This window comes from Thermocoleostomius sinensis A174 (genome assembly GCF_026802175.1).
GTDB lineage: Bacteria > Cyanobacteriota > Cyanobacteriia > Elainellales > Elainellaceae > Thermocoleostomius > Thermocoleostomius sinensis.
In genome coordinates, this window is the sequence record NZ_CP113797.1 from 517,945 (window position 1) to 633,287 (window position 115,343).

General features: G+C 49.1%; 88 protein-coding genes, 1 tRNA gene and 2 pseudogenes (1 of these 91 running past the window's edge). 47 read left to right on the forward strand and 44 right to left on the reverse strand.

Annotated features, from left to right (window positions below):
* Nucleotides 1–108: 108 nt before the first annotated feature.
* Nucleotides 109–1,620: a polysaccharide deacetylase family protein gene (locus OXH18_RS02220; RefSeq protein ID WP_268610790.1), complete on the forward strand. Its 1,512-nt coding sequence runs from the start codon at nt 109–111 to the stop codon at nt 1,618–1,620.
* Nucleotides 1,621–1,622: 2 nt separating this feature from the next.
* On the opposite strand, the gene OXH18_RS02225 is transcribed toward OXH18_RS02220, so the two are convergent.
* Nucleotides 1,623–3,992, reverse strand: a complete 2,370-nt coding sequence (locus tag OXH18_RS02225) for a hypothetical protein (protein WP_268610791.1) — start codon at nt 3,990–3,992, stop codon at nt 1,623–1,625.
* 232 nt (nt 3,993–4,224) lie between these two features.
* Here OXH18_RS02225 and OXH18_RS02230 point away from each other — a divergent pair, with 232 nt between their 5' ends.
* Nucleotides 4,225–4,728 (forward strand): DNA topology modulation protein, encoded by a 504-nt coding sequence (locus OXH18_RS02230; protein ID WP_268610792.1) that lies wholly within the window; start codon nt 4,225–4,227, stop codon nt 4,726–4,728.
* A gap of 74 nt (nt 4,729–4,802) precedes the next feature.
* On the opposite strand, the gene egtD is transcribed toward OXH18_RS02230, so the two are convergent.
* The 4 genes and pseudogenes from egtD to OXH18_RS02250 all read right to left on the reverse strand — a co-directional run bounded on the left by egtD (nt 4,803) and on the right by OXH18_RS02250 (nt 9,284).
* A complete protein-coding gene (gene egtD, locus OXH18_RS02235; protein WP_268610793.1) occupies nt 4,803–5,789 on the reverse strand; it encodes an L-histidine N(alpha)-methyltransferase in 987 nt (328 codons plus the stop codon).
* Nucleotides 5,790–5,878: 89 nt separating this feature from the next.
* The gene (gene egtB, locus OXH18_RS02240) at nt 5,879–7,165 is read right to left on the reverse strand and encodes an ergothioneine biosynthesis protein EgtB (RefSeq protein WP_268610794.1); all 1,287 of its coding nucleotides are present in this window, start codon (nt 7,163–7,165) and stop codon (nt 5,879–5,881) included.
* Between the two features lie 300 nt (nt 7,166–7,465).
* Nucleotides 7,466–8,256 (reverse strand): annotated as a pseudogene (locus OXH18_RS02245) (IS5 family transposase).
* 389 nt (nt 8,257–8,645) lie between these two features.
* Complete coding sequence (locus OXH18_RS02250) at nt 8,646–9,284, reverse strand: TetR/AcrR family transcriptional regulator (RefSeq protein WP_268610795.1); 639 nt, start codon at nt 9,282–9,284, stop codon at nt 8,646–8,648.
* 1,006 nt (nt 9,285–10,290) lie between these two features.
* On the opposite strand from OXH18_RS02250, the gene glgP reads away from it, so the two are divergent.
* The 3 genes from glgP to OXH18_RS02265 all read left to right on the forward strand — a co-directional run bounded on the left by glgP (nt 10,291) and on the right by OXH18_RS02265 (nt 18,700).
* Nucleotides 10,291–15,144 carry a glycogen/starch/alpha-glucan family phosphorylase gene (gene glgP / locus OXH18_RS02255; RefSeq protein WP_268610796.1) on the forward strand — a complete coding sequence of 1,618 codons (4,854 nt, stop codon included), beginning with the start codon at nt 10,291–10,293 and terminating at the stop codon, nt 15,142–15,144.
* An 81-nt stretch (nt 15,145–15,225) separates the two neighbouring features.
* On the forward strand, nt 15,226–15,606 hold the full coding sequence (locus tag OXH18_RS02260; protein ID WP_268610797.1) for a hypothetical protein: 381 nt from the start codon (nt 15,226–15,228) through the stop codon (nt 15,604–15,606).
* A gap of 163 nt (nt 15,607–15,769) precedes the next feature.
* Complete coding sequence (locus OXH18_RS02265; RefSeq protein WP_268610798.1) at nt 15,770–18,700, forward strand: DUF4912 domain-containing protein; 2,931 nt, start codon at nt 15,770–15,772, stop codon at nt 18,698–18,700.
* Between the two features lie 163 nt (nt 18,701–18,863).
* On the opposite strand, the gene OXH18_RS02270 is transcribed toward OXH18_RS02265, so the two are convergent.
* The 3 genes from OXH18_RS02270 to OXH18_RS02280 form a co-directional block, all read right to left on the reverse strand.
* A complete protein-coding gene (locus tag OXH18_RS02270) occupies nt 18,864–19,715 on the reverse strand; it encodes a DNA-formamidopyrimidine glycosylase (protein WP_268610799.1) in 852 nt (283 codons plus the stop codon).
* 68 nt (nt 19,716–19,783) lie between these two features.
* On the reverse strand, nt 19,784–20,677 hold the full coding sequence (locus OXH18_RS02275; protein WP_268610800.1) for a hypothetical protein: 894 nt from the start codon (nt 20,675–20,677) through the stop codon (nt 19,784–19,786).
* A gap of 43 nt (nt 20,678–20,720) precedes the next feature.
* Nucleotides 20,721–21,290, reverse strand: a complete 570-nt coding sequence (locus tag OXH18_RS02280; protein ID WP_268610801.1) for a hypothetical protein — start codon at nt 21,288–21,290, stop codon at nt 20,721–20,723.
* A gap of 557 nt (nt 21,291–21,847) precedes the next feature.
* On the opposite strand from OXH18_RS02280, the gene OXH18_RS02285 reads away from it, so the two are divergent.
* Nucleotides 21,848–22,408 (forward strand): hypothetical protein, encoded by a 561-nt coding sequence (locus OXH18_RS02285; RefSeq protein ID WP_268610802.1) that lies wholly within the window; start codon nt 21,848–21,850, stop codon nt 22,406–22,408.
* 123 nt (nt 22,409–22,531) lie between these two features.
* Here the strand turns inward: OXH18_RS02285 and OXH18_RS02290 are convergent, their stop codons facing one another.
* Nucleotides 22,532–23,308 carry an SDR family oxidoreductase gene (locus OXH18_RS02290; RefSeq protein WP_268610803.1) on the reverse strand — a complete coding sequence of 259 codons (777 nt, stop codon included), beginning with the start codon at nt 23,306–23,308 and terminating at the stop codon, nt 22,532–22,534.
* Nucleotides 23,309–23,446: 138 nt separating this feature from the next.
* Between OXH18_RS02290 and OXH18_RS02295 the strand changes: the two genes are divergently transcribed.
* Nucleotides 23,447–23,530: transfer RNA gene (locus tag OXH18_RS02295), tRNA-Leu, on the forward strand.
* Between the two features lie 366 nt (nt 23,531–23,896).
* A complete protein-coding gene (locus tag OXH18_RS02300; protein ID WP_268610804.1) occupies nt 23,897–24,577 on the forward strand; it encodes a GAP family protein in 681 nt (226 codons plus the stop codon).
* Nucleotides 24,578–24,631: 54 nt separating this feature from the next.
* Here the strand turns inward: OXH18_RS02300 and OXH18_RS02305 are convergent, their stop codons facing one another.
* Nucleotides 24,632–24,964, reverse strand: a complete 333-nt coding sequence (locus OXH18_RS02305; protein ID WP_268610805.1) for a hypothetical protein — start codon at nt 24,962–24,964, stop codon at nt 24,632–24,634.
* Between the two features lie 233 nt (nt 24,965–25,197).
* Here OXH18_RS02305 and OXH18_RS02310 point away from each other — a divergent pair, with 233 nt between their 5' ends.
* The 6 genes from OXH18_RS02310 (at nt 25,198) to OXH18_RS02335 (ending at nt 31,745) form a co-directional block, all read left to right on the forward strand.
* Nucleotides 25,198–25,638 (forward strand): response regulator, encoded by a 441-nt coding sequence (locus OXH18_RS02310; RefSeq protein WP_268610806.1) that lies wholly within the window; start codon nt 25,198–25,200, stop codon nt 25,636–25,638.
* Nucleotides 25,639–26,106: 468 nt separating this feature from the next.
* On the forward strand, nt 26,107–28,416 hold the full coding sequence (locus OXH18_RS02315; RefSeq protein WP_268610807.1) for a sensor histidine kinase: 2,310 nt from the start codon (nt 26,107–26,109) through the stop codon (nt 28,414–28,416).
* A complete protein-coding gene (locus OXH18_RS02320) occupies nt 28,370–28,819 on the forward strand; it encodes a response regulator (protein ID WP_268610808.1) in 450 nt (149 codons plus the stop codon). The genes OXH18_RS02315 and OXH18_RS02320 overlap by 47 nt, the downstream gene beginning before the upstream one ends.
* Nucleotides 28,820–28,836: 17 nt before the next feature.
* Nucleotides 28,837–30,417 (forward strand): ATP-binding response regulator, encoded by a 1,581-nt coding sequence (locus tag OXH18_RS02325; protein WP_268610809.1) that lies wholly within the window; start codon nt 28,837–28,839, stop codon nt 30,415–30,417.
* A gap of 157 nt (nt 30,418–30,574) precedes the next feature.
* A complete protein-coding gene (locus OXH18_RS02330) occupies nt 30,575–30,754 on the forward strand; it encodes a hypothetical protein (protein WP_268610810.1) in 180 nt (59 codons plus the stop codon).
* A gap of 160 nt (nt 30,755–30,914) precedes the next feature.
* Nucleotides 30,915–31,745 carry an SWIM zinc finger family protein gene (locus OXH18_RS02335; protein WP_268610811.1) on the forward strand — a complete coding sequence of 277 codons (831 nt, stop codon included), beginning with the start codon at nt 30,915–30,917 and terminating at the stop codon, nt 31,743–31,745.
* Between the two features lie 206 nt (nt 31,746–31,951).
* Here the strand turns inward: OXH18_RS02335 and OXH18_RS02340 are convergent, their stop codons facing one another.
* The gene (locus OXH18_RS02340) at nt 31,952–34,603 is read right to left on the reverse strand and encodes a chloride channel protein (protein WP_268610812.1); all 2,652 of its coding nucleotides are present in this window, start codon (nt 34,601–34,603) and stop codon (nt 31,952–31,954) included.
* Between the two features lie 296 nt (nt 34,604–34,899).
* Here OXH18_RS02340 and OXH18_RS02345 point away from each other — a divergent pair, with 296 nt between their 5' ends.
* Both OXH18_RS02345 and OXH18_RS02350 read left to right on the forward strand, forming a co-directional pair.
* The gene (locus OXH18_RS02345) at nt 34,900–37,263 is read left to right on the forward strand and encodes a hypothetical protein (protein ID WP_268610813.1); all 2,364 of its coding nucleotides are present in this window, start codon (nt 34,900–34,902) and stop codon (nt 37,261–37,263) included.
* 36 nt (nt 37,264–37,299) lie between these two features.
* Nucleotides 37,300–39,183, forward strand: a complete 1,884-nt coding sequence (locus OXH18_RS02350; protein WP_268610814.1) for a DUF3685 domain-containing protein — start codon at nt 37,300–37,302, stop codon at nt 39,181–39,183.
* Nucleotides 39,184–39,196: 13 nt separating this feature from the next.
* On the opposite strand, the gene OXH18_RS02355 is transcribed toward OXH18_RS02350, so the two are convergent.
* A complete protein-coding gene (locus tag OXH18_RS02355; RefSeq protein WP_268610815.1) occupies nt 39,197–39,490 on the reverse strand; it encodes a hypothetical protein in 294 nt (97 codons plus the stop codon).
* A 226-nt stretch (nt 39,491–39,716) separates the two neighbouring features.
* Between OXH18_RS02355 and OXH18_RS02360 the strand changes: the two genes are divergently transcribed.
* The 4 genes from OXH18_RS02360 (at nt 39,717) to OXH18_RS02375 (ending at nt 45,624) form a co-directional block, all read left to right on the forward strand.
* Entirely contained in the window at nt 39,717–40,517 is an 801-nt protein-coding gene (locus OXH18_RS02360; RefSeq protein WP_268610816.1) for an MlaE family lipid ABC transporter permease subunit, read from the forward strand.
* A gap of 229 nt (nt 40,518–40,746) precedes the next feature.
* Nucleotides 40,747–41,145, forward strand: a complete 399-nt coding sequence (locus OXH18_RS02365; RefSeq protein WP_268610817.1) for a DUF3119 family protein — start codon at nt 40,747–40,749, stop codon at nt 41,143–41,145.
* Between the two features lie 90 nt (nt 41,146–41,235).
* The gene (locus OXH18_RS02370; RefSeq protein ID WP_268610818.1) at nt 41,236–42,369 is read left to right on the forward strand and encodes a DUF3086 domain-containing protein; all 1,134 of its coding nucleotides are present in this window, start codon (nt 41,236–41,238) and stop codon (nt 42,367–42,369) included.
* A 186-nt stretch (nt 42,370–42,555) separates the two neighbouring features.
* A complete protein-coding gene (locus OXH18_RS02375; protein WP_268610819.1) occupies nt 42,556–45,624 on the forward strand; it encodes a UPF0182 family protein in 3,069 nt (1,022 codons plus the stop codon).
* A 54-nt stretch (nt 45,625–45,678) separates the two neighbouring features.
* Here OXH18_RS02375 and OXH18_RS02380 read toward each other — a convergent pair whose 3' ends face one another.
* On the reverse strand, nt 45,679–46,458 hold the full coding sequence (locus OXH18_RS02380) for a lysophospholipid acyltransferase family protein (RefSeq protein ID WP_268610820.1): 780 nt from the start codon (nt 46,456–46,458) through the stop codon (nt 45,679–45,681).
* A gap of 286 nt (nt 46,459–46,744) precedes the next feature.
* On the opposite strand from OXH18_RS02380, the gene OXH18_RS02385 reads away from it, so the two are divergent.
* On the forward strand, nt 46,745–47,953 hold the full coding sequence (locus OXH18_RS02385; protein WP_268610821.1) for an IscS subfamily cysteine desulfurase: 1,209 nt from the start codon (nt 46,745–46,747) through the stop codon (nt 47,951–47,953).
* A 161-nt stretch (nt 47,954–48,114) separates the two neighbouring features.
* Here OXH18_RS02385 and OXH18_RS02390 read toward each other — a convergent pair whose 3' ends face one another.
* A complete protein-coding gene (locus OXH18_RS02390; protein ID WP_268610822.1) occupies nt 48,115–49,293 on the reverse strand; it encodes a citrate synthase in 1,179 nt (392 codons plus the stop codon).
* 787 nt (nt 49,294–50,080) lie between these two features.
* Here OXH18_RS02390 and OXH18_RS02395 point away from each other — a divergent pair.
* Nucleotides 50,081–50,653, forward strand: a complete 573-nt coding sequence (locus tag OXH18_RS02395; protein WP_268610823.1) for a glutathione S-transferase family protein — start codon at nt 50,081–50,083, stop codon at nt 50,651–50,653.
* A gap of 27 nt (nt 50,654–50,680) precedes the next feature.
* On the opposite strand, the gene OXH18_RS02400 is transcribed toward OXH18_RS02395, so the two are convergent.
* Both OXH18_RS02400 and OXH18_RS02405 read right to left on the reverse strand, forming a co-directional pair.
* Nucleotides 50,681–50,968 (reverse strand): hypothetical protein, encoded by a 288-nt coding sequence (locus OXH18_RS02400; protein WP_268610824.1) that lies wholly within the window; start codon nt 50,966–50,968, stop codon nt 50,681–50,683.
* Nucleotides 50,969–51,618: 650 nt separating this feature from the next.
* On the reverse strand, nt 51,619–51,906 hold the full coding sequence (locus OXH18_RS02405; RefSeq protein ID WP_268610825.1) for a hypothetical protein: 288 nt from the start codon (nt 51,904–51,906) through the stop codon (nt 51,619–51,621).
* A 734-nt stretch (nt 51,907–52,640) separates the two neighbouring features.
* Here OXH18_RS02405 and OXH18_RS02410 point away from each other — a divergent pair.
* The 3 genes from OXH18_RS02410 to OXH18_RS02420 all read left to right on the forward strand — a co-directional run bounded on the left by OXH18_RS02410 (nt 52,641) and on the right by OXH18_RS02420 (nt 54,214).
* A complete protein-coding gene (locus OXH18_RS02410; RefSeq protein WP_268610826.1) occupies nt 52,641–52,937 on the forward strand; it encodes a hypothetical protein in 297 nt (98 codons plus the stop codon).
* A gap of 711 nt (nt 52,938–53,648) precedes the next feature.
* Nucleotides 53,649–53,984 carry a hypothetical protein gene (locus OXH18_RS02415; RefSeq protein ID WP_268610827.1) on the forward strand — a complete coding sequence of 112 codons (336 nt, stop codon included), beginning with the start codon at nt 53,649–53,651 and terminating at the stop codon, nt 53,982–53,984.
* A 23-nt stretch (nt 53,985–54,007) separates the two neighbouring features.
* On the forward strand, nt 54,008–54,214 hold the full coding sequence (locus OXH18_RS02420) for a hypothetical protein (protein ID WP_268610828.1): 207 nt from the start codon (nt 54,008–54,010) through the stop codon (nt 54,212–54,214).
* A 74-nt stretch (nt 54,215–54,288) separates the two neighbouring features.
* Here OXH18_RS02420 and OXH18_RS02425 read toward each other — a convergent pair whose 3' ends face one another.
* Nucleotides 54,289–55,329, reverse strand: a complete 1,041-nt coding sequence (locus OXH18_RS02425; RefSeq protein WP_268610829.1) for a DUF1611 domain-containing protein — start codon at nt 55,327–55,329, stop codon at nt 54,289–54,291.
* Nucleotides 55,330–55,711: 382 nt separating this feature from the next.
* Between OXH18_RS02425 and OXH18_RS02430 the strand changes: the two genes are divergently transcribed.
* Together OXH18_RS02430 and rdgB are read left to right on the forward strand one after the other, a co-directional pair.
* Entirely contained in the window at nt 55,712–57,175 is a 1,464-nt protein-coding gene (locus tag OXH18_RS02430) for a phosphoglucomutase/phosphomannomutase family protein (protein WP_268610830.1), read from the forward strand.
* Between the two features lie 133 nt (nt 57,176–57,308).
* Complete coding sequence (rdgB, locus tag OXH18_RS02435) at nt 57,309–57,902, forward strand: RdgB/HAM1 family non-canonical purine NTP pyrophosphatase (RefSeq protein ID WP_268610831.1); 594 nt, start codon at nt 57,309–57,311, stop codon at nt 57,900–57,902.
* 33 nt (nt 57,903–57,935) lie between these two features.
* Here the strand turns inward: rdgB and ilvD are convergent, their stop codons facing one another.
* The 3 genes from ilvD to OXH18_RS02450 form a co-directional block, all read right to left on the reverse strand.
* The gene (gene ilvD, locus OXH18_RS02440; protein WP_268610832.1) at nt 57,936–59,780 is read right to left on the reverse strand and encodes a dihydroxy-acid dehydratase; all 1,845 of its coding nucleotides are present in this window, start codon (nt 59,778–59,780) and stop codon (nt 57,936–57,938) included.
* 502 nt (nt 59,781–60,282) lie between these two features.
* Nucleotides 60,283–60,621, reverse strand: coding sequence for a P-II family nitrogen regulator (locus tag OXH18_RS02445; protein WP_268610833.1), 339 nt, complete (start codon nt 60,619–60,621; stop codon nt 60,283–60,285).
* 198 nt (nt 60,622–60,819) lie between these two features.
* Entirely contained in the window at nt 60,820–61,224 is a 405-nt protein-coding gene (locus OXH18_RS02450) for an NIL domain-containing protein (RefSeq protein ID WP_268610834.1), read from the reverse strand.
* Nucleotides 61,225–61,334: 110 nt separating this feature from the next.
* Between OXH18_RS02450 and OXH18_RS02455 the strand changes: the two genes are divergently transcribed.
* Complete coding sequence (locus OXH18_RS02455; protein ID WP_268610835.1) at nt 61,335–61,946, forward strand: thioredoxin family protein; 612 nt, start codon at nt 61,335–61,337, stop codon at nt 61,944–61,946.
* A gap of 383 nt (nt 61,947–62,329) precedes the next feature.
* Here the strand turns inward: OXH18_RS02455 and OXH18_RS02460 are convergent, their stop codons facing one another.
* The 3 genes from OXH18_RS02460 to ppk1 all read right to left on the reverse strand — a co-directional run bounded on the left by OXH18_RS02460 (nt 62,330) and on the right by ppk1 (nt 65,908).
* A complete protein-coding gene (locus OXH18_RS02460) occupies nt 62,330–62,641 on the reverse strand; it encodes a Mo-dependent nitrogenase C-terminal domain-containing protein (RefSeq protein WP_268610836.1) in 312 nt (103 codons plus the stop codon).
* A gap of 80 nt (nt 62,642–62,721) precedes the next feature.
* Nucleotides 62,722–63,522, reverse strand: coding sequence for a thioredoxin family protein (locus tag OXH18_RS02465; RefSeq protein ID WP_268610837.1), 801 nt, complete (start codon nt 63,520–63,522; stop codon nt 62,722–62,724).
* A 220-nt stretch (nt 63,523–63,742) separates the two neighbouring features.
* The gene (ppk1, locus tag OXH18_RS02470; RefSeq protein ID WP_268613116.1) at nt 63,743–65,908 is read right to left on the reverse strand and encodes a polyphosphate kinase 1; all 2,166 of its coding nucleotides are present in this window, start codon (nt 65,906–65,908) and stop codon (nt 63,743–63,745) included.
* A 302-nt stretch (nt 65,909–66,210) separates the two neighbouring features.
* Between ppk1 and OXH18_RS02475 the strand changes: the two genes are divergently transcribed.
* Both OXH18_RS02475 and OXH18_RS02480 read left to right on the forward strand, forming a co-directional pair.
* Nucleotides 66,211–67,740 (forward strand): hypothetical protein, encoded by a 1,530-nt coding sequence (locus OXH18_RS02475; RefSeq protein ID WP_268610838.1) that lies wholly within the window; start codon nt 66,211–66,213, stop codon nt 67,738–67,740.
* A 109-nt stretch (nt 67,741–67,849) separates the two neighbouring features.
* The gene (locus OXH18_RS02480; RefSeq protein ID WP_268610839.1) at nt 67,850–68,317 is read left to right on the forward strand and encodes a YbjN domain-containing protein; all 468 of its coding nucleotides are present in this window, start codon (nt 67,850–67,852) and stop codon (nt 68,315–68,317) included.
* 106 nt (nt 68,318–68,423) lie between these two features.
* Here the strand turns inward: OXH18_RS02480 and OXH18_RS02485 are convergent, their stop codons facing one another.
* The 3 genes from OXH18_RS02485 to recD2 all read right to left on the reverse strand — a co-directional run bounded on the left by OXH18_RS02485 (nt 68,424) and on the right by recD2 (nt 73,508).
* Nucleotides 68,424–69,278, reverse strand: coding sequence for a DUF72 domain-containing protein (locus OXH18_RS02485; RefSeq protein WP_268610840.1), 855 nt, complete (start codon nt 69,276–69,278; stop codon nt 68,424–68,426).
* A complete protein-coding gene (locus OXH18_RS02490; RefSeq protein WP_268610841.1) occupies nt 69,263–70,834 on the reverse strand; it encodes a GAF domain-containing protein in 1,572 nt (523 codons plus the stop codon). Before OXH18_RS02490 ends, OXH18_RS02485 begins: the two co-directional genes overlap by 16 nt.
* Nucleotides 70,835–71,324: 490 nt before the next feature.
* Complete coding sequence (gene recD2 / locus OXH18_RS02495; RefSeq protein ID WP_315874652.1) at nt 71,325–73,508, reverse strand: SF1B family DNA helicase RecD2; 2,184 nt, start codon at nt 73,506–73,508, stop codon at nt 71,325–71,327.
* Nucleotides 73,509–74,133: 625 nt separating this feature from the next.
* Between recD2 and OXH18_RS02500 the strand changes: the two genes are divergently transcribed.
* Nucleotides 74,134–75,378: a DUF3747 domain-containing protein gene (locus OXH18_RS02500; protein WP_268610843.1), complete on the forward strand. Its 1,245-nt coding sequence runs from the start codon at nt 74,134–74,136 to the stop codon at nt 75,376–75,378.
* Between the two features lie 22 nt (nt 75,379–75,400).
* Here OXH18_RS02500 and OXH18_RS02505 read toward each other — a convergent pair whose 3' ends face one another.
* The 3 genes from OXH18_RS02505 to OXH18_RS02515 all read right to left on the reverse strand — a co-directional run bounded on the left by OXH18_RS02505 (nt 75,401) and on the right by OXH18_RS02515 (nt 79,434).
* Nucleotides 75,401–75,688 (reverse strand): hypothetical protein, encoded by a 288-nt coding sequence (locus OXH18_RS02505; protein WP_268610844.1) that lies wholly within the window; start codon nt 75,686–75,688, stop codon nt 75,401–75,403.
* A gap of 612 nt (nt 75,689–76,300) precedes the next feature.
* Nucleotides 76,301–77,797 (reverse strand): carotenoid oxygenase family protein, encoded by a 1,497-nt coding sequence (locus OXH18_RS02510; RefSeq protein WP_268610845.1) that lies wholly within the window; start codon nt 77,795–77,797, stop codon nt 76,301–76,303.
* Nucleotides 77,798–78,009: 212 nt separating this feature from the next.
* Nucleotides 78,010–79,434, reverse strand: a complete 1,425-nt coding sequence (locus OXH18_RS02515) for a folate/biopterin family MFS transporter (RefSeq protein WP_268610846.1) — start codon at nt 79,432–79,434, stop codon at nt 78,010–78,012.
* A 102-nt stretch (nt 79,435–79,536) separates the two neighbouring features.
* Here OXH18_RS02515 and OXH18_RS02520 point away from each other — a divergent pair, with 102 nt between their 5' ends.
* The 3 genes from OXH18_RS02520 to OXH18_RS02530 all read left to right on the forward strand — a co-directional run bounded on the left by OXH18_RS02520 (nt 79,537) and on the right by OXH18_RS02530 (nt 81,876).
* On the forward strand, nt 79,537–79,887 hold the full coding sequence (locus OXH18_RS02520) for a hypothetical protein (RefSeq protein ID WP_268610847.1): 351 nt from the start codon (nt 79,537–79,539) through the stop codon (nt 79,885–79,887).
* 21 nt (nt 79,888–79,908) lie between these two features.
* Complete coding sequence (locus OXH18_RS02525) at nt 79,909–80,763, forward strand: M20/M25/M40 family metallo-hydrolase (RefSeq protein WP_268610848.1); 855 nt, start codon at nt 79,909–79,911, stop codon at nt 80,761–80,763.
* 237 nt (nt 80,764–81,000) lie between these two features.
* Nucleotides 81,001–81,876: an SPFH domain-containing protein gene (locus OXH18_RS02530; protein ID WP_268610849.1), complete on the forward strand. Its 876-nt coding sequence runs from the start codon at nt 81,001–81,003 to the stop codon at nt 81,874–81,876.
* Between the two features lie 237 nt (nt 81,877–82,113).
* Here OXH18_RS02530 and OXH18_RS02535 read toward each other — a convergent pair whose 3' ends face one another.
* Nucleotides 82,114–83,253, reverse strand: coding sequence for a site-2 protease family protein (locus OXH18_RS02535; protein WP_268610850.1), 1,140 nt, complete (start codon nt 83,251–83,253; stop codon nt 82,114–82,116).
* Between the two features lie 121 nt (nt 83,254–83,374).
* Entirely contained in the window at nt 83,375–83,596 is a 222-nt protein-coding gene (locus tag OXH18_RS02540; protein WP_268610851.1) for a hypothetical protein, read from the reverse strand.
* Between the two features lie 129 nt (nt 83,597–83,725).
* On the opposite strand from OXH18_RS02540, the gene OXH18_RS02545 reads away from it, so the two are divergent.
* The gene (locus OXH18_RS02545) at nt 83,726–83,881 is read left to right on the forward strand and encodes a hypothetical protein (protein WP_268610852.1); all 156 of its coding nucleotides are present in this window, start codon (nt 83,726–83,728) and stop codon (nt 83,879–83,881) included.
* Here the strand turns inward: OXH18_RS02545 and OXH18_RS02550 are convergent.
* The 4 genes from OXH18_RS02550 to OXH18_RS02565 all read right to left on the reverse strand — a co-directional run bounded on the left by OXH18_RS02550 (nt 83,871) and on the right by OXH18_RS02565 (nt 88,315).
* A complete protein-coding gene (locus OXH18_RS02550) occupies nt 83,871–84,686 on the reverse strand; it encodes an FAD binding domain-containing protein (RefSeq protein WP_268610853.1) in 816 nt (271 codons plus the stop codon). The genes OXH18_RS02545 and OXH18_RS02550 overlap by 11 nt on opposite strands.
* 58 nt (nt 84,687–84,744) lie before the next feature.
* A complete protein-coding gene (locus OXH18_RS02555; protein WP_268610854.1) occupies nt 84,745–86,187 on the reverse strand; it encodes an NCS2 family permease in 1,443 nt (480 codons plus the stop codon).
* A 124-nt stretch (nt 86,188–86,311) separates the two neighbouring features.
* Nucleotides 86,312–87,679: a guanine deaminase gene (gene guaD, locus OXH18_RS02560; RefSeq protein ID WP_268610855.1), complete on the reverse strand. Its 1,368-nt coding sequence runs from the start codon at nt 87,677–87,679 to the stop codon at nt 86,312–86,314.
* 333 nt (nt 87,680–88,012) lie between these two features.
* Nucleotides 88,013–88,315, reverse strand: a complete 303-nt coding sequence (locus OXH18_RS02565) for a hypothetical protein (RefSeq protein WP_268610856.1) — start codon at nt 88,313–88,315, stop codon at nt 88,013–88,015.
* A 447-nt stretch (nt 88,316–88,762) separates the two neighbouring features.
* On the opposite strand from OXH18_RS02565, the gene OXH18_RS02570 reads away from it, so the two are divergent.
* Nucleotides 88,763–89,374, forward strand: coding sequence for a GIY-YIG nuclease family protein (locus OXH18_RS02570; protein ID WP_268610857.1), 612 nt, complete (start codon nt 88,763–88,765; stop codon nt 89,372–89,374).
* Nucleotides 89,375–89,505: 131 nt separating this feature from the next.
* Here OXH18_RS02570 and OXH18_RS02575 read toward each other — a convergent pair whose 3' ends face one another.
* Nucleotides 89,506–89,841, reverse strand: coding sequence for a hypothetical protein (locus OXH18_RS02575; RefSeq protein ID WP_268610858.1), 336 nt, complete (start codon nt 89,839–89,841; stop codon nt 89,506–89,508).
* A gap of 248 nt (nt 89,842–90,089) precedes the next feature.
* Between OXH18_RS02575 and OXH18_RS02580 the strand changes: the two genes are divergently transcribed.
* The 6 genes and pseudogenes from OXH18_RS02580 (at nt 90,090) to OXH18_RS02610 (ending at nt 99,055) form a co-directional block, all read left to right on the forward strand.
* Nucleotides 90,090–91,238: a calcium-binding protein gene (locus OXH18_RS02580; RefSeq protein ID WP_268610859.1), complete on the forward strand. Its 1,149-nt coding sequence runs from the start codon at nt 90,090–90,092 to the stop codon at nt 91,236–91,238.
* A gap of 171 nt (nt 91,239–91,409) precedes the next feature.
* A pseudogene (locus OXH18_RS25255) lies at nt 91,410–93,029 on the forward strand (ABC transporter permease subunit).
* Nucleotides 93,030–93,157: 128 nt separating this feature from the next.
* Nucleotides 93,158–93,745, forward strand: coding sequence for a chromophore lyase CpcT/CpeT (locus tag OXH18_RS02595; RefSeq protein WP_268610862.1), 588 nt, complete (start codon nt 93,158–93,160; stop codon nt 93,743–93,745).
* 147 nt (nt 93,746–93,892) lie between these two features.
* The gene (locus tag OXH18_RS02600) at nt 93,893–94,816 is read left to right on the forward strand and encodes a glycine betaine ABC transporter substrate-binding protein (protein WP_268610863.1); all 924 of its coding nucleotides are present in this window, start codon (nt 93,893–93,895) and stop codon (nt 94,814–94,816) included.
* Nucleotides 94,817–94,940: 124 nt separating this feature from the next.
* Complete coding sequence (locus OXH18_RS02605; protein WP_268610864.1) at nt 94,941–95,906, forward strand: ABC transporter ATP-binding protein; 966 nt, start codon at nt 94,941–94,943, stop codon at nt 95,904–95,906.
* Between the two features lie 446 nt (nt 95,907–96,352).
* The gene (locus OXH18_RS02610) at nt 96,353–99,055 is read left to right on the forward strand and encodes an FG-GAP-like repeat-containing protein (protein WP_268610865.1); all 2,703 of its coding nucleotides are present in this window, start codon (nt 96,353–96,355) and stop codon (nt 99,053–99,055) included.
* Nucleotides 99,056–99,132: 77 nt separating this feature from the next.
* On the opposite strand, the gene OXH18_RS02615 is transcribed toward OXH18_RS02610, so the two are convergent.
* Nucleotides 99,133–100,842 carry a potassium channel family protein gene (locus tag OXH18_RS02615; protein WP_315874653.1) on the reverse strand — a complete coding sequence of 570 codons (1,710 nt, stop codon included), beginning with the start codon at nt 100,840–100,842 and terminating at the stop codon, nt 99,133–99,135.
* Between the two features lie 280 nt (nt 100,843–101,122).
* Here OXH18_RS02615 and OXH18_RS02620 point away from each other — a divergent pair, with 280 nt between their 5' ends.
* On the forward strand, nt 101,123–101,452 hold the full coding sequence (locus OXH18_RS02620; protein WP_268610867.1) for a hypothetical protein: 330 nt from the start codon (nt 101,123–101,125) through the stop codon (nt 101,450–101,452).
* A gap of 20 nt (nt 101,453–101,472) precedes the next feature.
* Here OXH18_RS02620 and mgtE read toward each other — a convergent pair whose 3' ends face one another.
* A complete protein-coding gene (mgtE, locus tag OXH18_RS02625; protein WP_268610868.1) occupies nt 101,473–102,858 on the reverse strand; it encodes a magnesium transporter in 1,386 nt (461 codons plus the stop codon).
* Between the two features lie 442 nt (nt 102,859–103,300).
* On the opposite strand from mgtE, the gene OXH18_RS02630 reads away from it, so the two are divergent.
* Nucleotides 103,301–104,614 (forward strand): aminopeptidase P family protein, encoded by a 1,314-nt coding sequence (locus OXH18_RS02630; protein ID WP_315874654.1) that lies wholly within the window; start codon nt 103,301–103,303, stop codon nt 104,612–104,614.
* A 21-nt stretch (nt 104,615–104,635) separates the two neighbouring features.
* Here the strand turns inward: OXH18_RS02630 and OXH18_RS02635 are convergent, their stop codons facing one another.
* The 4 genes from OXH18_RS02635 to OXH18_RS02650 form a co-directional block, all read right to left on the reverse strand.
* Complete coding sequence (locus tag OXH18_RS02635; RefSeq protein WP_268610870.1) at nt 104,636–106,591, reverse strand: ATP-binding protein; 1,956 nt, start codon at nt 106,589–106,591, stop codon at nt 104,636–104,638.
* A gap of 174 nt (nt 106,592–106,765) precedes the next feature.
* A complete protein-coding gene (locus OXH18_RS02640; RefSeq protein ID WP_268610871.1) occupies nt 106,766–107,371 on the reverse strand; it encodes an energy-coupling factor transporter transmembrane component T family protein in 606 nt (201 codons plus the stop codon).
* 42 nt (nt 107,372–107,413) lie between these two features.
* Complete coding sequence (locus OXH18_RS02645) at nt 107,414–108,100, reverse strand: energy-coupling factor ABC transporter ATP-binding protein (protein WP_268610872.1); 687 nt, start codon at nt 108,098–108,100, stop codon at nt 107,414–107,416.
* Between the two features lie 80 nt (nt 108,101–108,180).
* A complete protein-coding gene (locus tag OXH18_RS02650) occupies nt 108,181–108,960 on the reverse strand; it encodes a photosystem II S4 domain protein (protein ID WP_268610873.1) in 780 nt (259 codons plus the stop codon).
* A 381-nt stretch (nt 108,961–109,341) separates the two neighbouring features.
* On the opposite strand from OXH18_RS02650, the gene OXH18_RS02655 reads away from it, so the two are divergent.
* From OXH18_RS02655 to OXH18_RS02665, 3 genes are all read left to right on the forward strand, one after another.
* Nucleotides 109,342–110,241, forward strand: a complete 900-nt coding sequence (locus tag OXH18_RS02655) for a COP23 domain-containing protein (RefSeq protein WP_268610874.1) — start codon at nt 109,342–109,344, stop codon at nt 110,239–110,241.
* 219 nt (nt 110,242–110,460) lie between these two features.
* A complete protein-coding gene (locus tag OXH18_RS02660) occupies nt 110,461–110,910 on the forward strand; it encodes a hypothetical protein (protein ID WP_268610875.1) in 450 nt (149 codons plus the stop codon).
* A 177-nt stretch (nt 110,911–111,087) separates the two neighbouring features.
* Nucleotides 111,088–112,320, forward strand: a complete 1,233-nt coding sequence (locus tag OXH18_RS02665) for an extracellular solute-binding protein (protein ID WP_268610876.1) — start codon at nt 111,088–111,090, stop codon at nt 112,318–112,320.
* Here the strand turns inward: OXH18_RS02665 and OXH18_RS02670 are convergent.
* Nucleotides 112,265–112,942 carry a hypothetical protein gene (locus tag OXH18_RS02670; protein ID WP_268610877.1) on the reverse strand — a complete coding sequence of 226 codons (678 nt, stop codon included), beginning with the start codon at nt 112,940–112,942 and terminating at the stop codon, nt 112,265–112,267. The two genes, OXH18_RS02665 and OXH18_RS02670, sit on opposite strands and share 56 nt — an antisense overlap.
* Nucleotides 112,923–115,343: the 3' portion of a DNA gyrase subunit A gene (gene gyrA / locus OXH18_RS02675; protein WP_268610878.1), read on the reverse strand. 144 nt of this gene lie beyond the right edge of the window; the window shows 2,421 of its 2,565 coding nt (coding positions 145–2,565); its start codon lies off the right edge, out of view — the gene reads right to left on this strand; the stop codon is at nt 112,923–112,925. The genes OXH18_RS02670 and gyrA overlap by 20 nt, the downstream gene beginning before the upstream one ends.

The following is a 115,343-nucleotide window of genomic DNA, read 5'->3' on the forward strand; positions in this document are numbered from 1 at the left end:
CTAGTCAGTAACAGAGATGCGATCTATGATTTGCCTGGAGGTGCGCCGATCTTGTTTGTCTCTGTCAAAAGTTGGCACACCCCAAGAAGTCAGCATTGAGGAAAGCCCATGACTGCCACTGCCCTGTCTACTAATTTTTCGGACTTAGAAGCAATTCAATCGGGCTTGCCCAACATCTGTGGTTGGGAACGGGAGATAGCCACGATCGTCAATCACCCTGACCCTATTTTCCTACCCCACACCAATCTACAACTCACACAGATTACGGCTGGGTTTGCCTGTGCCCTGCACATGCATCAGCCCACCATTCCCTGTGGAGAGGGGGTCATCAGTCATCTTCAGTGGATGTTCGATCGCCCTCACGAGGGTGATAACCACAACGCCGGAACCTTTGCCTGGTGCTATTCCCGCATGGGCGATTTTATTCCAGAACTAGTCGGCAATGGAGCTAATCCTCGCATCATGCTGGACTATTCGGGAAATTTGCTCTGGGGGCTGTGCCAAATGCAGCGAGACGATATCCTCAACAATCTGCGGCGCTTGGCTTGCGATCATACCTATCAACCCTATGTGGAATGGTTGGGGACGATGTGGAGTCATGCCGTTGTCCCATCCACCCCCATTCCTGACATCAAGCTGCATATACAAGCCTGGCAGCAGTTTTTTGCAGCCCTATTTGGCGTGGAGGCCTTGCGACGAGTCAAAGGTTTTTCGCCCCCAGAAATGCACCTCCCCAACCACCCCGATACATTGTATGAATACATCAAAGCACTGAAAGAATGCGGCTATCGCTGGCTATTAGTGCAAGAACATTCGGTAGAACGGTTAGATGGCACTGGATTACATCACTCGGATAAATATGTACCCAATCGGTTGATTGCTCGTAACTCCCATGGTGAAACTCTCAGCATTACGGCACTGATCAAAACTCAAGGCTCGGATACAAAGCTAGTGGCGCAGATGCAGCCCTATCATGAAGCCAAAGGTCGATCGCCCCAGTCAATCGGAAATCTCATGGTTCCCAGTTGCGTCACTCAAATTGCCGATGGCGAGAATGGCGGCGTCATGATGAACGAATTTCCGCGCGATTTTATGCCCGTTTGGTACGAGATCAAAAACAATGGTCGCAGCCAGAATGGGGTCGTAGGACTCAACGGCACAGAATATATTGAACTCTTAGAAGCAGCAGGTGTTAGTCTAGAACACTATCCCACATGTCAACCGATCGGGCAGCACAAAATTTGGCAGCGAGTTGACCCCGACCACCCCACTCCCGAAGCGGTAGCCCAGACGATTGCGGAGTTGAATCAAACCGATCCACACTTTCACATGGATGGCGCGTCTTGGACTAATGATATTAGCTGGGTCAAGGGTTACGAAAATGTGCTGGAACCCATGAGTCAACTAAGTGCCCAATTTCATGAAAAGTATGATGCGTTGGTGCAGCAAGACCCAGCAGTAACACGACGATCGGACTATCAGGAGGCACTGCTGTATAACCTGTTGCTACAAACCAGTTGCTTTCGCTATTGGGGACAGGGCATGTGGACAGATTACGCACGGGAACTGTATCGACGCGGCGAGGCAGTGTTGCAACGCCCACTCAATCCTTGTGCCTAGAATCATTGGGACTGAAACTGTTGAGTTGCGGCTGACCAGCGCTCAATCCAATATCCTTGGACATCTCCCATGATCAAAGCCGGGCCATCTCCCAAATCAACGATCGCCTTCAGAGATGGACCCGTTGCCAAAACTCGATCGCGAAATAGAACGCGCCCTTGGTTCGACAAAATCAGCGTTTGCGGCTGCATTGCTGGACTGGTAGAAGACGATTTCATCCGGAGGGACAAAATGGCTTCTGGCTGATCATCACCTGTCAATTCCATTAGTTGCACTGACCAACCGCCAATCTGTTGCAGCAGCATTGTTGGATTGGTGGGTTCTGCTAAAAAGAGGGACTGGGCATGATGTAGTTCTTGCCACAGCATCGGTGCTAGGGTGTCTGACCAGTTTGGCTGCTGACTGAGATCAGCCACGGTGAGGCGATCGATGGGATCTATCCAAGGCATGGTGTCCAAAGTGAGCACTAGGAAGAGAGGGCTATCAGGATTGACCGGAGGTGGATCACCCGCCGCCAAGAGCACAACGTCACTACCAACGGTGCGCAATCCTTTGACCGTAACTTGGCGAAGGTGGGGTTGCATGTTGCCTGTCCAAGCCAATAGTTGCAGCGTCGGCCGGGTGTCTAGTTGCAACTGCGACCAAAGTTGAGTCACGAGGTTGGACTCTGTTCCTTCCTTGGAGACTAACTTCAACGATCGCCAGTCTGCTCCATCTTGAATGCCAATCGCTGAAATTTCATACCATCCCTGATCGGCGGCGACGGTTAACGCTTGTGTGGAATCAGGACGCATCCAATCAGATGGATTGATGCTAGGTTGCCAACGAGCAGACCCAATGAGGCGATGAACAGGATCAGACATGGCAGAACCTGACTCGATAGCAGCGGAAGTGGATGCGAGCGTCTTTGCTGTGGTACTCCGCACAGAGGGGGATAACTGTGTCGATTCCACCGTTGTCACCAGCGGATCGAGAAGAGCCAAGACGGCTGCTATGGGTCGATCGCCTTTAGTGTTAGCCTGAGCTTGTCGCCAAGCTAGGGCCGCATCGCGATCGTGCCGCAGAGCAGATAGTAAAATGCCCCAATTGAGAACGTCAGAGCCAGCCTCTTCCCGCATGGCGGCTTCTACTCGTTGCCACAATCGATCGGATGGATTTGCCAAAAGGGTAGAGATGGCGTAACCGTTGCGATGAGCATTATGCAAAACACTGAAAGCTTCTGCCCACTGCCCATCAATTAGTAGCGCCAAAATTTGCGATCGGGGGCTGTCCCATGCTTGCTGAGCTTGTTTTCGCGTGATGTTGGCGTGAAGCGACACCAAATCCAACTGCGATTGGGCCAAATCTGACCAATCGGGATCAGTTTGTTTCGCAGTTTGCAATCGGTTCAACCCGTCCGACCACAACCCATTGCGGGCTAGCAATAACCCATTGACATAGCTAGCCGACTTCAAACCAGCCGCTTTAAGGTCAATAGCTTTCACTTGAATCGGCTTACCTGGAGAACTAAGGGCTGCGAATTGATAAACCTGAAACCCTGGTTCTAATCCGATCGTTTGATTCACAAGCAACTCTGTGGGTTCTCCACCCGTCACCTGTTGCCATTGAGGAAATTGTTGAGCCGGACTTGTCCATGCCAACAGTGATTGCAGATGTCTTTGATCTGGATCATACCGAACCAGTTGCCCATACAAAACACGACTACTGCCGCGGTGCCAGTCACCGCTGAGGTGAAACCAGATGCCCGGCAAAGGAGCCTGTCCTGTAAGGGGAGTAATTGTGTGTAAGGGCAAGCGACGAGTTGAGCCAGCACTGGCAAGATTTGCATTCACCAACGGTGCGATGGCAACCAATTCTTCTGGCCCAGACACAAATAGGCGATCGATGAACTCAAACATCATCTCCTGTCCTGGCAACCGCAATGTTTCGGTTGGACGATACACTCGCAGTTCTACCATCGGGCACGCCTGAATCGATCGATCGACCGCGCGACAGGTTGCCTCGGCATACAGAGGTAACAGAAAATCGTTGAAGCCAGCCGCTTGTTTAGCAAAACCTGGGAAAGTGCTGATATGGACGGGTTGTCCTACTGTCAATCCATGCGCACTCGCCTCTGCCTGTACCTCCGAAAGCGTATGCAGATTATTTCGGGTTAGCGGTGACTGTTGCCAATCCGGCCCAAACAAATGCAGCCAACTGACTGTGCCGGGATTGACAATGAGCCGCAATCCAATCCAAATGCCTCCCAGCGTTGTCACGATCGAGCTACCCATCACGCCCCATGTCCACAGCCAAGACCAACGAGGCGATCGTCGAGGTGAATTGGTAATCAGCAGCTTAACACGCACCGGAGGTTTAGTCGCCTTCCCCATTGCTTACCACCTGCAAGATATGGCGCAGACAGCTTATTGTCCAGAAGTTTGAAAATTATCCTGGTTGCAACTATCGCTCCCAAATCATAAATGAATTTTTCTGGCGGCGGTCGCCTTTTTGCAACTCAGTTTGCAACTCCTGAAGATGTTGAGACCTGATGGAAACGATTAGACTATCTGTGTATCCCTTACTTATATCCCTCAATTCTTTTCAAACATCCTTCAAGTGTCCATGAAAAAAATTTTGGTCATTGGTTCGGGTGGGGCTGGCAAATCAACGCTATCTCGACAACTTGGAGAACGATTGAACTTACCAGTGATTCACCTAGACACTCACTATTGGAATGCGGGTTGGGAACCCACTCCACAAGACAAATGGCAGCAAACCGTAGAACATCTGATGAATCAGGATACTTGGATTATGGACGGAAATTATAGCGGCACAATGAACGCACGTCTTGAAGCCGCAGATACAGTGATTTTTCTAGATATGCCCCGGCTGCTTTGCCTATGGCGTGTGTTCAGACGACGTTGGCAGTATGCCGGCAAAACTCGTCCTGATATGGCGTCAGATTGCCCAGAACAGCTAAATTGGGAGTTTTTAAGTTGGGTGTGGACATATCCTTCACGGCGGCGATCGAGCATTCTCACCCGATTAGCCACCCTTCCCCCCGACAAAACCGTCATAATCTTGCGATCGCCCGCTGAAGTTAGGCAATTTTTGCGATCGGTGTAGAGAGGAATTGGAAGTTAGGGATCAGAGATTGAGGACATAAACACTCAATCTCTTCAATTCCCGACTCCCCCTCCCTACTTCCCACCATCAACACTCAAATAATGCACACTAAATAACTGCTCTGGATCTGTCCACACTTGATTGGGTTGTAGCCCAGCAGCCCGTGCCAAGTCTCGAAACTCCTCTAGGCTGTACTTGTAGGAATATTCCGTTCGTAGAGTTTCACCCTTCCAAAATGGAATTTCAACGTCGTCTAAATGCACTACCTGATCGATAAGGCTAACGATGTACATTTCGATGCGTCCCACCGGGTTATAGAAAGCGCGATAGGTAAATGCATCCACATTAAAATCTGTACCTAATTCACGGTTCATCCGTGTTAGTAGATTTAGAGCAAAGGCGGCCGAGATTCCTTGACGATCGTCATAGGCCGGTTCTAGGATGGTTCGATCTTTCTTTAAATCTACTCCGATCAATAATCCACCTCTAGGTCCAAGCAACTGACCCGTCTGCTTCAGAAATTCAATCGCCGCTTCGGGTTCTAAATTACCGATCGACGAACCTGGGAAAAATCCTACTTTGCGTTTTTTGTCAATCGATGGAATATTCGGAAAATCAATCGGTTGCGTGTAGTCCGTACAAACGGCAATCGTTTCCAATAATGGGTAAGCTTCCGCTAAATTCAAACAAGATTCCTGCAAGTGTTGCTTGGAAATATCCAGTGCAATATATGTTTGTAAGCGTGGTATCGCGTCTAACAGAATTCGTATCTTTTGGCTACTGCCACTGCCAAACTCAATCAACACACTGTCACTAATCAAGTCTGCTATGTCGTGAGCGTAAGTTTGTAAGATTGCCATTTCAGTCCGAGTCAAGTAATACTCATCTAAGGTACAGATTGCATCAAACAATTCTGCTCCCGATTTGTCATAGAGAAACTTCGGTGAAATGGTTTTCTGTTGTTTCATTAAACCAGTCAATGCTTCCGCTCGAAAATCATCGATTGGTGGGTGTAGATCGTACAGCTTGACGTGAGCTTTAACGTCAGTTGCTAAGGTCATAAAATCAGTCTCCGAATCAAAACAGCAACGTCATCAAAACAGTATCTTCTATTTCCTCTTCTTGTTCCTTCCTTTTCCCTACTCCAACATCACTGCGCCAAGCGAATTCCGCTGAACTGCCAACGAGCAGACGGCGGAAAGAAATTGCGATAGGTAGAACGAATATGATCGGCTGGCGTTGCGCAAGAACCGCCCCGTAGCACCATTTGATTGCACATAAATTTGCCGTTGTATTCTCCAATTGCACCTGATGCTGCCTTAAAGCCGGGATAGGGCAAGTAGGCGCTTTGCGTCCACTCCCAGACATCGCCATACAATTGATCTGGACGAGTTGATCGAGTGGCGGCGATCGGGTGAAGCTGACTGGTAGTTACACTGCTAGGGTTTAGTAAATTACCGCGAATAGGAACTTGTGCAGATGCTACTTCCCATTCAGCTTCTGTTGGCAACCGTTTTCCTGCCCATCGAGCAAACGCATCGGCTTCAAAAAAGCTGACATGACAGACTGGTTCCACTTCGTTGACAGGCTGCATTCCCATCAGCGTCATTGTCCACCACCGACCCTCAATTTGTTCCCAATAGAGGGGCGCTTGCCACTGCTCTTTTTGTACCAGCCCCCATCCTTCTGAAAGCCAGTATTCTGCTTTTTCATACCCGCCTGCTTTCATAAATTCCAGATATTCACCATTTGTGACCAAGTGAGCCGCAAGGTAATAATCCTGTAAATACACCTGGTGAGTTGGTCCTTCGTTGTCAAAAGCAAACCCGGTTCCAGCAAAGCCGATCGAGTACAATCCACCCGGATAATCTAACCACTTTTCTGATGTGCAATCGTTCCCTGAATGAGAAGACATCGACGCGATTTCACGGTAAGCAGGTCGTAGTGGATTGCAGGCAAGTACATGTTTTAGATCAGTTAGCAACAATTCCTGATGTTGTTGCTCATGATGTAATCCCAACGTGATTAAGCTTTCTACAGATTCATTCCCAGATTGATCTGCAATCAGTTGTTCCATCGCCGCATCTACATAGTGCCGATATTGGTAAACCTCTTGCACGGTAGGTCGGGACAACAACCCACGATGCGGTCGAGGATGACGCTGCCCGATCGCTTCATAGTATGAATTAAACAGGAACCCATACTGAGGATGAAAAACGTTGTAATCCTTGAGATGGGGAAGGAGCAAGAACGTTTCAAAGAACCAGGTAGTATGGGCCAGATGCCACTTGGCTGGGCTAACATCGGGCATCGTTTGAATCACATAATCTTCGATCGCCAACGGCTGACAAATCTGCTCACTGAGTTGACGTACCTGCTGATAGTGCTTTGTCAGTGATTGAGGATTAGTTTGTATCTGGGATAGAGAAGGCTTCATAATCAAAGTGTGAATGGGAGATAGGAGTTGCCCGAGCGGGTGGTGTGGAGAAATTAACAAAAAGTCAACAAATTTGTTACAAGTGAAGACTGACTAGATAGAACACAAAAGATAATACAGTGGAACCATGCTGTATCACTACAGCAGGAAATAGATAGCTGTTAAAACCGTCTTAAGGAATAGATAAAAATTTTGAATACGGCTCCTAACAACACAGATGATATACACCGTGCCGTACTATCAAGCTCAATGAATGAGGATTTGCTGAGAGGGTGTTTGAAAAGATTTGAGGTGTCAAATTTATGCCAACCGCCTCACCATAATCCGAATCATGGCAAGGTAGATCAAGGTTTCTGATGTCTCTGGTAATAATTCATAGTCTCTGACCAACCGTCTGCATCCCATTAGCCAACCAAAAGTTCGTTCTACCACCCACCTCTTTTTGAGCAAGCTAAAGCCTTTGGTTTGCTCAGGTCGCAGTACAACTTGCACAATCCAACGACAAACATCCATCACCCACATCAGAAAAGGGGCGCCATCGAACCCGCCGTCTACCCAAATGGTGATTAAGCGTGAAACCTTTTTCTTCATCCGTTTGACTCGTTTGAGGACACGTTTGCCCCCTTCGCGTTCCCCCAGGTTTGCCGCACTCACAAACACCCGCAAAACCAGTCCTAACGTATCCACCGTTAAAAATCGTTTGCGTCCTGTAATCAGCTTGCCTCCATCAAAGCCAACTTGTTGATGAACTCCTGCTGCACTCTTGATGCTTTGGCTATCGATGATCGCTTCTGATGGACTAGGATAGCGTTGCGCATCGATGCGAACCCACTGGTGCAACTGGTCATGAATGGAATCCAGGTGCCGTCCAATCGCCAGTTGCGGAAGTACGTGTACACCGTCTGCCAGGCTGGGAAATCACCAGGTAAAGAACGCCAACGACAGCCTTCAACCAGAACATAGAGCATGGCATTGAGCACCTCCCACAGGTCAACGCTGCGAGGACGACCACCTGGCTTTGCTGCTGGAATTAATTCACTCAAAACCTCATATTGGGCGCGGGTTAGGTTACTGGGATATGCTTTACTCATCTGACTCACTCAGGGCTGTAGATATTTGCTATTCGCAGCCTACACTGAGTGAGCTTTTTTACGACCTTCCTGGCTTCTCAAACACCCTCTGAGAGTTCAGCGAAGAATTCCAGAAAATAGGATTGAAAGTGGATGGAGAATGGTAAGTCTTCCCACATCCGTCCGTTCGTTAAGGATGTTTATGCAGAACTATGGGGTCATTCAGCTTGCTCTTTGCCTGTGAAAAGCTCACGGATTATGGAATGGAAATCTTGCTCATCTAGCCCTGGATAGACACGATCTACTGTTCGTCCATCTTCCGGTTCACCTTGTGTCTGGACGTGAACGAATAGAATGTTTACCCATCAGAAACTGGGCAGACTCATGCAACGTCAGTTAGCGAATCGATTTTACTCTCGCTGCATAGAAACAGATTTTCGATCGAGACAATCATCGCAGTTTTTTTGGTGAGCAATCCCCTCTAATAAGGAATCAATGAGTTCTTCAAGATAATTTGGGTGTTCTAGCACATCACTGGTAGAAAAAGCCATTTTCTCCATTAGCACGTGATTTGTTAACGTCCCAAGCAAGATCCGAGCCGGAACTTCAGGATTGCCTGCTCGAATTCGACCCAATTTCATTTCCTCATCGAAGAAGTCTGTCAACGCTTTTAAATCTCGTGCCAGAGGGGGTTCATCAAGCCCAACTAAAGCCGGGGACAACAATCCTTTGGAGCGCGCCATGATAATCCTGGGCACAAATTCCCGTAAGCATTCAATCACTTGCTGTGAGAGCGCAATCAAATTTTGCTTCAAATCTCCCTGTCCAATGAGAGCGTTGAGGGTTTTAACCCACTGAGGTGAACTTGCCTCGCTCATGGCTGCGAAAAACAACTTTTCCTTGGTGGAAAATCGTTTAAAAATCGAGCCTTCCGATACACCAGCACGACGAGCTATTTCGACCGTGGAAGCCCCAAACCCCTCTGCAAGAAACACTTCTCGAGCCGCTTCTAGAATTTGCTTATCTGTGATAATTCGCGATCGCCCCATGATAGTATATAGCCTGTAACACACTGCAATACAATTACTTTGCAATCTTGTCAATACAACCTATGTGGGCAGTTTACCCACCTCAAATTTAGACTCAGACACAATGAAACATTAGAACTAGAGGCTATCTGTAACATGGTCGTCTAGTTGAACTTGTGGATGGTAAACATTCTGCAATTATGCAGCACGCTATATATAGCGCAAGCCATTCATAATTTCCCCACCTCGCCCCAATACCCTGACACCAACGCCAATCGAACGCTCACGAGGAAATCTCTTGGTTCAAAACAGGCAACCGATCAACTATCCTTGTGGAAGGAAAGGAGTGCCTTCTGTATCCATATATTACTTTGTAACCCCTAAAACCCACCATTTCTAGATCGATTTACGACTTCTTTGAACAATATTCATCAAGAAGGTGGGATCAAATCCGTAGGATTTTAAAAACTTGGTAGCAAGTAATCGGCTAGCTCGATGTCGTTCAACCTAATTTACTGAGGCTCTAACCGAAGTTTTGCGCAAGTTAATAGTGAATCCGTGTAACATCTAATACATAAAGCTGATGGCAGAAAAATAATAAAACTTTGCAAATACTACACAATCAAATTTGTGAATTTGTGCGGTTGGTTAAACACAGGGCATTTGGAGCTTGAACTAAGCTTCTGAGGACTGTGTTTTTTAAGGCATAGTCCCTCTCCAAAGCTTGGAAGCGGGAGTTAGGACGAGGGCGCAAAGGTAACTTGCACACTCAATTGGGGAGCAGGATTAGAAACGTTGCCCATCACGTTACGTTTTTTTATCTTTGTCTTCAGACTGCACTATATCGTGTTTACACCGTCATGACTGGTTAAGAAGCAGTTGCTAATTTTCAAGAAATCGGCGAAATGTATAGGACAGGACTTCCTTTAACCGGATCTTTTTGGGAGGATTCGTGACAAAAGTTTGCATAGCGATTGCATTGGGCGACTCCATCAGGTCCTGACGTTGATTTAGCCAATCCTGTCTTATGTTTGATCAGAAAGTGCCTGTTTTGCGGAAACTTGTGTTGCTAGTTGCACTCGTTTCCCTACCTGCATCTACCTTGTTATTGCCATCTACAACCATGGCACTCGCTCAGTCCGATCGCGTGTCTCTGGTGCTGTCCGTTGATCGGGTGAATGATGCGAATAGTGGAGTCGTGCAAATTGATGGCTCTAGCAGCATGACAGCGATTAATCAATGGCTAAAGCAGCGCTATGAAGCTGATTTTCCCGGTATTGAGGTTGAGGTTGCCGCGCATGGAACGGACGCAGCCATCAAGGCACTATTAGATGGAGAGATTGATTTAGCGGCAATCGGGCGACCGCTGACCCCAGAGGAAAAAGCTGAGGGACTGGTCGAAATTCCTATCAGCCGAGAACAGATTGCGATTCTTGTCAGCCAATCCAATCCCTTTAAGGGCAGTTTAACCCTCGATCAACTCAGCAAAATCTTTCAGGGTGAAATTGTCAATTGGGCAGAGGTCGGTGGCCCCGATGCACCCATTCGGATTATCGATCGTCCCCAAACAAGTGATACACGCCGGGCTTTTGAAGACTATTTTGAAGACTATGGTGGGTTGAAAGCAGGGGGGTTGAAAGCAGAGCGGACTCCTTCCAGACGCACGCACATGCCTCTAGAAACGGATGACACCGCTGAGATGATTCAGGCGTTAGGAACTGATGGAATTGGCTATGCCCTTGTTGACCAGGTTCGGGGCGTTGCGGGTGTCCGACTGGTTCCCATTGCTATTTTGCAAGATGTGTTGCCAGACAGTTCGCTGTACCCCTACACCTTTTCCCGCGGCTATGCCTACAAAACCGAGCTAGCTCCAGCCCTTCAATCGTTTCTGGGTTTTGCAACGACTAATCCAGGACAAGCAGCGATCGAGACGGCAAAAAACACTGAAGCCACAGCCCTGATAACAGCCTTGGCGGCGGCCACCCTCGCCCAAACATTGCCCCAAGCCACTCCAACTACCACGTCTGCCTCCGAAGCGGCGATTGAATCAACGATCGAGTCAACGATTGAATCAACAGACGCAACATCACCTGAGGTGGAGGATCAGGTTGCAGATAGGATAGCCGCCCAACCGGAAGCCGCAGAACCACTCGCCGATCGCGTTGCTCCATTAGCTGTTTCGTCAAAAGACGAGGCAACTGAAGTAACCCAGACAACAAATACTCGCTTACAAGCAACTCGGTTAGAACCAACTGCGCAGGATACGGAAGAAACATTAGAAACATCGGCTCCATCGCTTCAGCCCCTAGCCGAAGAATCTAAGGTAGTAATTGGTCAAGCCATGGCAGAAACTCCAGCAGTAAGTTCGGCTGAAAAGCCAGCCATGCAGGTGATTAAACCGATTCCAACCGGACGAGTACTACCACCGGGATTGAGCCAACCGAATAACCCGCAGGGTTTTGATACGCCTGCTTCGCCGATCGTCGTAGAGAAGCCCGTACAGCTTGAGACTGATACCCCTGCCACAGGTAGCCCTAAACCAAAGCGGATTGTAGAGCGCTTAGATGATCAAGCCGATCTCGATGAAATTCGACCCGCAGAACCGCCAGTCCTACCACCCGTTCAGACTACCACGCCAGACGCGCCGATCGCTCAACCCACTGAGCCAGTAGTAGCACCTACCGCAGAGTCACCGCGCCGACGGACTGGGTGGTGGTTGCTGTTACCGCTAACGCTGGTTGTGTTATTGATTCGATGGCTGCAAGGTAAAAATAAACCCGCTGCTCCCGCCGCTCCGAATCCCACCCATCCCCCATCTCCGCCTCGACCTACCGCTTCAGAGGTTCCAGCCGAGGTTCCAGAGATTGTCACTGCCGAATCTTCTGCTACAACGATCGCCGAAGCTCCGGTAGAAGTGCCGATAGCCCCCCCTGCGGAAGTGGTGTCTTCGTCAGCAGAAGTGCCCCTAGCGGAACCACCAGTCGCAGCCCCCCAATCAGATGCCGCGATGATCGACGCAACTATGGATGCAGCCGACGCGACGGTAGAAACTCCTGGCGTCGAAACACCTGAAACGCTACCGTCGGAACCACTGGTGGTCGAAATGCCGCTAGAAGCTCCAGCCGTGCCTCTGCCAGACCCAATCGTGTCAGATGTTGCAGCGGCAGACTCCATAGACGCAGAATTTATTGAAGCCGAAATCATAGAACCGCAACCCCCAGTTTCGGCAACATCGGATGAAGCGATTGAATCGGTGACGGATACGAAACCGGACACTGGGACTGGCTTTTCTGCGCCTGACCCTTCTGCCGAAACCTTCGAGCAACTCGCAGATCCTTCAATTCGACAGGTGGAACCGATCGTCCTGGAAGCTCCCATCGTTGGCAGGGCTGACACAAACCCTACTGTCAATGCACAGCCAATTCTCAGTTCATCGATTGCCGATACCACCGCAGACAGCGTGATGACGCCTGTACCGCGTGATGACTCGGAACCGACAGTGGAAACGTTTAAGCGCACATTTCAAGATTACTTGCGTAGCTATTGTGGACAATCTTTAGAAACGGCAACGGTGCAAGATTGTTACATGGCTTTGTCCTATGTTGTGCGCGATCGGATGATGAAGCTCAATCGCCCAGAGGTTTACTTGCAGCAGCCAGATGTCCGGATTGTGGGTGAGATTGCCGCTGAATTTATGCCCGGTCCACATTTGGCCAACAATTTGTTGAACTTGGGCTATTTAGAACCAGTGCAGCAGGCAATGCGCGAGTTGAACATTGACCTGAATGCGCTATGTGAACAGGAAGAAGAGCCAGGACTCGGTAAAGGCGGACTTGGGCGCTTGATGGTGTGCTATCTCGATTCGCTCTCTACTGCCAATGTTCCGGCGATCGGCTATGGCATTCGCTATGAGTTCGGTATTTTTGATCAAGTCATTCAAGACGGTTGGCAAGTCGAAGTTCCCGATAGTTGGTTACGCAACGGCAACCCGTGGGAGCTAGAAGTTCCCGAGGGCATGGTTGAGGTCAAGTTTGGGGGAGAAACCCAAGCATATCTTGATGAGCACGGGCAATATCGGGTGCGATGGATTCCGAACGAGGTGATCACAGGCATTCCCTATGATACACCCATTCCGGGCTATCGCTCCTACACCATCAATCCTCTGCGACTATGGAAAGCGGATTCTGGTGATCTTTGCAAAGTGCTCTACCCGGTAGATGTGGAAGTTCAAGGCAAAGCTTTACGTTTAAAGCAGCAATTCTTCCTAGTTTCTTGTGCGCTACAGGATGTGTTGCGACTGCATCGACTCGGAGGCGGCTCTTTTGACACCTTGCATCAGCGGTTTGCGCTACAACTCAATGATACTGATCCAACACTGGCGGTGGCGGAATTAATGCGCTTGCTGGTAGATGAAGGTGGATTGGCATGGGATATTGCTTGGGATGTGACTCAGAAGACGTTAGCCTATACAAATCACAGCCTCATGCCAGAAACCTTGGACGATCGATGGACTGTGAAGGTCTTTGCGCATTTTCTTCCTCGACATTTGGAAATTATCTTTGAAATCAATCGTCGTTTCTTAGATGAAGTACGCGCCAAGTATCCGGATGATCTCGATCGCATTCAGCGAGTATCACTTATTGATGAAACTGGAGAGCGCTATATTCGCACCACTTATCTTGCCTGTGTTGGCAGCCATGCAATTAACGGAGTATCTAAGCTACATACTCAGCTTCTGGAGCAAACGATTCTACACGACTTCTACGATCTCTACCCAGAAAAATTCAGCAACAAGACAAATGGTGTGACGCCGCGCCGATTTCTGCAATTAATTAATCCACGATTGGCTTATCTAATCACTAGCGAAATTGGCGACAATTGGATTACCGATCTAGATGAATTGCAAAAGCTAGAAGGATTTGTAGATGATCCTCAGTTTCGCAATGAGTGGCAGCAGGTTAAACACGCTTGTAAATCTGATTTAGCAGATTATATTCAGCAGCAAACCGGAATTCAAGTCGATCCAATGTCACTGTTTGATGTACACACGATGCGGCTGCATGAATACATGCGAAAGCACTTGCAAGTGCTGCACATTCTGACGCTGTACAATCGGATTAGAGCAAATCCAGAGCTTGACCTGACACCTCGCACCTTCATCTTTGCGGGCAAAGCTGCTCCCGATTATTTCACGGCAAAGTTGATTATTAAACTAATTCATGCGGTTGCCGATTTGGTGAATCATGATCCAGATGTTCGCGATCGACTGAAGGTTGTCTTCTTGCCAGACTATAATCTCAAAACAGCCCAACGCATTTACCCGGCGGCTGATCTGGCAGAATACATTTCCACCGCAGGCACAGAAGCTTGCAGTACTGGTAATATGATATTTGCCATGAATGGAGCCGTTATTATTGGAACGCTGGATGGCTCCAACATTGAACTTCGGGATGTAGTTGGTGCAGAGAACTTCTTCTGGTTTGGTTTAACCCTCCAAGAAGCAGCCAATCTGCGACATCAGGGATATACCCCGATCGACTACTATCACACGAACCCTGACCTCAACGCTGCGATTGACCTGATTGCCTCGGGTGCCCTTGCTAATGGGGACACTGACCTCTTCCAACCGCTCGTCAATCTGCTGTTATACAGCGATGAATACCTGTTGCTAGCAGATTATCAGTCCTACATCGACTGCCAAACGCGAGTGAGTCGGATCTATCAAACTCCGGAGCACTGGTTGCGACGGTCGATTCTCAATACCGCGCGAATTGGACCTTTTTCGTCCGATCGAGCCGTTCGAGAATATTGCCAGACGATTTGGAATATTCAACCCATCTCGAAAAAGTTGCGGGAATATACAAAACCCCAAGCTGGCTGACTGAGCACATTTCGCTCCAAACTAAAAACCAATCGACATTCAATCAATCAACAGCGAGGTGACACAATGGAAGGCTGCATCGTGACAGATTTAAAGGTTCATAGCAAGCGCAACTGCTTTTTCCTAGATCCTGAGATGATGCGACGCATTCAGCAGGAAACGGCGGTGACAGCACGGCTTGACCCTGGAACCAATATCATCAAGATTCGCAGTGGTGCGTTTAACTATCGTCATGGTTCTGGAATAACAGGTGAACCGATCGTGCTGCTGTGGATTTATGGCGGCAAGGTGATGAACAAAAAGACGAATGTGGAAGTGGGGGCAACTTGGTCTACCTTGAACGGATATGACGATGCCCTGACGCTCGAGGTCTCAGAGCCTGCAACGCTGTGCGCTTTCTTCTTCGACACGTACCTTGAAGACAACGATGGTGAAGTATTGCTATCGGTGGTGCGAATTTAGTCGATCAAATTCATTCAATCAGCATCCACTCATTCAGATACTCCATAATTGCACGATTGCAGAAGTAAGCAGGCAAAGGACTAGGCCTTTTCACTGGTTACTTCGCCGATCGTTCATTATGAGTTCACTTTTATGAGTCAGCCCCAATCATAAGCGGTTCATAATGATGATGTACCCTAAAAAAGCATTCGTTAAATTTTCGGCTGTCTTGCTGGCGCTCACAGCCACTCCTCAGCTTTTGATCACTGTGTTGGATACAGAAGCGGTTCATGCTCAGTCTTCTAGCCCTGCGCCTGCCTCGTTTCCCTTACCGGAATCACTACCTGCTGATGCCACGCTTCGAGTCGATGGATCAAGCAGTATGACTGTAATTAACGAAGCTCTGAAACGACGATTTGAAGAACGATTTGCAGACGCTAACGTTGAACTTGCGGCCAGTGGAACCCAACCAGCCCTTGAGGCACTGTTGAATGGCGATATCAACCTGGCGGCGATCGGTCGTGCTCTTACGAATGATGAGAAAGCACAAGGACTGATTGAAGTGCCAGTTAGTCGCGAAAAGATCGCCGTTATTGTGGGACCAGATAATCCGTTCAATGGCGATATCACCTTTGAACAATTTGCCCGCATTTTTCGCGGCGAAATTACCGATTGGTCTGAGCTTGGTGGCGAACCGGGCCCGATTCGTTTTGTCGATCGTCCTGAATCGAGCGACACGCGCCAATCCTTCAGTCAGTATGACGTGTTTGAACAAGCCCCGTTTGTCACTGGTCCGAATGCCGTTCAGGTGGCAGACGATGACACGGCAGCGGTAATCAACGAACTGGGTAGTGATGGAATTGGCTATGCCATTGCGGATCAGGTGCTCGATCGCAATGATGTGAAAATTGTGTCAATGCACCAAACGTTGCCGGATGATCCCCGCTATCCCTTCTCACAGCCACGGGGCTATGTGTATCGCGAAACCCCTGATCCGGTCGCCCAAGCCTTTCTGGGATTTGCCACCTCTGCTCCTGGACAGGAAGCAGTCGCCGAAGCCAGAGAAGCCGAAGCAGCGGCTGTAGATGCTGGCGTGGCGTCTCCAAGTCCCGTGGAATCACCAGCGGCAGTTGCCCCCGCTGCCCCAGTGGAACCTGCCGAAACCGAAACGGCTCAAGCTCCAGTTGCGACAGAAACCCGCGATCGGGGTGGATCAGGCTGGCTGTGGCTACTGCCCTTATTGCTGTTGGGTGGCTTATTGTGGTGGCTACTGGGTCGTCGTCCCGCCGAAACGGCTCCTGTCGCGGCAACTGGGGCAGTGGTGCCACCTCCCCCCCTCGACGACGAGAGCCGAATTATTTTAACGCCTCGCGATTGCCGCAATGCCTATGCCTATTGGGAAGTGCCCGAGCGCCACAAAGCGCGTTTACGGGAACAAGGGGGACGCAACTTGTCGCTGCGCCTGTATGATGTCACAGATATTGATCTCGATCGCCAGCCACCCCACAGTATGAAACAGTTCGACTGTAGGGAATCGGAACCAGATTTACATGTGCCGATTCCGGTAGACAACCGGGATTATCTGGCAGAACTGGGCTACATGACCGATGACGGCAAGTGGTTAAGTCTAGTTCGATCGCGGCATGTGCGCGTACCTGCTTGCGTTGCTCCTGCCCCTGCCCCCAAAGTCGGAGGAGCCGCCTTGGCTGGAGGAGCGGCTGCCCTCGGAGGAGCCGCCTTGGCTGCGGCAAACCGATCAACCCCGACTCCTGCTTCTGTGGTTACGCCAGTTTCGACAGAAGGTAGCCGCATCGTGCTGACGCCGCGTAGCTCTCGTGATGCCTATGCCTATTGGGAAATGCCAGATGCACTCAAGGCTGACTTGGCTCGTCCTGGTGGTCCCGATCTGAAGCTGCGCATTTATGATGTCACCGATATTGACTTTGACAAACAGCCCGCCCACGGTTTTCAAGAGTATGATTGCCATGATCGAGACACCGACCGCCATGTGCCCATTCCGGCGGCCGATCGCGATTACCTAGCTGAAATTGGTTATCCTAGTGCAAACGGCTGGGTGAAAATTGCCCGTTCCAACGCAGTACGAGTTCCATCGGAAATTGCCGGCAACAATGGTAATCCGATCGGGGCCGCTTTAGCTGGAGGAGCCGCAGCCGTTACCGGTCTGGCTGCCGCGACTGTGTTGCGAGACAAAACTCCCGATAAACCAGCCGAACCACCTGCGATTCAAGCCCCTACTAGCCGGATTGTGCTGAGTCCTCGCAGCGGTAAAGAGATTGTAGCCGCCTGGGATACACCCGAATCCCATAAGTCCCTGCTGAAGCAACAGGGTGGGCGCGATCTGAAGTTGCGGATCTATGATGTCACCGACATTAACCTCGACGAGCACCACGCTCACAGCGTTCAACAATACGACTGTGATGATCAGACCACCGAAATTACCCTGCCCGTTTCACTGACCGATCGCGATTACATTGCCGAAATTGGCTATGTTACTAGTGATGGGCGGTGGTTGAAGTTGGCGCGATCGGAGTCCATTCGAGTTCCAGCCGCAGTACCCAGTACTGAATCTGCCACCAGCATTCCCACTGCCATTGGAGCAACGGCTGCAACCCTTGGCACGGTAGCCGCCATTGGCACTCCGGTAGAGCCTGTGGCGGAGCGTCCAGCAACAAATCTACCAAGCCAGTTGCCACGTTGCTCGATTCAAAACCTAGTTGTGCACAGCCAGCGCAACTGTTATTTGCTCAACGACGATCGAATGCGGCAGATCCAGGAGCGCGTTTCTGCAACTAAAACCTTGGAACCGGGTTCTTATATCGTTCGTATTAAGGACGGGACATTTGGCTATGACGCGAGGGGGATCGGCCAAGCCGATGAGCCATTGGTAGTGCTATGGATTCAAGGCGGTAAGGTCATCAACAAGCAAACAGATGTACCAGTGACTGCTACTTGGTCTACGTTGAATGGTTATGCAGACCTCCTCAACCTAGATGTTTTGGAAACAACTACACTGCACGCTCTATTTTTTGACACTTACTTGGACGACAACGAAGGTGAACTCACTCTGTCGATCGTGAAGTTGCCGTCGCTGTAAGAGTTTTTACCTGAATTTGTTCATTTTTAACTTCTTGTTCATCGTTGAACAGATACTAGACATAAGCCAGGAGAGAGGTGATTTTGCCTTTCTCCTCTTTTTTATTTTTTTTATTTCAGATCTTGTTTCAGAGTCATTGACTCCTGACCCCAACCCATCCGAGCTACTGTTGGCAAACCGGACAAAAATGTGCCGATCGCCCAGCCATCTTGATCCGCATAATTTTTGTTTTACAGATCCGGCATGCCAACCCTTCTCGATCGTAAACCCAGGCAAGCCCGGCATAGTTTCCATTCACTCCCGCCACATCTCGATAATCGCTGAAGGTGGTTCCCCTAGCCTCAATTGCCGTTTGCAACACTTGAACGATCGCTGCATGTAATCGTCTCATCTGCGCTAAATTCAGCGCTGCGCACGGGGTCTCTGGTTTAATTCCGCTGAGAAACAGTGCTTCGTCTGCATAAATATTGCCAATGCCTGCCACAATGGTTTGATCCAGCAGTGCGTTCTTAATTGGACGGTGGCGATCGCGCAATTTTCCAGCCAAATAGTCAACAGAAAACTCTGGCGAAAACGGCTCTGGACCTAAGTGTGTCAGTCCTGACATGATGGCTTCTGGAGCATGATTAGGCGGCACAAACCACATTTGCCCAAACGTACGCTGATCCACGAATCGTAGTTCTTGCAGTTGAGGAAAGATCAACCGCACACGACAGTGTTTTTGCAACGGGGTTGTGTTCGGCAGCCATAGCAGTTGTCCCGTCATCCGCAGATGCACCCCTAACCATCCCGCTTTCTGGTGTCCCTCTTGTTCAACTAGCTCTGCCAACAGATACTTGCCCCGCCGATGCCATTGGATCACGGTTTTACCAATAAGATTCTCTAGGAACGCCGAGGGGGGAGAGGGAAACGCAATAGTGCGATTGAGCAAGATCTCACCACTCACAATCGGCTGATGCAGAGTGACTTGATTTAAGCCGCGTCGCACCGTTTCAACTTCTGGTAATTCGGGCACAGTCAACACCAGGCGACAAAACGCCCTTCAAATTTTTATCTTTCTAGCATAGAGTCCGTTACTCCACGTCAGCCAAAAGGCTGTTCTACAGAGACCGTGGCTGCCGGAGACGGACTGGTCGTTGTCGTTGTCGCTTGCCCCACCGTTGTCGTCACTTCAATCCCAAATTGCTCAAAGACAACAATAGGTTCCGGGATTAGGGCATCAATCCGCCGCACAATCACCTGCCCATTCGCTAAGCTTTGCCCTTCCCGGACATACCGACTAGTCGGCTCATTTGGGGCATTGACGATCGCATAGGGAACGTTGCCAATTTGCACCACTCCTAGAACTTCGACGGCTCGGGCAAGGGTTGGTTGGGGCGGCAAGGGAGCTACAGCCGTCGGCGTGCGCGGAACTAAATTGGGAATCGGAGCTAGCCCACCTGAGCTATGACTCGTTCCATTGGTTGCTGTGGATTGTCCACCATTAGTCGATCGAGTCGCGGGTGCACTGGACACAGTCCCAGATCCAGGCGAAGTTCCCGATGGAGCCGTTGCAGTGGGCTGGGTTGCGGTAGAGGGCGTGTTCGTGGGAGAAATTTCAATTTGAACCGATGGGGTAGTAGGAACCAGTGAGAAGGGATCTGTCCGCTCTGTTTGAATGGCTTGCACCCGCTGATCTGGGTTAGTAGAAGGAATCAAATCTAAATTACTGGGCAACCGAGTCACTCGAGTTTCATCAGGTAAGGGGGCATTTAAAGGGGCATCAGGCGGTAATGCCTCAGCCGCAGGAGACTCAACCGTGGTATCACCTGGTGCCTCATCGCTGGCGGTGACATTAATCTCAGCAGATTCGTCTTCAGGAGAGGGGTCACCTTGCCCAACTAGAGAATCGCATCCACTCACTGGCAACGCCGCTATTGCCATCATTGCTGTGATTGCAACCCAACGCATTCCTCCACCCCCATGCCGTAACTGCATACAACTCCAGAATAGTGCAATTTTTTTTCTCTATGCCAAGCTGTCATTGCGATCGAGGCAGTGAGAAGGGAAACGTCGCCACTGGGTTCTGTTCGTCCACTGTGCCTGTTAGGGTTTCGGTATTCCCTTGAACCAGCAATGTTAAGTTAAACGGAATGGGGCCGCTACCTGCACAGCGCTGAAATAAATTCACTGCGATTGTGTACTGACCTTGCGGGGCTTGCGATGGTGGCCAAAAGATATTTTCAATGGGACTTGAGGTTGGCTCGATACAGTTTGCATTGGCATCAACATCGAGTTGCCCACCTGAACCAATCGATCGATTAAAGTACGTGACCGTATCACCGCTTGGATCAGTCACCGCGAGGTCTAAATCATCGGTCGTTGTCCACCGTAATGTAACCTGAATATCGCCGGTTCCTAACTCCGGCGAGTTTTCTGAAGACACCACCTGAGTTGGGGATGGGCAAATCTCTCCCAAATCGACCAATACTCCGTCAAAGTCAATTAAAAAACAGCCTTGATACTCCTGAGAATGGACAGGTGTGCTGCTTCGACCTAGAAGCAACAGAATTGTAGGAAGCAAGAGACTAGTTCGCAGAAGCTTTGACATGACGGCAAGGCCTAACTTAAGAGTTCTGGTAAACGAGGTGGCGGTAAAAGTAGTATCGAGGGGTATTGAGTAAGGATTGAGCCATCAACAGGCTACCTGAGATAGAATTCCCACATTTTGGGGAGAACGATCGAATCATTATGCTCAGGCTTGAAATTAATCCATGACCCAAACCTTCAAAGATAAAGTTTCTTGATCCATCTATCTAAAACTATAGTATGCTTGTAAGTTTTCTATCAATGTTGAGAAAAATTGGACAGCAACTCTTTACCGTCTAGAAATCTCCCCGTGAATTCAATACGAATGCAGCAAAGACAGTGCTCTTACCTAGCAACTGAGCTAGAGATTTTTTAAGAAAATAAGATTTTCCTCGCTCAAAGGCTAAAATAGTAGAAACAATTCACTTTCAACAAGGAAATTTAAGGCGCTGTTGCTTATCGTGCGGTGATTTGCTTGGTGAATTACTAGGATCGATCACTAGCATTTTCAGGATGGGTGAGCTATCGTTTTGAGGATTATTAAGCACTAAAATCGTGGCTTTCGAGGAGTCGATTAGGATGAATGATTCCACTTGCTCAAAATCTTTCAGTTGGAAAACCTGCGCTTCGCGTTGTTGGTTGTTGATTAGTAGTGCTGTGCTTAGCATGGGGCTGGGATTGGCAACGGCATCTACAGCATCGGCACAAGCCGCCTATGGCAGTTACATCGGTGTGGGTGGCTCGATTGGTGTATCGGGAAGTGATTCAGGAGATGATGTCAGCGGAGGTGGTGTAATTGCTGTGCGATATCGCTTTTTAAGAGCGCCAATTTCCTTAAGAGGTCAGGTGCTCATTAGTGATTCAACCGCATTTGTGCCAACAATTTCCTACGACATTCCATTAAGCTGGCAAACAGATGCTTATCTTGGAGTTGGTGCGGCTATTCAAGATAGTAATACCAGTTCTTCTCCGGTTGGTAACCAAACGGCCTTTGTGCTGCAACCAGGAATTGATCATGTCTTTCCCGACAGCAATGTGGTTTTGTTTGGTAACGCCATTATTGCTTTTGATGCCTACAAGAATAGCAACGATACTGCCGCTGCCATTCAAGCAGGGGTGGGGGTAAATTTCGGTCGTTAGTATTTTGGATTAACGAGTATTAACGCTTTAATTTAACCTAATGTTCCGATCGCTAGAGGGGCTGTCATTTTCAAGTGTTTAGAGTGCTGAAGCAGGCTAATTCATGGTTGGCTCATGACAAAGTTAGACCGATCGGCGGTGAACCATAGTGGCAGCAGCTTGGTCTGTAGCCAGAACGACGATTTCACTAACGTTGACGTGCGGCGGGCGGGTTGTACAAAATACAACGACTTCTGCAATGTCATCTGCGGTGAGCGGTGTCGTGCTTTCGTAGACCCGTTTGGCCCGTTCTGTATCACCGTGGAAGCGCACTTGGCTGAATTCAGTTTCGACAATGCCCGGATCAATTTCGCTAACCCGAACGGGGGTTCCTAACAAATCCATCTTTAACCCTGCCGATAGAGTACGAACTGCTGCTTTGGTAGCACAATAAACGGCTCCACCGGGATAGGCTTGATGACCGGCGATCGAACCGATGTTAATAATGTGTCCACGTCCGCGATCGACCATGCCCGGCACGAGCAACCGAGTCATGTACAGCAGTCCTTTGATGTTGGTGTCAATCATCTCTTCCCAGTCTTGAACGCTGCCTTGATGTACCTTGTCTAGCCCTCGGCTGAGTCCAGCATTGTTGATAAGGATATCAACCGCTTGCCATGGTTCAGGCAATGCTTTTAGAACACCTTCCACTTGCGATCGATCGCAAACATCCAGTTGAAGTGGGTAAATTTGGGTCTTAAATTCTTGCTCAAGGGTTTGAGCCAGTTGCTGGAGGCGATCGAACCGTCGAGCCGTTAGGACCAGCTTAGCCCCTGTTTGGGCAAAGGCTCTGGCACAGGCGGCTCCAATACCACTGCTGGCGCCCGTCACTAAAACAATTTGATCTTGAATTGAAACCATGTTGGAAATCTTTAAACGATGCTCAACTTAAGCTAGACGCTCGCTCAAGAAGAAATTTAACTTGTTTTGACATAAACCATCCTGAATAAGGATATAATTGTTGTCCGGTTCTCTGCAAATCGGGAGTCTATCAAATACGGGGGCGTGGCGGAATGGTAGACGCTGCGGACTTAAAATCCGTTGACTGTATAAGTCGTGAGAGTTCAAGTCTCTCCGCCCCCATTGCGAAATAGTCGCTGGACTTACTTGATTTATAGAGATCAAGCAACTTAGACGATTCAACGGATTCCAGCAGCCCTCCTTCAAGTTGACCAGCTTGAAGAGCAACGTTGATGTATGAGAGGGCATAATGATCCTTAAATCGGTTGGAATTAATGAGTGATGACCAACGCCCCGAGTGAATCACGGCTCGATCGAATGGAAGCCACTCTCGAAACATTGGCAGTGGAGTTACGAGAAACTCGTCAACTGACTGAATCTAATTGAAAACTTTAGCTTCATATTGAACACTTTAGTTTGGTTATCCTTCAGAATTAAAAGGCACAAGATTCAAGCCACTTACTTCTGCTTAGATTAAAGATTATTTTTATGAATTCTATATTTATTTCGCTTCTACCGTATATTATTGGTAGTGCGGCCGTGCCATTGCAAATCATCATTGAACTGTTGCTACTGAAAAGTCCCGATCGAGGGCTGCTCAAGGCAATTAACTATGTGGCAGGCATGACGGTCACACGGCTATTACAGGGGTTGGTTTTTGGCTTAGTTTTTGCGGAGTCAGTGGCGTTGGCAGACAGCAGCGAGGGGAAAAATCCAATTATTTCAACGTTGCTTCTAGTGCTAGGCATTCTTTTGTTGGTTGCCGCTTACAAAAAGTGGCAAAAGCAGACAGATCCTGATGATCCGCCTCCCAAATGGTTGACTATGCTTGACAGTGCAACCCCCTCCACAGCATTTAAAATTGGATTCACATTACCCTTAATTGGAGTGAAATTGTGGGTGTTTACCCTCAGCGCTCTGGCTACGATCGCGGCAGCACAATTAGGACAGCCATCTAGCACAATTGCATTTCTCTATTTTATTTTGCTTGCTGAAGCCCTATTATTATTACCAATTTTATTCCGTATCCTGCTGCCCACTCAGTCAGAAATCATTCTTTCAAACCTCTCAGATTGGTTAACTGACAACCAACGCCCGATTACAATTACTGTTTCCTTAATCTTTGGTTTATTGTTCCTACAGTCTGGTCTAAGGGGTCTACTTGCCTGAGAATAAAAGCTCTCCTCTTAGTAGCAGGGCTAGGTTAATAGGCAGATTGGCAATTTATAACCCACCAAGGCGAAGACCTAAAGCAACTAAACCAACTAGCCCAAGCAACCCGAGCGATCGACGAAAATAGTTGACTCCTTCAAACAGTTCCTGCCAAGCCCATGTAAACAACACACCAAACGCCACTAGCTGAAGTCCTAGCTGAAGGTTGCCATCAGGAGACACCCATTGCAGCAACGTTGCCGCAACCCCAACCAAAATAGGGAGATTAGGTGGTTGAACAATCACGATGTTACCTGCGCTATCGCGAAATATACGATCGAACATCGTGGGTTGCTGCGCTTCCGTTTTTTCTAAATCGTGATCGTGATCGAGTGAAGATGACATCTGTCTTACCCCAATGCTACTGGGCCTACATGGTAATGCTGACTCTTGAGGCAATACCTGTACCGGACGTTAGATTCCAAGTAGACAAAGTCCAACAAAGTTGGTAAGACCGTTACCTCAGATAAATTGGTTAGAACAATCGGCCGCCTTGTATGGGGCAGCGAAGTATACTGTAGGGGCAGATATCTTACGCAGGCTGATTGAAACCAGGAATCTGCGCGGTGGAGCACGTGATGGAAGAGAATTCAACCTGCTGTTTTATTCTAATTCTTGAAGAAAATCAACGTCACGCCAACTTAATTGAATCAGTGTTTACTGAAACAGGGCGTCCGTATCAATTGGCGATCGTCCGGGATGGCAGGCAAGCCATGGATTTTCTACATCAACGCGGCGAGTTCACTGATACTCCCCGTCCTCACCTAATTCTTTTAGATTTAAACTTACCTGGGAAAGATGGTCGAGAAGTATTAGCAGAAATTAAAGCAGATGCTAAGCTCAGGCGTATTCCAATCGTGGTGCTGACGGCTTGCACAGATAAAACCGATATTTTGAAAAGCTACGCGCTTCAAGGAAATTCCTATGTCATTAAAGCAGATGATTCTTGTCAGCTTGCTGCTATTGTCAAGCGCATTGAAGAATTTTGGCTAGGAATTGTTACTCTTCCGTTGGAATAAAAAGAAATTTATCAAGTTACTAGGCGGATGACGATCGATCCATTTGTTTAGTTCATTGTCATTAGCGAGTTTGACGCTCTGATCCATAATCTGAATCAACTGATCCGGTTCACCAATTCACTTTTATTTATTTTTATTTATAAGCAGCAATCTTTAAGCAATAATTCCATAAACAGGTTTTCCTAGTTTCTGCGTTATGCTACTGACTGTGCAGGGACAGTTAAAATATTGTTTGGTTTTTGTAGGTGTTCTTATAAGTTTGATATTGAAACAGAACTTAAGCCGCTTCATTTTATTTGAGTCAAATTAAAGTTGGGTAAAACCAGTGAAGCCAACTATTGAGTTGACTTTAGAATGTTGCTTTTCACTTCGCCAACACGGTTCATGCCAAGCACAAGCAATTGACTGTCAAACAAATAACGTAAGAGTGTTGTCTCTACACTTTTATGCTAAACATTGGAGGAATTCATGGTAGATGCTGCTTTAAAGAATGTCGATCTAACTCAGTTGAAACAACCTGCGATTCACGTCCTAACCCAAATTCAAGCACATGGAGTTTTGCTAGTTCTACAAGAGCCAGATTTGCAGATTTTGCAAGTGAGCAACAACACCTTGAGTTTGTTTGGGATTGCCCCAGATGAGATGTTGGCTTTGAGGTTAGAAGACATTCTTGATCCGTTTCAAGTCGATCGCCTTAAAGCAGGTTTAGTACATGAGAACCTGGATCTCGTCAACCCAAGTAAAGTATGGATTCGCAAAAAAGAACGAGGTGATGATTATTTAGTGTTTGATGCAGTGTTTCATCGCAGCGCTGACGGTTTTTTAGTGTTGGAACTAGAGCCTGCATTTGCTCAAGAAAACATACCGTTTTTGAGTTTCTATCATTTGGCACGCGCGTCGATCAATCAACTAGAATCTACATCAAACTTGCACGATTTCTGTCAAATTATTGTACAAGAAGTGCGTAAGGTGACAGGGTTCGATCGCGTCATGCTCTACAGGTTTGATGAGGACGGACATGGGACCGTATTGGCTGAGGAAAAGCTAGATGACATGGAGTCGTATTTTGGGCTACATTTTCCCGAATCTGACATTCCCCGCCCTGCTCGCAAACTGTTTGTCTCTAATTGGATTCGTATTATTCCTGATACACATAGTGAGTCTGTAGCGTTAACCCCTACCCTGAATCCTGCAACTCAACAGCCCACGGATCTCACTCTGTCTATTCTCCGCAGTCCGTATCCTTGCCACATTGAATATCTCCACAACATGGGAGTAGGCGCTTCGTTAACAATCTCATTAGTAAAAGATCAAAAGCTATGGGGCATAATTGCCTGCCATCATTTGACGCCGAAACATGTACCCTATGAATTGCGTAAAGCTTGCGAATTTTTAGGACGGGTGATCTTTTCTGAACTCTCTACTCGCGAGGAAACGGCTGATTATCACTACCGAGTCAAACTGGCGCATGTTCAATCGCAGTTGGTTGAATTCATGTCACAGGAAGACAGTTTTGTGAATGGATTGATTGCCCATCAACCTAATCTTTTAGATTTGACTGATGCACAGGGAGCCGCTATTTGTTTTAACGGCAATTGGACAACAGTAGGACGTACACCACAACCGGAAGAACTGGATTTTTTAGTGCAATGGTTGGCGAAAAATGTCGATCGAGATGTGTTTTATACCGATTCGCTGCCCCAAATCTACCTCGACGCCGAAAAATACAAAGATTTGGCCAGTGGTTTATTAGCGATTCCCATTTCGAAGCGCACCTGTGTCTTGTGGTTCCGTCCCGAAGTGGTGCAAACGGTGAACTGGGGCGGCGATCCCACTCGTGCGTTTGAACTGAAAGAAACCCAAGGCGACGTCCGGTTGTGTCCGCGTAAATCGTTTGAGTTATGGAAAGAAACGGTGCGGCTGAGGTCGTTGCCGTGGAAGCAGGTTGAGGTGAATGCGGCTTTGGAATTGCGTAAAGCGATCGTCAACATTGTGCTGCGACAGGCGGATGAATTGGCGCAACTAGCACAAGATTTGGAACGCTCTAACGCTGAGTTAAAGAAATTTGCCTATGTGGCCTCTCACGACTTGCAAGAGCCACTCAATCAGGTGGCTAACTATGTGCAACTGCTGGAGATGCGCTATCAAGATCAACTAGACGAAGATGCCGACGAATTCATCGATTTTGCGGTAGAAGGTGTGAGCTTAATGCAAACTCTGATCGATGATGTGCTGGCCTACTCGAAGGTGGACTTGCAGGGCATTGAGTGGCAGCTAACCAATGTGGAAACAGCCCTCACTCAGGCATTGGGCAACCTGCGCGGACGCATCGCTGAAACTCAGGCGGAAATTACCCATGATCCGTTACCGACGATCGTGGCAGACGGTACACAACTGATGCAGCTTTTTCAAAACCTGATCGGCAATGCAATCAAATTTAGAAAATTAGACCAGTCACCCAAAATTCACATCAGCGTGCAGCGGCAAGAAGAAGCGTGGCTGTTTTCGGTACAGGACAATGGCATTGGACTCGATCCGCAGTTTGCCGATCGGATTTTTGTCATTTTCCAACGCTTGCACACTCGTGACGAATATCCAGGCACAGGCATGGGATTGGCTATTTGCAAGAAAATTGTGGAATGTCACCGGGGGCAAATGTGGGTAGAATCCCAACTTGGTCAGGGTGCAACGTTCTATTTCACGATTCCGGTAGGAGGACGCGATCGCGATCATGCCAACGGACGCAAGCTGCAAAATTATCTTTTTGGTCGAGGATAATCGAGGCGATATTCGTTTAATTCAAGAGGCCTTGAAAACCACAGCCACGCTGTGCGAAATGGTGATTGCCCGTGATGGCATGGAAGCAATGGCCTATTTGCGGCAGGATGGGGAGCACCAAAACGCGGTTCGTCCAGACCTCATTCTGCTGGATTTAAACTTGCCAAAAAAAGATGGACGGGAGGTGTTAGCAGAAATCAAGGCAGATCCGCAACTTCGGCATATCCCCGTTGTTGTGTTGACCACATCGCGCAATGAGGAAGATATCCTCAAAAGCTACGATCTCCATGTCAACTGCTACATCTCTAAATCCCGCAATCTCAGTCAATTGTTCAAAATCGTGAGGGGGATTGAGAAATTTTGGTTGGAAACTGCCACCCTGCCGCCTTCCGAAGGTCGATAGACCATACGATCGTCACGGTGTTACTGGTTGAAGATAATCTGGCGGAAGCTCGTTTACTGCAAGAGTTTCTCAAAGGCACAGCCGTCGGACAATTTCAGTTAGTGCACAAAAAGCGCTTGCAGGAAGCCATTGCTTACTTGACAACCGATTGGGCAGATGTAATTCTGCTGGACTTAACGCTGCCAGACAGCCAAGGTCTCGACTCTCTTGACACACTGATTGCTCAGGTTCCCAGCTTACCCATTGTAGTACTGACTAACACCAACAACGATGAATTAGCCGTAGAAGCGGTCCGTCACGGGGCCCAAGATTATTTATTCAAACGGTTGGTGAATCAAGATAACCTAGTGCGATCGGTGCGCTATGCCATTGAACGCAAACAAGCGTCGGAAGCCCTGCGCGAAGCCAATGAAGCCCTCGAAGCTCGAGTGCAAGCCCGCACTGCTGAACTAGCGGCAGCCAATCAGCAACTCATGCAACAGGCGGCTTTGCTCGATATCACTACCGATGCTATTGTCGTTACAACGTTAAACTATCGCATCTTGTTTTGGAACAAAGGCGCAGAAACCCTATACGGTTGGAACCGATCGGACGCCTTGGGGCAGTCTATGCTCGATCTTATACATTCGGCTGAAACGTTGCCCATCGATCCATTGACACAGCACCAGTTGCTTGAAATTGGGTATTGGCAAAGCGAATTACAGCAAGTCACAAAGGATCAACAGTCAGTGTTAGTGCAAAGCCGCTGGACTCTGGTGCGCGACGAAGCCGGACAACCGCGATCGATTTTGATTGTCAATACCGATATCACCGAGAAAAAGCAACTGGAAGCCCAATTCCTGCAAGCTCAGCGATTAGAGAGCTTAGGCACCTTGGCGAGTGGCATTGCGCACGATCTCAACAATATCCTGACACCGATTTTGGCCATTGCCAAACTGTTGCCTCTTAAGCTTCCTGACCTCAGCGAACGCAACCAGCAAATGATCAAGGCCCTGGAAAGCAGCGCTCAGCATGGCACAAACTTAGTGAAACAAATCCTGCTATTTGCCCAAGGTGGTGAAAGTGAGTGGATGCCGCTGCAACTGGAAGCTGTACTCACCGATCTAGAAATCATCATTCAACAAACTTTTCCCAGATCGATCGACGTTCACATCCATCGTGCAACCGATCTATGGACAGTGACCGCCGATGCGACTCAGTTGCATCAGGTGTTGATGAATCTTTGCGTCAATGCCCGCGATGCCATGCCTAACGGAGGAACGTTAACCATCTCACTAGACAATTTCTACAGCAACGAAGAATTTGCTCGTAAACATTTAGATGCAAACATTGGACCCTACGTTGTACTCACGGTGAGCGACACAGGCGTTGGCATGAGTACTACAACCCTGTCTCGCATCTTTGATCCGTTTTTCACGACCAAAGAGGTGGGGAAGGGAACGGGGTTGGGGTTGTCTGCGGTGTTGGGCATTACCAAAAGCCATGGGGGCTTTGTTGCAGTGCGTAGCGATGTTGGGCAAGGCAGCGAGTTTCAGGTGTATCTGCCTGCGATCGAGGAATCTGGTGTGGGGAATCGGGAATCGGGAATGGGGGATTGAAACTCTCGCAGCAAGTCGTCGTCGCCAAGTGGGAATTTCGGCAGAAAACTGGGCAATCTTGACTAGGAAACAACAGTGGACATGCGCCGTTCAGCAACACCATTGAGTTTCTGCTCATTGATCTTTCTGCCCAGTCATCCTGTTGTCTAGAATCACCATGATCGCCAAATTCAGATCGCGGCAATTTCCCATTTGGAAATTTTTGAATCAACGTCTGTTTGATCCCACCGCTCCCGTTGTTTTAGATCCTCAACGCTTCTGGCGCATGCATCAAATTCAATATCTAGAGCGGTGCTTAAACATGCGTCATCGCCCCGAAGAACACTTCCGCAGTTAGAACCGAGTACCATCGCCAGGTGATGTACCTGACAGAGATCTCGCTACACTAGTCATAATGAGTTATAATGGCTCGCTTGAATGACTAACGGGCAGAGGCTATACCTTCGCCTGATGCCTGCGGGACTGCGGCTAAGGATGCATGTATTGAATCAATAATAATGACCAGTTATGATATTCAATCCAATCGTGAATGGTGGGCCCAGCGCTGGGTAGACGTGTTGGAGTCTTTTGGCTGGCGGCGGCGGCTGGAACGTGCTCGCAACTATGCACGGCAAGGCAATGTGCTGCAAATTGAATTTAAAGGCGCGAAAGTATCGGCATTGGTGCAAGGAACAGCCCCGGAACCGTACAAGGTTTCCCTTTCTCTCGATCCATTTAACGAGGAACAGTGGCAATATGTGATTGAATCCATGTCAGAACGAGCCATTTTTTCGGCCAAATTGCTAGCAGGGGAAATGCCGCAAAACATTGAAGAAGTGTTTACTGCTAATGGGTTGAGCCTGTTCCCACTGACGAAATTTGACATTCATAGCCGTTGCTCTTGTCCTGATCCGGCAAATCCTTGTAAGCATATTGGAGCGGTCTATTATCTGTTGGGTGATCGCTTCAGTGAAGATCCGTTTGTGTTGTTTCAGTTACGGGGTCGCACGAAAGAGCAAATCATCACGGCGTTGCGACAAATGCGCAGCGTACCCCAAGAGGATACGATCGCTGACGACGCACCCGAAACCGCTACACCTACGTCGATCGATTTGCACAAGTTTTGGCACTACGATAGCCAATTAGAGCCATCGCTGGTTGTAATTACCCCACCCCCTGGCAATGAGACTGTTTTAGATGTACTGGGGCCTCCTTTTAAGACTGAAACCAGCGGTGGTCAAGGCGCAATCGTCGCTCAGTTGGTGCAAGAACACCTCAAATCGATTTACGCTCAAGTGAGCCAGCAAGCTGTACTGGCAGCTATGGCTACTGGCAGTCAGGAGGGGTAGGAGGAATCGGGAGTAGGGAGTAGGGAATAATACATTAGGTGACTGTTTTGCCCTTACCTCCCAAATCCAGCGAAGGGGGTAGTTTAGATCCATTCTGGCTTCTTTCTCCCACCAGTATGCGCATCATGCACCCACTTCAGGCTTCAGTGACTTGAGGCTGTCTTCACTAACTCAGCCGTTGTCCTGGAAGGAATATTTGGTGCAGGTTATAGTTTTGGAGCACTTGTTTCGCTAGTAATGGCTCCTCGTACCAGGATCACGGTGCGGTGGCTTTGACTGGCGATCGCTTCTGGAATGTTGCCGCTAATCACTTGTCGCAATAAGCTTTCACGACTAGCTCCCAGCATGATGACATCACACTGTTCGGCTTGAGCTAGCTGCAACACTGCGTCGGGAATGGGTTTACCCCACAGTGGCTTGAGTCCGATCGGATAATCTAGGCTGGTACTCAATCGTTGCACTAGCTGTTGCAATGGTTGCAGATCGGCAAACGAAGGTTTTGTCTCGAATACCTGACACACTTGCACTTCTGGTGAGGCGCTCAGCGTCAGCAGGGAGGGTAATAATTGCAAGCCTTCTAAGGCATTGGGTCCACCTGCTACAGGAACTAGCCAGCGATCGAAGCTGGGATTGGGCTCTAGCTTCACCAACACCACTTCACAGTCCGCTTGCCGAATTACGGTATCTACGATCGTGCCAAAGACTCGACCAGGGGTACTGGTTTTGCCTTCCCAGCCCATCAACACTAGGTCAACATGGCGGTCTTTTACCGTTTCTAGCATGGCATAGGCGGCATCATGCGCCACACGAATCTGTGTGTGAATAGGAAGGTCATATTCCCGCCCAATGTGTTCGGCTCGTTTCAGTAAGCGGCGGCTGTTGGTGGTGCGTACAAAGGTTTCAGCCGGGGGATTACCACGGGGAATGGTGATAACGGTTAAGCACTCGAGTTCATAATTGCGATCGCGGGCGATGGCGGCGGCCAGTTGCAAGAGTTGGGGGGCCGTTTGAGGATTGCTGAGGGGAACCAGCAAGCGCCCTCGGCCAGTGGCGGGCGATCGGGTTTGATACACGACATACGACGGTTCGGCTTGGGGTCCCCATTTGGTTTCGGCTGTCACCTGATCGGCTTCTGCTCGAATAATGTCCGCACGGGTAATAATGCCTACCAGCTTCTGGCCTTCGGTGACGGGTAAACGGCTGAGTTTGAAGCGGTTCAGCAAGTACAACACATGAGTCAATGGATCAGTTGGGGCAACGGTGACAGGTTGCGGCGTCATGATATCACCCAAAGTGATTTCGTCTTTGTTAGTAGGGCGGCGGGAAGGATCGGCGAGGTCAGTTTGCGTGACAATGCCCACGAGTTTGCCGGCATCAACCACTGGAAAGCCACGATGGTGCGATCGGGAAAAAGCTTGCGTTGCTTCACTCAGGGTCATGCCGCTAGAGAGGGTTTCTACTCGGCGCTGCATCAAATCGGCGGCGGTCAATTCCGACCACGGGCCACCTGCCTCTTGATATTTCTCTAGATGAATGCCGTTGAGTGCCAGCAGTCGAGTGTAGAGCGACCCACTCACCAACCGATCGCTAATGAGATAAGCCGTCACCGAGCCAATCATCAGCGGCAAGACTAAATTGAAATCCATCGTAATTTCAAACACAATGACGATCGCCGTGATTGGCCCGCGCGCCACCGCACTGAAAAATGCACCCATTCCTGCTAAAGCATAGGTTGTGGGTGAACTTACCCCTGGGTCAACGCCCAAAGGAATCCCTACACTCGTTTCCAATGTCTGAGCCGCATACCCGGTCAGGTATCCTAAGGCTGAACCCAAAATCAGCGACGGTGCAAACAGTCCGCCGGGTGCACCAGATCCATAAGCAACCAACGTCAGGACAAATTTCACCACAAAAACGAGCAAAATTACGAGCCAGCTTGATTCGCCCCCAATCACCATCTCCCGCAACCCAGCATTATCTCGAAACGTAGCGGGCAGAAAAGCAATCACCAAACCAGAAATGAGTCCAGCTAATCCCACCTTCCAAGGCAACCGCAACTGCAACACCCGCCGATTGAATGCCAAGCTGACAAAAATGCCCCGATTAAACAGCGCTCCCAGTAGCCCCGCCAGTAACCCTAGCACTAAGAAAAAGGGAATATCTTGCAGCGACGCATTGGCCCGGGACGAGAGGATTTGCAGATTGAGACTTAGCCCTTGCCCGCCCAATAACCGCGACACTACGGCTCCGACAAATGAGGCGAGAATGGCCGTGCCTAGCGTTAACTCCGAGAAGTCGTGCAAAAATTCTTCGACAACAAACAAAATACCGGCGATCGGCGCGTTGAATCCAGCCGCCAAACCAGCTGCGGCTCCGGCTGCGATCAGTTGACGACGATGTTCTGGCGAGGTGGGAATCCATTGGCTTAATTGAGCGGCCAGAGCGGCCCCAATTTGCACGGTCGGGCCTTGCCGTCCTAGGTTCAATCCAGCCGCTACTGTCAGAATAACGCTGATCAGTTTGACAACTGCCACCCGTAAATTGAGGGCAAGGGGGACACCGGCCAGGGCTGCTTTAACCTGAGGAATGCCGCTGCCAGCCGCTTCAGGAGCCAGTCGCTCAGTTAACCATCCGGCTACAAATCCACCCGTTAGCCCGATCGCAGGCAACACAAGCCAAGCAGGATAGAGATACGAGAAATACACGCGCCATCCACCTAACCAGCCCACCCCCTGCTTGAGTAAAACCGCTGCCAAACCGGAAACGACTCCGATGACGCAGGCTTCAAAAATGGCTGTTTTTTTTGACCCAACCCGAAACAAGTACCGAAATTGTCTGGGAACCGCGCTATGCCACATGACGTAATGGTTTCATGATGAGTGATGCCACCTCAACTCCTTCCTTTTATTAAGATAGGGTGGTTTCCGAGTCAAGGGAGAATGCTTAGAATACCCTTTGAACACTGATCGGATTGATCCGAACGATCGCCCCATCGAAATCTTGAGAGAATGGTTCACAAGTTTTAACTAAATCTAAAATTTAGTCAGGCAAAATCCGTAGCGATCTGAAATGGAGCGGTAATTTAAATGAACCAATAAATAGCCAAACCCGGCTCTGAAGCTGATAGTTTTAGCAAGACAGACGTGGTGTGATAGTGAAACAACGATTAATAAAGCGATCGGATTTAGCTCAGGAGCATCAGGAGCATCAAGCGGTCTCGCCTTTTGTTTCCTGGATACAGTGGCTGAACCCGTGGCATCAAGGACAGATGTCCACCGCTCCGGTAGACACCTCATCTAATCAGGGAGAGCACAGCATTCAGTCAGTGGCGCAAATTCGGACTTCTAGGGCAGCCGACTCGACAACAGACTCATCGTCTCTCCCGCTGTCAGAGCACGTTTTAGAAACTTCTGCCCCGCCCGATCCGCCCGATCCGGGTAAGCCTCCTCAGTCATGGCGTTGGACACTCATCTGTCTTGCCGCCTTGGGAGTGATCAGCGGGATGGGGGCAGCCGCCCTACTGTGGTTGATTAGTTTGCCGCCTGCCCCAGAATGCAAAGAATCGGTCCGTCCCAGCCTGGATATGGAGTTGCTTTATTGTGCGCAACAGTCGATTCAAGCGGGAGGGTTGCCAGAACTGATTGCAGGACTAGCGCTGCTCAAACAGTGGTCGCCAGATGACCCTCTGTATGCCGAAACCGAGAAACTGGCCGAGGAGTGGTCAAAACAAGTGCTGACGATCGCTCGAAACAAAGTCGCTAATAGTGATTTAGAAGGGGCACTAGCAGCCGTTAGCCACATTCCTCGAACTACCCCGGTGTATGAAGAGGCTCAAACCTTCGCCAAGTATTGGAAACAGCAGTGGCAAGACGGAGAAACCATCGACGCTAAAGCTCAGGAAGCGCTGAAAAACCAGGATTGGACACGAGTATCTGAACTCATTGCCGCGATGGCTGATTTGTCTAATGCCTATTGGAATACGACTCGGGCTAATGCTCTGGCTCAACAGCTTGGGGCTGAAAAACAAGCCCGACAGGTGTTGGCCCGGGCCCGCAACGTAGCCGCAGGCGGTCGTCCCGAACAGTTAGGGGAGGCAATCGAGGTTGCGCAAACCATTTCTCACGAGACGCATACTTGGCAAACCGTGCGACAAGACCTGCGAATGTGGAGCCAAACCCTGTTATCAATCGGATTACAACGCTGGGAGGCTGGCGATCGCTTAGGGGCAGTCACGGCTTTGAAAGCGGGGCCTGATTCAACAACCATTCCAGAACTTCAGGATTTAGCTGGCTTCAGTCAAGCTTATCAGTTATTGCATCAAAGCTTGCCTAGTCAGCAACCTTCTGCCAGTTGGTTTCCATCACTGGCTCAAGTATGGAAGATGCTAGAAGCAAAATCGGCTCTAGAACAAGTGAAGCCGGATAGCCCCTTCTATGCCCAAGCTCAAGCGGCCCAGCAAACCCTAGAAGCCCAATTAGACGATAGCATTCAGCTTTACTACGCCACCTTGTCGGCTCGATTAGGGCAGCACTCTACGCTGGCATTGGCAATCGAACAAGCGCAACAGATCGCACCCGATCGCCCTCGTCGGATTCAAGCACAAACGCTGATTGCCTATTGGCGAGACGAGATTGAACGGATTGAAGACCAGCCTTACTTAGATACAGCGATCGCCTTGGCACAGCCAGGCGAAATTTCTGATCTCCAGGCTGCCATTGCTGAAGCAAGCCGCATTCTTCAGGGGCGATCGCTGCGCAATGAAGCCCAAGGACGAATTGCAACTTGGCAAACTCAGATTGAAACCCTGGAAGATCAGCCAATTCTTGATCGGGCCCGATCGTTGGCGAGTGACGGTCAACTGGGGGCAGCGATTGAAACCGCTGCAACGATTCGAGCGGGTCGTGCCTTGTACGCATCAGCCCAGGCTGCCATTTATGATTGGGAGACCCAGTTGATTCGAGAAAGTCAGTTGGCCATCGATCGGCCAATTCTCGATCGAGCTAAATCCTTGGCTGCCAGTGGCGACTTGTCTGGGGCTATTCGGGTAGCCTCTCAAATTGGCACAGGGCGAGTGCTATCGGGTGAGGCTCAAGCCCTGATAGCTGACTGGGAATATCAACTTCGTCCACCCCAACAAGACCTTCGTGTGGATGAATCAACCGACAAAGAAGACCTGGAAGACCTGGAAGACGGCAAAGCCATCGAGGTTGATGAAGGACTAATCCGCACCCTGCCTCCTAATCTTCGCAGCACACCATCCCAACCCACTCCCTTTGGTTCCCCTACCCTCGAGCGTTCACCTGTCCCCTCCTTGGTGGCTCCGCCCCAACCCTCTCCATCAGCCCCAGTCTCTCCAATTCTTCCTGGTTTGGTAGCCCCGGACGTAGTGCCGTCACCGTCCCAACCCACTCCTGTCGAATCTCCGCTGTTTGTGCCAGAGAACCTACCCTCGTTTCCAGCCGATTCTTCTGTCGATGGCGACTCCGATGAACAGTATGATGAGAACTCACAAGAGTAGAATCAAGCCATCTATCCTGCTGTATTAAAGCCCACCATGACGCCCGCTGCCGATCGCCGCTCCTTTCAACTTGTGCTTGTTGACGAAGACCCACTGTTTCGATCGGGGCTGCGCATTTGTTTAGAGGACACGGCTGAGTTACAGGTAGTCGCCGAAGCTGAAACGGGAGCCGAAGCTCTCCAACTTTTGGACACCTTCGCTAACCGCGCGATCGAGCCAACCGATTATTTGGAGCCGCCAAGCCGCATTGATCTGGTAATTATCGATCTAGAACTAGGACGCCGTACTCGAGACGCTATACAGGGGTTAGACTTATGCCGCCGCATTCGCGTTCAATATCCCGATGTAGCTGTGCTGTTGCTGAGCGCTGTTCCCGAACCCATTATGCTGGCTGCTGCCCAACGAGTTGGAGCCAATGGCTATTGTGCGCGTAATTTGGAAGCTAATGAACTGATTGCCATCATTCGTCGCGTCGCAACTGGTCAATCCTATTGGATGCGTCTCGATCGATCCTCTACGCCCTCTGCTTCCCCTGCCACCGCCCCTCTGACCACGCCGTCTGCTTCCCCCTCCCGATCGCGTCGCCCTTGGCTGCGCTTTCGCCGCAATTTGCGCATTTCTGGTCTTCAACAAATTGAGACGGCTCTGGCTGAGACAGCCGCTCAACTGCGCAGCTTAGATCTGTCTGATTTGGATCGAGCGCTCCTGGCAGGCCGTCGGCGAGAACTGTTAACCGCCCGCTGGTTGGTGAAGCGGTTCTTGGCAACACCCGCCTTAGATGCGGCTCTAGGAGAACAGCCGCAGGAAACCAATCGCTCAGCGACAGCCACTCGTGAACTACCCGTTCAATCGGAAACAGAATCGACAACGTTCCAGGCTACAGGGTCGATGGCGCCTTCCAGTGCTGCCTCGTCGTCTGCCCTAGCGCCTCCATCCATGACTTCATCGAGCTTGATGCCCCAAGCAGACCGTGACGTTCGATCGATTTTGTTTGATGCCATTTCTGCCAAGTTACAACTGAGTTTGACCAATGGCACCGAAACCCCCCTAGAAATCGATATTTTGCGGGAAGATAAAAAGCGGGAATTGTTTTACCTGGTGTTGCGCAAACTGGAGGATTTGCTGGATGAATTACGCTTTTCGCAAGTAGACGCCGAGCAATTAGCCTCGAAACGATCGCTGCTGTTGCTAGATCTGTGGCAAGCTGTGGTAATCGACTTTTTTGGGAAATACTCTACCCTGACGGTTGATGGATTTGAAGTTGAAATCGTAGACGAAATTTTGCAGGATATGTCGATTGTTCAGACGGAGATTCTAGACAAAATTCCGTCCGTGGTGAATCTGTTTCAACATCTGCTGTTTCAATCGCCACTTATGGTAGATGGTACCCCCTATCCACCCGGAAACCCAGCATCACTGGCGCGGGCGGAATGGTTACTTGAAAACCTGATGATTCAAGTAGCCAATGCGGTGATCCAGCCATTGCTGAATCGGTTTGCCAATGTGGAGGCCATTAAACAGAGCTTGTACAATCGACGATTGCTTTCAAGTCGTGAAATTGAGCGGTTTCGCAACAATTTATCTTGGAAATACCGCTTAGAAAAGTACGTTCGCGAACCCACAAATATTTTTGAAAGCCGCTATTCACTATTTGTACTGGCGGGACGAGGGATCAAGAAAACCAGCATCTATGCGCCACGACATCAAGAATTGCAACAACTATCGGGAGTCCCCATGCTAGTCACAATGGTTCTAGAAACGCGAGATGCGGTGGCCCCACGGGTGCGATCGGTGATATCGTTTATGGGCAACGGGGTCATTTATGTGCTGACCGAAGTCATTGGCCGGGGAATTGGGTTAGTAGGGCGAGGAGTCATTAAAGGCATTGGCAGTGTTTGGCAAGATGGACGGTTTAGATAAATCAGCACTAATCTTAGGGGCGACGCAAATTTTGGTAACGATAGAAAGTATAGGCATCGAACAGCATTCCAACCAAGCTTCCAGTAGTACTAATGACAACTACCCCAGCCAAGGCGCTGCCGCTGCCGAAGATCGACAAAAAGTGAAGAACCTGTTCAATGCCAACCGTGCCAACCACTTCCAACTGTGGAAAATGCCCTACGGTAAAGAGGGTAGCTAGAATGATGCCGATAAACAAAACTGGCGTCAGAAAGCTGAAAATGCCAGTAATGAGAAGGGAACGCAATAAACTAGGCAGAATGCTCATAAGAGACAGACGCTCCAACAAGGACGCTCCAACAAAATGAACTAGAAATGAACTAAAGCTGTAGGGAGTATTTTAGGTTCTTAGACTGCCATTTCCTAAGATAAAGGTCGATCGTAGACAACCAGCAGGGATGTCAGAAATCTTAAATTTTAATTAAAAACCTTTTTGAAGACCTATGAATTACCCTGAGAAAATCTGACCTTTTTGTAGCAATAGGACGTTAGGATTGAGCCGAACTTCTAGGCCATCTAGTTTTCGTCGATGGAGTCAACGACTACTTGCCGCTATCTTGCTAGGTGGTCAAGTTGTTGTTCACCTGCTGCGAGGCAAAATTCACCGGCGCAACACAATGGAACAACTGGCGATCGTGGGTCCTGAATCTCTGCTAATTGTGTTGGTGACAGCCTTGTTTATGGGCATGGTGTTCACCATTCAGGTGTCGCGAGAATTTATTAAATTTGGTGCGAGTTCTGCTATTGGCGGTGTCTTGGCCATTTCCCTAGCCCGTGAAATGGCTCCATTAATTACCGCTGTGGTCATTGCAGGTCGAGTGGGGTCGGGCTTTGCGGCTGAAATTGGCACAATGCAAGTAACGGAACAAATTGATGCCCTGTACATGCTAAAAAGCGACCCGATCGATTACTTAGTTATTCCTCGCGTCTTGGCTTGCGGATTAATGCTGCCCATCTTGTCGCTTTTGTCATTCATGACCGGAGTCGCAGGTGGCTTGCTAATCGCCAACGGCTTATTTGACATTTCTCAGCGAATTTTTCTAGATTCTGCCCGCAATTTGCTATCACTTTGGGACTTAATCAGCGGGTTGGTTAAAGCCGGGGTCTTTGGTGTGCTGATTGCCATTATTGGCTCTAGTTGGGGGTTAACAACCACAGGTGGAGCGAAAGGAGTTGGGCAATCTACAACTACAGCCGTTGTCACCACCCTACTAGCCATTTTTATCGCCAACTTTTTTCTGTCCTGGCTGATGTTCCAGGGGCCGATCGGTGCAGAATTTCAGCAGCTTCAGTAATGATTGAAGTTAGGAGATGATTGGAGTTAGGAATTAAGGGTTGAAGATTGAAACTTGAGGGAAATGGGTGACGGGAGAGATGAATTTGAACCTGGCGCATCTACTCATCCACTCTTATCCTTTATTTCGCATTCCGCATTCCGCATCCCGCACCCCGCACCCCGCATCTTTAAAATAGAGGTATTCTGGATCTCAGATTTTGTGAAGTTTTACAACGAGGAGCATCCGAGTGACACCAACTTCTACAAGCTCTCCCAACCCGAACTTAACCGGAACAGTTCAATTGACTCCTTTTTATGCCATTCCGATCGCCCTAGTTGTATTAGCCATTCCGCTGATTTTCGTTCAGCCTTGGATAGCCGGACTGGTAGCCCTATTTGGCTTGTTTCTCCTGTTTCAAACCGCAACCCTGCGCTTGCAATTTACTGATACCGATCTCGATCTCTATCGAGGAGAAACCTTGCTGCGACGGTTTCCGTACCAAGACTGGCTTAATTGGCAAATTTTTTGGTCAAATCTACCAATTTTGTTTTACTTTCGAGAAGTAAAAAGCATTCACTTTCTGCCGATTTTGTTCGATCCGAAAACCCTACAAGCCTGTTTAGAACAACGATGTCCTAAACCTTAGCCCTGCCTTAGACACAGATCTTCCTCTACCCGGTTCCTTGCCTGTCGTTGGCGAACCATGCCATCCTAAAAACGCTATATTTCCTGTCCTATGAATTCAGATGAGTCGTTTAGCCCAGAATCTACTCCTGAGCGGTTGCGCCAAAGCGGTAACTTTGAGTCTGCGGGGGCTGTGTCAAATTTGAGTAGTCAGGCAGAAGCCAGTACGACGGGGTTTAGCACTGCCTCGGAGACAGTCAACGATTTGGAACAGCGGGTGGCAGATCTGCGGCAACAAGAGCGGGCCCTACGACAGGAGATTTCGTCGTTGCAAGCCGCCTACACCACCATGCTGCAAAAACAGATTGCCGAGGCTCAACAAGCGATCGGGCAAGTGGTTCAAGAGGGGCTAGCAGAGCTAGAACAACGAAAGCAAACGCTTCAGTTAAGTGTGGAACAACTAGAGCGTCGCCAAGAACGGATTCGCAACGAAATGCGTACCACTTTTGCTGGGTCTTCACAGGATTTAGCAATTCGGGTACAGGGCTTCAAGGACTACTTGGTAGGAAGCCTACAAGATCTAGCCGCCGCTGCCGAACAATTGCAACTCGTTCCCGCCACCACAGAACCATCCCGCACACCAGCAACCAGTGCAGCGTCCCCCATAGAAAACCCAGACGTAGAAGAGACAACCCCTATTCCCCGGTTTGCCGAACAAAGTTTTCAAGATCAGACGAAACGGATTCGGCGATTGCTAGATCAGTATCGCTCGACTCCCGATTACTATGGCCCACCTTGGCAACTGCGCCGCACCTTCGAGCCGATTCATGCTGAACGGGTATCTAACTGGTTTTTTACCCAAGGTGGACGTGGTGCATTGCGCACAATGGGATCGCGCTTACAGAATATTTTGATCGCCTCGGCCGTGATTTCAATCTTGCGAGATTTATATGGCGATCGGCTGCGAACATTAGTGCTAGGCAATTCCCCCGAACGATTGGGCGAATGGCGACGTGGTTTGCAGGACTGCTTAGGCATTTCACGCGCAGACTTTGGTTCCGAAGAAGGAATTGTCCTATTTGAAGATCCCGAACCCTTATCACAACGAGCCGATCGGTTATTAAAGCAAAAGCAACTGCCCTTGATTATTGTGGACGAAACCGAAGAAGTGATCGACATTGCCCTGCTGCAATTTCCTCTGTGGTTGGCCTTTGCGCCTGATCCACTCAATCCGATGGTTTACTAGGAGGGAATAGGCGGTCAGAAATAGGGAGTAGGGAATAAGAAATAGCGGATGCGTTAGTCGCTACTCCACTCCCTCGTTTTTCTTCTCGCCACTCCCGACTTCCCATTACCCACTCCCCACTCCCCACTCCCCCAATCCCATCTGCCAGATTACGATTAGGGTAGAGCAAGTCAGGAACTCGCGCATATGCTTGCCAACCGTCTCTTCAAAAATTTGCCTCGCTTTTGGTGGATCGGGCTGCTGATTGGGGGGATTCTGTTATTTGACGTCGGCACAACCCTAATAGCCGAAAGTTTGTGGTTTCAGGAGGTGCATTACCTCGGCGTTTTCCTTACGCGGTTTTATAGTCGATCGCTTTTGGCGGTTATTCCTTTTACCCTGAGCTTGGTGGTGCTGTGGAGCAACTTAAACACGGCACGGCGCAATGCTTGGTCGAAACCGTTGATGGAAGGCGATCGACTGGCGCTGCCGGGGCACATGAATTTGGCTGGCTTATTGCCCATCACCCTTTTGATTAGCTTAGTGATTGGGTTGATTCTATTGCATCATGGTCAGTTGGCCATCAGCCATTGGCAACCGAATATGAGTGTGTATGGAGGCGCAACGCCCGTTCCGCTCCGGTTTCGTCCAGAAGTGATTTGGCGCATGGTGCAAACTTGGCGAACTCAGATCTGGCAGCCGATTCTGATTGTCGGATTAATGGTGGCGCTACTAATTTTTCCTCGAATATCCCTGCGATCGATCGCGATTCTTATTAGCCTTAGTTTTGGTCTGATCTTGTCAGAGCATTGGGCCAAAGTTTTGCTGGGGTTACAGCAGGTTCCGTTTAATCAAACCGATCCGCTATTCGGACGAGATATTGGCTTTTATATCTTCACTCTGCCAATTTGGGAATTATTTGAGTTTTGGTTTTTAGGTTTTTCTATCCTGACTTTCTTTGCAGTTGGACTTTTCTATCTACTATCAGGCGACAGTTTAAGTCAGGGCTATTTTCGGGGATTCACGACTCCGCAGCAGCGCCATCTCTATGGATTAGGTGGCTTTTTGATGCTGGCGGTGGCCTTTAGCTATTGGCTCGATCGCTATTCGTTGCTCTATTCCCAAGAAGGCGTGGCCTATGGAGCCACCTTTACCAACGTTACGGTAGAACTGCCGGCCTACACACTGCTCAGTGGACTGTCGCTGTTGCTAGCAGGATTTTTGTTTTGGCGAACCTTTGCTTGGTCACGCAGAACAACTCACTCGGTCAAGCCGCCAACTCCATCACCGACTCGCTGGACAGCGGCATCACGATCGCGCTGGAAGTATGAAGAGGCTGCCATCGAAACTTCTGCTGTTCGAGTTAAGTCGTTGCCACCGGTGCTGTGGCTCTGCCTTGGATTGTATGTGCTGCTGGCAATTGTGGCTGGATTTGTGTTGCCATACGCCGTTCAACGCTTAGTCGTACAGCCCAACGAATTGCAGTTAGAACAGCCATATATTCGCCATACGATCGCCCTGACCCGCGAAGCCTTTGGACTAGAGCGCATCAGGGTGGAAACGTTTGATCCACAAAATTCGTTGACGTTGGAAGACTTAGAAGCCAACGCACAAACCGTTGAAAACATTCGGATTTGGGACAGCCGTCCCTTGCTGGAAACTAATCGCCAGCTTCAACGCATTCGTCTCTACTACGAATTTCCCGATGCTGATATCGATCGCTACACCCTACCTACCAATGCGGGTCAAACAACCCAACAGCAGGTGTTAATTGCTGCCCGAGAACTGGACTATAGCGCTGTACCGACAGCGGCTCAAACCTGGGTGAATCAACATTTAATCTACACCCACGGCTATGGATTTACGATGACGCCAGTTAATACAGTGGGTGAAGGTGGGCTGCCAGAGTATCTAGTGGGTGGTATTGAACCAGTGATTGTCGATCCACGGGTAGAGGGCACCATTCCGATCGGTCGTCCCAGAATTTACTATGGGGAATTAACCAACAATTATGTGATGACTGAAACCCGGATTGAGGAACTAGATTACCCAAGCGGCAGCGACAACGTGTATAACGTTTATGACGGGCGCGGCGGAGTGAGCATTGGCAACTTTTTGCAACGCCTGCTATTTGCTAAACATATGCGCGATTGGCGGATGCTGTTGACGGAAGATTTTACGCCCCAAACCAAGTTGTTGTTCCGCCGCAATATCAACAATCGAGTACGAGCGATCGCTCCGTTTCTGCGTTATGACAGTGATCCGTATTTAGTTGTGGTCAACACGGGTGATAAATCCTGGGAACGCGGTTATTCACCAGATACCGAGCCGGACTTAGACGAAAGTTATCTATATTGGATCATCGATGCTTACACCCTAAGCGATCGGTTTCCTTATTCTGATCCCAGCCAGAATGATTTCAATTACATTCGCAATTCTGTCAAAGTCGTGATCGATGCTTATCATGGCTCGGTTAACTTCTATGTAGCAGATGCAGAAGATCCAATCATCCGCAGTTGGCAACAAGTGTTTCCTAGCATGTTCCAGTCGTTGGATCAGATGCCAGAGGCACTGCGGAGACACATTCGGTATGCACAAGATATTTATCGAGTGCAGTCGAATGAGTTAATGACGTACCATATGACCGATCCGATCGTGTTCTATAACCGGGAAGATCAATGGCGTGCTCCTACGGAAATTTACGGCAATCAAGAACAATTGGTAGAACCGTACTACTTGATCATGAATCTGCCAACAACGGATGATCAAGAAGAATTCATTCTGCTGCGGCCGTTTACTCCCGTGCAACGCATTAACATGATTGCGTGGCTCTCGGCGCGATCGGATGGGGATCAGTACGGCACGATGCTGTTGTATGTGTTTCCTAAACAGACCCTATTTTATGGCCCTGAGCAAATTGAAGCTCGAATTAATCAAGATCCGGTGATTTCTCAGCAAATTTCTCTGTGGAATCGACGTGGGTCTAATGCTATTCAGGGTAACTTGCTGGTCATTCCAATTGAACAATCATTAATTTATGTAGAGCCACTTTATCTAGAAGCAGAACAAAACCGCTTGCCAATTTTAGCCAGAGTCATTGTGGCGTATGAATCGCGCATTGTTATGGCAGAAACCCTCGAAGAAGCGCTAGAGGCTGTCTTCCAACCCCCCGAAACCGAGTCCCCCATTATTCGCGAGGTGGAAGAGGGGACGATTCCTGAGTTAGAAGGTCAACTGGAAGGTCAACCCACCCCTAATGCTCCACTCGCCCCATAAATTACCCTAAGTTGTAGGAATCAACCGGGCAGCAGACCCAACCTTACGAGTCGATCACGAGTCAGAGGGAGACAATTCTGAGTTTTGGTGCAACCTAAATTCACCTTCTCGTTCCAGTTGACAGTCTTCCTGTATTAGGACCTGTAAGGCATGAGACAAATCGTTGGTAAGCTGCTGTGCTTTTTGTTTGATCGAACCTTCCTGATAGTGAGCGACTTCGATCGGCTGACCAATGCTGATGTGAACCTGCGACCCAAACGACGGCATTGGCTGATCATAATCGAGATGCATCGGCACAATCTTGACGCCTAACCCTGGTTGGCTGGCTTCTGCTTGCAACGCTAATCGAGCCAAACCGGGTTTGAGGGGATGCAACTGCTTGTCTCGAAAAATTCCGCCTTCTGGAAAAATCACCATCATCTGCCGATTTTGCAGCACTTCAACACCGTGGCGCAAACTAGCGATCGCGGGTTGGCGAGGATTGACCGGAAACCCGCCCAGTTGTCGAATCAGCCATCCCTGGAACCCCTTCACCTCATCTGCCGTCACCATAAAGTGAATATCTCGTCCAGTGACAAATCGCCCAGCGGCATAGGGAACCAACAGCGCATCCCACCGAGAGCGATGAGTTGGGGCCAAAATCACCGGACCATCTCCTGGTAAATTCTCTTGTCCGCTGACCTGAATGCGGAAATAGGTAGGTAGTACCACCCAGCAACCCAGGGCATAGACAGCAGGCGTCAGCCATGGAGAAAACCGCGAGTTGATGGAATGCGTATTAGGAGAGGAGACGATCGTTTTCAAGGGATTACTCAATGGATTCAGCAGAACCATAAGATCAGCAAGTTGAGAGTCGATGGAACAAGGCTAAACATCGTTTGCGCTTCTATACACCACCATAGAGGCTGCTGTTCTTCCTCCATTCACAGCAGGGACAGTTCTGTTGCTGTCTATACTGGAAATTGAGAGGTAGAAATCAGGACTAGGGAGCTTGGATGCAACCTGTCCGATCGAAGCTGAGGAAGATGATTTAGTTCGCCAGTTCGATCGTTCTCATTGCTTCATGCTAGCCTGATTTTGCCGGGAGTTGTCAGGCAAATCTCGCCATTATTTGTGCCTTATGCAGCGCCCCATTTATCTGGATAATCACTCCACAACTCGAGTAGACGATCGGGTGCTGGCTGTCATGCTGCCATTTTTTACCGACCACTTCGGCAATTCTGCAAGTGTCACACATGCCTATGGTTGGGCCGCCGAAGCAGCGGTTACTCAAGCGCGAGAAACGATCGCCACAGCCATTCATGCCTCTCCGGAAGAAATCATCTTCACGAGTGGGGCCACTGAAGCTAACAATTTAGCGATTAAAGGCGTAGCCGAGGCTCACTTTGCTCAGGGTCGCCACATCATTACAGTGCAGACTGAGCATAACGCGGTGCTCGATCCCTGCCGTTATTTAGAGTCGCTAGGGTTTGAAGTCACCTATTTGCCAGTGCAACTCGATGGACTGATCAATTTACAGCAGTTAGAAGCAGCGATACGACCAGATACCGTTTTAGTGTCGGTGATGGCAGCCAATAACGAGATTGGAGTTTTGCAGCCGATCGCAGCTATCGGTGCCCTCTGTCACCAACACAACGTGTTATTCCATACGGATGCGGCTCAAGCCATCGGCAAAATTCCGTTGAATGTCCAGACGATGCAGATCGATCTCATGTCTTTAACGGCCCACAAAGTTTATGGACCGAAAGGAATTGGGGCGCTGTATGTGCGGCGACGTCACCCTAGAGTGCAACTGGCTCCACAACTGCATGGAGGTGGGCATGAACGGGGGCTGCGATCGGGAACGCTATACTCCCCGCAAATTGTCGGGTTTGCCGAAGCGGTGCGGCTGGGGCTATTCGAAATGGAATTGGAATCACAGCGGATTCAAGCACTGCGCGAGCGGTTATGGCACAGCCTTCGTCAGCTTGATGGGGTTCACCTCAACGGCCACCCTACCCAGCGACTACCTGGGAATCTTAACATCAGCGTGGAAGGTGTCGATGGACAAGCGCTGCTACTGGGATTACAATCCTTCGTTGCGGTGTCTTCTGGATCTGCCTGCACCTCGGCAAAAATGGAGCCATCTCATGTGTTGCAAGCCTTGGGTCGCGCTCCAGACCTTGCCTATGCCTCCATTCGCTTTGGCATTGGGCGCTTTAATACGGAAGCTGAGATCGATCGGGTCGCTGAGGGGGTAGTTGAAACGATTCGATCGCTGCGTTCTATCAGTTGTGGCACCCGACCGATCGTTCCATCTTCAAGGACCTCTTCAAGGCAATGTGATTAGGAACTAGATTTAAAGGTGAAATCAGGGTTATTCGAGCTTTTCGCAGGATAGACTTCAGAGATAGGTGAGTCATCCCACCGTTGGTAAGGGATACAGCGCTTCGTTGCTTGGGTGTCTAACGAATCGTGTGTTGTCCCTCAGCCTCTAGCAGGATATTTTTTCTAACTCACCACTAGCCCCAACAATTCAGCGTCCTGCACCGAGTGGCGCTTTTCGATCGGCACATAGGGTGCATTTCTAGACCCGGTATAAATCTGCGTAGGTCGGAAAATGCGGTTTTCGTTCAATTGTTCTTTCCAGTGGGCCAACCAACCAGCCGTGCGGGCAATGGCAAACACCGGGGTGAACAGATCGGTAGGAATGCCCAACTTGCGGTAAACCAACCCAGAGTAGAAATCAACGTTGGGATAAATGCCTTTATGCCCCAAACGTTCAGCTACTGCCTTTTCTAGGGCCAAGGCAATGTCGTAGTATTCATCTTGCCCAAACTTCTCGAATAGTTGTTCTGCAAGCTGTTGCAAAATGGTGGCGCGGGGGTCTTTCACCTTATACACGCGATGCCCAAAGCCCATAATTTTAGCTTTGCGCTGCATACAGCTTTCTAGATACGGTTCGACATTATCTACCGAACCAATCTCCTCTAGCATCCAAATGACTTCTTCATTCGCTCCACCATGTAATGGCCCAGCTAGTGTGCCTACCGCAGAGGCAATCACGCCATAGGGATCAGTCAATGTAGAAGCTGTCACCATTGCTGAAAAGGTGGAAGCGTTGATGGTGTGTTCGGCGTGTAGCAATAAACAAATATCGAAAATGTGAGCCGCTAGGGGATCGGGTTCCCGTTCCGTCAACATGTAGAGGAAGTTACCCGCATAATCAAGATCATCGCGGGGCTGAATTGGATCGTTTCCCTTGCGCATCAACTGAAACGCAGCGACCATCGTGGGAATTTTGGCCAGCAATCGCACGACAGCATCACGAATGTACACTGGATTATCGAGCGCACGACGAGAGTAGAATAACCCCAAGGCGGCAGCACAAGCTTGCAGCGCATCCATAGGATGACCGCTTTCGGGAAAACATTTCATCATGTCTCGGATGCGGTATTTGAGTCGTCGATGAAACCGAATTTCATGCTCAAACTCTGCCAACTCGTCTTGAGTGGGCAAGCCTCCCCAAATCAGCAGATACGCCGTCTCCAGAAACGTGCTGTGTTTAGCTAAATCTTCAATATTGATGCCCCGGTACTCTAAGATTCCGTTGTGACCATCCACAAAGCTGATGCTGGATTGTGTGGCAGGAATTCCTTCCAGACCCGGTCTGTATTCACAAAACGTCATAATTTCACCGTGCGCCTGAAATTACTTGTAATACTTAAGCTTACCTAGATTGGCACACTCTCTGCTTTGAGTTTTGTCTGTTTTGAGTCAGTCTTATTAATCCTTAAAGTTTAATCCTTGAAGTTCGATCGTGAAGTCTATTGGTGTCATCAACAATCATCCCGCAAGTGAAGAAGGCAGGTAAAACGGCCCATTCGTCTAGCGCCCATTAAGTTGTTGACCTAAAGTTGCTTAGAAAAGCGATGAATAAGATTTGTGAAGCAAACACTGGGGTTGTGCACTTCAAAGCAAAATTTGTTACGTCTAAAAACAAACCTGCATCACATTTGATCTACGCATTTAATCATTGATATCTAGCTAAAAAAGCATAGATAAAATTTAATGCTAAAGCGATCGTGGCTCTATTAGAATACATGCAACACTAAATTTCAGTACGTGCAACACAATCATTCACGGTATTTGAATGGCGCTGTTATCAAAGTGTCTCCGCTAAAGCTTCGCAGTGAAACACCTCAAAGGTTCGTGTCGTTTCCCAACTCGTAATTTCGTAGTTTCACTGAGTATTTAGTAAGCTAGTCGGTTGCCGTTCACTGTGTCAAAGGCTGCTTTTACCATCAAGTCTGAACGTCTAAGTCGGAGCGGTTTGTTCAATTACCAGCCTGGCTTAACCGTGTATCTACTTAGAATTATTCACAACCCTCACATTAACCTTGACCACGATCGATGCGTCTAGGTGGTGCAGCAACGCCCATAGCCCCTAATTTCACGCCTGACTGAAATCCCCATTATGCTGAAACTTTACGGTGGCGTCCGCAGCCGTGCGGCAATTGTTCGGTGGTATCTCGAAGAGTTGAGAATTCCTTACGAGTTCGTCTTAATTGATCTAGAAGCAGGTGAACAGAAACAGCCTTATTTTTTGGCTGTAAATCCGTTTGGTAAAGTGCCAGCCATTGTCGATGGTGATTTTAAGCTGTGGGAGTCTGGTGCTATTTTGCTTTACCTGTCTCAGAAGTATGATCCGATCGCTGCCACCCTTGAACAACAAACCAAACTCGCCCAGTGGGTGCTATTCACCAACGCCACCTTTAAGCCGGGGATCTATCAAGAAGCTCGTCGAGAACGAGAAATGCCGCGCCTGTTTATGGCGCTGAACCAACACCTCACACTGCACCGCTTTTTACTGGGTGAACACTTCAGTGCTGCCGATGTTGCCATGGGAGCACAGCTTTCCTATCTGTTAATTCGCATGAACATAGATTTTAGAAAGGAAAAAAACTATGCCGCCGTTATTGCTTATTTTCAACGACTGGCTGAACGTCCAGCGTTCCAACGAACCTTCGGCTGGCGAATCCCTGCTTAACCGTTGCAGCGAATAAATCGGCATCTGTTAGATTGAGCCTGTCGCATCCTCTCGCTCATCGCCAGTGGGAGCCGGATGTTGCTCTAAATAGTGAGGATTGCTCAGTAGTGCGTTGAACAACGATTCTGGCGTCATGCCACGTAATTGAGCAGAATATTCTAGCATGTCCTGTAACATTTCTTTCTTCTCACGTACACGTAACCCGATGAGGGCCGTTGCTAAATTTGTTTTATTTTTACCAATAAGGGCTGCCCATACTGTTAACCAATGATCGTCATGTTCGCCCAATGGGCCAATCGTAAATCGCTTCGGCATTTTTTTGAAAAACATGAATGTTTCGCTTGATGGGCGCTGACATGAGTCATGGGCCCGCTTGGCTTGTCGCTGTCAGCGATCGGAAAACTCTCGATCGATAGACCTGACAAACACCGTCAATTACAAACTCAATAGATACTTCTCAAGGATTGAACTGAGATTGACACAGTAAAATCAAACGATACGCTCGTTGCACAATGGCTTTTTACTGGACACAGCAGTCACGTTGGAAAATACGGAGGTGCCACATTCACGCCTACAATCTGACACTAAGAACCTGACATTGATTTAGTTTAGCGACCCTGATACCGAAATAAATAAGAATGCTTGATCGAGGAAAAACTCTGGCTTCATTAGCGTTTATCCAAGAGTTTTTCAACCATACTGCCTAGCGAGTAGGCAACAAGAAAAGCCAAGTCTTTTACGATACAGGACACTCGCCTATAGAGTTGTATTGCGAGTAACAGACCCATCCATGTCCTGAAGTCAAAGTCCTGAAGTCAAGTGATGGAATGGGAGGAAACAATTAGTGCCAATCAAATTAACCAGTCATCAGCAAAGCACAAGAAGGGTGTGCCTAGCCTAAGCTCAAATTCAAAACCAGCGATTGGTAAATGGCGTATTGTTTTCAAGCATATCATTTTCTTAAATTAACGTGAGGAAGAAAATTCATCCTCTTCATCACTTTCGGCGATCGGATTGTCTTCTAGAAAGCGAGGATTGGTCAGGAGCGCATTAAATAATTCATCTGCGGTCATACCACGATGTTTAGCGGAATATTCTAATAATTCCAAAATTGACTCTTTGTTCTGCTTCACTCGCAGCCCCACAATGGAAGTTGCCAACGCCGCTTTACTTTTGCCAATCAAGGCAGCCCACACGGTTAGCCAGTGGTCGTCGTGCTCTCCAAGTGGGCCAATTGTAAATCGTTTAGGCATATTGGTTCTAAATAAATATAGACTCTGCGACAATTTGTGAAGTTTGGTGAATCCCTCTGGGAGGTGACTTGCTCGACCCTGTGATCAATTGATTGATGAACAAGCCTAATTGAGCGAACATCTAGTTACAGCTAGCGCTTCTAGAACAAGCATTTGTAAGGTTGAGTCGATCGAAATAGATGGATTCAATCTGCTACAGCGACCTAACCACTCGCAAAAATCAACTCTGAATTGCAGTCGCCAAAGCCACGACATGCCTTATCATTCTAAGTGGATGGAGTACCAGCGGAATGCAGAATGAGTATACCTTACTCAAAGCGACTTCCCAATTTTGAAGATTTGAATTCATCCATACTTCAAAAACAAGCGGAGTTACTCAGTCTAAGTCGGGTGAGAATGAACTATGCCAATCATCCCCTCAGCAATCACAGTGCCCAACAACGGCATCTATGGCAGCAAACTTTAAATTTTTTGAGTTTGAAGGTGAGGATTACGTTGATATTCCGACAGCATTGCACCTCTGAACATAACTCCCCAGGTAAATCTCAAACTTGCCTCAGTACCATAGGCTGAAGCAGCTTCCAGGATGAGATTAACCGATGTGGTAAATGATTGATTCAGATCTCAAACGATTGCTCCCTATCAAAAAATAGCACGATCGAGCCTGCTAACTTGCTTACAAATGATATAGTACTGCCGCTTTTTCTTTATTGTGTTGAAGGTCTGATGACACTATGGTGAAAAAACGATCTCGGCGGCTTCAAGTAGAAATCTCAGCAGACCTAGAGCGAAAATTAATTCTCTGGGCCGCAACTAGAGACATGAAGCTAAACCCTTGGATAAAAGTCGTTTTAAGAATGCGAGTCGATGAACACTGGACTAAAATCTATCAGACGCTCAAAGAAAAAGCCGAACGACTGGAAATGCCGGTCGAAGAATTAGAGCATAAAATCTTGGAGCAGTACGGGTTTGATTTTGAGCGAGAAAAAGAAGAATTAGAACAGGGGCTAGCAGACAACGAGGAGGATTGAGGGGGATTGAGCTACCTGAACAGGTAGTTTGCCGTCTTTGGTTGGTCTTGCTTTTCCAGTGTGCAACTCACCTTTGCGCTCTCACCCTAAATTCCTCTCCCGCATGTGGGAGGAGGGGGACGTTGAAGCCTTCCCCGCTCTCGACCGTGGGAAGTAGGGGTTGGGGGAGGAGGACGAATGCCGCAACTTGCAAACGTGACAGGCTCCCCTTTTCCATTTGTTCATATTATTCATAGCTGCACACAATTCTTGCCCCTGAGCACCCGCCCCTAAGCACCCGATATACGTCCCTTTGGAATACGCCGGGTGCTTTTGATTGTTTGTAGCTTAGTGCACAGTTACGATCGTTTTTGCATCACACTTGCACAATTTTGGTTCAAATGATAGCATCACAAGTAAGGTGCAAGGGCAGTTGTTGCCCTGGAATACGGTCTCGTGGGCACAAGGTGCTGCCTAGATCGATTTAGCAAGTCGTGTGGTTTCTAAGTAGAAGACAGGAATTGGCATCTACGTCTACTTGCATCTTTAGCCCTGTCTAGTGTTTCTTCTACTGATATTTCCTAAGAAGGGTGGACCTACGCTCTTCCCTGTTACGGTGTGCAAAGGCAGAGTGGGTTTGGCGTCAGTGTCAATCAAGTTTGGTATCTGCTAGTACATGGCACACATTGAATTGCATCTACCGTTTCTAAGACACTGCAATATTTACCATCTATGCAAGCTGACGTTATTGATCAATTGCTCGCCTCAATGGCGATCGATGAATTTATGGAATTCATGAGCGAACTATTCCCTGATTTAATTGATGATTTGGCAATGCAAGCAATGAAGCAGGCATGGATCGATTTGGAAGAAGCTGAAGCACATCGTATCGCTACAGCCATGACTCACAGTTTTGATTGGCAGGAGAATTCTGTAGAGAATTTGGAAGCAAGCGCTTTACTTCATTGGTTTATCGCAACTCAGCGACCATTTAGGTCCAAAATTGCAGATCAATTAGCAGATCAATTAGCTTTGCCATGGACTCAAAGCAATCTCACCAACTCATAAAATTTCTTTGCAAGATTGATGCATTGAACGCTACTGTTGTTGAAGATCTATTCAAAGTCAAAGTCAAGATTACTGATTCGCGCATCAATATTTGGTGTCCCAATGAACTATTGGCTTACCGCACCTATGGAACCGCATCTTATCTAAAGGGCAGCCACTACCGAATTCAAATTGCCATTGGCGGACAACCAGACGTTCCGGAGCGCATCTACCATGAGCACTGGATTTAATCCAGGGGGCTGATTGAGCCTTGAGCCTAGAAGCGCTAAAGTCTGTTTTGGGCGAGCGAGGCGAGAGCATCAAACTATTGCAAAATAGCATCCAGAATCGGGTCTGCCCCATAGCGAATCGGATCAGTGCAAGGAAGTCCTGTTTCTAACTGTGCCTGCTCGATCGCTTGCTGGGCTTGCTCTTCATCAAGCTGAAATGTATTCAGTGCCACGGCTACGATTTTGGTGGAGGCAAAGGAGCCACCTGCCGAAGCCACGGTTTCGTAAACCTCGATCGTTTTGCGTAACGGTGGAATTGGCACATCAGGAAAGTTATGAATGTGCGTTTGTCCGGCTCGATGCACCAATACCAAATGCGTTGGCTGGGAACCGCGCAGTAGGGGAAGGGTAGCTGTGGAAGCTGGATTCATCAACGACCCTTGCCCTTCCACATACAGCACATCATAGTCATAGCCATACCGCATCATCAGTTGCTCGATCGCGCCGGATGCAAAATCAATCCGTACGGCATCCAGCGGTACACCGTCATGCCCTAGCATTAATCCGGTTTGCCCGGTTGCCACAAAGCGCGATCGCAAACCGCGCTGCATTGAGGTTTTGTGCAACTCTAGCCCGGTGGACATTTTGCCGACGCTCATGTCCGTTCCCACCATTAACACTCGTAGACAGGGTAACCGCCGAGCTTGCCCACTGCCGATGGTCAACCCCTGCGGTTCTTGCCGCACATCCCAAATCCACTGCTTGGGTTGCAACAGTGCCTTCAGGGCTGGATCGGTGGACATAGGAGTATGCAGCCCATTAACGATCGACAACCCGGCTGCTACAGCTTGTTTAATTTCTGCCTGCCATGCCTCTGGCAACGCCCCCCCTGAGGGAGCAATGCCGAGCGCTAAGACGGTAGGTTGATAGGCCAGCGATGCTTCAACGGATGCCACAATTGGCACATCACGGGGAATGTTGGTTAGCTCTGGCAAGGATTGTCCCGCACATTCATAGTCGATCACCGCCACGATCGGAATTTCACTGTAGCGCAAGAGAGAAAGCCCGGTTTTACCTCTAGATGACTGAGTGCCTTCATGCAGCAGGATGGCGATGCGATGGTCGGGGGTGAGCATGGAATAGGAAGTAAGGAGTGGGGAGTAGGGGTGGGGATCAGAAAATCAAGAAAGTGGGAAATCGGAAAAAAGAATCGTGTTTCTCTCTGTTTTAGCCTTGAGCAAACAGAAGGGGCGATTGCGATACCATTGAATCATAATCCGCTGAATTTATCTGTTCTTTACAGGATAAATACATGCTGTAGGGCTGCATAAAGTTTAACGGTGTTGCTCTTAAAAAAGTTTGCTATCAAGTAACTGAAACGCTATAAAGTGCAAGACTAGAGTTTTAGATCCTAGCTTTGTTGATTTGTTTCCTGGGTACACTCAAGGCAACTTTTCCAATTTTGCATCGCTCCGTTTGAATTGATTTAGTGAACCTATACCGCAACATCAGACATCTATGGCAGTTCATTTTTCTCCGGCGTCGTTCGTTACAAAGCCCATTACGTTTGGCACAGATGGTTGGCGTGGGGTTATTGCCGCAGATTTTACGTTTGAGCGCGTCATGCGAGTGGCTCCGATCGCCGCCCAAGCGTTGGCACAGTCCTATGGCAGTAATGGCAGCCGCACCATTATCGTGGGATACGATCGGCGGTTTTTGTCGGAGGAGTTTGCCAAAGCCACCGCAGACGTGGTGAAAGCCGCGGGGTTTGATGTCTTGTTGTCGGAAACCTATGCGCCAACACCAGCGTTTAGCTGGGCGGCTAAGCAGCAAAATGCCCTAGGAGCACTAGTAATTACGGCTAGCCATAATCCGGGAATCTATTCTGGCTTTAAGGTGAAGGGAGCGTTTGGCGGATCTGTCCCTCCAGAGGTGACAAAGCACATTGAAGCCATGCTAGCGACTAATGAATCAGTCGAATCGGCTACGACTGGGACATTGACGACGTTCAATCCTTGGGAAAGCTATTGCGAGGCGTTGCGATCGCGGGTGGATATTGCAGCGATTCGCGAGGCCATTGCCCAAGGTCGGCTGACGGTTTTTGCCGATGTCATGCACGGGGCCGCAGCCACTGGATTGGAGCAACTGCTGGGAATTCCGATTCAGGAATTGCATGGCGATCGCGATCCATTGTTTGGCGGTGGCGCACCGGAACCCTTGCCGCGCTATCTAACAGATCTGTTGGCGAAACTAACCGCGCACGGGCAACAGGACAATGCTGGCTTGGCCGTTGGCTTGGTGTTTGATGGGGACAGCGATCGGGTGGCGGCGGTGGATGGACGCGGCAATTTCCTTAGTTCCCAAATTCTAATTCCAGTATTGATTGAACACCTGGCCACTCGGCGCGGCTATGCCGGCGAAGTCGTGAAAACCATCAGCGGTTCCAATCTAATTCCCAAAGTGGCTCAGCTTTACAATTTGTCTGTTTACGAAACGCCGATCGGGTACAAGTATATTGCCGATCGTATGTTAGAAAGCCACGTGCTGCTGGGCGGTGAAGAATCTGGTGGCATTGGCTATGGACATCACATTCCTGAACGGGATGCGCTGCTATCGGCACTGTATGTGCTGGAGGCAATTGTGCAGTCGGGGACAGATCTCAGCGATCTCTATGCTCAACTTCAGCAAAAAACGGGCTATTTCTCAGATTACGATCGCATTGACCTACCTCTGGCCAATATGGACGTGCGGGCCCGCTTGTTAGAGCAACTGCAAACCAACCCACCCAGTGTAATTGCAGGTCAGGCGGTACTGGATTGCTTAGCGATCGATGGTTACAAGTTCCAGTTATCCAATCAAAGCTGGCTGCTAATTCGCTTTAGCGGTACAGAACCCGTTCTGCGGCTTTACTCGGAAGCCCTCACCCTAGCAGACGCTCAACAAAATCTGGCATGGGCCGAAGCATGGGCAAATTCCATTTAGGAGGGGGCAATGGCAGGTTGGCAGCCAGGAGAGAAATGAGAAGGGGAGGGATAGGAGAACCAACCACAACCCCCTATACTGGTGTTTGAATTGGCGCTGATCCCAATTCCTAATTCCTACACTCCAATCTTCAATGCCTACCCTCGTTGTTGCTACCAGAAATCCCGGCAAACTCAAGGAGATGCAAGCCTATTTGACTGATCCGGCTTTAAATTGGTCGTTGCGGCTGAAACCTGCCGATCTGGAGATTGAAGAGACCGGACAAACGTTCCTGGAAAATGCTGGCCTCAAGGCGTCTCAGGTAGCACAGGCGATCGGTGAATGGGCGATCGCCGATGATTCGGGGCTGGCGGTAGATGCACTGGGCGGTGCACCGGGAATTTTTTCAGCGCGGTATGGCAACACCGATGCCGATCGCATTGCTCGTCTGCTGTCAGAATTGGGAGAACGTCCCGATCGCCAAGCACAGTTTGTCTGTGCAGTGGCAGTGGCTCGTCCGGATGGAACAATCGTGCTGCAAACAGAAGGCATTTGCTCTGGTGAAATCCTCTACAGTCCGCGTGGGGTTGGTGGGTTTGGCTATGATCCCATCTTTTATGTACCAACCGAACAAATGACCTTTGCAGAAATGCCACCAGCCGTCAAGCACCGAGTCAGCCATCGTGGACGAGCGTTCGAGGCCTTATTGCCGCAGTTGAAAGCGCTGTCCTCGGATGTAAACCCCTGAACAGTAACCCCTAAACAGTGGAGACTGTCTTCTCTATTCCAGCATCGACAGATTGCGGACGGCTCCTTGATCGGCACTAGTTGCCAACAGCGCATAAGCTTTTAGGGCCGCTGTCACTCGTCGCTGCCGGGGTTGAGATGGTTTCCAGGCGTCTTTTCCCTTAGCATCCATCGCTGCTCGGCGGGTTGCAAGTTCTTCTGCTGATAGATCGACCTGAATGTGACGATTGGGGATATCAATCACAATGCGATCGCCATCATTAACCAATGCAATATTGCCGCCTGCCGCTGCCTCCGGGGAAACATGCCCGATCGACAAGCCAGACGTTCCGCCTGAAAAGCGCCCATCGGTTAACAGCGCACAAACCTTGCCTAACCCCTTCGACTTCAAGTAGCTAGTGGGATAGAGCATTTCCTGCATTCCTGGCCCACCACGCGGCCCCTCATAGCGAATGATCACCACATCGCCTGGTTTCACTTCATTGCAAAGAATGCCTGCAACCGCTGCATCCTGGCTTTCATAAATCCGCGCTGTACCTGCAAACACTAGAATACTCTCGTCTACGCCTGCGGTTTTGACGATACAGCCGTGTTCCGCCAAGTTGCCATAAAGTACGGCCAACCCACCCTCTGTACTGTAGGCATGGTCAATGTTGCGAATACAACCGTTTTCCCGATCGAGGTCCAGGGAGTCCCAGCGGGTTGATTGACTAAACGCTTGCTGGGTAGGAATTCCAGCCGGACCTGCCCTAAAGAAAGTATGAACGGCTGCATCTTGGGTGCGTTTAACATCCCACCGATCGAGCGCCTCCTTGAGGGTTGGACTGTGAACCGTCGGCACCTCGGTGTGTAGTAACCCAGCCCGATCGAGTTCGCCCAAAATACCCGGAACGCCGCCTGCCCGGTGAACATCCTCAATGTGATATTTTTGCGTATTCGGAGCGACTTTGCAGAGTTGGGGAACCTGGCGCGAGAGGCGATCGATGTCGGTCATGGTGAAATCGACCTCGGCTTCGCGGGCTGCCGCCAGCAAGTGCAGAATTGTGTTCGTTGAGCCGCCCATGGCAATATCCAGCATCATGGCATTTTCAAAGGCTTTGAAACTGGCGATCGAGCGTGGCAACACCGATGCATCGTCCTGCTCATAGTAGCGGCGAGTCAGGTTGACAATGGTTCTGGCGGCATTTAGGAACAGATCTTTGCGATCGAAATGAGTTGCCAGCGTAGTACCGTTGCCGGGTAAAGAAAGCCCGATCGCCTCGGTGAGACAGTTCATGGAGTTGGCAGTAAACATGCCAGAACAAGAGCCGCAAGTGGGGCAGGCAGAGCGCTCATATTCTTCGACCACCTCATCGCTGACTTGGTCGTTGGCCGCAACCACCATCGCATCGACCAAATCTAGTTTGTGCTCTGCCAGCTTGGTTTTACCCGCTTCCATAGGGCCACCCGAAACAAACACCGTCGGGATATTGAGCCGTAGGGCTGCCATTAACATTCCAGGGGTAATTTTGTCACAGTTGGAAATGCAAACCAGCGCATCGGCACAATGGGCGTTGACCATGTATTCCACCGCATCGGCAATGATTTCGCGGGAGGGCAAACTGTAGAGCATCCCATCGTGCCCCATCGCAATGCCATCGTCTATGGCGATCGTGTTAAATTCCTTAGCAACTCCGCCAGCCGCTTCAATTTCTCGGCAGACCAATTGCCCCAAATCCTTGAGGTGAACATGACCGGGCACAAATTGGGTGAAAGAGTTGGCAACGGCAATAATTGGTTTCTCGAAATCCTCAGTCTGCATTCCGGTGGCACGCCAAAGCGCGCGGGCCCCGGCCATGTTGCGTCCCTGAGTAGAGGTTCTCGATCGATAGGTCGGCATAGCGTATCCGATTTGTCTAGAAGTTCTTGATAGTTGGCTTCCCTACCTTACCATTGACCTGATTTCTACAACACAACTGAGCAAAACTTCAGGTAGAAACCCAAGTAAGCAACTAGGCAACTCATGCGGGCTGAACTCGATCGATCATAATTCAAGCGGCTTCAGTTGGTTGAGCGAAGCCAGCATAGCCCCAAAATTTAGACAACTCCGCTCAAACCTGACTATTCGCCGGTTATGCCTACAGCCTGCCCACTCTATCTCTCTTCAGATACTTAAGATACTTACAAGATCTCTAGAGCAATCCTTCGGACAGTGTTTGTGAGAACGCTGCCCCCTCGTCATACCGTCGTTTTAGCCCTCACTCTCAATTCCTCTGCCACAGTGAGCGAGGGGCATTGATCTGGCTCCTGTCGCCCTGTTTGGGAGCAGGGGATGAGGGATGAGAGCGGGTTCGGGATACAAGTGTCCGGACTATTGCTAGAGAGATCGTTAAGTGAGATTGTTAAATTGCTTCTTGGTTTTTCTCACCCGTGCGGATGCGAATAATTTGATCAACCGGAGAGATAAAGATTTTACCATCTCCAATTTCACCTGTCCGCGCTGCCGCAACGATTTTCTCAACTACCATATCAAGCTGTTCATCTTCTACGACGATCTCGACCTTGAGCTTTTGCAAGAATTCGACCGTGTACTCTGAACCCCGATAGCGCTCAGTTTGACCTTTTTGGCGTCCGAAGCCTCGAACTTCTGAGACGGTCATACCAACAATACCCGCATTTACCAACGCGATTTTGACTTCATCTAGCTTGAATGGGCGAATAATGGCCTCAACTTTTTTCATAATCTCCGTCACTCCCTAGATACACAAGAGTAGGTGTGCAATGGTTGTTAAGTGGTTGTCTATAGTCTGAGTAACCTGATTGTTTCTATCACCGCTAGGAAAACAGATTTTGTAGTTTAGGTTACTTGACGGGTAAGAACAACTCCTCATTTTGCCACTAGTTTTGGGTCTAGAGGCATTCCTACCCCAGAGATTGATCTAGAGATTGGTGGAAATAGCCTGCACTGGGCAAGTAGGAATGCACTGTTCACAAACCACACAGCGCGATCGAGTGAAATTAAGCTGAAAGGTTTCAGGATGTAGGTTCAGGGCTTCAGTCGGGCAAACCCCTGTACACAATCCGCAATGTACACAAACCTCTTCATCAATCACAATTTCCCGTCCAACAGACGAAACCCCAATATTTTGAGATTGCATCCACTCCAGCGCTGCATCGAGTTGATCAATATCTCCCGACAGTTCCACTACCAGCGTGCCAATCTGGTTGGGGGTGACTTGGGCGCGAATAATATTAGCCGCCACATTAAAATCCTTTGCCAGCCGATACGTCACTGGCATATGTACCGATCGCTTTGGAAAGATGAGAGTGACTCGCTTCTTCACGGCAGGATTTGTAAACTGGATTTGCAACCTTTATAAACTAAGAGTAACGCGTAGACATTCATCTACCGCCACTCCCCACTCCCTATTCCCTATTTCCATTATCGTCCGCTATGTCTGTTAATCAATCTGAACCAACCACTCCATCCAATCCACTATTGGAACCAACCACAACCTCCGTTGCTATTCGTATTCGCAACCTTGTCGTCGTGTTCGTGGCGATCGTGCTTAGTGTAACTATTTTTTTGGGATTGCGCACCGGGACGAGTACTGCCTCACTAGCCGCTATGGCCGAGACAGCTACACCGCTGAATGTCGCCTTGAGCAATCACAAACCCACACTCATGGAGTTTTATGCCGATTGGTGTACGGCATGTCAGGCGATGGCGCAAGATATGAGCGATTTGCGGCAGGAGTATGGCGATCGGGTGAATTTTGTCATGCTGAATGTTGATAACAGCAAATGGTTGCCCGAAATGCTAGCGTATCGTGTGGATGGCATTCCCCACTTTGTGTTTTTAGGTACCGAGGGAGAAACCATTGCCAGCACCATCGGCGAACAACCCCGAACAATTATGGCGTCTAATTTGGAAGCGCTCATTGCTGGACAAGCTCTGCCCTATGTTCGATCGCAAGGTCGTACTTCTGAACTAGATTCAGCGGCCATTCCCCAACCCCGCCCAGATGATCCCCGCAGTCATGGCAGTCAAGTTCTGATTGACTGACACACGGTTCCCGCCCTCACCCTAAGTCCCTCCCCAGAGTTGGAGAGGGACTTTAGAAAACGCACAAAAACGCACAAATTTATGATGTAACCCGTTGTTATGCGTTGCGTAGAGCCGCATACGCTTGACTAACACGATAGGCCATCAAGCCACAGAGAGCAGGACAAACCGCAATGCTAACAATGGCAATGACGAAAGATAAATCAGAAGTCATGGACAATCTCCTAACTGATTGGATGGTGTTGAACGATAGTGAACATGGAGTTAATTCCATGCTGTCTAAAACCAGTAGACCTCAACATCACCCGATCGGGTTCCTTTGCTGACGAATTTGTCGTGAATGAAATGTAAGTTATTCGATCGATACAAACAGCAACATCCACTCAGGAACGCAGGAATGATTCGCTGTATTCCCCGACTTCGTCAATTTCATTCATTAAATAAGTGGTTGCACGCAATCGAAGCGCTACTAATTCTCGATAAAAGGGATTCAGCTTACACAAGGGAGGAATCGAAAATGAATTGCTAAACCAATAAATTCGCCGTTCAAACGGACACCGCGCTGGAATATGATTACAAATCCACTCTGCTGTCGCTCTGTCAGTGATTTCGATCGCATCGAGCTTGTGCCGTAACCGAGTCAGCGGATTGATCTCGGAAAACTGAAATATCAAATTTCTAACGAAATTCTTCATAGGAAGGATGTGTGCTTAGATACCAATGTTGATTACAGGGCGTGGATTTGTGGAACGCCCTAACAAACTTTCATAGCCGGCTATTCAACTGTTGCCGTAGCAAGATGACGGCTGAGAACTTTAGTAAACAACGCCGCAGGAATGGCTCCATCAATTTTGTCTACGATCGCGCCGTCTTTGAATAAGAGAACGGTAGGAATTGTGTTGATGCCATAGCGCATCGGCAAGCTGGGATCTGCGTCCATATTGACCTTGATAATTGTGATCCGATCGCCAAACTGTTCAGAAATATTATCGATGGTTGGCGCAAAAATCTCGCATGGCTGACAACCTGCCGCCCAGAAGTAAACTAATACCGGAATGCGGCTCTGTTGAATTTCGCGGATAAACGTTTCATCAACCTGTAGCATCAAATTGCCTAGCTCAACAAAATCAGCAGAACGATTGGCTGAGGGGTTCTCAATCCGTCCTTGCGGAGTTGGAGTGGCAATGAATGTCAGTTCTTCAACAGTATCTTTCTCTGATGGCTTCAGCGTTAATTTCACATAGGATGCTAGATTTAACGATCGCACTAAGGTTAGAGATGCGATGTTGTCATAGGTAATTTGATAGAAGGGAGCACGGTTCAACGAAGTAGATAAAGACGCTGCAATGTTGCTAATCGCTTGCAACTCGTTTGCCTTAGCTTGAGGCTCTAGGATCAACCGATCGCTGGTAAGATGACAGAGATAACGCAGTTGCGCCTGTGGTTTATATCCCAATAGGTGTTTTTCAATTTCGGTAATTACAAATGAGAAGTGATGGTATTCTCCACGTTCTAAACTAGTGGTGCTAAGAGCAACAGGAGAATAATCTTCGATCGGGTTTCTCATCATGAACATTGTTGTATCTCCAATGCGTTCTAGGTTGGGCTTAATCGGGTAATCTGGCGTGTCAATGGTTAGTTGCTTGCCTGATCTACACAATAAGGCGTTACTACGGGAGATACATTCACAGTTTGTACAAGTTCAATGGCTGACTTCGGGAAGCGTGATGGTCAATAAGTGCGATGTGATTGACCGAAACATGCAACGATTTTATTTTGAAATTGGCTAGGTTAAATCAATCATTCTCTTTGGGACGGGCCAGCTCCATCAGCATCTTATGAGCACTGCGTTCTGGTTCGCCGTTTTGGGGATGGCGTTGCACATAAGAGCCATCAGGCTGAAGTTCCCACGCTTGGCGGTTATCTGACAACATGATGCTCAAAATTTCTTGCAAATCCTTGGCTAAATCTGGATCTTCAACCGGAGTTACTGCTTCTACCCGACGATCGAGGTTGCGCGGCATCCAATCAGCGCTGCCAATGTATAGTTCTTCGTTGCCGCTATTCTGAAAATAGAAAATTCGTGAATGTTCCAGATATCGTCCGATTACACTAATCACACGAATGTTTTCACTAACAGGCTTCAGTCCAGGGCGCAGACAACAAATTCCTCGCACAATTAAATCAATTTGCACATCTGCTTGCGAGGCTTCGTACAACGTAGCAATAATTTGTGGATCAACCAACGAATTCATCTTGGCAATAATCCGGCCCGACTTTCCGGACTTGCACTGCTCAATCTCGCGACGAATCAAACTCACCATGTGATCGCGCAAATTGACCGGAGCCACCAACAGTTTGCGATACGATCGTTGCCGTGAATAGCCCGTTAAGTAGTTAAACAGATCGGTTAGATCTGCCCCAAGTTCTTCTCGACAACTGAGTAAACCCAAGTCAGTGTACAGTTTTGCAGTTTTGGAATTGTAGTTTCCAGTCCCCACATGCACATAGCGCCGAATGCGATCGCCCTCTTGCCGCACAACCAGAGTAGTTTTGGTGTGCGTTTTTAGCCCAACTAGCCCGTACACCACATGAACACCTGTCTGTTCAAGCTTGCGGGCCCAGTTGATGTTATTTTCTTCATCAAAGCGAGCCTTCAATTCTACCAATACGGCCACCTGTTTGCCGTTTTCAGCCGCTGTAATCAGTGCATTGACAATCGGAGAATCACCAGAGGTACGATACAGCGTCATCTTAATGGCCAACACATTCGGATCGATCGCCGCTTGAGTAATGAAAAGCTCTACAGAAGCGGCAAAAGAATCATAGGGATGATGCACCAACAAATCCTTACGACGAATGACTGAGAAGACATCATTACCCTCTTCCAGAGGAGTTCCTTCAGCCACCAACTCATTCACAAGTTGCAACCGCGGCGGCACCACAGGCGACCAAGACGGATCTTTTAGCTCTGGCAATGGCAGCGATCGCAGGGACATGAGATCCTTGAGGTTCATCAAGCCGTCTACTTCATAAATGTCATTATCGGCTAGCTCTAATTCCTGCATTAACCGCTCTCGCACCGACTGCGGCATCGAGGCATGGATTTCCATCCTGACCGCTGAACCTCCCAAGCGGCGTTTGCGAAGTTCTTGCTGAATCGCCAATAGCAAATCGTCGGCTTCTTCTTCTTCAACGGCTAGATCGGCATCGCGAGTCAGCCGAAACAGCGAATATTCTTGAATAATCATGCCAGGAAACAACATTTCCAAGTTGTGGGCAATCACCTGTTCCAGCGGCACCCCCATCCACACTACAGGTTTGCCATCGTGTTGTCGCAACTCTTCGGGAAAGACAACAAAACGCGGGTGGATGCTCGTTGGAACTTTAACCCTGGCAAACTTTTCGTCAGCTTGGGCCGACGCCTTGATCACCACGGCCAAATTGAGGCTGAGGTTCGACATGTGCGGAAATGGATGGCTAGGATCAACTGCCAGAGGGGTCAAAGTGGGAAAGATGCGCTTCTCAAACCGATCTTGTAAGTACAGCCGTTGCTCCTGGTTCAAGTCTATGTAGTTTAGTAAATGAATGCCGTGATTGGCCAACTCAGGACGTAGCTCGGTTTCAAAATGTTGGTGTTGCTTTACTACCATCGGATGCAGTATTGCACTAATGTCCTGTAATTGCTGTTGCGGTGTACGCCCGTCAGGGGTCAGTTGGCTAACTTGAGCCGCGACTTGATCTTTGAGAACGGCCACTCGCACCATGAAAAACTCGTCTAGGTTCGAGCTAAAGATCGACATAAACTTGAGCCGCTCTAGTAAAGGCGTGCGATCATCAATGGCTTCATGCAATACGCGACGATTGAATTCAAGCCAGCTTAACTCGCGATTAATGTAGTGTTCGCGATCGACATGGCTAACCTCGGGTGTGGATTTCTTCGAGGCTTTTGCTTTAGAAATAGCAGTGGATGAAGAGCGCTTTTTGTTCACGGGATTCTGATGCAACGGATGGGGTAAATAACACTAGTAATAAACGTGAGTAGTAAACGTGAACATAGTCCACAGAGTTGTCGATCGAGTTGATTGACTAGTGTGATGGTTGTTTATTGTCTCATCCTCCAACCGGGGAGGGAAGCCTCTGCGGATGCATTTGTTCTGGCAAAGATGTCTGGCAAAGATGTAGAACTCTCTCTAGAAATCCGTAAAAGTTGCTAGCTCTGCTGTAGGTAGAGAAGTGTGATCCCTACAATGCCCATCGTCTCATGCAACCCTCCCTTCCATCCAATGCAACCCATTCGGTAGAGAATTCAACTCGTCGTTGGAAAAAGCTTGTGCTGTGGTCTAGTGCCAGTGTGGCCACGATCGTAGTTTCCTTCGGTGGATATACTGTGGTGCAGTGGTTCGCCACCGGGGCCGATCGAACGAGCTTGGAATATGCCATCACGCTACAGCAGCAAGGACGCTTTCAAGCCTGCATCAACCAAGCGCAGCTAGTTTCGTCGGCATCGCCACTGCATGACCAAGCTGAAGCTGTTCGGCAGGCCTGTCAGTTAAGCCAAGCCAACACGTTGGCCCAACAAAATAACCTAACCGAGGCTGTCAAACTTCTCGGCGGCATTTCTTCTGATCGTTCCCTGAATCCTAGAGTCCAAACTGCGCTAGATGATTGGTCAAAACTGCTGATCGATCGTGCCACTGCCGAGTATGACATGGGCAACCGAGACGCGGCGATCGTCATGCTTCGCACAATTCCTGCCAGCAGTTCAATGCATTCAGAAGCTGCTGCAACCATGTCCAAATGGGCTGAAGAATGGACAGCGAATGCCAACCATATTCAAAAAATTCGTCAGGTACTACAGGTCAACGACCTTAAGGGAGCTTTTGCAGAACTCCAAAAAATCACCACGCTCTATTGGACGCAGCAGGCTCATACGATCATCTTGGACAAAATTACCGAAATTATTGCCTACGAACAGTCCGTAGCCGCAGCCAATGCCGAAAAGCTGGCGATCGCCGAGCAACTGAGAGCCGAAGCCGAGCGATTATTGGCCAAAGCTAAGGCAAAAGCCGACGCCCACTATGCCAAGAGTTATGCTCCTCCTAAGCCCCACCACTGGCAACCAATACTGCATTGGACTCCCATTCCTTGGGTGCGGAAATGGCTACCGCCGGTGCCGATCGTCTATCCTCGACCGCCTGTGTTTCACCCAGGCGATTTGACCGATCCATCGGCTGGTTCATCACCCGCTCCATCCAACCCAGTCCCCATTGATTTTCCAGCGGAGGTTGGTATTCCTAGTGATGAAGGAACGGTTGCAGATGAGCCAACCAGTCCTGACGAGGCCACTCCAGGTGAGAGTGGGCCATCCGATGTGATTTCGTCACCTGATGCCGAAACATCTTCCGAAACACCCTCCGATGAACTGACACCTGATGTAGATGAGCCGATCGCCACACCAGACGCCATTTCCCCGGTTGATGACCTCCCCCTGCCAGATGTAACTCTACCAGAAGACCCCGCGCCACCAGATGATCCAGTGGTGCCAGTGGTGCCGGATGCGATCGATCCCGCAGAGATTCCACCGCCCGAACCAGCGGATGTGTTCATACCAGATCCGATTCCGCCCGACATTGCGCCACCGCCTGATAGCTTTCCTGAAGCACCCCTTACTGACCCGGTGTTTGATCCCGTGGTGGAGGATGTTGCTGTTCCTGACCTTGCCGATCCAATTCCCCTACCTGAACCTGAGCCTACTACATTGGATGTTCCCTTGGATGCTTTTACAAACTAGGACAACCAACTAGGACAAAGCATTAAAAAAATTGCCAAGATACACCCAAAGAGGACAGCTAAGGGCTAGAGTTGGGGTAGATATTGTTCACGACACACAAACAATCCCTATGGCTGCCTACGAACTTGAACTCGATACTCCTACGGATTCTGGTGTAACGGATGCGGACGTGACGCTGAACTATGTAGAGATCATTGAAACAGTCATCTCCAGTTTGCAAGAAGACCAGAGTGCGATGGTTAGCCACACGGATGGAGGCTATATCTGGAAGTTTAAATATGGAAGTGTGGAAGTGTTTGTTCAGCTTCCTGGTCTCAGCGAAGATGATGATTTAGCAGTGTGGGCATCTGTCTTGAAACTACCTGTGCAAAATGAGGCAGGACTGTTGCGCAAGTTAATGGAAATGAACTGGAGCAGCACATTCGAAGCGCGTTTTGCTATTTTTGATGACCAAATCGTTGTTTGTGCGAAACGGGCATTGGCAGGGCTGTCTCCGGCGGAAATTTCGCGCAACATCACGATCGTGGCTACCATTGCCGATGATAATGACGAGGCCCTGCAAGCAGAGTTTGGATAAGTTGCGGTAAGCTTTGTTTGTCGCGCACATCCTCATTTCCACTATTTCCACCATCCTGAAAATTGGGTTTACCCTACGGCCTTGGTGGCCGAACGGCTGATCGCTGTTAAAACAAGCTGAGTTGGGTGGGTGGCTCTTCAATTGCATCCCACGGCAGCGATGGTACGGGAACATCGTGCTGTTCTAGTAAACGCTGAAAATGACGAGCGATTGTTGGCGACTGTTGCTCGTTGGGGCAATGCACAAAAAAGTAAAGTTGAATGCCAGCTTGAAGCCATTGTTGCACCTGTGTGACCCATTGGTGTAGATAGGGTTGATTTTGGTTCAAGTCGGGATGGCTAATATAGCGAATCAGGCTGAAGCGAGCGGTGACAATAGGCTGAAGTGGTACTTGCGGTTTGCGGCGCTGAGAATATTGCTGAGGATCATCAGGGCTATCGTAGATTGGGCGGGTATCTAACAGCACGCGACCAACGTCCAACTGCTGCAACCGAGTATTGAGTTCAGTGGCATGGGGTTCTTGAAACCAATCAGGATGCCGAACTTCCAGCGCTAAGGCTCGATCGTGACGCGGAAAAGCTGCCAAAAATGTGGTGAGATCGTCGATATAGGATGGGCCATAGGTAGGGGGAAGTTGAGCAAAGAAGGGACCCAAGCGCGGGTGTAATGCTTGCATCCGCTCTAAAAACGCGAGAGTCTCTGACAAGGTGGGCGTGAGCAATCCAGCATGGGTAATCGTTCGCGGCAACTTTGGGCAAAAGTGAAACCCGTCAGGCGTTTCAGTTACCCACCGCTGTACAGTGTCGGCCTCGGGAATGGAATAGAACGTGGTGTTTGCCTCCACGGCGGTCAAGCGGCGGCTATACAACTGCAAAAAGTCGATCGCCCGACTGCCAACGGGGAAGAACTCACCAATCCAATCCTTGTAGCTCCAAATGGCACAACCTAATCGAAAGTCCATGCTTCCATCGTACGGCCAGCCGTCACTTCCTGCGGTAGTTCTTGTCGCAGGGGAAGTTCAATCCAGAACTCGGTTCCTTCACCGGGTTGAGAATAGCACTCCAACGAGCCACCGTGGCGATCGACAATGATTTGGCGACTGATCGCCAACCCCAATTCACCGTCCTGATTTGTGAGTCTTGTGGAATTGGACTCAATCAGTTGAGACTGAAGCGGTTGAGGCATCCCGGAGCCAGTATCAGCAATACGAACAATAATTCGATCGATCCCGGTTTGTAGATCAGGAATGATACCTGTGCGAATAATAATTTGCAGGTGATTGATTGCTGCCTCAGCGTTCCTACTGGCTTGGGCTTCTAAAGCATCTAGTGCATAGGTGAGAAGGTACATAAACACTTGGCTCAGTTGATTGGCGTAGCATTCCACTAAGGGCAGTTCACCATAGTCTTTGACAAGCTGAATTCTGCCCAACTTAGTGTTTGATTTAAACCGATGCTGCAAGATTAGTAACACACTCTCTAAACTATCGTGAATATTAACTAACCGCATTCTAGATTCATTAGTTTCCGAAAAGTGACACAACGATAGAATAACTTGACGAATGCGATCGACTCCTAGTTGCATGGATGTTAGAATTTTAGGAAAATCTTCTGCTAGAAAGTCAAAATCTAATTCTGATAAGCGATTGACTAAAGCTTGGCTAGGGTTTGCATGTTCTTGACGATAGCGAGCAAGCAACTCTAGCAGATTCTCTGCATATTGACGGACATGAGATAAATTTCCGTAGATAAAGTTGGCAGGATTATTGATTTCGTGCACAACACTGGCAACTAATTGCCTCAAATTGGACATCTTTTCGGTATGAACCAGGTGCACTTGGTTTTCCTTCAATTGGTCGATCGTTTGGGATAGTTCAATTGCCTGCTGTTGAGTCGTTTCTAATAGCTCAACTTGTTGTAAGGCAATTCCCAAATGCTTTGCAATCTGGGCCACAAATTCAATTTCATCAGGTTGCCAGTTTCGAGGAGCCGCACATTGATGAACGCACAGTAGTCCCCACAAGCGCGATCGCTGAAGCAACGGCACAACCAAATTTGCACGGATTTGAAACCGTCTTAAAATTTGCAAATGGCAGTCTTGAAACCCCGCTTGATAAATATCAGTCACAGCTTGAATGTGACCGGCTTGGTAATGCATGGCATGTTGTGTACCAAAGCAGCGATCGTAAACTTGAATCTCTAGAGCCGAATGAAAAGCTGGAATGACATCTTCTGAAATAAATTCACCTTGAGTCCAATTGGAGTTGGCGGCGAAACGAAAAATGCAGGCTCGATCGGCACAGAGAAGTTGACGAACCTCTGTTACAGTTGTGTCAAAGATTGTTGCTAGATCTAACGATTCTTGCGATTCTTGAAATTTATTGATGATTCGTAAAAGGGCATAATGGCGCTCTAGGGCAGGTGATTTCTGCGCGATTGAAAGGAGTTGCTGTAACTGAGCAAACGCCATTTCATCCCGGCAACAGTTGCGTAATTGTTCCCAGTGATTCAAATTCATAGCAGAGCCTGAAGGCGGTGATGTGTGAGGAGGATTGAATGGGTTTCAACGTCCCTCTCTTGCTTTGGGAGAGGGATTTAGGATGAGGGTGGAAACCTTGGTTGGCAGTCACGACCGTCTAATTCTGCCCAAACTGCACAAAACCATGAGGAGTATCGTGGCAACGAATGGCAACGTAAGGACAATTTAACGCCGCCAACATTGATAGCGAATAGGCAGTAGTATTTAAGAACAACCTCATTTGTTCTGTTTGTGACTAACTTCAACGCCTTAGTATGACAAATGGATTGAGCGATCGATATTAGTTAAAACTCGTAGTCTAGTCGGTATGAAAAAATATTAAACTCCGTGGAATCAACAGCGTGATCTTGACCAGGAGCCGCTAAGTAGTTTCTCTAAACCGCAAAGTAAATTAAGAAACTATAAAGAATCAGGAACAGGAGTACCGCTCGATCGCATTGACAATCGATCTCGTTCGCAAAACCAAGCCTTATGGGCTATCGATCGCTTTCATTAGTCGTTGCGCCAATAGAGTATAGCGTTGCTGATCTTTAATTTGTCGAGCCGCAAAGCCGATTGCTTTCTGTGGTCCCACGAAAATCGCAAGTTTCTTTGCTCGAGTTAACCCTGTGTAAATTAAGTTACGAGATAGTAATAAATAGTGCTGCATGTAGATTGGTAAAATTACGACAGCGTACTCGCTACCTTGTGACTTGTGAATGGTAATCGACCAAGCTAAGGAAATCTCGTTCAAATCGGCATAGTCATATTTCACCGTGCGTTCGACGAACTGTACCATTACCTCTTGTTCATCTGGATCAATAGCACAAATGGTTCCTAAATCGCCGTTAAAGACTTCCCGATTGTAATCATTCACTTGTTGAATGATGCGATCGCCCACTCGTAACGTTGTACCACCGCGAGTCATTTCTGATTTATCAGGTGCTGGCGGATTGATCAACTGTTGCAAGACCTGATTGAGATTACGGGTTCCCACTTCGCCGCGCACCATCGGGCACAGCACTTGCACATCACGCGCAGCGTTGAACCCTAGCTTTGGAATCAAATCAACAATCACATCGCGAATTGCTTGCACACCATGAGGCGGTTCTGGGGCGTTAATCCAGAGGCAATCCGTTTGGGGTTGATTAGACACCAACTCCAACTGCGGAAATTGACCTTTGTTAATGCGGTGAGCATTGCTAACAATTTGGCTGGTTTGCGCTTGCCGAAACACCTCTGTGAGACGGATGACCGGAATTTTTTCAGACGCGATCAAATCACCCAAAATATTACCTGGCCCCACACTGGGCAACTGGTCGGTATCACCCACCAGCAGCAATTGTGCTTGTGGTGCGATCGCCTTCACTAGCGAGTTCGCCAAAAATAAATCCAGCATCGACGCTTCATCTACAATCACACAGTCCGCCTCGATCGGATTTTGCCCATCCCGTTTGAATGCCATCGTACTTGGATCAAACTCCAACAACCGATGCACGGTTTTAGCCTCGCGACCCGTCATTTCGCTCAGGCGTTGCGCAGCGCGGCCAGTAGGTGAAGCCAAGGCGATGGTTTTACCCATCGCTTTCCACAAAGCAACAATGGTCCGGGTAGTGAAGGTTTTACCTGTTCCCGGTCCGCCCGTGAGCACTAAGACCCGATGGCTGGCGGCCATTTCAACGGCTTGACGTTGCTGGGCAGAAAGCTGAAGCCCAGTTTTCTCGGTGAAGCGATCGATCCACCGCTGTACCCGTGGCAAATCCACCGACAAATCATGCGCCAACAATCGAGTTAGGCGATCGGCCATCCCTTGTTCTGCGCCATAAAACGGTGGTGAATAGCAGATGAACTGCCCCTCAAACTGATCTGACCCACCTTGCAGCACCAATTCTCCGTCTAGGGCCATTTGGGTGGTCAGGGTCTGAATTTCCTCCGGATCGGGTTGATGGTCAGCGACTGCTAAGCGATTTACCACCCGTTCTACTAGCTCAGCTTGAGGCAAAAAACAGTGCCCATCGTCCGAGGCTTCGCTCAATACATGCAGAATGCCGCTGCGATAGCGAAATTCTGACCCTGGATCAATGCCCAAGTTACGGGCGATGGCGTCAGCGGTAACAAATCCAATGCCATAGACATCGATTGCCAACTGATAGGGATTGCGTGTTACGATGTCGATCGAGTCGTCGCCGTATTGCTTGTAAATCTTGACGGCATAGGTAGTGGAAACGCCATGCCCCTGAAGAAACAGCATCACTTCTTTAATAGCCTTCTGCATTGTCCAGGCCTGCTGAATCATCTTGACTCGTTTCAAGGCAATTCCGGGAACTTCTTGCAGCCGCTCAATCTGGTTCTCGATGATTTCCAGAGTTTCCAATCCAAAATGCGCCACAATGCGCTTTGCTGTTACCGGGCCCACTCCTTTAATTAAGCCACTGCCCAAGTACTTCTCGATGCCTGTAATCGTGGCTGGCTTAGTTTCACGGTACTTGACGACTTGAAACTGTTGTCCGTATTTAGGATGATCACGCCACATGCCTTCTAGATGCAACGTTTGCCCTGCTTGGATATTGGCAAAACTACCAACGATCGTCACCAATTCACTCGTGCGTGGAGCCTTGAGGCGAGCTACCGTATAGCCTGTTTCCTCAGAGTGGTAGGTTAAACGTTCCACCACCCCTTGCAGCGCTTCCGAGTTTGAAGCAGGCGAACCCTGCCCAGAGTGTGAAGGGTCATTGGAGGCAGCGTAACCATCATCGATCGGAAGATTCGACACGTCTCTATTCAGTGAATCGCGGCACTAATTTCAGTGTGCCAAGAACCGAGTGGATCGGGGGAGATGTTCCTGAAAATTTAACCTCTTAAGTCACGTTAAGTGTGTGCAAGTTGTCGATCGATTTGGGAATGATGAAATTGCTTTTTGAATTTACTTAAATCAGGAACACGGTATTTATTGATGCTGTCATTATTCTTGTCAGTGAAGCCTATTGCTGATCCAATTGATTTTCCTCTCTGTACCAGTGGGAACGTTTTAGATGACGTTCCCATCTTTATTGAAAAATGTGTCGGAGGGAACTCGCTTCGTCTGTACTGAGTCGTTTCAGGTGTAAAAAATAATCAGGGTGGCGGGGCGCCAAGTGGCGATTGTATCGGAAGTCGGGTAGCGAAAGTCGGGAATCGGAGATCGGAAAGCAAAGACTGCCATGCCCCATCGCCGATTCCCGATTACCCGTTACCCAATCCACTCTTCCACTCATCGATTACTTCATTCACTCATCACACATTTATTCTCAAATCAAATCATGAAATTAGCTATCTATCGGGCAGCCGCGATCGCTATAGCTACCACCATAGCAACAACGACTGGATTCTCAGCATCTTCACAAGCTGGTCAATTTGGACAACAAGAGGTCGATCAAACTAGATTCATTGCTGTGGCATCTCCCTATCAAAATGGCAATGCCCATCAATTGCTGATTCTTGAACAACTGGCAGATAATCGTCCTTGTTGGCAGGAATACACCAGTTCTCAGGGATTGTTGACGATTGTAGAACCGCTGTTACTCAATTTTGATTTCACGGGTGTATGCAGTCGTAGTACTGACAGTAATGGCTATTCCATTCGCGTCAACGGTGAAGATTTTGGGTTACGCTATAGTGTTCGAGTTGTTCCACACAATGGTGATCTACTGCTGGTAGGTGCACCGGGCGATCGGCGTATGCCTCACATTTTGATTGGTCGAGCTTATGGTATGACCAACGAGTTTGTCAAACTTAATCTCAGTCCAGGCTGGCGCTTTACGCGACGCACCTTTGACGATCGCACCGTAGGACACGTATATCTCACCTATGACGGTGATCTGACAGCCACGTTGATTGACGGCATTCGTTCCGGTAATGTGGCCGCACTCCCCGAACCCACTCCCAACCTCATCGCTCGCTTTCCAGATACCCGTAACGACATTTACTTGGCTGAAATCAATCAAGCTGTGACAATCGGGTTTATCGCTGGATTCAACGATAATACGTTCCGTCCGGCTGAATCGCTGACCCGCGAACAATTGGTATCAATGGTGATTGAAGCACTAAGTAGTTTACCAGGAATGGCATTCAGTGTTCCCCCCCAAGCCTACAGCAGTCCTTACGTCGATGTCCGTGTCGATCGCTGGAGCGCAGCCAAAATTGAATTTGCTCGACAGAACAATATTGTTAGTGGCTATCAAGATGGCAGTTTTCGTCCAGCCCAACCCGTGACGCGGGCAGAACTGATGGCGGTATTACGACGCGCTGCCGAATACGCTCGATCTCGACAAGGACAGTCACCCCAGTTACCGTTCAATCAACCGGAGATCGCTTTCTCTGATACAGCGGAACATTGGGCTGGCCGTTTGATTGGACAAATGTCTACATTTTGTCATGTGGCAACCCCGTTGAACGAACGTGGAACCCAGTTTGCTCCCGATCGAGCGGCTCAACGCAACTATGCAGCCGCCGCAACGTTGCGAATGCTCAACTGTATCAATCTAAGTGAAACAGCCTCTGATTAGACTAGACGGGTTGAGCCAATCGCTACAGTGAATGCGTATATCGTCGCTCTAGCCACCCCAAAAACTGCTCATTTGACATGCGCAGTGTCGTTTGACCAGTGAGCCGATCGAAGACATTCCACCAAATATTGCCAGTTGCATCTTTTGATCTCCAAACGAAAGGAATTGCCGCCTGAGGAGAAGGGGTCTTGATTCGTCTACAAAAATGTCCAAGCCAACGAAACAGTAGAGGGAATTGACAAAACTGAGTGGATGTAACGGTATGAGGAATGAGTTCAAGTCGCCAATAGGTATCTAATTTACTATTCATGGAATCGCTTCTCTGTAACCAAACGCTAAATGATGTTGTGGCTGTTCAAGGTACAAGTTATTACTGCAAAAACCCATGAAAAAGGAACCGGCACAAAGGATGCCAGAGGTGACATGAAGCTAATCAAGCTTCACAATTGTTACCTCAGCGATCGCTTGTTATTCCGATTCCTAATTGACTAAGCAATGAGGTTTTGCTCAATAGCAACGAGGTTTTGATGGGAGGCTAGTACCAACCCATCGATTGCTCAACCGATCAGCAATCACCTAAGCAGTTAAGAGGTCGGCTAAGCAGTTATGAATGTGTTGAGTTATAAACCAGAGCCGGATAAACTCTAGCCGAGTCGTGGGGCTGGCTCTAGCAACTCAAACATTTCATACCTACAGTCTGTGATGAGGCGTGGAATTATACCACTCACGTTTAGGGTTTTAAGCAGAAGTTATCACCTGAAACACGTTGACCCAAGCAGGACATCACGTGAGTACACAAACCAACTATTTTGCTCTGCGAAAACGGTTGAACCGAAAATACGCTGGCATTTAAGCAGCATTTAAGGGAGTAGATCCGAACTTAAGCGTGCTCCCAGAATCTATCCAAAGTGCGCACCGCTAACTAGTCTGCTGGCGCGAACGTCTGAGGCGTGAAGAATCCATGCAGTCCATAGGGGACGTGATGTTTCAATCGCAGGATTGCTACAGGTTGCAAATGACGCGCATCTAAAATCACTAATTCTGATCGCTCAGTTTCGGCATTAAACACAAGTGTCAGGAGCCAACCCTCATCTTCGGCGGTACTGTTATGGCGTGCTACAAACTGCGGTTCTCCGACAAATCCCCGCGGAGCCGCACTCCATAGTTTCTGTTCGCCCGTTTGCCAGTCTAACTTCAACAGCGCCTGCAACGGTGCATTTCCCACGGGTGCATGAGCCGCTCCAACATACAAATACCGATACGGACGCCCGACCTGGCTGGGATGAACCACAGGGAACTCACAGCAGCGCGGATCAATGAGTTGGCGATCGACGGTTTGAGTTTGTGGATTCACCTGGAAACGCCACAGTTGTCCCGGATCAAGTGTCTCAAATTTCACTTGTAGATAATCTTCATCGGGTTCAATATCGGGCAAGGTGGCATAGCAAATGGAGTCAATATAAAGATGCCCATCTTGCTCAAAGGCATTGGCATGATGAAACACAAAACCCGCATCAACAGGAATGAACTGAACGGGATCGGTTCCATTTCGAGGAATGATGACAATTTGCGTCGGCTGCTTCCGCACCTGAAGACATTGCCCGGCTCCTTTTAGCCCCAGCAGGTAAGGCATCGGATTAAAGCTCATAGGAGCCTGAAAGAAGATGCAGTAATTGGGCGTAATGGCAAAGTCGTGCATGAAGGCAAAGCCTGGAACCGCATGAGCATGTTGCCGTACTACCTTTCCAGCAGCATTCAGTTCGTAAATAGTAATGCGGCTCGACAAGCCGGGTTTGATGGCGAAGTTAACGAGGCACGGTTCGCCCTGATCAAATTGGCAAGCCGGATCGATGCGAGGATGAGCCGCAAAGGCCGATCCTGGTTGCAGTACTCCATCTAGATAATCAATGCCGATCGTCTCCAGAGTTTGAGGATCAAGACGATGGGGTTCTGCCGCTTCCCACAGTGCCAGCAGTTTGTCGCCCCAGTAGATGATATTGGTATTAGCAATATTCTTCAGCCGCAGATCAAGAAAGTTTGCTAGCCAACCGCCAGGCTTTTGCGTCCCAAATACACCGCGATAGAGGATTTTCTCAGCTTGCTGTTCTTCCAAATACCCTTGCGTCTGCACATAGCGATTGCGAAAATGGGCACGACCGTTGCGAAAACTAAAGGCGCAAACCATGCCGTCACCGTCGAACGGATGGTGAATGCGGCGGCCGCCGATGTCTAATAGACCTGGACCATTGCGGAATAGGGTTCCATTTAAATCAATCGGAACCTCTCCTTCAATCTCATCAATCCAGTAAGCGCATTCGTCTCGCAGCGATCGATAGCCCTTCTGCCAATCATTCAAATTATAGGAAACCGGAACGGTTTGAGCAGAGGATGTTTCCTGATTCAGTTGAAACCTTTGCATGGGTGAGGTCTATGGTGAGTGCGATGTAATATTACGAGTGGTGAGCCAACTTGGTTTGGTTCTCTAAAATTGATTGTCTGAGATTCGATCGTCGGTAGCCCTGTCTTTACAGAGGCCCGCGCGGGCGGCTTTTTCAAGCGACGGCGGAAGCAGCTAAGTTTAACCATCTCTTCCTTTCAGTATTTCAATACCAAACCCTGCTTGCCTCTCTCTTACTGCTGAAGTTCGGTAATTAATTCTTTCTCGGCTGCAACGGCAGAAAGTTCAGTTTCAAGGGTGGTCGCTGGACTCGCTGGCAAAGTAAGGGAAGAAAGTTCCGGTGCCGTGACATCACTCGCTTGGCCGCTAGGCAACCAGCCTAAAAACGGCAGCGGCAGCAGGGTACTGAGATTAGTTATTAGCACCAGCAGCCAGAGCCGATCGAAATTCGTCTCCGTCACGCCCAGCCAGTGGGTCAGTAGGGCCCCAAATTCGTAGGATAATAGCCCCGCCAGATTTGTGACAGACATCAGCAGGGCAAATAGCGTTGCTTCTACACCCGGAGGACACAATCGCGCCGCCAGTACTAGGATCGGCATGTAGGCAATCTGTCCCATCACGGTCAAAATCAAGCTATCGCCTAAGCTAAACCAATAGTCGTCAATGCCGATCGCCCGATTGGTGTGCGTCACCAGCAGCAGCGCCGTCATGCCCAACAGCGTAGACACGCACGTTGTCCAGCCGAACAACGTGCGAAAGGGCAGAGTTCTGAAGAAGCGCTGAAATAACCAAACGCCCAGCAATGACGCGACACTGGTTACTAAGCGAACGCGTCCTAAAAATTCGGGTTGAAAGCCAAGTTCATTGGTAGTGAAAAAGAAAAAGGCGGAATCAGCCGTAGGGGTGGCTTGCCAAAGAAACAGGAATGCCGTGGGCAACCAAATTGATTTTTGGGTAATTGCTTGTCGCAACTGGCTGACTTGATGCCGCACGGTTTGCCAATCTTGGGTGCGCTCTACCTGCGATTCGCTAATCAACCAAGCAACGATCGACACAATCAGTGGGAACGTCGCCGTAATCCCAAATACAGTTTGATTGCTGAAGTGCTCTAGCAGAAATCCGCTGAAATAAGCCGTGATTAAGCCTCCCAACGCCGAGGCTCCCCAAGACAACGATTGCAGCGATCCGGCATCTTTAGCGGCTTCATGGCGGGCCCGCTCCACCACTAGTGAGTCCACAATTACATCGCTGAACGCGACCGAAAGAGAACTAAGCGCGATCGCCACAGTGGCGGCCCAAGCTGTATCTACTACAGTGGCTAACGCCATCCAAGCACCTGCTCCCAATAAGCCGGAGAGAATCAGATAGGGACGGCGACGATAGCCAAACAGGGGTAGCCCGTCTGAAATGAACCCAAACAGCGGCTTCACCATCCAGGGTAAGGCCGCAATACCCATCAGGGCTGAAACTTGAGCGGGCGTCAAGCCCAAATCATCTTTTAGAAAGAAGCTGACGGCTAGCCGGGCTAATCCCAGAATTCCCTGAACAAAGTAGACCAACAGAATCGCGATTAATTCTGGGCTAGGTTCGTTTCCGAACAGGATCTTCTCGGTGAGGAACTCTTTGAGTTTGGTAGAGCCGGGGAAAGATAGTACCATTCAGACTCGATCGTTAAGAATTATCAACTGCTTTATATCATAGCCTCCTGCCCCATCCTGTCGAGGTTTATTCTATGCAGTAGATTAAAACTAACAGGCATCATGGTTTTTCCACGAGGTAGGCTGAGTATTAGACAGCAGCAAGACGGGATTTATTTTCTGCAAGGATTGACGGTCGCCCTGGCTGTGCAAGCAGCGATCGCCACTGTGATAGGAGCATTGTTGGCGCTAATGATTGCGGTTGCACCCACAGGGTTACGGGAAATTCTGGGAACAATCAGCAGCCCCAATTTAGCAGGCAATGTCATGATCGCGGCACTGATTCAAACGGTGGTGTGGGGTTGGTTGCCTACCATTGGCTTTGTACCTCGCCGTTGGGGGCGCTGGATGATGAGGAGCATGGGAGGGATGACGCTGCTGATGTTTGTGTTAGTGCTGGCTAAGATTTGGTAGTGGGGAATAGGGTAATAGGATGTGGATGTTGAAACGTTAAAACAAAGTTTGCAGGGGCATTTGGAGCAGTTGATTCGCGATCGCGATCCGTATCTGTCGAGTGAGGGACATTTCTATGTGCAGCAATATGTTCGGCAGCAGTTGGAGCAGTGGGGCGCGGTGGAAATTCATGAGTTTGTATACGAGGGGCGGCAACATCAAAATTTGATTCTCAGCCTACCAAGTCGGGTTGCTAGAACAGCGAGTATGCCGATTTTGATTGGTGCTCATTACGATGCAGTGCCGGGATCACCGGGAGCCGATGATAATGCGACGGGGGTGGCGGGGTTGCTAGAATTAGCAAAATCGTTTGCAACTGAGCCGCCGTTACATCCTGTTCGGTTGGTTGCATTTGATTTGGAAGAACGTGGACTGATCGGTAGCCGTGCCTACGCGACACAACTGCGCCAGCAAGGGCAACGCTTGCGGTTGATGCTGTCGTTGGAAATGTTGGGCTATTGCGATCGCACCCCCGGTTCTCAGCGCTACCCTAGCGGCCTACAGCGGTTTTATCCCGATCGAGGAGATTTCATTGGCTTGATTGGTAACTGGCAAACAATTCCTGATTTAGTTCGCCTTAGCCGCTGCATTCGCCAAGTGGGGCAAGTGTCTTGCCAATGGCTACCTGCCGGAAGTCGCGGCCAGATTGTGCCTGCTACTCGCGCCAGCGATCATGCGCCCTTTTGGGATCTGGGCTATCGCGCCATGATGGTAACGGACACGGCTTTCTTGCGCAACCCGCACTATCACCAAAGCAGCGATCGGCTGGAAACCTTAGATCTAGATTTTTTGGCGGGGGTTTGTTGGGGCTTGATCCACGGTCTTCGCCAGTTGTAACAAGCTTCACCCTAGCCGCAATTGGGTGGTGTCTCAAACCTAGTGACATCTCTTGATGACCCTCTACAGTTTTAGGGAGGGGAACGGTGACAGCGGAGGAGATGGAAGCCACATACCTGAAACGCTATTCCTCAATTGCTACATAAAACTAAAACTTTGCGTCACTTTCTGAGTTTTGTGGCATTTTCGTAGAAGCAGTTTTCCTGCGATCGCCCTTCCCCCAGATCCAAACTTGTTATGGAAGTGTTACTTGCTTGGCTAGCTAGCCTCAATCCCTGGATTGTTGCCGCAATTTTGGTTGTGTTTACGGGTGCTGGCTCAGTTAAACGAGTACGAGAAGGCAATGAAGCCTTAGTGGAACGGTTAGGACGCTATCATCGTAAACTCTCGCCAGGCTTACATTTGGGCGTAGTACCGCTGGTTGATCACATTTCATTTCAAGCAGACATTCGCGAGCAGATTATTGATATTGAACCGATCGAAGCGGTGACCGCTGACAATGTTCGTATTAGTGTGGATGCGATTATTTTCTGGCGAATTTTTAAACTAGAAAAGGTCTATTACGGAATTGCCGATGCCAAAGCAGCCGTTGAAAATATTGTGATTACAACCCTGCGATCGGAAATTGGGCAAATGACGCTGGAAGAAACCAATTCTGGACGCGATCGGATCATCCGTGCCTTGCTGGAAAGTTTGGATGAAGCCACTGAACCCTGGGGCGTAAAAGTGACGCGGGTAGAAATTCAGGACATTAAACCGCCACTAAGTGTCATTGCTGCCCTGGAGCAAGAACGATCGGCGATTAGTGAAAAACGAGCCATGATTGAACGGGCTGAAGCTCGCAAGCAAGCGTTCATCATCGAAACCGAAGCGATCGCCTATGCCACCAAAATGATGACCGATCGCTTACCGCCCGAAATTAGCCCCAAAGACGTTCTCAATTTTTTGCTAGTACGCGAATACATTCAGTCTGGACAGCACCTCACTGAAAGCCTAGAGGAAATTAAACAAAAAATCAGCCTGAATGAGGCTGAAGCGATTGCTGCCAAAAACCCATTTCCTCTACTCCCTGATTCTGCCAACGAACTATGGGAAGATGGATTGCTACGATAACAGTTGCAAGATAGTCAGAAGAATGAGGATAGGTGAATTTGGGATCAGCGGTAATCAGTATTAGGGCAATCGGCAATCGGTAATCGGTAATCGGGCATAAGCCATGAATGTGATTTGGCATTGCTGAATTCAATTGGGATTCTCCCTCATCCCAAACCCTACTTCCGGAGTGGGGCAGTTAGAGTCAGATTTCGATTCAGCCATGCCTATGATTCAATTACCAATTACCAATCCAGTTCAAGAAACCACTTCCGCCTCGGTCTGTGTCTGTGTTCGCTTTTGTAAAAGCTGAATAATGGCTGCTTTTTCCAATAAGCCCACGAGCGCCCCACCCTCGCGCAAGACTACTAGTGACGGCAGTTGCTTACGTTCCAAAAGTTGAACCACATCTAGTAACGGTTCATCCGAAGTTACGGTTTCCAATTGTTCGATCGGTTGCATTAACTCTCGAACTTGAATATTCCACCAATCATTTGTGGGGACGGTCTTCATTGCCTCAACCGCAATTTCACCAATCAGTTGCCCTTCAGCATCTATAACTAGGTACTTGCGCCAGTTAGCTGGATTACCAATGACATAGTTGTTGGCAAACTCTCGCAAGGAAATATTCGCCGATACGATCGGGCTATTGGGGTTCACGGCATCGGCCGCAGTCAACCCACTTAGTTGCTTTTGAACCGTTGCTGCCTGAGAATAGCGAGTTGCATTTTGCAGTAGGAACCAACCAATCAACAATGTCCAGATGCTGCCGATGTTGCTTACACCCAGCAAATTCAGAAAGCCCAAGCTGATGCCAATCCAACCTAAAGCCTGTCCAGTCCGGCTAGCAAAAGCAATGCCGCTATAGGGCTTGCCAGTAATTTTCCAAACGATCGCCTTCAGTACGTTGCCGCCGTCCAGTGGCAGACCCGGCAGCAAATTGAACGCCGCCAAAATCAAATTAATGTAAGCGAGTAAACTGACAATTGCCGCTAGCGGGCCGCTAATTCCTGTAAAAAGATTAATAGCAGTGAAAACGCCAAACAGAATCACGCTAACAAGGGGACCGGCAATCGCCACCCAAAATGCCTCAGCCGGAGTTTTTGATTCCTCTTCCAGGCTAGCTAAGCCACCAAACAAAAATAGCGTAATCGAATTTACCGGAATTCCTTGCCGAATTGCTACAAAGCTGTGTCCTAACTCATGGGCTAGCACTGAAGCAAACAGTAACAGCGCTGCAATGAAGCCAAACCCCCAAGCTAGTCCTCCCAATTGCGGAAACACAAATCCTAGTTGGTTTCCATATTCCCAGGTGACAATCGCCAGAACCAGGAACCAGGAGACATTAATATAAAAAGGAATTCCAAACAAATTGCCAACGCGCAGGTTGCCGTTCATTTGTATCGACCCCCCTGGCTTTGAGCCATGATTATTTTTAACATAGTTCTATCGTAACGAAGTGTTAACAACGGTTTAATCTGTCAGATGATGTAATATCCGACTTGGTTTAGTGCGGGTTTTACTTCTTTAAGAATAAGGGATTCGGCAAAGGCAAGGGAAAGGGCTGCCTGAGAAAGGTTCGATCGCCCTCATTTGAAGCAGACCCAACCGGCTCAAACACTACAACAAACTCAGCATCGGGAACCAACCACCACATCGCCCGAGCGTGTCCTTCGGCATCCGATCGACTGCGAAAGCGATCGAGTATCACCCGCTGACAATTGGGCCACAGGCGAATCACCGCCTAGTGATTGAGGAGTTTATAGTAATTGGTAAGTGCTTCATCCCTACCCTTGTGAAAAATCCGATATTGGGAATTGCGGAAATGGATTGGGAATCTTGGGAATGATGTATTGCATCTCTCTCCACCATGCCATACAACCCTAAGATTCACCACAGACGATCGATCCGCCTACAAGGATACGACTATTCCAGTGCAGGAGCCTATTTCATCACCATTTGCACCCGCGATCGATTTTGCTGGTTTAGGGAGGTGGTAGATGGGAAAATGCGGTTTAATGAATGACTGCTTGCAGCGATCGTTGCATCAGCACCTGGGTGAGATGCCGACGATAGGGAGCACTGCCTTGAGCATCATTGATGACCTCTGCTAAGGGCAAATGACGATCGAGGGCTTGCGTCAATTGCTCAGAAGTTGGAATACTGAAAAACTCAATCAACCGAGGCACTGTGACACAACCGCTGATGCCAAACCGGACACGATCGGTTGCAGGATGATACGCCGCGACCACGATTGTTAATGCCAATCCTGCCGACGCCAGACACAACCGTTTGTAGCTTACCTGCCATTCTAGGTTGGCAGCCGGAACCCAAATTTGGCGCAGCACCTCGCCGGGTTGCAGAATCGTCTGGCGCAGCCCGGTTTGAAACTGAACGGCCGGAACAGTACGAGCGGAGCCGTCTAGGGAGATGATTTGGTACTGGGCATCGAGGGCTACCATGGCCGGTGCAAAGGTTCCGGCGGGGATGGCCAAGCACAGATTGCCCGCGATCGTTGCCACATTTTGCACCTTAAATGACGCCAGTTCACGGACGGCTTGCTGCAACGCGACTATTCCCGTCCAACTAGCTGGATAGGTTTCTTGAAGCAACCGACTCATGATGCAAGTTGCCCCGATCGTCAGTCCATCCGATGTGATCTTGAATTCAGACCATCCCAACCCGTGCAGATCAACCAGGGTATGGGTTTGTGGTCGCGGTTCCGAGAACATCCAAGTGCCCCCGGCCAGCCAAGCCCAGCCCGGTTGCCAAGTTGTAATCTGATCCAAGGCGGTAGGTCGCAGATAGGTCTCGATCGTGTGCAAATCCATAAGCTGCGTGCAGAGAATAAGCCGTATCCGTGAACTGAATTTGATTTGCTGCAACGAGTTAACCAAATCGCAGCGTCATAAAGATATATCGCGTGACGAAGATCAGCGCTAGAATCCAAGTGACAGCCGGAACTTCATTCGATCGCCCCTGAAAGGTTTTGAGAATGGGATAGGCAATCAATCCGGCCGATAGCCCTTCTGCGATCGAGAATCCTAGGGGAATGAAAAAGATGGTCAAGAAGGCGGGAATTGCTTCTGTTAGGTCATTCCACTTAATATGCACCACGCTCATCATCATCAACACACCCACAATCAGCAGGGCTGGGGCTGTTGCAAAGGCGGGAATCGCTTCAAAAACAGGCGATAGAAACAGCGCTACCACAAATAGCAGTGCCACAACCACCGCTGTAAAGCCAGTGCGTCCCCCTTCAGAAATGCCAGCCGCCGATTCTACATAGGTGGTAACGCTCGAGGTTCCTAACACGGCCCCTGCCGTGGTGGCAATGGCATCAGCCGTGAGCGCTTGGTTAGCGCGAGGCAGTTCGCCATCTTCACCAATGTAGCCTGCTTGCTTGCCCACGCCCGCCAACGTGCCGATCGTATCAAACATATCGACAAACAAAAAGACGAGGAGTGCTGCCAGAAAATCAAAGAAGTTAGCCGCATTCAAACCAGCTAGACCTGTGATGGCAACGCCAAAGAGATCGGCTGGAAAGACCGGGGCTGCCAAAAACCCACTAGGGGGAGCCGCCACGCCAAACACCCATCCCAGCAACGCTGTGCCAATAATGCCCCACAGCAATGCTCCTTTGATGCGTCGTAACATTAGAAACGCGGTTAAAAAAATTCCCACCGTTGCCAAAATTGTGGCAGGTTGCCTGAAACTACCAAAGGAGGTCTTGGTGACTTCATCCGCCACGATTAAACCTGCGCCACCTGTTTCAACGGCTCCACTTAGCCCAATGTAAGCGAGGAATAGGCCAATCCCCACGCCAGTGGCTACCTTGATCACATCCGGTACAGCGGTAATCAAATGCCGCCGAATATCGGTGACTGTGAGAAGAATAAAAATAATGCCTTCTACAAATACACAGGCTAGCGCCAGCCGCCAATCGATGCCCAATCCCAACACCACCGAGTAGGCAAAGAAAGCATTAATTCCCATCCCCGGAGCCAGCGCGAACGGGTACTTAGCCAGCAGTGCCATAATCAACGTTCCGATCGCCGATGACACCGCCGTAGCAATTACCAATTCACTGAATAAATCTCTCGGTTCATTCAAAAAGATGGCATCGGAAAGAATTAATGGATTCACCACCAAGATATAGGCCATGGTCATAAACGTGGTTAGACCTGCTAGAATCTCGGTGCGAAACCCCGTGTGGTAGTAATCAAACATGAAGTAGCGAGCAATCGCCGCTTGCCATCCACTGTAGGAAGGTGGTTCTTGAAACGGTTCCTGTTCTCTTTCTTCCAGTCCTAAATCGATTTCATTGCTCATTTGATTATGTGTGATTATACATCTCCCGAATCATGCCTTATCTTCTAGCCAAGATTGGCCGCGTTTTGTTACCAACTACACCACTGTGTAGGGGAATTGTGATTTTGTACCGAGTAATTTTAAATCAGACTGGCTGCTGTCCCACTGCTTGGGTATATGCCAAATTTCCCAAAATGTAGGTGGCTTGCACCGCCCGATCGTCTCCTAAGATCATGAGAGCAAAGACCCGATCGGCTAGTTCTTCTAACGAGGTTGCTGTTGCAGTAGGATTACGCACAGCCAGCAGAGGGGTGGGGCGTAGATCCAGCACAACAAAATCTGCCTCTTTACCTACTTCAAAATTGCCCAGGCGATCGTCTAGCATCAGCGCTCTTGCTCCTCCAAGTGTGGCAAGAAACAGAGCTTTGAAGGCAGATAGCTTTTGTCCACGCAATTGGGCTACCTTATAAGCCTCATTGGCGGTTTGCAGCAGCGAAAAACTGGTTCCGGCTCCCACATCCGTTCCAAATCCAACCTTAACGGGACTCTCGGCTGATTTGGCTCGCTCTAGGTTAAACAAGCCACTGCCCAAAAATAAGTTGGAAGTGGGACAAAAGGCGATCGCTGCTCGCGCTTCAGAGAGCCGTTGAAATTCGTCCTCGCGCAATTGCACCCCATGCGCAAACACCGATCGCTCTCCCACTAACCCAGCGCGATCGTACACATCCAAGTACCCGGCTGCCTCTGGAAAAAGTTGTGCCACCAACTCCACTTCCTTCACATTCTCCGACAGGTGCGTGTGCAAATATACATCAGGAAATTCTTGCAGCAAAGTTCCAGCCAAACGCAGTTGCGCTTCTGTGGAAGTGACAGCAAAACGGGGCGTAATAGCATAGCGCAGACGACCTCGCTTGTGCCATTTTTGAATCAACCGCTTACTCTCTTGATAAGCGGTTTCAGGCGTATCCGATAGAAAAGACGGCGCGTTGCGATCCATCAACACCTTGCCAGCAATCATGCAAAGGTTGCGCTGTTCTGCCGCTTCAAAGAATGCATCCACTGACTCTGGATAAACGGCCGTGAAGACCAGAGCCGTCGTTGTCCCATTTTTGAGCAATTCATCTAGAAAAATTGCGGCGATTTGTTGCGCATAGGATTTGTCTTGAAACTTTCCTTCTATAGGAAATACGTATTGATTTAACCACTCCAACAATTGCTCACCATAGGCTGCAATCATTTCGGTCTGTGGAAAATGAATATGGGTGTCAATAAAGCCTGGCAGAATTAGTTTATTGGTATAGGTTGTTACGGTCACATCAGCGTACTGAGCCTTCAGGGCTTCGTATGGTCCCAAATCTTTCACTCGCCCATTCTCTAGAATTAATAACCCGTCTGCAATGTACCGCACACACTCAGCTTCAGGCTGATAAAACGGATCTCCTATAAAATCAAGAAATGCAGAGCGAAAGGCTTGATAGCCAGAACTGTAGTCTGGTTGGCTGAAAGGAGACATAGGCTTAGGGGAAATGAATGCTCAACGACTATAAGGTTAAAGAAATTAAAGAAACAAGTATAAAGGGATTAGCCGAATTGGTGAACCCTCTAAGCTCTCAAAGACTTTCACCAGTCGCACACAAAAATAACGCGAGGCTGTCAATCACCTCGCGCTTCAACCGTTGAGTAATAATTCTGTACTGATTCCACACTAGTTGCTGTCTCTTCATAAGATGTAAGCAGCAAATTTATTCGTGTCAATGTACATCACTGACAGTCAATTCTATTCAAATTCTGTTGTCAATCGTTATTTGTCGAATGATGTAGTAAAAGTCACAGGAATGTATAGATTTTATTCAAACCAGGAATGGTTGGCTTCAAGTTGATAAAGTTCCTCTAACCAAGCCTTGACTTCTTCATTCGCGTGAGTTGGAAAAATTGGAGCATGGATTCCCTGTTGCCAGCCGTAAAAATACCACCAGTCTAAATCACCATAGTGTAAGTTAGGTTCATCCTCACTGAGGAAGTCGATCGCCTGTTGCCATAGCTCTTGCAATCGTTGCCAAATTCCCTTCGATGATTTCCGCTCAGCACAAGGTTGGTTATAGATTCGTTCCAATTCCATACGTACACGACGCTGTTCATCCATCTGCATGAGGATCACCTTCCAATAACAATGCTGTTGTAAAAGTACCCACAGCCCTCGCCGTTCCTACCTAATGCCTAACACTCACTAACAACTAACTATCATCAGCGCTATGAATGCTTCTGCTCAAACTTGTGTATTAGGTGCAGCTTACTAACACAGGCAAATGTAAGCTCATTGCAAAATTCCCTAAAGCGGGAGTCGCAGTAGCGAGGGAATGCCGTAACTTCCCCAATAATTAAGTTAAATGGAAGCAAACACAGCCAACCTCTCTCGTTTGGGTTAGAGCCAGTCAACCATACGGGTGATTTTTAGACAAATCTTTTGATACACATGATTTTCGCGATCGGTTAAATCGATTTTTGTTACTGCCTGTTACCCCGTGCTGCTGAGATCGTTGTGATGAGGGTGTGTTATGCTTAGCAGTCGTTAAAATTATTTCGATACAAATTAACTGTGACAACGGTTGATCAGCCCTCCCTATTTTCTACTTTGCCACCACCTGTGCAATCGCCCAGTTCATTGATTGCGGGTTGCCCTCTGAGTGATGAAGCCCTGCAAACTTGGAAACAGCGAATTGTTACATTTCAGCACCACGTGCAAACGACTGGATCGGTACAGCAAGGCAATTTGTTTGATGATGTAACGCAGATCACTTTACCCGATTGGGTGAGGTCTGCGGAGGTCGATTCTGATAACATTGATCCATTCACACTACCGCAGCAAAACACGGAATTTTGGCGCTGGAAAATCAATGATGTAGGGATTGCTGCGCTTTATTTTGTGATTGATTATCAAGCTACTCTCTTACTTTATGTTGGCGAAACGGTGAAATCTAACCAACGTTGGAAAGGAGAACACGATTGCAAGCGTTATCTGATGAATTACGTTTCTGCCCATCGATCGCTCAATCTCCCAGTGCAAGTCAATATTAGTTTTTGGGCAAAAGCTCCAGTGCAAACCCGACCCCGTCAACGGCTAGAATCGGCTCTCATCCGCAAGTGGCGATCGCCGTTTAATAAAGAAAACTGGGAGTTTTGGGGAACACCTTTTGTTGGAGGGAACTGAAACTTTGAAAAAGTAAAGCATGAAAGATGTGGGGTAGAAGCCGATGCGCACAGGCTCCTGCACCCCACTTCTCCATACTTCATTGGTTTGGAATGACCTGAATGCCAAGCTGACAGTAATTGAGCAAAGTCTTAGTAGAGCGGAATCCCATTCGGATCAAAAGGCCAGTACGCACCAGCAGGAGGAGTAACCCATATTCCAGAAGGATTTAAATTTGGGTTAATCAGTAAATTATCTAGCTCCACACAGGCAGCTTGACTGCCCTGCCAACACGCAACTCTAAGTTGCTGATCCCGCAGCATCAAATCGTTAATAAATTGATCAGTGTCCCGCTGAATTTGACCTACACCACGCAACAAATCGTTTAGTTCGGGATTGGTCGTTTGTGCATAAGAGACAGGTGCAAAAATTGTCAGACTAAGGGACAGACTAACGAAAGCCATTGCTGATGAAAAAGCCTTAATCATGGTATTTCTACCTCCAATTATCGAATAGAATAAGTGAACAGACTTTGCAATAATTTCTAGAATTACGAGGAGATTTTGCTGAGTAATATTTTCTGCAAAATCTTCTTACCTATTAAGATAGAATGCTATCTTCGGGAGCGTATTCACGTTTTATGCGGTTTTTTGCAGTTTTAGGTATCTGCGTCCCTAAACTTACCTGAAGTCTTCTAAACTTAACTTGACAGTCCATAGCGTCGGGAGGAACTATTTTGCGCCAGATTGATACTTCAACTCAAGCAACCAACTTAAATAGTTTTGTGCCACCTCAAACCGAGTTTGTCACCGCCAATATCATTGACGATTTATTGGGGGGAGGCTCGGTTGATGGCATTATCCGCAATGGCACAAGCGCCGATGAGGTATTGCGAGGCACCAATCGGCGCGATCGACTGAATGGCGGCGGCGGCGATGACGAAATCTTTGGTCGGGGTGCTAGCGATACCCTCGATGGTGGAAGTGGTGACGATGAAATTGAAGGGGGAGATGGCAACGATCGCATCCGGGGAGGACGAGGCAATGATGAAATTCAAGGGGATAGCGGTGATGACGAAATTAGAGGGGACAGTGGCGATGACGAAATCAATGGCAATGCAGGCAATGATGAGATTCAAGGCGATGGTGGCGACGATCGCATTCGTGGCGATGCAGGTGACGACGAGATTCAAGGCAACAGCGGTAATGATCGATTATTTGGTGGTAAAGGCAGTGACACGCTTCGGGGTGGCGACGGTAACGATGAAATTCGGGGAGATGCAGGCGATGACACGCTTCGGGGAGATGCAGGCAATGACACGCTCAGCGGTGGCAGCGGTAATGACTTGATACAAGGAGATAGTGGCGACGATGAGTTGGCAGGTGGCAATGGTAATGACACTTTAGACGGTGGCACTGGAGCCGATCGCCTCAGAGGACGCAAAGGCAACGATGAATTGCTGGGACAGGAAGGCAATGATTTGCTGATTGGCGATGCTGGCAACGATCGCTTAGACGGTGGCGATGGTAGAGATACGCTACAAGGCCGCGCAGGACAAGACACATTGACAGGGGGGGGCGGCAATGACTTATTGTCCGGCGATCGCGGCGATGATTTGCTGCTGGGCGGTGCCGGTCAAGATCGAATGCAGGGCGGTGGCAATCAAGATACATTTGGTTTGCAAATAGGTAAGGGGTTTGCCCTGATTGTAGATTTTCGACCAGGGCAAGATCGATTGGGTCTTACGGATACGCTCACCTTCAGTCGGCTGACCTTCTCACAGCGACGTACCGCAGCGGTTATTCGGTTTCAGGACGATAAACTAGCTGAGCTAGAAGGCATCACTGCCAGTACGCTCACTCCCAACGATTTTGTGTTTATCTAACCTAAATATCAAATAGCTTCTCTCCTTCCTCCCACATCAGTTAAAATAAACAGCCTCTCATCAAATCAAGGATGGTATTAACAATCCGTAAAATCAGTTAGTAAGAAGCCGTCGTTACCGCTTTAACCAGTTCACAATCAACTCATAATCAATCGAATGATCAATCGAACGATGCACATTACTCGATCTCGCTTTCTACGCCAGTGGGCGCTTGGGTTGCTCAGCTTTATTTGCGTACTAACCTTTGCGGCCTGTGGCTCTGGTACCCCCTCTACAAATACCCCTAACCCTGCTGATACAGGGGAAACCTCTGGAAACACGACCCTCAGAGTGGCGCTTGATCCAACTTTTCCTCCGTTTCAAACTACAACCAGCGGTGGTGGGTTTGAAGGTTTTGATATTGATTTAATCAACGCGATCGCCGAAGCCGAAGGGTTAACCTTAGACATGCAAGGACTGCCGTTTGATGGCATCATTCCGGCATTGCAAGCAGGTACAGTCGATCTCACCATCAGCACCATGACAATCACGCCCGAACGGGCCCAAGTGGTAGATTTTTCTCGTCCTTACTTTAAATCAGGACAGGCAATCGCTGTGCAAGAGTCTAACTCGGATATCACGTCCTACGACGCCCTCGCTGGCAAACGTATCGCCGTACAAATTGGCACTGTTGGGGCCGATCAAGCCAATAAGGCCAACGCCGCTGATGTCCGTACGTTTGACAACACTCCCCTGGCCCTACAAGAACTTGCAAATGGCAATGTCGATGCCGTAATTGGCGATGCTCCGGTGATTCTTTACGCGATTAAATCCGGTAGTGCCTCGGGTATTAAAGTCGCTGGAGAATTGTTAACCGAAGAATATTACGGTATTGCAGCACCCAAAAACTCGCCTAACCTAGAAGCGATCAATGCTGGCTTAGCCACGCTCCTAGAGAACGGTACGTACAGAGAGATTTACCAAAAGTGGTTTAGTGGCGAACCATCTGAATTACCAGAACAAGCTCCAATTTAGGTAATCAGTAATCGGTAATCGGCGACTCCCCACTCCCGACTCTCCACCCCCACTCCCTATTCTCAACTCGTGCTACAAGCGTTAGACATCATTGCTAATGCGCTGCCCACTCTGTTGCAAGGCGCATTGATTACTCTACAACTCACCGCCATTTCCATCGCCTTCGGTCTAGTAGCGGGTTCTCTAATTGGCATTGCTCGACTGGCTCCATCGCCGTTGATTCGGGTTTTGGCTAGAATCTATGTCGATTTTTTTCGAGGTACGCCGCTGTTGGTGCAAATTTTCATGATTTACTTTGGCATTCCCGCCTTGGTGCGATCGTTGGGATTGTCCTTTACTTTCAACCAGTGGACAGCCGCGGTCATCGCTCTCAGTCTAAATAGTGCCGCCTACATTGCCGAAATTGTTCGCGCTGGCATTCAATCGATCGAATTAGGTCAACGGGAAGCCTCAGAATCCCTAGGGCTTGACCCTGTTCAAACCATGCGCTACATCATCTTTCCACAAGCTTTCCGTCGCATGATTCCGCCTCTGGGTAATGAATTCATTAGTATGCTCAAAGATACTAGTCTTGTAGCGGTGATTGGCTTTGAAGAACTGTTTCGGCGCGGTCAGCTTGTTGTTGCCCAAAACTTTCGAGCCTTCGAGATTTACTTTGCTGTTGCTCTGGTCTACCTCACCCTCACCCTGCTCTCTTCCCAAATCTTTAGCCTATTGGAATGGTGGATGAACCCGATCGAACGCCTCAAACGCCGTCCTATTGGCGATCGAGGATAGGGGAAGGGGACAGGGAGTCGGGAGTAGAAAATCGGGAATCGGGGAGAGATTGATTCATCTGCTTATCCACCCGAATCCTTGAAACTGTAAAATAGTTGGAATCGCTCCAAAGAGGCCGAGTTCAGATCATGACCCACTCTACCGACATTAAGACGTTAGGACAATGGATGGCAGCAGATTTCAGCAACCAAGAGCAGGCGTTTGAAAATCCGCCTTTTTTTGCGCACATTCGTGTCTGTATGCGCCCACTGCCAATCGAGCTATTGTCGGGAATTAGCTTTTTTGTCGAACAGGCCTATGATTACATGCTGAATGTACCCTATCGCGTGCGGGTACTAAAACTGATTGAACAGAGCGATCGCATTGCCATCGAGAACTATGTGTTAAAAGATGAAAAGCCGTTTTATGGAGCATCTCGCGATTTGCCTCGACTACACACTCTCACGGCGGATAACTTAGAAAAGTTGCCAGGTTGCAACATGCTAGTAGAGTGGACTGGGCAAAGCTTCCTGGGACAGGTTGAGCCGGGCAAGGCTTGTATGGTTATGCGGAAAGGAAAAACCACCTACCTTGACAGCAAATTTGAGATCGATGCCCAAAAATTTATTAGTTGGGATCGCGGCTTAGATCCAGAAACTGATGAATTGGTTTGGGGGTCAGTAGCAGGGCCATTTCAGTTTGTGCGCTGGTCAACGTTTGCCGATGAAGTGCAATGACGACAAGCTAGAGAGCAACCTTGGTTTCTATCATTGGATAAACCTAATTTGGGCAGATTCCGGCTTTCGTCCGGTATGATGTCAGGATAATGACCATTTTACTGTTGATTTTCTAGCCCTCACCTAACCTTTCCATCGATCGGTGTCATGAAAAAAATTCGTCGTTTATTGCTCTTGCCGCTCCTGGCTATCTTCACAGCTGGCGTGTTGATTGCATGTGCGGGTGGCGGAACCAACAGCGCCAACCCAACTATTCGAGTGGGTTCCAAAGACTTTACAGAGCAGTTCATTATTGGTGAAATGTATGCTCTGGCGTTGGAGCAAGCTGGGTTTCAAGTCGATCGAAAACTGAATTTGGGAGGTACACCCGTTGCCCAGGCTTCCCTTGAAAGCGGCGAGATTGATCTCTATCCAGAATATACGGGGACGGGGCTTCTGACGGTATTGAAGTTGCCAACCAATACCGATCAACAGGCAGTATTTGAGCAGGTATCTCAGGGCTACAAGGAGCAATTTAACCTGGTTTGGCTAGATCCCGCTCCTATGAATAATACCCAAGCCCTAGCCATGACGCAGGAAGGATCGCAACGCTTGGGAATTACATCCATTTCAGAGATGGTCGCTAAAGCGGATCAGGTAACCATGATTGGCCCACCGGAGTTTGAAGCCCGAGAGGATGGACTTCCCGGGATCAAAGCCAAATATGGAGACTTTACCTTGAAGGCTTATAAAGCCGTTGATCCGGGCTTGAAATATAAAGGGTTGACGGATGGCGAAGCTGATGTGGCAGTGGCTTTTGGGACGGATGGCGAAATCAGTGCTTTTAATCTAGTGGTCCTAGAGGACGATCAAGGGTTGTTTCCTCCCTATCAAGTAGCTCCGGTAGTGCGACAGGAAGCACTGGATGCTAATCCAGGTATTGCCGATGCATTAAATGCACTTGCGCCCAAATTAACCAACGAAACGATGCAGCGTCTCAATTATGAAGTTAGCGGCAATCAACGCGAGCCTGCTGAGGTGGCTAGAGAATTTCTCACTCAAGAAGGGTTGATATCAAAGGTGCATCGGTAATGGGCACCGGCAATAGATGAACGATGAACTGCGTTGATTATCTAAGTTGTTTGCTGGCCAACTTGATCGGTTTGGCGGCCCGACTGCTGTCACTCCTCTCCATTTCTAGTTTTGGAGCGTCCCTGTGAGCACTATTCGTTTCGATCGCGTCTCTCTTCGCTTTCCTGGTTCGCCTCGCCCGGCTGTCGATCGGTGCAGTTGTGAGATTGAATCGGGCAAGCTAGTGGTGATTTTGGGACATTCCGGCTGCGGCAAGACAACGTTGCTGAAGATGGTCAACCGGCTCTATGAACCTACTGAAGGTAAAATTTATCTGGGCGATACCAACATTCGTCAAATTAAACCAACAGCACTGCGGCAGCAAATTGGCTATGTGATTCAGCAATCGGGTTTGTTTCCGCACATGACCGTGGCGCAAAATGTAGGCGTTGTCCCAAAATTGTTGGGCTGGAATCGATCGCGTACACAGTCTCGCATTGACGAGCTACTAACGTTGGTGAAACTGCCGCCCAATGAATATCGCCACCGTTACCCAGCCCAGCTTTCTGGTGGGCAACAACAACGGGTGGGCTTAGCCAGAGCCTTGGCAGGCGATCCAAAAGTGATGTTGATGGATGAACCGTTTGGGGCGATCGATGCCATTACCCGTACGGGCTTACAAGACGAAATTCTGCGGCTGCAACGTCAACTCAACAAAACAATCTTGTTTGTATCCCATGATGTAGAAGAGGCGCTGCGGCTAGCCGATCGTCTCATGATTATGGAAAATGGGCAGATTGTGCAATACGATACCCCTTTCAACGTGCTGACAAAACCAGCCAGCCAATTCGTGCATGACTTGGTAGGAGCCGATGACATGGTGCGACAACTCAGTTTGCTACGGGTGGAGACCGCGATGATGAATGCACCGGAAAATTACAGTCACAACGGTGAACCCATAATCGATCGCGATGATAGCCTGCGCGATGCCCTGTCGCTGATTCTTAAAACTGGAGCCGGACGGCTGGCCGTGCAAGATAATGGCGCAACCGTTGGGGTTCTGACTCTGGAACACATTCGAGACTCAACAAGCTTGGTGGCTAGCACTTAAACACACAGGTGTTGAAGACCAACTTGAATTCAGCCACGCCGAAATTTTTATTTTTAAGCTGAAGTTTAAAGTTTAAGCAAACTTCGATTGTTTCCGCAGTCGATGGGGAATCTTTAACAATAGCATTGCCATCCCGCGCTTTTCTCATTGGCTGAAGCGTTTGGTGACTCTCGTTTGTTTATTCCCACCTTCTTTTGTTGCTATCCATCCAGGCTTCTGATACCGCTTTAAACCATCTCTGCGACAGATGAACCGCTCATGAGTGAGATTCGCGAATCGCCCTTACCCGATCTGCCACGTTCTCAATTTAAATTAGTATGACTTCTCTGGGCGATCGTGAGGCAGAGATCAATGAGCGATGTGTAGCAACCATTTTTGCATGGGAAGCAAACCTCTCTTTGCAGTTGTTGTTATTGCTGATTCCTCTGACGGTTGCGTGAAATTTTATGAGAACTCTTGCTTCTACTTCCCTACTTGATTCAAGCCAGTCTTCCTCAATCGTGGTGGTTGATGCCGCTCTCCCAGACTACCCTAGTCTAATCAACGACTTGGCCTCTCACCATGAGGTTATTGTTCTCCATCCTCACCAAAACGGTATTACGCATCTCGCTCGCTTGCTAGCCGATCGCACAGTCTCGGTTCTACATCTGTTTTGTCATGGTGCACCTGGCTGCCTTTTTCTAGGCAATGCCCAGTTGACGGGTAACACGCTCGATCGGGCGGCGGTGTGGGTGCGGCAGTGGTTGGGGCAGCAGAAAGCCAAGCATCGCGCACCGTCGTTACTGCTGTATGGTTGTCAAGTGGGAAAGGGAGCGGTAGGAGCACAGTTTGTTCAACGGTTACATCACGTCACAGGAGCCAACATCGCCGCAGCCAGTCAGGTGATAGGGGCAGGTAATTGGACATTGGATACCCAAGTAGGCAACGTTGAAGCCAGTGTGCCTCTCAGTGCATCGATGCAGCAGCAGTATGCTGGACAGTTAATGCCGCCTGGCCCATCGTTGATCGAAGATCCAATCAGTGGCTTGTTGCCGCAGGTGGGATATGGAGCCGTTGCCTGGCGAGATTTCGATCGCGATGGGTTAGCTGATTTTCTGATAACGGGCGAAACCGCAGAAGGCTATGTTAGCCGACTTTACCGCAATACAGGCAATGGCTTTGTGGAGGTCAACACTTCCTTGCTGGGAGTCAACAACAGTGCTGTGGCCTGGGCAGACTACAACGGGGATGGACGCCTCGATTTCATCATGACGGGCGATCGCGGCGATGGACTGGGTTATATTAGCAAGCTGTATTATCAAACAGAGTCAGGATTTACCGAAGATACAAATATCACCTTGCCAGGCATTTTCCGGGGCGCGGTGGCCTGGGCAGACTATAACAATGACGATCGACCGGATTTGTTGCTCACAGGCAATAGTTCAGGAGGGCGCATCAGCAAGCTCTTTCGCAACACAGGCCGGGGACTGGCCGAAGACACCAGCATCCGCCTACCAAAAGTTAGCAACAGCGCGGTAGCCTGGGCAGATTACAACAGCGATGGCAAATTAGACTTCATCCTCACAGGCAACACAGCCAATGGGCCAATCAGCAAGCTGTATCGTAATACTGGTTCTAGTTTTATAGAAGACCCTGACACAACCTTGTCCGGCGTTGAACATGGAGCCATCGCATGGGGAGACTATACCGGTGATGGCAAGCTAGACTTCATTCTCACGGGCAAGTCTGGAAGCTCGATTGTCACCAAGCTTTACTACCAAACCGATAATGGCTTTGTTGAAGATACTAGTACATCGTTGCCAGGCGTTCGCGACAGTTCGGTGTCCTGGAAAGATTATGATGGCGATGGGCGCTTGGATCTACTGTTGACAGGCTATGACGGACAAGCCGTAATCAGCAAACTGTACCGCAACACAGGCACGAGTTTTATTGAAGACACTAGTGTTCGGCTGGCACGAGTTCGGCACAGTTCCGTTGCTTGGGGATATTACAACGGCGACAGCAAACCCGATCTGCTGTTAACGGGGTTCAGAGGTGGAAACTTTTTCACCAAGCTGTACAGAAATACGACTCCGATCTCTAATGCTCCTGTGACACCTTCCGATTTTAATCGCGATGGCAACGCGGATATCCTCTGGCGGCATTCTACGCAAACACAAACGCGCCTGTTCACAATGAATGGTCCTGAGAGAATTGCCCACGCCCAATCGCTTGATGTTGCCACTACCTTTCGACCCACCGTGGCCGACTTCAATGGCGATGGTAAAAGCGATATTTTTTGGCATAATCCTAACACGGGAGCAAATCGCCTGTTCTTAATGGATGGCTCTACTGCCTATGTCAATACTAAGGTGCTGACGATGCCTTCAAGCTTCCAGATGACAGGCACGGGGGATTTTAACGGGGATGGCAAAAGCGACATCCTCTGGCAGGGGAATGACGGCAGTAACCGTGTATTTCTAATGAATGGCAGCACCACGGTGAGCAATGTCAAGATACTCAGTACGCCAACCAGTTGGCGGGTGCAGGCGATCGCCGATTTCAATGGCGACAACAAGGATGATGTGCTGTGGCGTGATTCCAGTACTGGGCAAAACCGGATGTTTCTAATGAACGGCAGTACCGTTGCCACAAATGCCAAACTGTTGGCAATGGATAGCAGCCATACGGTCGCGGCTGTGGCCGACTTCAATGGGGATGGCAAGGCTGATATTCTGTGGCGCAATGCTAGTACGGGGGAAAACCGGGTGTTTCGCATGGACGGCACTACTGCCACCTCAACGCCCATGTTGTCGATAGGAGTCGGGTTTGGGGTCGCTGGTACGGGCGATTTTAGTGGGGACGGCACATCCGATCTGCTGTGGTATGACGAAACAACCGGAACCGCAAGGATCTTTCTCATGGTAGGAGGCAGTGTGGACGCATCAGGCAATGCTGCGATCGCCTCACCAGGAGCAGGCTATCGGGCAGTAATTGCAGACTTCAACGGGGATGGCAAGGCTGATATTCTATGGCATCACAGCACTAGCAACCTAACAAAGCTGTACATCATGAATGGAACACAGGTAATAACCGATACCTTACTTAATGCCCCGGGTGTAGGATGGCAGCCGATCGCCCCCGCCACTACCCTGACCGCGTTGGGGTAATTGGGGCAGCAACTGCAATCGTTGGGATGCTGGTTAAACCACATTTCTTTTCGCCTACCCCCAATCCCCCAGCCCCTTTAGCTCATCTGCACCGGCAGGGTTGCGCCCTGGGTTCGCCACAATTGCTCTAAATGGGTAGCGGGCATGGTTAAGTACAATACGTCCCCTGGCGTGAGTTCAACTTCCAACAAATTCCAGCCATGGGTGGTTTGCCGTTTAGTTTCTAGGTAAAGCGGAACTAGATCTGTATCGATCGCTACGTCTTGAATGCGCTTGCCGCAGAACGGATGCGCCGGGGTAATTAAGGTAGACAACGCTACCCATAAAATATCGGCTGTCATTCCATTTCCCAGCACTCGTCCTCCTAATGCCGCCGCTGCGAACGAAGGAGCCGCCAACTCAACCGGACTGAGGACGGCTTCAAAGTCAAAAACCTGCTGAGCAAGATTGGCAAACTGCGGATCTTGACTGCGGACAATGACGGGGATTCTAGGCGCTAGCCCTTTGACAGACAAAGCGATCTCTAGGTTGATGACATCATCGCTTGTCACTGATAACAAAGCGGCGGCTCCACCGACGCGGGCAGTTTGCAAGGTTGTAGCCACTTTCGCATCGCCAATAATTACAGGCACTTTCAAGGCTCGCGCCACATTCAAAAAGCGATTGTTGGGATCATGTTCGATCACCACAATTTCGCAGCCATTTGCATGAAGCTGCTGCAAAACTTGAACACCTACGCCTCCCAGTCCACAAATAATGTAGTGATTACGATGAGGAACGCGAGCAGTATTCCAAAATTCTTGAAAGCGGGTTCCCAAAATCAAATCATTCAGCAGCGCATAAAAAATACCGATCACCGCTGCTCCAACTAACATCATCAATACGGTGAACACTTTGATATCAGCCGGAGCCATTTCAGCGACTTCTTCACCCCCCCCCGCTCCGGTAATCATACCAACCGAAAAATAAAGCGCGTCTATAACTGAAACGTGGGCGCTGGCGGCTGTGTAGGTGACCGTAGCAATCAAAATTGTCAGCAGGAGAACGATCGTCACCAGAATAGTAGGGCGGATATGCTGTTGAAAGTAGCGCAATCCTACCAAAAGGTTCAGCATTTGCTGTCGGACGGTGCGCCGAGCCGAGTGATTTCGCGGTTGAGTGGCAATAATCAATCGATCGCCATATTCTAAATGACGACCGCTGAGCACAGCCGACACCAAGTCCATTTGCATGTAGGCAGGAAGATAGTAAATCAACATTCGCGATCGTTCTTCCCAAAGTTCGCTGAGCTTGCGCCCCAACCAAGGATGATCTTCATCGATATATTCTTCGCGAATGGGCCAAGTTTGGTTAAATAACCGCAACTGCCCGATCGCTCGATTGCCGAGCGCTGCAAACGCAAACACTGGAGCCGACAACGCTGCTACACTCATCGAAAAATGGCCCGGCAAAATGTGATCGAGCCGATCGCCCAAACTGTCATTAAAAAGCCGATTGATGATGCGAATGTGGGGATTGAGTACACGTGCCTGTGTCAACGCGGCTAAATTCACTGCATCATTATTAGATGCAAGGACAAGGGTTTGAGCGTCTCGAATGCCCGCTGCTAGTAGAATGGGGGCAGAACAAAAGTCGCCAATCAAAACCGTATTCGCCGCTATATCAGCTTCAAGATGAGGAAGCGGACGATCGTTAATGCCAATGACCGTAGCTCCTTGCAACTTCAGCAAGCTGTAAACCTTGTAGCCAGTACGACCCAAACCGCAAACAATAATTCGGGGCTTCATATAGCTGAGGAAATTGGCAGACCCATTCGATGTTGGTTCGTTCATCAGAAATTTTGTGTTTCCATAGCCCTCTATTGTTGGTTCACCAAAGTGACACGAACTGTAGCTGATGACACGGAGTGGAGATTTTTTAGTAAAGATTGCAAGGCGGCGCTTCGGACTCCTTCTAGCAACATCCGAATTCTTGCACTGATGCAACTTTCTGTGTCTTTTGCAGAGATCGATTGGGGCATACTACCTACACAGGCGGCAAGAGCGCCCCGCAACTGGTAAGTTTCTTATGTACCGACATCCAAGCTATAGGCGAATTGATCCTAAACTCAGCGCGATTCCCCGAGCGAAATCGGAGGCAGCGGCTTTTCTAGATTGCTATAAGTTAATGATTGAGAAGAAACGTTTACACCAAGAACTTGAGCGGATCGAGCGGCGGCAGCAACAAATTCTCGATCGGCTGGTTGCTTTGGAAGCACAAGTATTTGATCTGGAACAGACTACCGATCATCAGCGCCAAACATCACTCATTTTGCCTCAAACCAGTACGGTCACGCCTAAACAGTCCCCTGCTTCCTCTGCCTCTGAGCCATTCGATATATTGTTTTTACCGTACTGAATTTCTTAGAGTAAGGTAAGCTAAAGTTGCAAAATCCATCGAGCAACCAACAGGTAAATAAGCACGCCTAAAACATCTACCACCGTTGTGATGAACGGAGCCGACATCAAAGCCGGATCAAACTTCAGGGCTTTGAACAGAAATGGTAATGCAGAACCTGCCACTGATGCTAGTAGAGAAATAGCCAGCAGACTGATGCCCACCGACATAGCCACCCCCCAGTTGCGCTGTAATAGAAACGCCCACAGCGTGACCACAATCGCCAGCATGATGCCCAAAAGCAGCCCGGCAACCGCCTCGCGTTGAATAATGCGTAGCGATCTGCCCATTTCAACTTCATCGGTGTTTAATCCGCGAATCACTACAGTTGATGACTGTGCGCCAACATTACCACCCGTATCAATCAACAAGGGAATAAAGGCAGCTAATGCCACAACTTGTTCTAGCAAATCTTCTTGACTTTGAATGACTGCACTCGTGCCTGTATTGGTAACTAATAAAATCAGTAGCCAGACGACTCGCTTTCGTGCAACTGTGAACAAATTGGTGCGAAAATAACTTTCTTCACCCGCTTGAACACCACCTAAGGTATAGATATCCTCGGTAGTTTCTTGTTGAACCACGTCGAGAATATCATCAACCGTAATAATTCCCACTAAACGGCCTTCAATGTCCACAACAGGAACTGCTAAAAAGTCATAGCGTTGAATGATTCGAGCAACTTCTTCTTGATCAGTATCAGTACGGACTGAGATAATATCACGACTCATTACATCACCAATTCGTTGGTCGGGTGATGCCAAGACTAAGTCTTTTAGCGACAGAACGCCTCTAAGGTAGCGCCCATCGTCAATCACATATAAGTAGTAAATGGTTTCACGATCGTTTGCCAGTCTACGTAACTGCTCCAGTGCTTGTTCAATCGTCCAGGACTCCCGCAATGACACATACTCTGGTGTCATGATCCGTCCAGCCGTGTCGGGTTTATATCCCAACAACAACGCTGTAGCGTTGCGTTCCTCTGGACTTAGTTGATCAAGCAAGCGACGAACTATTTTGGCAGGTAATTCATCAAACAGCCTGGCTCGATCGTCGGGAGACATCCGATCGACGACATCCAAAAATTCTTGGCGTTTGAATTCAGCAATCAAATCTTGTTGAATGTCAGAGTCTAAATATTCAAAGACTTCGATCGCTTCATCTTTAGACAGCAACCGAAAGGCAATGGCCCGCTGTTCTTCAGGCAGTTCGCTGATGGCTTCGGCAATGTCTACAGGCGGAACCGGAACCAGCAGAGTTTTGGCTCCCTGCAAATTATTTTGATCCAGCAGGGCTTGAAGCTGCGATCGCACCAGAGCACGCAACTCGGTACGGGAAGCTGTCGATTGGGGTGGAGTTGAAGTCATACAGTTACTAAACGATCGAAGTTAGGTAAACAAAATAGTCTTAATTGAAAAGCGCAAGATAGCTAACATTTGTACCTCATGGAACGGCATTAGATTACAGATCTGCTCTTTAGTTTCTCTAGCATAAACGGTTCTGTCGAACAAGAAATAGGAATACAACTCAGAGAGACCGTTACTGAATCCAGCGATTTCGGATGATTTAGTCCTAATGTGTGTGTGAAACACTGTGGGCTAGCTTAGAAACGGAATGTGATCACAAGATGATGCTGACCGATTGCTTGCCCGTGATTCATCTAGGATAAAGAATAGTTCCAGTTGCTGGCAGTGAATTATGCAATCTCCCCCTCTTTCTTGCGATCGGGTTTTTCTATCCACTGTGCCCTCTAATGAGCAATCTCTGGCACAAGCTTTGCAACAACGCCGCCAACGCTTGGCAGAACAAATGGATGCGCCCGTGTTACTGTGGTCGGGTCGCAGCAGTGCCCGTAACTTTCCAGCGAATACCTATCCCTTTCGTGCCAGTAGCCACTTTTTGTATTTTGCCGGGCTGCCGCTAGACAATGTGGTGATTCGACTAGAAGCAGGTCGCATGGAACTGTTTATGGATGACCCGACACCCAGCGATCGACTGTGGCATGGGGCGTCGTTTACTCGTGATCGAGTGGCGGAACAAATTGGGGCAGCGGCCGCCTATCCGCTTTATCGCCTCAAGTCGTTTGCCGAGGGGGTAGCCACCATTCCTGTGCAAGATGCGGCGACTCGGTTGCAGCAATCGCAACTGTTAAACCGCATGATTACACCTGCCAATGCGTTGCAAGGTATGGATCAGGAATTAGCTAGGGCGATCGTCTCACTGAGGCTAACTCATGACGCCGCGGCCATAGGCGAAATGCGCCAAGCAGCGGCAGTTACCGTTGCGGCTCATCGAGCGGGAATGCAAGCTACCCGTACTGCTAAAACCGAAGCCCAGATCCGGGCCGCAATGGAAAGTGTAATTCTTTCGCACAATATGACGCCCGCCTACAGCAGTATTGTCACCGTTCACGGCGAGGTGTTGCACAACGATCGCTACCACAACCCGCTGCAATCGGGCGATTTGCTGCTGGCAGATGTAGGAGCAGAAACGGAATTAGGTTGGGCAGCGGATGTGACACGCACCTGGCCCGTATCTGGGCAGTTCTCCTCGACGCAACGGCAGATTTATGAGATTGTACTGGCGGCTCATGATGTATGTATTGAGAAGGCACGATCGGGCGTCGAGTACTACGATTTGCACCAGATGGCGGCTACGGTGATGGCGGCTGGATTAGTAGACGTAGGCATTTTGCGTGGTCGGGCAGAAGAGTTAGTAGAACAGGATGCTCACACCTTGTTTTTTCCGCACGGCATTGGTCATCTTTTGGGTCTGGATGTGCACGATATGGAGGATTTAGGCGATCTGGCTGGCTATGAACCCGGACGACACCGCAGCGATCGATTTGGCTGGTGTTATCTACGGCTGCATCGCCCCCTGCGTCCCGGCATGGTGGTGACGATCGAGCCTGGCTTTTACCAAGTGCCGGCCATTTTAGAAGACCCCGATCGGCGCGAAACCTATCGAGATTGGGTTAACTGGGAACGGCTAGCAGAATTTGCCGACGTGCGCGGCATTCGCATTGAAGACGATGTGCTGATTACCGAGGCAGAACCGGAGGTGTTGACGGCTGCTTTGCCAACACACCCAGAGGCGATCGAAGCTTGGGTGAGTGAAATCTAACCCTAACCCTGCAAGATAACCCTACAAAATAGCGGCAATTTCTTTCCAATACACCCGCTTAAACGGTTCCTCTTCACCTAGTTCATAGCGATTGACCAAGCCTCGACTGCGTACCGAAATCGTTCTTCCTTGTTTAATTACCACCGTACCGTTGTGGCGCAGATTCCGCACCAGCATCCATTCTGTTTCGGTGGGATCGTCCAAAATCACAATATCGCTGAAGTCATAGAAACACCCCTCTTGTTCCAACACATCTTCCCGGTATTCGGCGATCAGCAGATCGAGCTTAGGATGGCGCAGCAGGCTTTGAATCTTGGTGTTGTATGCTCCACCCATTTGTTTTTGCGATCGATTAATGAACACAGCATCACGACAAACCGCCCCGATCGTCCACGTAGGATGTTTCATCGTGATCTGATCGATGAGTTCTTCTAGTTCTCGTACCGAGACATAGTTGAAGCTGAGAATGGGAATGTGCGCATCTTCAGGGCGAGTAAAGAAGGTTTCAAGAATGCGATCGGTCACGTTGACACTTTTGCCTACAGCGGGCTTCAAGTGCATATACACCCCCGGAGCCGCATTAATTTCAACAATGCCAAACTGACCGTCTTTCCACGATCGAGCAATATCAGCCGTCAATACATCAATACCAAGGCAAACTAGATCAAAATGCTGTGCCACATCCTGCGCCAAGATGATGTTATCAGGATGAACACGATCGGTGGCATCAATGCTGAGTCCCCCCGCCGAGAGGTTGGCAACCTTGCGTAAATAAATCTCTTCACCTGGATCAAGCACTGTAGATAGCGACAGATACTGCTCCGCCAAATAGCGCTCCATCGCTTCGTCCTTGAGGATTTTTCCCAGCGGTGAAGTGGGTGTATCCAGGCGTTCGGGTTTGGCGTTTTCCCGTTCAATCAATTCCGCGATCGTCGATTTGCCATCGCCCACCACCGAGGCCGGACGACGTTCGGTGGCCGCCACGAACTTGCCATCCACACACAGCAGGCGAAAATCAAATCCTGAGATGCTTTGCTCCACAATGATCCGAATCGGCTGTCCCTCTGGGTGCGCTTCCAAGGCGCGATCGAAGGCAAATTCCAGGTCTGCATCGGTGTGCACATCTGCCGTTACGCCAATACCTTTGTGACCCACCACGGGTTTTACCGCCACCGGATAGCCAATCTGTTCTATCACTTGCAGCGCTTCATCATAGGTTCGGACAATATCGCCTTTGGGAACCGGAAATCCCAGCGTTGCCAAAAATGCTTTGCAGTCGTCCTTACGAGTGGTGAAGTCCGAGTCGAGGTGGCTATCGCGGTTAAACGTAGTGGCCACACCGCGCACTTGATTACGACCATAGCCATACTGCATCAGTCCCTCGTCGGGAAGGTAAAAAGCAGGAATCCCTTTGGCATGAGCCGAGCGCAGCAGTGCATATACCGTTGGCCCACCATAGACCGATCGCCGAAAGCGGGTTTGCAGCAGTTCAATTTGCGCTTCAAGTTGAAACGGCACATCCCGATTCAATGATTCCAGCCAATCCCACACCGCATATGCTACCCCTCGACTGGTGGATTCATGAATCGACTCGATCGCAATTCGACTCACGGAGCGATGGGAGCGATCGGCTATATCATCAGAAGGATGGAGGGTGTGCACCGCCCAATGCTCGCCATGCAAATTCATATTCAGCTTGCCTACTTCGATCGCCGTTTGAGCGACTAACTGTGCCAAGGATTCATAGTGTTGCTCACGGTGCTGCTCCAGAATGTGAGGATAACAGTGTCCGATCGCCTCAACGTAACGCTCTAGTGGCAACGGCTCGCCATAGCCTGAGAGTGCAAAATCGAACACAAACGCCCCCCGGTCTAGATAGGGATTGGGTCCGGCATAATGCTTGAAGTTGAACAAATCAAACACATCACTGCTTCGAGCATTCACCGGAGTTGGGTCGATCGATTGATCTAGAACCATAAGCCTACTAAATGAATTGCCAACGTTACGTGTACTTTAGGGTATTTTCTTCTAGGATGGCGCTAAACGGCACCAGGCATCGTGTTGTTAACTACATCGGGGAATCGGGGTTAGGAAACGGGGGTGGAGAGTAGAGGAAATAGGAGCGCAGGGAATTTTACACTCTCTACTTCCTCATCCTTCTCCATCAAACCCTCGTGCATCCAGCGCTTCGCTTAGGTCATCGGCCATGCGCAGCGTTTTAACCAATAGGGGAACCAACAATGCTAGACCGTTGCGATCGAGTCCACGCGCTTGTTGGGCTTGCTGAATTTCTTGAAATTGTTGCAGCAGCAGCGGCACGAGGCGGATGGACAGCGCCAGCAGAAAACTGACCTGCTTGGGACGCACACCGAACCCTTGCAAAGGCTCTAATCCTCGTTCGATTACCTCAATCAAATCAGAAACGCGAGTGGTTAATGTGACAATCGTGGCTAACAGGATCAAACTAGCAAACCGTAGCAATGCAACCCATCCGGTGTACCAGCTATCCAGCAGTCCTTGAATGAGCAAAATTGCCAGCAGCAAGGGCATAACCGGACGTAGCTGTTGCCAAACTGCTTGTAGTGGTAGGCTTGCCAGCCTCAACAGCCCCACTCCAATAAGTAGCATGCCCCCTAGAGCAACAAGGTGAGACACTGAAAAGACCAAAACACTGGCGATCGTTAGCCCCAGGAGTTTGGTTGAGGCAGAAAGCGCATGAATGGGTGATTTGCGCGCAATATAGATTCCAAAGGTCATGGAATTTCAAACGGCAGTCTGTTCAAGGATTCGGTTGAAAGCTCAGGTCATTAACTGCACATAATAGGGCAACGCGATCGCTGGTGGCCCATCCATGACAATTTCCCCAGCTTCAAATACCAATACTCGATCGAAAGCTTGCAGCAGATCGAGGTCATGAGACACCACAATCAACATTTGCTCTAATTCTTGTAATACCTGTTGAATGCGATTGCGATTGCGCAGATCGAGTAATGTTGTTGGCTCATCAAAAATAATGATTTGTGGGTTCATCACCACCACAGAAGCAATGGCCAACAGTTGCTTTTCGCCACCACTTAATAGATATGTAGGTTGATGTCGCAAATGTTCTAGATTATATCGCTTCAGAATCGCATCAATCGTCCTTGCAATGTCTAGCTTAGATAGATTCAAATATTTTGCTCGATGTTTCAATCCAAACGCCAGATCTTCTTCCACAATGGGAAATACAATTTGATGATCGGGATTTTGAAAAACGAATCCAACCTGTCGTCGAATTGTCTTGGCGTGCTGGCGTGTGTTCAATCCGTTAATCCATACATTGCCCTGTTCAGGTATCAATAATCCATTTAACAATCGCACGAACGAGCTTTTTCCAGAACCATTACTACCAACAATCCCAATGCGTTGCTCGGTCAATGTCAGGGTAATGTGCTTCAGAATTTCTCGATCGTCCACGCGATGGCAAACGGCAGCAACCTCGATCATGATGGAGTATCACCACGCAAAATGAACGACAGCAATTGAGCAATGGCAAAAAATCACCAGACATTAGACAAACCAACCTATCAGACAAGGCGAGTCAATTGAACCCGATAGCGCTCTTTTTTGGTGAGGGCCACGTCGCCAACTTCCAAACGACCTTTGCCGCGAATGGCAATTAGATCTCCCGATTTAACTTGATAGCTGGATTGGGTAATTTCCTTCCAATTTACCCGCACGTCTCCACCCGTAATCAATTCCGCCATTTTATTTCGAGACATGCCAAATCCCGCCGAGGCAATCGCATCTAATCGTAGAGACGCTTCTACGGTGGTTAGTTCTTTCTTTTTGGGTTCACGAATCTTGAGTTCACTGAAATCAATCCGCTGCGTTTTCACTGGCACCGATCGCACCTGCGTTAAGTTCATCTCCAGAAATTCCACCATCTCTGGAACCACGAGCGCTTGGGCCCCTCGTTCGCCCAACACTAGAATATCGCCCACCTTCTCGCGCACAATACCTGTACCGAGCATGGCTCCCAAAAAATCGCGATGAGTGGCGGGGTCAAACAAGAAATTGCCCGCAACGCTGATGGCTGCTATGGCGACCTGTGAGGAATCTAGAGGTAAGTCCGATCGAGCAATCGCGACTCGTTGGCGTTCTGCCTGAGGATAGCCGCCCCATGCCAGTATTTCCACCTCGGTTAACCGACTAAACATTTGCTGTACATCAGCTAATTCAGGTGGTGACAGAAAATCAGTGCACACAACCTCCCACGTTTTGATGGCTTGTTCAGCCAAATCCACCACTCGCACAGCAGTGTCTCGATTTTCAATAGACTTCAGTAGATCTTCCCGTGGCAGCATGTCTGCGTTCTGACTAAGAGTTCTTGATAGGATGCAATCGCTAGCCTAACGCATCTGCGTCCTGATCAGCCTATTGGCTCTTGGTGAAATTGCCGATATGAGTCAGTTAAATTGCATAAACTGCCCTGGTGCTGTTGCGATCGGTGGGTGACAATGAAAAGAAGTTTATAGATAAAGATTGAACAAAACTCACACTTGATCGCAATCATGATCCGGGTGCATTGGGTCAGCCGTGCTACTAGGTAATATCCCGTTGGGCTGACTAACTTGTAGAACAAGAACTCGTGGCACATGACTGATAGAACTCTGCCATTGCTGCATCTAAGTCTGCTATGAGCTAGCTCAAGCCCCCCTGTTGTTCAGTATTACGGTCGGTATCAAATGAGACACTCTGATTGCTTCCAATGGTTTGCCCTTGTCCCTACTGCTGCGCTGCTTGTGGCGATCGGCAGTACCTCTCCTGCCCAAGCGAATGACCACCCATTGCGACTGGACGGTGCTCCCGTTCAAGAACAACTGGATTCCAGCGATGATTTTTTGGTGGAAGACAATAGCTATATCGATGTCTATACCTTTACCGGACAAGCAGGGCAACGGGTGATTATTACCATGACTAGTAATGCCCTAGATTCTTACCTAATTTTGCTAGATCCAGACGGCAACAGCATTGCTCAAGATGACGATAGTGCTGGCAATCTTGATGCCCAAATTGATATAGTGCTACCCGTTGATGGGGTGTATCGGGTCTATGCCAACTCCTACAGCGGTGGGCTGCAAGGTCCTTACACGCTACAAGCGTCAATGGTTGCCGCAGACACGATAGCAGTCACTACAACCAATCAATCGCGCTATTTCTGTCAGCAGGATGGCGAAGTGCCCCTCACCATGGCCCGCTCTCGTCGCCGCAATGAGACATTTCCATTGATTCAGTGGACTTCTGATTGGGCCCCTGCTCCCTATTCGCCTACAGAACGTTGTCAAGCCGTTTCAACCCGTTTAGCCGACATTCATGCCCGTCGCGATCGGCTAATTCTCACCGCAGGAACACTTAACAATCAACCCGTTGTCTGTGTAGCGAACAGTCGAGATGAGGCACGACAGGGGATTTGTGCCACCGATGGGCTAATTTTGACAACGCGCACTCGTCTCGAGGCAGAAGACCTGATTCGCGGACTACAAATTAGCTTCACCCAAATTGTGGCAGGAACATCACCCGATATTGTACCGGCAACTAACACCCGCGAAGATACGACTCCCTATATTGACCTCAGCGATTTCTAGCCCTTTAGATCTTTTCTCGCGGCATCTTTAGTTTAATTTCCACTACTGTTGCTCCCAGACCAGTTTAGAATCTGAGTCAATCCTTCACCTGCACGTTCCGACCGTTCGCCCGTTCGACGAGCCGCCCCTCGATCGAGAGTTCATTGGGTGAATGGGAATACTGAAGAAAAGGACTCAGATGCCGTAATGGCTTCGAGCAATCAACCTTCCAGGCAGTTTATGTGGCATAGAGTCAAAAATCTCTTTATCAGCCTCAATAGTTACGCTGTTTTAAGTCCTGATCTGAAGGTGCGTCAACAGGTGAATAAAGCCTTGCGCGATCGTCCCGAACTTAGCGCTGAAGACTGGTTCCACCGCTTTTATCAGGCTTACGGTGTTGCTCATCCGGTGGTTATCTTTGCCTACAGCCAGTTGCAGCACTACTCTGGGCTACAGTTTGGGCGAGTGTTGCCGACCGATCGCTTTCATGAAGACTTGCGCTGGTCGGATGTTTGCTGGTTCGATTGGAATTTGCAGCTATACGACGACTGTTGGCAAGAATTTGGTGTCGATCTTAGGGGGTGCTTTGATGAATTGCAATGGATCACCGTGCAAGACTTTGTGGTGGGTTTAAATCAAGCTATCTACCAAACCATACCCGCAAGGTCTCACCTGGAGATGGAAATTTGATTCGTCACCTAGAGGCAGTACTAGAGGCAATTGGGGCAGAGCAATTGAGTCGGAGTTATTCAGTCAGATCGCACGCCGTTTTGAATCAGTGGCAAGATGAAGAAGGGGCAAACTTACGATTTTGCTCAGCACAATAAGTAAGTCACACTACAGGTAAACCACTACAGGTGAACCAATGTGTCTGCCCAAACCACTGATGAAGGATACCCAATGAACCGTCGATCGTTCTTGATGGCCGCCAGTATGCTGGCCCTTACCCACGGACTGGGATTAACCGGATGCGGCCGTCCAAGTCAGGGGTCGGTACGGGTCAGGCTGTTGAATCGATCGGTGCCTGTCCAGCTTTTGAGGGAGTTTCAACGGCGTAACGATCCAGCCGAGAATTTGAATTTCCTCAGCAGTGAACAACTTGCAGATTTATACGACCTGCTGCAACGGTGGCAAGGGGCTGAAACAACCGAGGAGCAACGTCCCACCCCGATCGCAGATTTATTAACACTAGGAGATGTTTGGCTGACTCCTGCCATTCAACAAGGGTTGATTCAGCCGTTGAATTTGAGTCAGGTAGACGGTTGGCAACCGCTGGCTAATCAAGAAATTTGGCGAACGTTAGTGCAACGCGATCAACAGGGGCAACCCAGCCCAGAGGGGGAAATTTGGGCAGCGCCCTATCGTTGGGGCACGATGATGATTGCTTATCAAGCAGAATTGTTTGCTGAACAGGGATGGATACTCCCCACCGATTGGGGCGATCTGTGGCGACCAGAGTTCGCTCGGCGGATTTCGCTTTTGGACAGCCCGCGATCGGTGATTGGACTAACGCTCAAGAAGCTCGGTCAATCGGTGAATACAGCAGATTTAGCCGCTGTCGCCAATTTGGAACCGGAATTAGCTGCATTGCATCAACAGGTGAAGGTGTATAGTTCGGACGCCTATTTGCAACCACTGATATTACAAGACACAGCCCTAGCAGTGGGTTGGTCTACGGAAATTTTGCCGTTGGTGAGGCGCGATCGGCGCATTGCAGCGGTGGTTCCTGCCAGCGGCACCATTCTGACGGCTGATTTGTGGGTACAGCCCGCCTCAGTGCCTACTTTGACCAGTAATGACACAACGAATGAAGAAACCAATGAAGAAACCGTTGAACGATCCACATTGTTACAACAATGGCTAGCCTTTTGTTGGGAACCGAGCATTGCTACCCAGCTTTCGGTGCTCAGTTCGGGCATCTCACCAATTTTCTTCAACTCCGATCGCAGTCAGTTACCTGCTGCCCTTCAAGAAAGTGAGCAATTGCTGCCATCCGCCAAAGTATTACAACAGAGCGAGTTTTTGCTGCCGCTGCCAGAATCGGCTATAGATCAGTACCGCCGTTTGTGGGAAGCGGTGCGTCTGGGGAAGTCCCGCTAAGCGCTCCCCGGCCAGTAGCATCCAGAAACGTCTGACAGCGAGTTGGGATGATGTTCTCAAATTGTCCCTGCTCATGTCCCTGCTCAGATGATCCGACGATCGCTCCTGGCGCAAATTCACAAATGTATGCCCCTATTAAATCTCCTCGCCAATTAAACAGGCGCGTGCTATAGCCAAAATCGCTAGCCGCGGCCCCAAATTGGTTCAAGAAAGCATAGCGCTCTAGGTAGTTGAACCGCACCCACATTTGCTGATTCACCAATAGATCGACTCGGCGCGGTTCTGCATTATCTGCGCCGGTATATGCGACCCAATAGTCCAACAGTTGACCACCAAATTGCTCTACGGTCCACCATAAGCTGGGTAACGTTAACCCCGTCTGTGAAATCGTTCCCTCGGTGATGATTGACTCACCTGCGGGTAAATCGCCCGATCGCAGGCGTGCTACTTCTACCACATCCAACGGACTTGTCAGCAGCACCACTACTTCATTGAACAACGTAGTAGCCATTGCTCTGGTTGAGAATAGCCCAGCACCGACACTCATCAACAGGATTGGCAGCGATCGGTTCAACCGCCATCGCCCATTTCTCTGTCTCCAGTTAATCCGTGTCTGCACCATCTTCCTCATCGTCTGCATCCTCATCCGTTTCCTCATCAGACGGTGGCAACAGAATGACACTTAGCTCGGTAATCTTCTCCTTACGACTCAGTTTCAACAAGCGATGGTTACTGCCATCGCGCCCTTGATAAGCCATATCGTCGATCGCCAACCGTGCCAAATGCTCTTCATTAGTGAGAACCACAATTTCTGTTCCTGGCAGCCCGGGGGCAAGACCGACGAGCGCATCGGTTTTCAAGGCAAATTGCATCGGGTAAGTACCAATCTCACCGCGCCGGGTTGGTTTGATCGAACTCACCCGCACTTGCTTAGCATAGCCCTGCTCTGTTACCAACACCACCGTATCATTGATATTCACTGCCACACAGCCTACCAAAGACTCTTTCTTCAGCAACCGCAGCGCTGGCTGTCCTTGGGCGGCTCGTCCCAGAATTGGCACTTGTTCGTCGTTAATTTCAAGTCGCAGTATCCGCCCTCCCGACGTGGCTAAAAGGAGTTGCTCGCCTGCTTCCGTTAAGGTGACAAACATTAACTCATCATCGTCTTTTAGCTTCAAGGCAGATAGCCCACGTCCGGTGAGGTTGGTGAATTCTGACAGGGGTAGACGTTTGATCCGCCCCTGCCGCGTTAACATCACTAAATCAAGCGATTCTACATCATTGGGGTAGAGGACAAATTGGGTGACAATCGTCTCTGGATCGCCCTGCATCGTCGAGGGCAACAAACTCACCAACGGCGTACCTTTCGATTGGCGTCCGGTAATGGGAATATCGCCGATGCGAACGCTGTAAGCCTTACCACTGCGTGTTAGCACCAAGACCTCTTGGTCGATTGTCGCCATTTCCACTAATGTCACAAAATCCTCTTGCTCCATCAGGGTGCCGGTGGGAGATGCTGTTTGTTTCGCCTGCCGTCGCTGGAAGGCTTTAGGAGAAAATCGTCGCACATAGCCGCGTTGGGTAAATTCCAGTACGGCTTCTTGCTCAGACGATCCTTCCTCGGCAGCAATTTCCGCTAACTCTGCTGATTCCGCGGCTTGTTCCTCAGCACTCAATAAGCGAGTTCGTCGTTCATCCGCAAACCGTCGCTTCAGGGCCCGCAGATCTTTTTTCAAGGCTTTCAGCAGTTCTTTGCGATGCTCCAATAGTTTTTGCAATTCCTCCATCCGATCGACCAGTTCATCATATTCAGTTTGGAGGTTCTGCCGCTCGAGTCCGGTTAACCGTCGCAAGGGCATGGCTAAAATGGCATCAGCTTGTCGATCGCTGAAATTAAACCGTTGTTGCATCGTCAGTTTAGCCGTGCCGCCATCTGGGGCATGCCGCAAAATATCGATGATTTCGTCCAAGTGTTCCAGTGCAGCCAACAATCCTTCTAGGATGTGCGATCGGCTTTCAGCTTTCTCGAATTCGTGGCGATATTGGCGCGTTAGAGTTTCTTCGCGAAACCGAAGAAATTGCTGTAATAACTCACGCAGTGGCATCTGGCGCGGTTGTCCGTCTGACAAAGCCAGCATGATCACCCCAAAGTTGGTTTGCAGTGGCGTGAGCTTGTAGAGCTTATCGAGGACTAGAGCGGGTTGGGCTTCGCGCTTCAGTTCAATCACCACGCGCATTCCATCGCGATCGCTTTCATCACGAATGTCAATAATGCCCTCAATCCGCCCTTGGTTCACCAGATCAGCAATTTTCTCAATCCAGGCAGCTTTATTGACCTGGAAGGGTAGCTCTGTTACCACAATCGCCAAGCGACGGTGGCGGCCGCGCCCCAGTTGAACTTCTTCTATCTTGGCCACACCGCGAATCGGAATGCTGCCGCGCCCAGTTTTGTAGGCATCGCGAATTCCAGCCGTATCAATAATTTCGCCACCCGTAGGAAAATCAGGAGCCGGAATCAGCTTAAACAATTCATCATCGGGTAAATCCGGGCGATCGATCAGGGCAATGAGTCCATCGATGACTTCACCGGCATTATGGGGCGGCACGTTCGTGGCCATGCCCACAGCAATCCCAGAACAGCCGTTCAATAGCAAAAAGGGTAATTGGGCCGGTAGGACGATTGGCTCTTGCTGCGAATTGTCAAAGTTGCCGATGAAATCAACCGTGGCTTCGCCAATTTCCGAGAGTAAGCCCTCGTTGCCGATCGCCGCTAATCGGGTTTCGGTATAGCGCATGGCGGCAGGCGGGTCGTCATCCACCGAGCCAAAGTTGCCGTGTCCTTCCAATAAGGGATAGCGACTGGAAAAGTCTTGGACCATCCGTACCAGCGCATCATAAACCGCCTGATCACCGTGCGGGTGATATTTACCCAGTACATCTCCAACGACGCGGGCGCACTTACGATAGGGGCGATCGGGCGTTAACCCGAGTTCATGCATAGCATAGAGAATGCGACGATGCAC

Coding starts and splice junctions, on each gene's coding strand:
- OXH18_RS02615 (WP_315874653.1), bottom strand. CDS start 100,842: ATGAAGCCCCGAATTATTGTTTGCGGTTTGGGTCGTACTGGCTACAAG.
- OXH18_RS02355 (WP_268610815.1), bottom strand. CDS start 39,490: ATGAGCATTCTGCCTAGTTTATTGCGTTCCCTTCTCATTACTGGCATT.
- OXH18_RS02500 (WP_268610843.1), top strand. CDS start 74,134: ATGAAATTAGCTATCTATCGGGCAGCCGCGATCGCTATAGCTACCACC.
- OXH18_RS02330 (WP_268610810.1), top strand. CDS start 30,575: ATGATCGCCAAATTCAGATCGCGGCAATTTCCCATTTGGAAATTTTTG.
- OXH18_RS02550 (WP_268610853.1), bottom strand. CDS start 84,686: ATGGATTTGCACACGATCGAGACCTATCTGCGACCTACCGCCTTGGAT.
- OXH18_RS02320 (WP_268610808.1), top strand. CDS start 28,370: ATGCCAACGGACGCAAGCTGCAAAATTATCTTTTTGGTCGAGGATAAT.
- OXH18_RS02510 (WP_268610845.1), bottom strand. CDS start 77,797: ATGCAAAGGTTTCAACTGAATCAGGAAACATCCTCTGCTCAAACCGTT.
- OXH18_RS02515 (WP_268610846.1), bottom strand. CDS start 79,434: ATGGTACTATCTTTCCCCGGCTCTACCAAACTCAAAGAGTTCCTCACC.
- OXH18_RS02230 (WP_268610792.1), top strand. CDS start 4,225: ATGAAAAAAATTTTGGTCATTGGTTCGGGTGGGGCTGGCAAATCAACG.
- OXH18_RS02250 (WP_268610795.1), bottom strand. CDS start 9,284: ATGGGGCGATCGCGAATTATCACAGATAAGCAAATTCTAGAAGCGGCT.
- OXH18_RS02660 (WP_268610875.1), top strand. CDS start 110,461: ATGTGGCATAGAGTCAAAAATCTCTTTATCAGCCTCAATAGTTACGCT.
- OXH18_RS02490 (WP_268610841.1), bottom strand. CDS start 70,834: ATGAATTTGAATCACTGGGAACAATTACGCAACTGTTGCCGGGATGAA.
- OXH18_RS02220 (WP_268610790.1), top strand. CDS start 109: ATGACTGCCACTGCCCTGTCTACTAATTTTTCGGACTTAGAAGCAATT.
- rdgB (WP_268610831.1), top strand. CDS start 57,309: ATGCCTACCCTCGTTGTTGCTACCAGAAATCCCGGCAAACTCAAGGAG.
- OXH18_RS02485 (WP_268610840.1), bottom strand. CDS start 69,278: ATGGACTTTCGATTAGGTTGTGCCATTTGGAGCTACAAGGATTGGATT.
- OXH18_RS02275 (WP_268610800.1), bottom strand. CDS start 20,677: ATGCAGTTACGGCATGGGGGTGGAGGAATGCGTTGGGTTGCAATCACA.
- OXH18_RS02620 (WP_268610867.1), top strand. CDS start 101,123: ATGTACCGACATCCAAGCTATAGGCGAATTGATCCTAAACTCAGCGCG.
- OXH18_RS02520 (WP_268610847.1), top strand. CDS start 79,537: ATGGTTTTTCCACGAGGTAGGCTGAGTATTAGACAGCAGCAAGACGGG.
- OXH18_RS02565 (WP_268610856.1), bottom strand. CDS start 88,315: ATGCAGATGGATGAACAGCGTCGTGTACGTATGGAATTGGAACGAATC.
- OXH18_RS02640 (WP_268610871.1), bottom strand. CDS start 107,371: ATGACCTTTGGAATCTATATTGCGCGCAAATCACCCATTCATGCGCTT.
- OXH18_RS02455 (WP_268610835.1), top strand. CDS start 61,335: ATGTCTGTTAATCAATCTGAACCAACCACTCCATCCAATCCACTATTG.
- OXH18_RS02650 (WP_268610873.1), bottom strand. CDS start 108,960: ATGCTGCCACGGGAAGATCTACTGAAGTCTATTGAAAATCGAGACACT.
- egtD (WP_268610793.1), bottom strand. CDS start 5,789: ATGACCTTAGCAACTGACGTTAAAGCTCACGTCAAGCTGTACGATCTA.
- OXH18_RS02300 (WP_268610804.1), top strand. CDS start 23,897: ATGAATTCTATATTTATTTCGCTTCTACCGTATATTATTGGTAGTGCG.
- OXH18_RS02595 (WP_268610862.1), top strand. CDS start 93,158: ATGACCCACTCTACCGACATTAAGACGTTAGGACAATGGATGGCAGCA.
- OXH18_RS02385 (WP_268610821.1), top strand. CDS start 46,745: ATGCAGCGCCCCATTTATCTGGATAATCACTCCACAACTCGAGTAGAC.
- OXH18_RS02340 (WP_268610812.1), bottom strand. CDS start 34,603: ATGTGGCATAGCGCGGTTCCCAGACAATTTCGGTACTTGTTTCGGGTT.
- OXH18_RS02395 (WP_268610823.1), top strand. CDS start 50,081: ATGCTGAAACTTTACGGTGGCGTCCGCAGCCGTGCGGCAATTGTTCGG.
- OXH18_RS02425 (WP_268610829.1), bottom strand. CDS start 55,329: ATGCTCACCCCCGACCATCGCATCGCCATCCTGCTGCATGAAGGCACT.
- OXH18_RS02630 (WP_315874654.1), top strand. CDS start 103,301: ATGGATGCGCCCGTGTTACTGTGGTCGGGTCGCAGCAGTGCCCGTAAC.
- OXH18_RS02405 (WP_268610825.1), bottom strand. CDS start 51,906: ATGCCTAAACGATTTACAATTGGCCCACTTGGAGAGCACGACGACCAC.
- OXH18_RS02290 (WP_268610803.1), bottom strand. CDS start 23,308: ATGGTTTCAATTCAAGATCAAATTGTTTTAGTGACGGGCGCCAGCAGT.
- OXH18_RS02400 (WP_268610824.1), bottom strand. CDS start 50,968: ATGCCGAAGCGATTTACGATTGGCCCATTGGGCGAACATGACGATCAT.
- glgP (WP_268610796.1), top strand. CDS start 10,291: ATGTTTGATCAGAAAGTGCCTGTTTTGCGGAAACTTGTGTTGCTAGTT.
- OXH18_RS02575 (WP_268610858.1), bottom strand. CDS start 89,841: ATGATTAAGGCTTTTTCATCAGCAATGGCTTTCGTTAGTCTGTCCCTT.
- OXH18_RS02265 (WP_268610798.1), top strand. CDS start 15,770: ATGATGATGTACCCTAAAAAAGCATTCGTTAAATTTTCGGCTGTCTTG.
- OXH18_RS02475 (WP_268610838.1), top strand. CDS start 66,211: ATGCAACCCTCCCTTCCATCCAATGCAACCCATTCGGTAGAGAATTCA.
- OXH18_RS02410 (WP_268610826.1), top strand. CDS start 52,641: ATGGTGAAAAAACGATCTCGGCGGCTTCAAGTAGAAATCTCAGCAGAC.
- OXH18_RS02655 (WP_268610874.1), top strand. CDS start 109,342: ATGAGACACTCTGATTGCTTCCAATGGTTTGCCCTTGTCCCTACTGCT.
- OXH18_RS02310 (WP_268610806.1), top strand. CDS start 25,198: ATGGAAGAGAATTCAACCTGCTGTTTTATTCTAATTCTTGAAGAAAAT.
- OXH18_RS02555 (WP_268610854.1), bottom strand. CDS start 86,187: ATGAGCAATGAAATCGATTTAGGACTGGAAGAAAGAGAACAGGAACCG.
- OXH18_RS02480 (WP_268610839.1), top strand. CDS start 67,850: ATGGCTGCCTACGAACTTGAACTCGATACTCCTACGGATTCTGGTGTA.
- OXH18_RS02315 (WP_268610807.1), top strand. CDS start 26,107: ATGGTAGATGCTGCTTTAAAGAATGTCGATCTAACTCAGTTGAAACAA.
- OXH18_RS02505 (WP_268610844.1), bottom strand. CDS start 75,688: ATGAATAGTAAATTAGATACCTATTGGCGACTTGAACTCATTCCTCAT.
- OXH18_RS02280 (WP_268610801.1), bottom strand. CDS start 21,290: ATGTCAAAGCTTCTGCGAACTAGTCTCTTGCTTCCTACAATTCTGTTG.
- ilvD (WP_268610832.1), bottom strand. CDS start 59,780: ATGCCGACCTATCGATCGAGAACCTCTACTCAGGGACGCAACATGGCC.
- OXH18_RS02370 (WP_268610818.1), top strand. CDS start 41,236: ATGAATTCAGATGAGTCGTTTAGCCCAGAATCTACTCCTGAGCGGTTG.
- OXH18_RS02600 (WP_268610863.1), top strand. CDS start 93,893: ATGAAAAAAATTCGTCGTTTATTGCTCTTGCCGCTCCTGGCTATCTTC.
- OXH18_RS02350 (WP_268610814.1), top strand. CDS start 37,300: ATGACGCCCGCTGCCGATCGCCGCTCCTTTCAACTTGTGCTTGTTGAC.
- OXH18_RS02460 (WP_268610836.1), bottom strand. CDS start 62,641: ATGAAGAATTTCGTTAGAAATTTGATATTTCAGTTTTCCGAGATCAAT.
- OXH18_RS02285 (WP_268610802.1), top strand. CDS start 21,848: ATGAATGATTCCACTTGCTCAAAATCTTTCAGTTGGAAAACCTGCGCT.
- OXH18_RS02610 (WP_268610865.1), top strand. CDS start 96,353: ATGAGAACTCTTGCTTCTACTTCCCTACTTGATTCAAGCCAGTCTTCC.
- OXH18_RS02305 (WP_268610805.1), bottom strand. CDS start 24,964: ATGTCATCTTCACTCGATCACGATCACGATTTAGAAAAAACGGAAGCG.
- OXH18_RS02225 (WP_268610791.1), bottom strand. CDS start 3,992: ATGGGGAAGGCGACTAAACCTCCGGTGCGTGTTAAGCTGCTGATTACC.
- OXH18_RS02535 (WP_268610850.1), bottom strand. CDS start 83,253: ATGAACGGCAACCTGCGCGTTGGCAATTTGTTTGGAATTCCTTTTTAT.
- OXH18_RS02390 (WP_268610822.1), bottom strand. CDS start 49,293: ATGACGTTTTGTGAATACAGACCGGGTCTGGAAGGAATTCCTGCCACA.
- OXH18_RS02430 (WP_268610830.1), top strand. CDS start 55,712: ATGGCAGTTCATTTTTCTCCGGCGTCGTTCGTTACAAAGCCCATTACG.
- OXH18_RS02635 (WP_268610870.1), bottom strand. CDS start 106,591: ATGGTTCTAGATCAATCGATCGACCCAACTCCGGTGAATGCTCGAAGC.
- OXH18_RS02415 (WP_268610827.1), top strand. CDS start 53,649: ATGCAAGCTGACGTTATTGATCAATTGCTCGCCTCAATGGCGATCGAT.
- guaD (WP_268610855.1), bottom strand. CDS start 87,679: ATGTCTCCTTTCAGCCAACCAGACTACAGTTCTGGCTATCAAGCCTTT.
- mgtE (WP_268610868.1), bottom strand. CDS start 102,858: ATGACTTCAACTCCACCCCAATCGACAGCTTCCCGTACCGAGTTGCGT.
- OXH18_RS02670 (WP_268610877.1), bottom strand. CDS start 112,942: ATGGTGCAGACACGGATTAACTGGAGACAGAGAAATGGGCGATGGCGG.
- egtB (WP_268610794.1), bottom strand. CDS start 7,165: ATGAAGCCTTCTCTATCCCAGATACAAACTAATCCTCAATCACTGACA.
- OXH18_RS02335 (WP_268610811.1), top strand. CDS start 30,915: ATGACCAGTTATGATATTCAATCCAATCGTGAATGGTGGGCCCAGCGC.
- OXH18_RS02445 (WP_268610833.1), bottom strand. CDS start 60,621: ATGAAAAAAGTTGAGGCCATTATTCGCCCATTCAAGCTAGATGAAGTC.
- OXH18_RS02530 (WP_268610849.1), top strand. CDS start 81,001: ATGGAAGTGTTACTTGCTTGGCTAGCTAGCCTCAATCCCTGGATTGTT.
- OXH18_RS02380 (WP_268610820.1), bottom strand. CDS start 46,458: ATGGTTCTGCTGAATCCATTGAGTAATCCCTTGAAAACGATCGTCTCC.
- OXH18_RS02545 (WP_268610852.1), top strand. CDS start 83,726: ATGCCATACAACCCTAAGATTCACCACAGACGATCGATCCGCCTACAA.
- OXH18_RS02465 (WP_268610837.1), bottom strand. CDS start 63,522: ATGTTCATGATGAGAAACCCGATCGAAGATTATTCTCCTGTTGCTCTT.
- OXH18_RS02645 (WP_268610872.1), bottom strand. CDS start 108,100: ATGATCGAGGTTGCTGCCGTTTGCCATCGCGTGGACGATCGAGAAATT.
- OXH18_RS02375 (WP_268610819.1), top strand. CDS start 42,556: ATGCTTGCCAACCGTCTCTTCAAAAATTTGCCTCGCTTTTGGTGGATC.